Here is a 113,201-nt window from a genome sequence, read left to right as displayed (position 1 = left end):
ACCGGCCGGGGAGTGGAGCGTCGGCGCGTGGGGCATGCTGGTCAACGTGCTGGCGCTGGCCTACGGCGTGTGCGGGATCTGGCTGCTGGCGCAGCCGGCGGACAGCAGCAGCTTTATCGACCGCTGGACGGTGCTGGTGGGTCTGGCGATCGTCGTGCTGTCCGGGCTGGTGTATATGGCGCTGGCGCGCCCGTTTGGCCGCTCTAACGCGCCGGAAAATGATGCGATTGCCTATGCGAAGCAGCTCAACGCAGAACTGTAGTTTTAGCTTTGCCTGATGCGCTGCGCTTATCAGGCCTACGTGAATGTAGGTCGGGTAAGCGTAGCGCACCCGACAACTCCACGTTTTAGAGCTGATACAGCCGGAAATAATCGCTCTGATAGCACAGGCGCAGCCCGGTACTGCCCAGCAAATCCCCCACCCGGTAGCGGGGCAGGGTCGAAAAGAAAATCCGCTTATCCAGATTGGTCAACACCACCTGCTGCTGGCGGGCGGTTTCGAGCAGCTCGTCTTCGATACGGCTCACCAGCATGTCGATGGCGGCAACGCCCATAAACTGCCCCTTGCTGTACACCGGCACCGCCGAGGTGAGGGTATAGGAGGTGTTGCAGATATAGTCGACGTACGGCCCGTGGATGTAGGCCTGGCCGTCCGGCGGCGAGTGGCGAAACCACTCGAAGGTGCGGAAATCAAGGCGCTGCTGGGTGGCCTGGTCGAGGTCGAGGCTGGCCTGCTCCACGCCGTCGGCGCGCTTGTACCACCACTCCAGCACCCAGAACTCCTGGCTGGTCGGCGTGCTGGCGATATGGCTGGCAAACCCGGCGCCGGAGCAGTAGCGCGTCTGGCTGAGCGAGGTTTTGATGTGCTGCTGAATGACGGCCTTGACCGACGGCAGCAAAAACATGTCCGTGGAGCTGCCCGGCTGATCGGCGACGGACTGCTCTATCTCCCGCGCCAGGGCGACGGTGGCCTCAACGGTGGAGCGGGTAATGTCCTCAATTTTATCGGTCATCGCCCTGAGGGCGTCGGGTAAGCGCATCGTCATTCTCACTGAAGCTCATCAACGGGAGTTATATTTAATTTTATTTTCAATAAGATGGAACGTAAAAGCATCAATCAGCCGGGCTGACGCCTGCACCGCTTCGGCCTCATCGTGGCGGGCGAACGCCGCGGTCAGCGATTCGTACAGGCCGACCACCTGCTGGTGAATAGCGTCTGAACGGTACAGCACCGCCACCAGCGACGCCCACTCGGCCTGCAGCTGCAGCTCCTGGCTTGCCAGCCGAGCGGAGTGCGAGTTGGCGGCAATCGTCAGCAGGCAGCGCATATCCGCCTGGGTTTTCAGCTCCGGCGTATCGGCCGCTTTCAGCACCCCGACAAACTCCTGCAGCCGCTGTACGTCCGTCGCGGTCATCCGTCGCGACGCCAGCCGGGCGCTGTGGCTAATCACCGCGCAGTGCATCTCGCCGAGGTCGGAGAGGTAATCGGTGCTGATGGTGCGAAACGGGTGCAGCGTCCCGCTCGGCTCGGCATTTTTCTCACACACGAAGCTACCGCCGTTGCGGCCGCGCACCGTGTGGATGAGGTTGTTCGCCCTCAGCGTATTCAGCGCTTCCCGGATGGTGATATGGGAAACGCCCATCATTTTTGCCAGATCGGCCTCGTTGGGCAGCTGTTCATGCGGCTCAAGCAGGCCGGTGATAATGGCATTGGACAGGCGCTGGACTATCTGATCGGAACGGCTGACCTGTCCAATAGGCGCAAAGATGACGGCATGAGTAATCATAATTTTTCTGTGAATTTCTCCCTGAAACAGCCCCATTCTTAACATATGCCCGCAGCGCAGGCGAGGAGAGAATGGTCACGCGATCCTCGTCGCGTTAATGATATGTTAATTTTAAGTTAAGTGATGATGGGCTTCATTAAGCGCGTATGCGGCAAGCGCCAAACTGTGATCTTCGCCGCGATTAATTTGCCGAATTCGCACATATCGCGCATAAACCCGCCATGGGTGGGTAAATAATAAAAGCAACAAAAAAGCATATGACCTTGAACAGCAAGTTAACCGACTGGAGGGATATGCGAATGAAGACACAAGATTTACAGGCACTGAACAACTTTGATTTTCTGGCCCGCAGCTTTGCCCGCATGTATGCCCTCGGGGAGCCAGTCGATATCGGCGCGGTGACCGGCAACATGAATGCGGAGCAAAAAGCCTGGTTCCGTGCACGCTATGAACATTACCGCAAGCAGGCGGAACGGGCGAGGGTGCTGGAAGTACAATAATGCGGATACACAACGGCGGGCCTGCGGGCCCGCCGTTCGTTTTACCGTCCCCACACCCGCCGAAAGGTTGACCGCTGACAAGGCAAATTCCCCGCAAGCCTTCCTATAATCAGGCCCGTTTGTCTTCTCACTGGTGTGACCTATGGCGTATCAACTGAACCTGAACTGGCCGGAATTTCTGGAAAAATACTGGCAAAAACAACCTGTTGTTTTAAAGAATGCCTTCCCGAACTTTGTCGACCCTATCACGCCGGACGAGCTGGCGGGGCTGGCGATGGAGCCGGAAGTCGACAGTCGCCTGGTCAGCCATTTCAATGGCAAATGGCAGGCGAGCAACGGGCCGTTCGAGCATTTTGATGGTCTCGGCGAGACCGGCTGGTCGCTGCTGGCGCAGGCGGTCAACCACTGGCACATGCCCTCCGCCGAGCTGGTGCGGCCGTTTCGCGTACTGCCGGACTGGCGTCTGGACGACCTGATGATCTCCTTCTCCGTGCCGGGCGGCGGCGTCGGCCCGCATATCGATCAGTACGATGTGTTTATTATTCAGGGGATGGGGAGCCGCCGCTGGCGGGTCGGCGACAAGCTGCCGATGCGTCAGTTCTGTCCGCATCCGGCGCTGCTGCACGTCGATCCGTTCGAGCCGATCATCGACGAAGATCTTGCGCCTGGCGATATTCTCTATATTCCGCCGGGATTCCCGCATGACGGCTTCACCCATGAAACCGCGCTGAACTATTCGGTGGGCTTTCGCGGGCCGAACGGGCGCGATCTCATCAGCAGCTTTGCCGACTACGCGCTGGAAAACGATTTGGGCGGCGAGCACTATTGCGATCCCGATCTGACCTGCCGCGAGCACCCGGGCCGGGTGGAGGCGTACGAGCTGGATCGTCTGCGCGGCATGATGGTCGAGATGATGAGCAAGCCTGAAGACTTCACCCAGTGGTTCGGCAGCTTCGTCACCACGCCGCGCCACGAGCTGGATATTGCCTCCGCCGAGCCGCCGTACACGCCGGAAGAGGTGCTGGACGCGCTGCAAAGCGGCGAGCGGCTGACCCGCCTGAGCGGGCTGCGGGTGCTGAACGTCGGCGGTCGTTACTTCGTCAACAGCGAGTGCATGGATGCCGTTGAGCCAGCAGCCGCGGACGCGCTGTGCCGCTACACCGAGCTCGGTCAGGACGAGCTGGGCGATGCCCTGAACAACCCGGCGTTTATCGCCGAGCTGACCGGGCTGATGAACCAGGGGTACTGGTTCTTCGAAGAGTAAAGCGCGATCGTGATGGCATAACGACGGCGGGGCGGCGAAAGGCGCCCCGCCGTCGTCGTTTAGCGCGTGGAGTGAATGCGCAGACCGCGCTCGCCGGGGGCCAGATCCGCCCGCAGCGTCAGCTCGGGGATCAGATACTCGCCGCCGTTCTGGCGGCGGAACGGCAGCGGCGGCGTCTGCCACAGAGTGTCCAGCCGCTGGATCAGCTGCGCGTGGTAATCGGCAAAGCTGGCCTCATCGATTTTCCCCGTGCGGTAAATCACCATCGGCGGCAGCACCTCAAACCCCGGATAGAACAGCATGCCGTGCTGGATGGGAAACAGGATCTCATCGATATGACCGTTGATGCCGCGGGGGCTGTAGTGCGACTGCCAGCCGCCGGTCGTCACCAGCAGCATCGCCCGTTTTCCGGCAAATGACCCTTCGCCGTAGCGGTCACCCCAGTGGCTGTCGCTGTGCTCGCCGACGCCATAGGCGAAGCCGCAGGCGTACACCCTGTCGAACCAGCCCTTCATGATGGCGGGCATGGAAAACCACCACAGCGGAAACTGAAAAATCACCGCATCGGCCCGGCGCAGTTTCTCCTGCTCGCGGACAATATCGTCGCGCTGCAGGCCGTGACGGAAAGCGTGAGCCGAATCCGCCGACGGGTCGAAGCGCTCGCCGACCGGCTTGCCTTCGCGGTCGTCAGCGTCTAAAGCGCTTTTCCACTTCATGGCGTACAGGTCGGAGACTTGCACCTGATGGCCGTTCTGCGTCAGGTGCGCTACGGCGGCGTCCTTCAGCGCGCCGTTCAGCGAGCGGGGTTCCGGATGGGCAAAAACAAGTAATATGTTCATGGCAGGTTCCTGCGTTAAGAAAGTCACAGCAGGGTAAGCAACGGCTGGTTATAGTAGAAATTGATTGCTCAAATAACAGGTATAGTGATGATTAATTTACATCGTCTGGATCTGAACCTGCTGATGACGCTGAACGTACTGCTGGCCGAACACAACGTCACCCGGGCGGCGCAGCGGCTGAACCTCTCGCAGCCGTCGGTCAGCGTCCAGCTGGCTCGTCTGCGGGAGATTTTTAACGATCCGCTGCTGCTGCCAGGCCCGCGGGGCATGCAGCCGACCGCCCGCGCCGATGCGCTGCGCGAACCGCTGCGTGAGGCGCTGGAAAGGCTGGAGCAGGCCGTAGCGCCCGCCAGCGCCTTTGACCCGCAGCTTGCCGCCAACACCTGGCGCGTGTCGGCGACGGACTACATGGCTTCCGCCATCCTGCTGCCCGCGATGGAAACGCTGCGCCGCCAGGCGCCGAACACCCGTCTGGCGGTCTTCGAGCTGAACCCGGCGCAGATTGCGCGGCAGGCGGAGCGGGGGGATATCGATCTGGTGTTCCACACCCGCGACGGCGCGCCGCCGTCGCTGCACCAGCGGCTGCTGTTTCGCGAGCGCTACGTGCTGGCGGGAAGGGCGGGACATCCGGCGCTGCGGCGGACCCCCACGCTCGACGCGTTCTGCCAGCTTGAGCACGTTATCGTTTCGCCGGACGGCGGCGGTTTCTCCGCCGCCACGGATACGGCGCTCGCCCGCCTCGGCCTGAGCCGTCGGGTGGTGCTGTCGGTACCGCATTTTCTGTTCATGCTGGAGACTCTGGCGCGTACGGATCTGGTGGCCGTCGTGCCGGAGAGGTTAATCCCTGATGCGGCGATGCTCCAGGTCGTGGCGCCGCCGGTAGAGGTGGAAGGGTTTGATATGCTGATGCTATGGCACGAGCGTTTGCATCGCGACACCGGACACCAGTGGCTGCGTCAGCAGCTGATACGCGCGGTGGCGGATACGCGCTAGAGCTCCCCACCCGCAGGTGGGGAGAAAGGGCTATTTGCTGATATACCCCGTCATGCTGGTGAAGTTAAAGTAACGGCCGCCTTCCGCCGCCATCATCCCGCGATCGCGAACGGCATACGGGTGGTCGCACGCCAGCCACTCCCGCCATGCGTCTTCGCAGCGCGCGTTTTCCTCACAGCGTTCCACCTTCAGCGCGGCGCTCTGCTGCCAGAGCTGACGCCACCAGTCGACGGTGAAGAAGTTGATGTTCGGCTGCCAGTACGGCGCCAGCTCCGGCGGTACGCCAGAGTTAAACGGCGCTTTAAGCCCCGGAACAACAACGGCGACGCGGCCGCCGGGGCGGATAAACGGCGCCAGATGGCTGTCGAAGAAGCCCGCGCTGGCGCCGAAGTAGTGCCAGGCGTCGATGCTGATTAAGGCATCGAACAGATTCTCCGCAAACGGCAGCGCCACCGGGAGTTCGGCCACGTCGAGGCGCAGCGGCAGGATCCGGCTGCCAAACCCCCTCTGCGCAAAGCGTTTCTGGTTGTCGGCGGCGCTGATCCACAGATCCATCGCCACTACCTCCACACCATAGCGCCGGGCAAGGTACATGGAGGTAAGCCCGGTGCCGCAGCCGAGATCCAGCACCCGCATGCCGGGTCTCAGCGCCAGGCTATCGCATACATCTTCCGCCAACATCAGGGCGTCGGGCCCCATCAGGTTGGCGCGGCGAAACGCCGTTGAAAAGAGGTGACTCATTATGCGCTCCTTAGCGGTTATCCAGCTGCGCGCGGACGTTGCTCAGCCCGGTGCTGTTGATGCGGTACGGCTGTCCGCTGACGGATTTGATCAGTTTTTTGGTTTTGAGCTTTTTAAACACCGCGAGCGTGCAGTCGCTGAGCAGCAGCCCTTCGCGGGTAAAGCACTCGACGTGGGTGACGCGGCCGGAAGCGTCGCGGATGTGAACGATACGTCCGCCTTTAGCGAGGACGTGCAGGGTACGTTGTTCCTGTCGGGAAATATTCATACTGGAAATGCCTGTAATCATCATGTGCAAAAACGAGCCAACACCTGCGGGTGTTCGCGTAAGGGTTTAAGCGCAGCGATAACCAGTCCGGCCCGGGTAGGACGGAAAGCTGATTATCTGATGATTGCATTCTCCAGCATCAAGCCTCTGAACGAGTTAGAAAGATATTTACGGTATGAATAGTAACACCGGTTTCCGCCCTGCAACAAACTCAGATTTCGACATAACTTTTTTTCTTTCTATTTTCCTCGCGCGGTGATGACCAGAGCCTGCTTTGCTACGATCTAAAAGTACCCGTTTTGCCTGAGATAAATCCTCTGAGGAGGTCGGTATGCGTATCGGGCATTCTGTTTCTTGTGCGGTGCTTTGTTTTACTCTGGCAGGCTGCGCCAGCCCGCCGGAGATTCAAAGCGACTACGACCGCGCGGTGAATTTCCAGCAGTATCACACCTGGAATTTTGCGCCGCCCGCGGCCGGTTCGTACCTGACTATTCAGCAGCGCTATCTGCAGTCCGCCGTCAGTTATGAGATGACGAAGCTCGGCTATCAGCGCAGCAACCAGCCGGATTTAGCGGTGAATGCCAGCCTGCTGCAGCAAAAAGAGATAGAGCAAGAGTTTGTTCCCGCCTATGCGGGATGGGGCGGCGCGTGGGACTGGGAAACCTACGATCAAACCCCGGTGGACTGGACGCATAACAGCCTGAGCATTGATGTAGTGGACGTCCACAAAAAACAGCAAATCTGGCAGGGGAGTATGAGCCAGTTTGCCCCCGGCGACGATAACACGCTGACTACCATGGATATTCAGCACGCGGTGGCGAAGATTTTTGAGCGTTACCCGACAGCGGCGTTGCCGGGTAAATAGGGGGAGACAGGGCCGGGGGATGCGTAGTATCCCCCGGCGGCGTCAGGACAGCAGCTGTTTGACTATCTCCAGCAGCGTGGCGACGTCCTGCGGGCGCGTGTTGCCGCTGTCGGTGTCGATAATCGAACTGTACACATGCGGCATCACCTGAGGCACGCCCGCCTGCAGGCAGGTGTGCAGGATGAGGCCGAAGTTATCAAGGTCGATACCGCCGGTGGGTTCAATCAACGTCATACCGTTTTGCGCGGCGGAGAGCGCCAGCGCCTTCAGTTCGCCCAGCGAGGCTGTGCCGCCCATCGGGAAAAACTTCGCCGCGTGGCCGCCCATATCCTGAATCATGCGGATTGCGGCATCGCAGGAGACCCGGGCGGGCACCCCCTGCGCGCTGCTAATTCCGGTGGAGATAAGCACCTTTCCCGGCGTACCGGTCGGGCTCACCAGAGCGTTGATCCGCGTGCTGGCGCCGCGGGTGGCGGCCAGCGCACCCGCGGCGAAACCGCATCCGGTAAAGGTCTGGTTGACGTGCGCCGGATGAACGCTGGCGGCAATCATTGCCGCTTTATAAAACTGCGCCGGATCGCCCGCGCCAAGGCCAACGGAGATGGACGGTACGGCGGCGGTCCAGCGCGTTACCTCATCCACGCCCCGCTCAACGCTGGCGAACTGCGCCGAGAGCACGCCAATGACCGCATGGCCTTCGGCAGCATCATACACTTCCCGGGCGTTGGCGATATCTTTCGCCAGCACGTTGATAGCCACCCTCTGGCGATAGAAATTAATCTGCTGCATGGCGGGCAATCTCCTTTAAGCGCGCGACGATAAGCGCCATCTCGCCGTCCGCCAGCGTGCGCGGGTCAATGCTGAAAACGCCCTCGTGCAGGAAGTAGCGGCGGGTATAGATGGCTGTCTCACCCTCCCGTAGCAAAGCCTCTACGGCGCGGGCGTCGAGCCCCAGCTCAGATTCAGACACGCGAACGCGAATACGCCAGATGGCGCGTCCGGCCTCGTCCTGCTCGATATCGGCATGGAAACCGCGCAGGGCGGTGATGGCGTCGACCGCCGGGAGCAGCGTATCTGGCCCCGGGGCGGGCGGCGCGTCGTGATAGCGTTCCAGCGCCGCCAGCAGGCCGACCATATTCTCCTTACCGATTTTCATCGCCCTGGCGATACCGTTATGCTGCGCGCGACAGGCGGCAATCCAGCGCGCTTTACCGGTGATAAATCCGGATGTCGGCGCGTTGAACGCCTTGGCGCCGCTATAGATGACCATATCGCCGCCGCGAGCGACCCACTGCTGTAAATCCTCCTCGGCGGCGGCATCGACGATAAGCGGCAGGTCGTGCGCCTGGGCGACCGCGGCGAAATCCTCAATGCTCAGCATCCCTTTTTGCACGCAGTGGTGCGATTTCACATACAGCAGCGCGGCGCTACGCTCGCTGACGGCCCGCTCCAGCTGCCAGCGGGCGGCGAGATTGCTTGAACCGACCTCCACGACGCGCCCGCCGCCGAGGCGAATGGCGCTGACGATCGGCGCGCCGTAGTCGATATTGTGGCCGCGCAGCATCACAATTTCATTGGCAAGCCCGCAGCTGTCCGGCATTTGCGCGACGTGCTCCGGCTCTCCCCGGGTGATGGCGGCCGCGACCGCGATGGCGATACCGGCAGAGGCGCAGGCGGTAATATAGCTGTCCTGTGCACCGGTGTGGCGGGAGACCTGCTCTCCCGCCCGTACCACCAGCTTATCGATTTCCACGAACGCGCCAGCCGCCTCGCTCGTGGCGCGCATCACCTCGGGCGCCACGCTTGAGACGCCGAGGAGGGTCATCTTGCCGCAGGCGTTAATGACCCGCTTAAGCCCCAGCTGCTGATAAATGTTTTCGCTCATGGCTTACAGCACTCCCAGCAGCGAGCACGCCACGCTGATGGCCACAATGGACAGCAGGATAGTGGTGTAGCGCGGCCCCTTTTTCACCAGATAAAAGTAGATGGCGAAGACCGCCGCCAGCGGCAGCAGGCCGGGGGCTATCGAGTCGAGGATCTGCTGTACCACCACTTCGGAGCCTTTCAGGGCGCTTATCTTCAGCGGCGTGGTGATTTTGACGTAGCTTGCCGACAGCGCGCCCATCATGATGAGGCCGAGCACGTTCGCGCCGTAGATAAGCTCTTTGATCCTCCCTCCCTGCAGCAGGCCGACGATGGAGTCTCGTCCCAGCGTATAGCCCTTGTGAATCAGGCCGTAGCTGATAGCGAGCGTGATGGCCGGGTAGAGAACGAGCGGAGCAATCCCGCCAAACGCGCTGCCGCTGGCGGCAAACGGAATAAAGATGGCGATAAGCAGCGGCATCACCGCCGCCCAGACGATCGAGTCGCCCATCCCGGCAAGCGGCCCCATCAGGCCGGTTTTGATCCCGGTGATCGACGCGTCGCTGATTGGTTCGCCGCGCTTTTTCTGCTCTTCCATGGCGATGGCGATCCCCTGGATCACTGCGCCGAAGGTTTGCTCGGAGTTAAAGAAGTTGAGATGGCGCTTGAGCGCTTCCACCTGCTCCTCTTTTTGCGGGTACAGCTTCCTGATGATCGGCGTCATCGAGGCGCAGAAAATCAGGCTTTGCAGACGCTCATACGAGTTAGAAACCTCCGCGCCCAGCCAGTAGATAAACCAGGCTTTGGTGATATCCGCTTTGGTCAGCACGCTGCTTTCGCGCGCACGCTCTACCAGTTCATGCTGCATGATGTCGCTGGTCATGATGCTGCTCCTTCATTTTTGGCGAGACCTTTAATCAGGAAGGCCACGCAGGTGCCGAAAATCGCCATCGCCATGATGTCTACCTTGAGGTACAGCACCGCGAAGAATCCGCCGATAAACCACGGCAGCAGGCTCTTTTTACCGATGACCATAATGGTGATGGCAAAGCCCAGCGCCGGCAGAATACCGCCCATAATTTCAAACGAGTGGGTGAGCCAGTGCGGCATCAGCTTGAGGAAACTTTCTACAACGCTTTGGCCGAAATAGTTCGCGGCAAACACCACCGGAAAGCGCAGCGCCAGCCCCAGCAGCGCCGGGTAGATAAAGGCGCAGCGCATGATCCCCGCCATGTTGGCGGTTTCCGCGTGCTTGTCCGCCATATGCACCCAGGCGGCGTTCAGCGTCCGGCGCAGCTGGTCGAGAAACACGCCGATCACGCCAAACGGGATCGCCAGCGCAATCGCCAGGTTCGGATCCATCCCCGCCTTGACGGCGATCGGAATCGAGATGCAGGCCGCCAGCGCCGGATCGGACGGCACGTTGCCGCCCGGCGTGGAGGTGACGCCAAGATAAACCAGCTGCATACCGGCGCCGATGATCATCGCCGTTTGCATATTGCCGAGCAGCAGGCCGACAAACACCGCGATCACCACCGGCTGTAGCAGCATGGCGGAGAAGGTGTAGCCGAGACGTAAGCGGGCGAACCAGTAATACAGCCCCATCAGGCTCGCAAAGAGTAAGGTATCCATAGTGTTATCCCATGTTCAGAGGGTTAGAATTTTTTCAGGATATCGTCCAGCGACTGTGGCTTATCTTCCGGGATGGTCTGGAAGAACACCTGAATCCCACGACTTTTTAATGCGTTAAGAATGCCGACATCCTTTTCATCCAGCGTGATGTTCTGGAAGACCGCCTTGCGGTTCGGCCCACCGCCAAGCCCGCCCACCTGAATGCTTTTGACCTCGAAGCCCAGCGTGACGACGTCCTGCATCGCGCTCAGGGAAGGCAGCAGCACCAGCACGCTGCCATCCCCGAGCTGATTTTCTTTCCACGCGGCGGCGAAGCTTTCGTTGCTGTAGCAGTCCACTTTGATGTTGGGCGGCGCGGCCATCAGGTAGATATTTTTCATAAACGGATCGGCATCCAGCTCATCGCTGACCACCGCAATGCGGTTGGCCTGGGACTGACCGACCCATTTCGTCACCACCTGTCCGTGGATGAGGCGGCTGTCGATACGACATAACACGATGTTTGCCATACTATTTTCCTTATTGTGGTTGGTTTACCTGGCGGACATGGGCGACAACGTCGAGGCAGCTGCCGCGTCCGGCCTCCACCAGCGCGCCGACGCATTGCGTTAGGGGGCCGTGCTCGCGCTGGTCCAGCGCTTCCAGCAGCAGCGTGGCGTTGAGGCCGCAGATCACCGCTATGGGGTAGTCGGCGCTCAGACGCGCCGCGACGTTGGAGGTGGTGCCGCCGATAAAATCGGTCAGGATCAGCGAGCCTTCCGGCAGCGTTTTCACCGCGGCCTCAACGCGCTGATAAAACTCGCCCAGCGTGTCGACGGGCATCAGGGCAATCTCGTCGACGCCGGTGATGTCGCCCATCACCATGCGCAGGCTGTTGCAAAGATGCTCTCCCCAACCGCCGTGGGTCAGCAGCAGGATCCGGGGCTGGTCGTGAGTGGATACAGTGGATGTCAAAATGGCCTCCTGGCGCGGTTTCGTTTACTCCTTTGTTAGAGCAAACGCCGTGCCAGGATCAGTGTCATGCGGGATAACCGCCGGAAAGAGAAGGGGAGGGACGGCTAAGCGCCCCACGCGCAGAGGGGCGCTTAGCCGAACAGCAGCTCGTAAATATAAACGTATTCCGCATCGGAAAGGCGGATGGCATAAGCCTCCTCGACCGGCTGAAATGCGGATTTGATGACACTAAACGCCCGCAGGTCCATCTCCGGCTTCATTTCCAGCGCCATCTGTAACGGTTTACGGTTAATCACGATACGCTCGACCATACAGCAGCAGTGGATCAGGAAGCGCAGTGTCACCTGGCGGCTCGGCGTAATGGCAAGCGCGGCGCGCAGGTGCCCCAGCACGCCCTCCATTTCCGTCAGAATACGCTGCGGGTTGAGCACCGAAATGTGGTTGATGATGCTTTCCATGGTCAGGGCGCTGATAAACCGCGCCGCGCTGCGCTCCATCTCAAGACGGCGTTCGGCGCTGGACAGATCCGGCGTCAGCAGGCTTAACACCAGCTCCGGCCCCTGCTCGGAGAACAGCTCCTCCAGCGAAATAAACGGAATATCCGGCAGGCCCGGCTGGAAGGTGCCGACGATACCTGCCACCCGTTCATGGGCGTTGAGCGACTGCTGAATGCGTTCGGGGCTGCGCACCTCGTTGTAGTCCAGGATCAGCATCCGCGTATCCTGCGCCATCAGCTCGCCAAAGCTCTCCTCCAGCACTTTTTTGATTTTCTCCGCTGTGCCCATGCCGGTGATGCAGGAGATAATCAGCACCTTGCCAATGCTCTCCTGCTGCGGCGTGCACAGCTGGCAGGGAATGCCTTTGTCGCGCATCATCCCGGCCAGCGCAGGCAGATCGCTGGTTTCGTAGTTCAGATCGAGCCCGACTTCCAGCAGACTGGTCAGCGTGATGTTGGGCATCAGCAGCACGTCTATCTGGAACAGTTTGCTCACCGTGCTGCCGAAATGCACCAGCGAGCCGATATCCACCATCAGGATCAGCCGCTGCCAGCCGCGCTCGCGGATAGCCAGGGTCAGCTTTTCCAGCGTGTCGTGGACCGACTGCTCAAACGGCATATCGATGGCGCTGAACAGATCGCGCTCCAGCACGCGGTTGACGTATTGCGCCATGCTGGTGGCGGTTGTCGCGCCATGGGCGATCAGCAGCACGCCGCACTCCGGGCTGGTACTGATGCGCTGGCGATAGTGACGGCACTCCTTGAGGAACAGGCACAGCCAGACCACTTCTGTCGCCGGGCACTGAATATGCAGCAGCTCGTTGATTTTGCGGCACAGCAGCGTGGCGTTGTCGTACTCGTCTTTACAGCGATCGAGGATCAGGCTTGAGGAGTAAAGCTGGGGGATCAGCCCCCGCTGCACATACCCCGGCAGCGCCAGAAAGTGTTTACGCAGCGGGCTGACGAGGTTTTCCGGCAACCCAAAGCCCAGCACCTGCTCCACGCAGCTGATAAGCATGGTGACGCGCTCTTCTATGGGGTCGCCATAGCGCGGCGGGTTAGCGTGCGTATCCCGGCGATACAGCCCGTATTCGAAGATGGAGCTGAGCTTGTTTTTGAGGATCGCCAGCGTCTCGGCGGGCGGGACGTTGCTGTTGCGCAGGTTGACGTATTCCCGGGTCAGGAAGCTGTAAAACAGGTCGCTTTCCGGCAGGTCGCTACCGCTGGCGAGTGAGTTCTTCACCTGCGGCAACGTGCGGGCGTCAACGCTGAGCAGCGGGCGGCTGTTAAAGAGCGTATCCACCAGCAGGCGCTGCTCTGCGGTGGCGTTAAACGGGGCATCCACCAGCTTTTTATCGAGCAGCAGCACCTCGCTGCGGGCCGTCATCCCCGAGGCCCACGCCTGAGCGCAGAGAAACTGAATATCGCTTTTGAGCTGGCCGATATTGCCTTCCAGCGGTTTGTTCAGCAGCCAGAGCAGCAGCGTTTTATCAATGCTGATGGTGCGTTCTATCTTGCGGCTTTCCCGCTGTAAAAAACCGACGATAAGTTCTATCTGTTCTTCCACCGAGCGGGCGCGGATGCCGGGTAAATCAATGCTGACCTGGATGCGGCGCTGGAAGGTGCGCAGCAGCGAGGAGCTCACCGGTTCGGTGGTGGCGCAGATAAGCCGTACGGCGATTTTGCGTGCGCCTGCCGCTTCGCCAAGCGGGCGGTATTCACCCTTGTCGAGCAGCGAAAAGAGCTTTTCCTGCCCCTCATAGGGCAGTCGGTGAACCTCATCCAGCAGCAGGTAGCCGCCGTCCGCCTGTTCGACCAGCCCGCGCTTGTCGCTGGTAGCGCCGGTAAACGCCCCCTGACGATGGCCGAACAGGTGCGAGGAGAGCAGCTCCGGGTTGTGGGCGTATTCGGCGCAGTTGAAGTAGACCAGCGGCGGCGGGGTGCCCGCGGCATGCTCGCAGGCGTAGCGGTGCATCAGTTCGGCGAAAAAGGTTTTGCCGACGCCGGAGGGGCCGGTGAGCAGCACGTGCAACCCATGCGGGTAAAGCACCGCCGCTTTGCCTTTTTCTACGGCGTCGCGCAGGCTGCGATCGTGGCCGATAAGCAAGGCGAAAGGGTCGTCCTCCTGCTCCGGCGGATGCGGCAGCAGCGCGGCGGCGGAGTGCACCTCGCGCTCGGCGTCGAGCAGCGGCCTGCCGAGCAGCGCCTCCAGCGCCAGTCGGTGCAAAAAGAAGACCGGCCGCCCGCGGCCTTTGATCGCCAGCCCGTCATTGCACAGCTGGTTCAGGTCTTTGCTGACCGAGTTGCGCGCCAGCCCAAGGTTAAAGCCGATGCTTTCGGCGGTAAACGCAACCTCCTGCTGCAGGTCGCTCAGGCTTAATCCTCGTGTGAGTCGTTCCAGTTCCCGAAGAACTATTTCTATACGTCTCATCGTGTTACCGCTATGGGTTGCTGTCATAGCTCAGAACATACACGATTTTTACACCCACGAAAGCGACTGCAGGCGAAGTTACGGTAGTATGTCCTCATCTAACGGGATGATGGAGTGTGCAGATGCTGAACGGTTTGAACCACCTGACCCTGGCGGTGAGCCAGCTTGCGGCGAGCCTTGATTTCTACCAGCGGCTGCTGGGGCTCAGGCTGCATGCTCGCTGGGAGCACGGAGCTTACCTTAGCTGCGGCGAGCTGTGGCTGTGCCTGTCGGTCGACCCGCAGCGGCAGTCCACTGCGCCGGAGCATAGCGACTACACCCACTACGCCTTTAGCATCGACGAACAGGATTTCGCCGCCTTTACCGAACGGCTTGAGCGGCACGGGGTGGTGATATGGAAAAAGAACAAGAGCGAAGGGGCATCGTACTATTTCCTCGACCCGGACGGGCACAAGCTGGAAGTGCACGTCGGCACCCTGGCGCAGCGGCTGGCGGCGTGCCGGGCAAAACCGTACCAGGGAATGGTCTTTGAGGAGTAACGGTTACTCCATCGCGATACGCACCGCTTCGCCAAGCTGCTCCACCACTGCCCGGTGCTGTTCGGTGGGTGGCAGGGCGCAGTTGAGCCGCAGGCAGTTGCGGTACTTGCCGGAGGCGGAAAACAGCGAACCCGGCGCGACCTGAATTTTCAGCCGACAAAGCTGCCGTGCGACGCAGACCATATCGACATGTTCCGGCAGCTCGACCCACAGCAAAAAGCCGCCCTGCGGGCGCGTCACGCAGATCCCGCAGGGGAAATATTCCCGCACCCAGCAGGTCCAGGTCTCCATGTTGCTGTGGTAAATCTGCCGCATCCGGCGCAGGTGGCGGTGGTAGTGCCCCTCGCGGATAAACGCGGCGACCGCCAGCTGCGTGGTCGGCACGTTGGTGCCGCTGGCGGCATACTTCATGTGCAGCACCCGGTCGTGGTAGCGCCCTGGCGCAATCCAGCCCACCCGCAGCCCCGGCGCGACGGTTTTGGTAAACGAGCTGCACAGCAGCACCCGGCCGTCGATATCCCAGGATTTAATGGTGCGCGGGCGCGGGTAGTCGTTCGCCAGCTCGCCATAGATATCATCTTCGAAAATCGCGATGTCATAGCGCTGGGCCAGGGCCAGCACCGCGCGCTTGCGGGCGTCCGGCATGATAAAGCCGAGCGGGTTGTTGCAGTTCGGCACGAGGATCACGCCCTTGATCGGCCACTGCTCCAGCGCCATTTCCAGTGCTTCGATGCTGATGCCGGTCTGCGGGTCGGTCGGGATCTCAATGGCCTTGATGTCGAAACCGCGCAGCAGCTGCATGGTGCCATAAAACGACGGCGACTCGACGGCGATGATGTCGCCGGGTTTACACACCGACAGCAGGGCGATGGACAGCGCCGCGTGGCAGCCGCTGGTAACCACAATATCGTCGGCGGTGACCACTGCGCCATTGTCGAGCATCAGGCGGGCTATCTGCTCGCGCAGCTCGCGCCTGCCGGGCAGTTCGTCATAGTTGAAAATATCGCCGCCGTTATGCTGCACAAGGCGGCTCATCTCCTTCCACAGCGGCTTCAGCGTTGGCTGCGTGACGTCCGGCGAACCGCCGCCCAGCGCGGTAATGCTTTTGTCGTTGCGCGCATCCAGCAGCGTCAGCACCTGATCCCACTGGGTGACCTCCACCGGACGCTGCGCCGGGCGGGACATCGCCGGAACCGGCGGCTGCGCTTTACGCGGGGCGATGAAGTAGCCGGAGCGCGGCTGCGGAGTGATAAGCTGGAGGTTCTCCAGCATCTGATAGGCCTGCTGAACGGTGCTGATGCTGACGCCGTGCTCCTGGCTTAAGGCGCGCACCGAGGGCAGCTTTTCCCCGTGGCGGTACAGACCCTGTTCGATACGCTGGGCGAGAATATTCGCCAGATGTTGGTAGCGCGTCATGCTGTATCCTCTTTCTCACCATACAGATGGATAGACCAGTACAGATTGGCCAGATAAACACCGTTCAGATAACGTTTTAGCCGATCTGTATGTTAAAGAAAAGTCGATTCTGAGTCTGTATTGCGCCCCCCAAATTCCGTGATGATAAAGCCTCTGGCAAGGTGTGGAGGTGAATGATGGAATTTCATGAAAATCAAGCCCGTGCGTCGTGGATGGGCTTCACGTTGTTAGGCAGGGCGATAAGCAAATGGTGGCGGTTAGAGAAAACCCGTCGGATTCTCAGTCGCCTGAGCGATGAACAACTGAAAGACATCGGCGTTTCACGACATGATATTGGTTCGTGTTGAGTTACTGGCACATTAACCGACTGGTTTTAAAATGAGAGCAGAGGACCTGGTCAATCAGGCCCTCTGCAGCGGCTTAGGCGATGGCTTCCATTTCCATCATCACCGGGTGGAAGCGGCGTTTGAAGTAGATCAGGCCGTTTCCTTCCTCGCTTAAGATGATGTTTTTAATCTCCACCAGGTACACCAGATGGGTGCCTATACTCTGCACCTGGCTGATTTGGCCTTCGAGGTTTGCCAGTGCGCCGTTGAGCATCGGCTGCGCCAGCGGCCCCTGCTGCCAGCAAGAGAGGCTGAACCGCTCTTCCATCGCCATCCCGGTCATCCCGGCAAAGTGACGCGCCATCAGCTCCTGCTCGTGGTTCAGGACGTTGATGCACAGCTTACCGTTGCCCTGAAACACCGGGTTCATGGCGCTGTTGGCGTTGATGCAGACCATCACCGACGGCGGAGTGTCGGTGACCGAGCAGACCGCGGTAGCGGTGATGCCGCAGCGTCCGGCGTCGCCGGCGGTGGTGATGATATTCACCGCCGCGGACAGGCTGGACATCGCATCGCGAAAGCGCAGACGTTGTTCATCTAATTGCATGTAAACCTCCTGCTACTGGTTACTTCAGCAGCTTATCCAACAGATTGATATCAGCATTGTTGTGCAGATGCGGCACCGTCCAGCCGTGCTGGTCGTACTCGGACAGACAGCGGTCGACCATCGCCATCATTTTGTCCATGTTGCCGGAGCTTTGCGCCTGGCGCAGGCACTGCAGACGAATTTCGTCCTGGCTGCCGGAGTAGTTGATTTCGTACAGCTCGTGGCGGCCGCCGAATTCGCTGCCGATGGCGTCCCACATCAGCTTCAGGATCTTGATACGCTCGACGTGATCCATGCCGTTGGAGCCGCGCACGTACTTTGCCAGGTACTCGTTGATCTGCGGGTTGTTCAGGTCGCGGGCGCTGGACGGCAGGTAGATAAGGCCGCTGGTGACGTTGCGCTCAATGATATTTTTGATCTTCGCGTAGGCCATCGGCGCCATCACGCGGTAGGTCTGCAGCGCGGCGTGATCCGGCAGGTACGCGCCGTTGACCCACGGGGTCGCTTCGGCGCACATGGAATCGCTCAGCGCCCAGAACATGTTGCGCCAGGCCACCACTTCGCCGAGATCCGCCTGCACGCCGCGGAACTCCAGGGTGCCGGTGCATTCCAGCGAGCGCTTGAGCAGCGCGGTGATGAAGTCAAGCTTCACCGCCAGACGTACGCAGGCCTGCAGCGGATACATGCGGGCGAAACCGCCTTCCATGGTCCAGCGGCGGCAGCGGTCGAAATCGCGGTAGATCAGCACGTTTTCCCACGGGATCAGCACGTTATCCATCACCAGGATCGCATCGTTTTCATCAAAACGGCTGGAGAGCGGGTAGTCGTACGGCGATCCGGTCGCGCCGGCCACCATCTCGTAGGAGGCGCGGGAAATCAGCTTCACGCCTTCGGCGTCCATTGGCGCCACGAACATCAGCGCGAAGTCCGGGTTTTCCCCCATCACCTGGGCGGAGCCGAAGCCGATCATGTTGTAGTGGGTCAGCGCCGAGTTGGTGGCGACCACTTTCGCGCCGCTGACGATAATCCCGGCATCGGTCTCTTTTTCCAGCTTGATATAGACGTCTTTCACCTCGTCCGCAGGCTTATGGCGGTCGATAGGCGGGTTGACGATGGCGTGGTTAAAGTACAGGCCGGTTTCCTGAATGCGGGTGTACCAGCTGCGGGCGTTCTGCTCGAACTGGCCGTAGAAGGTCGGGTTGGCGCCGAGCGCGCAGCCGAAAGCGGCTTTGTAGTCCGGCGTGCGGCCCATCCAGCCGTAGCTCAGGCGCGACCATTCGGCGATCGCGTCACGCTGCTGGCGCAGGTCGTCGGCGCTTTTCGCCACGCGGAAGAATTTATGGGTGTAGCCGCCGCTGCCGGTATCGGTGCCCCAGCACAGCGTATCCTGCATGTCCGGCTTGTGCAGCGCGTCGTACATCTGCGCGACCGAGGCCGCCGCGTTGCGAAACGCCGGGTGGGTGGTGACGTCTTTGACGCGCTCGCCGTAGATATAAATCTCGCGGCCATCCTGCAGGCTTTTTAAATACTCTTCGCCGGTTAACGGGCGCTTTGCGTCAGCACGGAAATCTTCAGGCTTCATAGGGACCTCGTATCGGAATAGTGTTGTTAAATTTATGTTTTGTTTTTGTTGTTTAATTGAAGCGTGCGAGAGGGATTACGTGAAGGGACGATTGGGACAACGGCAGGTACTTTTCGGACGGGAAGACGATTTGTGATCTGTGCGGTGTTTCGGCGGGTGGCGCGCGCTTACCCGCCCTACGGACCGTGATACGTTCAGGAAACCGGTACTTTCCGCGCGCGATACGCGCTCGGCGAGCAGCCCACTAAGCGATTAAAAAAACGGGCGAAATAGGCCGGATCCTTAAACCCCAGCTGCCAGGCGATGTCGCTGACCGTACTGTCGGAAAACAGCAGCAGCCGCTTGGCCTCGCGCATCTGGCGGTCGAAAATCAGCCGCTTAGGCGGACGGTTGGCGAAGCGGCGGCAGATGTCGGTCAGCCTTGATTCCGTCAGGTGCAGCGCCTGGGCGTAGTCGGGCACCGTCCAGTGCTGGTGGTAGTGGCTGTCGATCGTCTGGGTAAAACGCTGAAAGACCTTCAGCTCGCCGCGCATGCCGTTGGCGGCGTGATCGTCAAGGGTGGCGTTGCGCAGCAGCAGGGTGAACACCGCCTGGGCCAGCAGCACCAGCGTGTGCTCGCGGCCCGGCAGCTGTTCGGTGGACTCCCGTTCGATGAGCCGCCAGTAGTGCGCGAGCGCGGCCAGCTCGTCGGGCTTATCGGCCAGCGACAGGCAAATGCCCGGCAGGCCGAAGGTCTCCCGCGTGCCGGGGTAGAGTACCTCAAGCAGCGGCCAGATCAGGTTTTCCCGCACCGTCAGCACGTGGCCGTCGCTGTCCGATTCGGTGATAAACGCGTGCGGCACCGACGGCGGCGTGAGCACGAACAGCGGCGCCTGCACCGAATAGCGGTGGTCGTCGAGCTGCAGCTCGATTTGCCCGGTATCGAGAAAGTGCATCTGAAAAAACTGGTCGTGACGGTGCGCCTGCATGTCGCGGCCAAAAAAATCCGCCATGCGCGCAAAGGACTGATAATGCACGTCTTCGGAACCCAGGCTTCCATCGTACTCTTTGCTGATGTCGATGTTGGCAATCGGACTCTGACACATAGCGGCTCCTTTTTTACGGCGTGGCGCGGGGGCGCGAGGCCTTCATCGGGATACTCCAGATAATCACCGCGCCAACCACCAGCAGCGCGGCGACAAACCACAGGCCGCTGTTAAAGCTGCCGGTAATGTCTTTCAGCCAGCCGATCATAAACGGGCTCAGGGCGGAGCCAATATTGCCAGTGGCGTTGATCGTCGCAATGCCGATAGCTCTCGCCCGCAGGCTGATGGACTGATCCGGCGTGGTCCAGAAAATCGCCATTGCGCTAAACGAACCGGTGGAGGCCATGATAATCCCTAACAGCTGGATCAGGCTGTGATCGGTCGCGGAGGCCAGCAACCAGCCCGCCGCGGCGAACAGATAGGGCAGCGCGGTATGGTGCTTACGCTCCTGGTGCTTATCGGAGTGTCGGCTCCAGTAGATCATGCCGAGGATGGTGCAGATCTGCGGGATCGCCGCCAGCAGGCCGATGGTGATGTTGCTGCTGCCCTCGTTGAAGCTTTTGAGGATCTGCGGCGTCCAGATGCTGATGGCGCTGAGCGTATTGGTCAGGCAGAAGTAGGCCAGCGTGTACATCAGCACGATGGGGGTAAACACCTCGCGCCACAGGCTGCGCTGCTGCATGGCGTGGTGGCTGATAGCGCCTTCCGGCTGCACCAGCGACAGGCGATCGTTCTCCATCATCTCGTGCAGGCACTGCTTATCATCGTCCGTCAGCCATTTGGCGCTGGCGGGCTTATCGTCGAGATAAAACCAGACCATCACCCCCAGAAGCACGGAGGGGAAGCCTTCCAGCAGGAACAGCCACTGCCAGCCGCGCAGGTTCATGATGCCGTCAAGGGACAGAATATAGCCGGAGACGATCGAGCCGAGCGCGGTGGTGACCGGCATCGCTATCATAAACAGCGCGTTGGCGCGGGCGCGGAAAAAGGCCGGGAACCAGTAGGTTAAATAGAGCAGAATGCCGGGCAGAAAACCGGCTTCGGTGATCCCCACCAGCATGCGCAGCACGTACAGGCTGTGGGGGCCGGTGGCGAACATGGTGGCGGTGGAGGCGACGCCCCACAGCACCATGATGGTCGCAATCCAGCGTCGCGCCCCGACGATACTGAGCATGATGTTGCTGGGAATGCCAAAAATCACGTAGGTCGCATAAAACAGCGTGGTGGCCAGGCCGAACATGGTGGCGTTAAGCCCCAGATCCTGGCCCATGGTCAGCCCGGCGAAGCCGATATTGATACGGTCGAGAAACGAAAAAATAAACAGTACGAACAAAAACACAATCAAACGGCGGAACAGCTTGTTGATAACCGACTGCTGCCGCGCCGTCAGCTGCTTATGCTGATTGGCGGGGTCGTGCCGGTCCGGAAGTGCAGATGATGTGTCGCTCATTGTCTTTTTCCTCTGATGGGAATTTTGTAGGGTGAGACGTCGTTTGTGCCGGATGGCGACTGCGTCTTATCCGGCCTACGGTCAAACCGCCCGGCATTAATAGATGCCGGACGAACCCGAAGCGGTTTTCTCCACGCCGAATCGGGCCGCGAGCGCTTCAGCGGCGCGCGCCAGCAGGGTCGTGTCCACGCCGACGGCGACAAACAGCGCGCCGAGCTCGAGATAGCGTTTTGCCGTCTGCTCATTGGCCATCAGAATGCCCGGCGCTTTCCTGGCGCTGCGGATCTGCGCGATCGCGTCTTCAATCGCGGCCTGGACTTCCGGATGCTGCGGATTCCCGGCGAAGCCCATGTCCGCGCTGAGGTCCGCCGGGCCGATAAACACGCCGTCAACGCCGTCCACGGCGAGGATCTGCGGCAGGTTTTTCAGCGCCTCGCGAGTTTCAATTTGCACCAGCACGCACATGGCGTCGTTGGCCTCGTGCAGGTAATTCGGAATGCGGTTCCAGCGCGAGGCGCGGGCCAGCGCGCTGCCGACGCCGCGGATGCCCTGCGGCGGATAGCGGGTCGCTTTCACCGCCAGCCGGGCCTCTTCGGCGTTTTGCACCATCGGCACCAGCAGCGTTTGCGCGCCGACGTCCAGCAGCTGTTTAATCTGCACCGGATCGTTCCACGATGGCCGCACGACCGGCTGGCTGGCATAGGGCGCGATGGCCTGCAGCTGGGTCAGCACGGTCTGCACGTTGTTCGGCGCGTGTTCGCCGTCGATCAGCAGCCAGTCGAAGCCTGCGCCCGCCAGCAGCTCAGCGCTGTAGCTGCTGCACAGCCCAAGCCACAGGCCAATCTGCGGTTTTCCGGCGCGCAGCGCGTCTTTAAAAGCGTTGTTCATCGTGCTCTCCTTACACAAAGCGGCAGCTGATGGCGCCCATGTTGCCGTAATCGACATGGAAGGTGTCGCCTTTACGCGCCGCCACCGGGCGGGTGAACGATCCGCCAAGGATTATCTGTCCGGCTTCCAGCTGCACGTCGTACGGCGCCAGCTTGTTGGCAAGCCAGGCCACGCCGTTGGCCGGGTGGTTCAGCACCCCGGCGGCGACTCCGGTCTCTTCAATCACCCCGTTGCGATAGAGCAGGGCGGAGATCCAGCGTAGATCCAGCTCGTCGGGCCTGATCGGCCGGCCGCCGAGGATCACCCCCGCGTTGGCGGCGTTATCGGAAATGGTGTCGAACACTTTGCGCGGGCGCTGGGTGTCCGGATCGACGTTGTGGCAGCGGGCGTCGATAAGCTCCAGCGCCGGAATCACATAGTCGGTGGCGTTGTAGACGTCGAACAGCGTACAGTTCGGGCCGCGCAGCGGTTTGGCCAGCACGAAGGCCAGCTCGACCTCAATGCGCGGCACGATAAAGCGATCGGTCGGGATGTCGCTGCCGTCGTGGAAAAACATGTCGTCGAGCAGCGCGCCGTAGTCCGGCTCGCTGATTTGCGAGCTGGCCTGCATTGCTTTTGAAGTGAGGCCGATTTTATGGCCTTTCAGCACGCGGCCTTCGGCAATTTTCAGGCTCACCCATTCGCGCTGTACGGCATAAGCATCGTCAATGGTAATCGTCGGGTAGTCGAGAGAGATCTGGCGGATCTGCTCGCGGGACTGCTCCGCCTGATGCAGACGATGGGCTATCAGGGTATGGGTCTGTTTATCGAGCATGGCGATATCCTGTTTTATATTTGTTTTCTCCCTCTCCCTGTGGGAGAGGGCCGGGGTGAGGGCATCAGGCCGCAGAGATTTCCCCTCACCCTAACCCTCTCCCTAAGGGAGAGGGGACTGGCCGTGCCGGTATTACTTAAACAAGGCGTGCACGTTGTTTTGTTTGTAATTGAGCGTCGGATGCAGCTCGTCGAGCTCAAACGACAGCGCCAGATAGCGGCTCTCCATCAGCGCGGCGAAATGGGCTTTAATCAGCGCGAACAGCATCTCCCCCACCTCCTGACGGCTCTCCAGGCTGCGGCCGCTGCCGATTTTCAGCGTCATATGCACGAAGGCGTAATCGTGCCTGCCGTCGGCCATTTGCCAGGTATCCAGCCAGTGGGCGCGGCTGCGGATGCCGCCGATGGGGAAAATCCCGGTGGCGGCGAGCGCGTCGTTCACTTTGGCGAACAGGCCCGGCAGATCGGCCTGCTCACGGATGTTGTCGGTACATTCAGCGATAAAATGCGGCATGGGGCATCCTTATGCGGGCAGTGGGAACACGGCGTTGACCTGCCCGGTGCCGGAGCTGGCGAACAGCTCGGTGATGAACTCCACCTTGCCGTCGTACTTGTCCCAGCCGAGCATGCCGAGCAGCATCACGGTATCGTGCATGTTGCCTTCGCCGTAGCAGTAGTCGGCGTACTCCGGCAGCATGTGGCAGAATTCTTTAAACTTGCCCTCGCGCCACAGCTTCACCACGCGCTCGTCCATCTGGTGGTCGAACTCGCGGGTGTAGCTGTTCATCCCTTCTTCCGCGCGCTGGTCGTCGATAAAGCGGTGCGACAGCGAGCCGCTGGCGAGCACCGCCACGGTGCCGTCGTATTGCGCAATCGCCTTGACGATGGCCTCACCCAGCCTGCGGCTGTCGGCAAAATCGTGGACGGTACAGAAGGCGGAGATAGACACCACTTTGAAGCGCTTATCGCTGTTCATGTAGCGCATCGGCACCAGCGTGCCGTACTCCAGCTTCAGGCTTGGGATGTTGTGCGCTTTCGCGCGCACGCCGAGCTTGACCGCCTCATCGGCAATCAGCTGGCCGAGCTCCGGGTTGCCGTCGTAGTCGTAGGTCATGTCGCGAATAAAATGCGGCAGCTCGTTGCTGGTATAGACCCCGGCAAAATGGTCGGCGCAGTTGATATGGTAGGCGCTGTTCACCAGCCAGTGGGTATCGAAAACGATAATGGTATCGACGCCCATTTCGCGGCAGCGCTTGCCAATCTCTTTATGGCCGTCGATGGCGGCCTGACGGCAGCCGTGGTTTTTCCCCGGCAGCTCAGACAGATACATCGACGGTACGTGGGTGATTTTTGCTGCTAATGCTAACTTGCCCATATCAGACTCCCCATTTTGGAATCGGATGGTCGCCCATGGAAATGCAGACGTTCTTCATTTCCGCGAAGACTTCAAAGCTGTACTCCCCGCCTTCGCGACCGGTGCCGGAAGCCTTCACGCCGCCGAACGGCTGGCGCAGGTCGCGTACGTTCTGCGTATTCACAAACACCATGCCCGCTTCGATACCGCGCGCCAGGCGCAGCACTTTGCTGACGTCCTGGGTCCAGATGTAGGAGGCGAGGCCGTACTCCACGTCGTTGGCCAGGCGCAGCCCTTCGGCTTCGTCCTTAAACGGCAGCAGGCAGGCGACCGGCCCGAAGATCTCTTCCTGGGCCACGCGCATGCGGTTGTCGACGTCCGCCAGCACCGTCGGGCGCAGGAAGTTGCCGCTTCTCAGGTGCGCCGGCAGGTCGGTCGGTTTATCCGGGCCGCCCGCCAGCAGGGTCGCGCCCTCTTCAATGCCGAGACGGATATAGCCGGAGACTTTTTCCCAGTGCTGTTGACTGATAAGCGCGCCGACCTGGGTGTTCGGGTCGGTCGGGTCGCCGACGCGCAGGCGGTTGGCGCGTTCGGCAAAGCGTTTGATGAACTCCGGGTAAATGCTCTGCTGGATGAAAATGCGCGAACCGGCGGTGCAGCGCTCGCCGTTGATCGAGAAGATGGTGAACAGCGCGGCGTCCAGCGCGCGCTCGATATCGGCATCTTCAAAAATCAGCACCGGCGATTTACCGCCGAGCTCCATCGAGTATTTCTTCAGCCCGGCGTTCTTCATGATGTTGCGCCCGGTGGCGGTGCCGCCGGTGAACGACACCGCGCGCACGTCATGGTGGCGCACCAGCGCGTCGCCCGCCGTCGCGCCATAGCCCTGCACCACGTTCAGCACCCCCGCCGGAATCCCGGCCTCCAGCGCCAGCTCGCCCAGACGGTCGGCGGTCAGCGGCGAGAGTTCGGACATCTTCAGCACCGCGGTGTTGCCCAGCGCCAGGCACGGCGCGACCTTCCAGGTGGCGGTCATAAACGGCACGTTCCACGGCGATACCAGCGCGCAGACGCCTACCGGCTGCACCAGCGTGTAGTTGAGCATCTTGTCGTCGACCGGATAGGTCTTGCCGTTCATCTGCTGGCACACCTCGGCGAAAAACTCGAAGTTGTGCGAAGCGCGCGGGATCAGCACGTTTTTGGTCTGGTGGATCGGCAGGCCGGTATCGGCGGTTTCCATGGCGGCTATCTCAGGGACGTTTTGATCGATAAGATCCCCCAGACGGCGCATCAGGCGCGCGCGCTCTTTCATCGGCAGGTTGGCCCATTTCGGGAAGGCCTCTTTCGCCGCCGCCACCGCCTGATTCACCTCGGCTTCACCGCCGGAGGCGACCTCCGCCAGCACCTCGCCGGTGGCCGGGTTGGTGGTGTGAAAATAGTCGTTACCGGCAACGTTTTTGCCGTTGATCCAATGGTTAATCTTTTTCATTTGGCTGTCTCCTCGCTGACAATCCGGTTCACCAGGCGGCCTACGCCTTCCACTTCCACCACCACTTCGTCGCCTGGCACCACATCGGAGAGGCCTTTCGGCGTGCCGGTGGCGATCATGTCGCCCGGCTGCAGGGTCATAAATTCGCTCAGGTACGCAATCAGGAACGGGACGCTGAAAATCAGGTCGGCGGTGGTGCCTTCCTGGCGCAACTCGCCGTTAACGAAGGTGCGCAGGGCTAAGTTGTGCGGATCGGGGATCGCCGATTTCGGCACGATGACCGGGCTGATTGGCGTCAGCCCGTCGCGGCTTTTTACCCGCAGGTTCGGGCGGTAGTAGTTTTCCAGGTAGTCGCGAATGGCGTAGTCGTTGCACACCGTGTAGCCCGCCACATAGTCCATCGCTTCGGCTTCGGTTACGTTACGCGCGGTTTTGCCGATCACCACCACCAGCTCCGCCTCGTAGTGCATGTATTCGACGTTGTTCGGGCGGACCGACGTCTGGTTGTCGCCGTTAAAGGTGTTGGACGCTTTGATAAACACCAGCGGCTCTTCCGGCGGTTTGAAGTCCAGTTCGCTGGCGTGGTCGGCATAGTTCAGCCCCAGGGCAAACAGCGTGCCGTTCGGGTGGGGCTGCGGCACCAGCGCGCGCGGCGCGGGGAGTTCGCGCTCATCGATAACCGGGTTTTCCAGCGGCGGGAAGCCTTCCGCCAGCACCCGGACGCGATCGCCGGGCTGCAGCGTGACGCGGTGCTGCGGAGTGCCGAGCAGAATGGCGTCGCCCGGGTTCAGGGTAGCGAACTCGCTCAGGGCGCTCAGCAGCTCGGCGGCGCTGCGCGCGAGGTCGGCGGTGTTCCAGTGGTCGGCTTCACGGCCATTGATTTCGGTTATTACGGTGACGGCATCGACGTTGCTGAGGCTGACCATCTCGCCTAACGGACAGAAGCCATCGCGGCATTTCGCTTTGATAGCCGGGCGGTAGAAGCTCTCTTCCGGCAGGCTCACCTCGTTGGCCAGCGCGTAGCCCGCGATGTAGCGGTGCGCATCGGCTGCGCTGACCTTACGGGCCGTTTTGCCGACGATGAGCGCAAGGGTGGCGCCGCTTTGCACCTGCTGGCGCGCCGGATGCGGGATCGGCTCGCCGCTGCGGATCACCGTATTGCGCGGTTTGATAAACCACACGGCGGTTTTCGGCGGCGTGTTATAGGGCGCGGCGTGAAACGCCTCGTGCCAGGCATCAATCTGGCTTTGATGGTTGAGCGCGACGGCGAAAACAGTGCCTTTCATGAACCACTCCTCAGGTCCGGATTACCGGCCAGTGAATTTCATTAATATATTAATGATTATCTTTATGCCAGAGCGCGGCGGTTAGCAAGTTAAAGTGAATATTTTGTGATCTAATTAACGTATAATTTACATTGGTAATTTTTTAGTTTATTTTTATCAGTGGGTTACAGGTTTGGGGTGATTTCTGTTAGACTTTTTCGCTCAGAAACCGGTTGCGTACGGCGACGGTGATAGCAGATTATTTAAGTATTAATGATGTTGAGAGTGAGCAGGGGTGTTGCGATGCATGATTCGTTAACCATTGCGCTGTTGCTGGCGCGAGAAACGGCGATGGGCTATTTCCGGCCTATCGTGAAGCAGCATAACCTGACCGAACAGCAGTGGCGCATCGTGCGCGTGCTGGCGGAGCATCCGTCGATGGATTTCCACGATCTGGCGTTTCGCACCTGTATTCTGCGCCCGAGCCTGACCGGCATTTTGACCCGCATGGAGCGCGACGGCCTGGTGCTGCGCCTGAAGCCGGTCAACGACCAGCGCAAGCTGTACGTGTCGCTCACCAAAGAGGGCTATGCGCTGTATGAACACGCGCAGGCGCTGGTGGAAGAGGCGTATCAGCAGATTGAGGCGGAGTACACCCCGGAAAAAATGCAGCAGCTGACGGCGCTGCTGGAGGAGTTTATCGCGCTCGGCAACCGGCAGATGGCCGAGCGGGGTGACGAGGCGTAGTTCAGTCGCCGGGAGGCGCGTCCTGGGCAAGCTGGCAGAGCGTTTCCACCCGGGCGGTGGAGAGCGGATCGCGCGGCTGCGGCAGCGGCCAGCCGTACAGCCAGCGGGCGCTGGCGGCGCAGGTTCTGCCCTGGCACGCGCCCATCCCGCAGCGGGTCGCGAGCTTCGCCTGCCGCCAGTCGTTCTCCTGCGCGACATCGCCGCAGCGTACGTCTTCGCAGCGGCACAGCAGGGCGTCCGGCGTCGCCGCGGCTTTCAGATGTTCGCCGAGGGCGAAAGTGCGGTTAACGGCGTTGGCGAACTGCTGCCAGCGGGCTCGCTCGCTGAAAACGGTTTTCGCCTGCGCCGCGTTGCCCGCGGCGGCATAGCCCGCAATTTTCCCTTCGGCCAGCGCCAGCTCGCTGCCGCCAAATCCGGTACATTCCCCTGCCGCATAGATATGCGTCACCGAGGTATTCTGCCAGCGGTTCACCGCCACCGCGTCGTGGGCCGTCGAGCAGCCGAAGAACAGCGCCGTCTCCAGGTTGGGGATCAGCCCATAGCCGATGGCCAGGCGGGTGCAGTCGATTCGCTGCTCCGCGCCGTGGCGCCGCACGGTGATGCCGCTCAGCGCGCGCTCCCCATGCGCCGCAATGACCTGGCTGCGGGTCCGGTATCGGGGGAATCCCAGGCTGAACAGCTGGCGAAATTTGTCCGGCCAGCGCCATAGGCCAGCGGTAAAGCGCGCCAGAGCGTCAAAGGGCGCCTGTTCGACCAGCGCCACAACCTCTCCTCCCGCGCGGCGCACGCTGTCGGCCACCGCCAGCAGCAGCGGGCCGCTTCCGGCCACTACCACGCGTTCATTGTCCAGCCGCAGGCCGTGCTTGATTTGCGCCTGCAGCCCGCCGGCGCCGGTCACGCCGGGCAAGGTCCAGCCGGGAAACGGCAGCGACAGTTCGCGCGCGCCGCAGCAGAGGATGAGCTTTTTCCAGTAGACCACGCCCGCGCTTTCCGCTGTTTCAAAAAGCAGGCTGCGCGCGGTCGGGCGGGCCACCAGCCGCACGCCGCTGAGCTGCTCGATGCGGGGCTGCGCCGCCACCGCCTCCCGGTAACGGCGCGCCAGCGGGGGCAGCGTGACCTGCGGGCCGTCGCGCCAGATTTGCCCGCCGGGACGCGGGTTATCGTCGAGGATAATCACCTGCTTGCCGCTGCTGGCCGCCGCCAGCGCTGCCGCCAGCCCGGCGGGGCCCGCTCCGATAATGGCGATATCACACTGCCACGTTTTCATGAAAGCTCCTGTCAATCCGCATTTCCGCCAGGCACAGCGTCTGGCAGGCCAATACCCGTCGTCCGTTTACCGTGACCCGGCACTCCTGGCACACGCCCATCCCGCAAAAAGGCGCGCGCGGCTGGCCGCTGACCGAGACGCGGGTGAGCGCATTTCCCGCCCGGGCCAGCGCGGCGGCAACGCTGATGCCGTCGGGAACCTCGCACGGGACGCCGTCGATATACACGCGAAGGGTGCTGGTCATGCGATAGCCTCCTTGGGAAACAGGCGCGCGGGCAGCCAGGCGTCAGGCTTCACCGGGCTCGGCTCTTCCAGCAGCTGCGCCGCCAGCAGATGCGCCGTCGCGGGGGCGGTAGTCACGCCAAGCCCCTCGTGGCCCAGCGCCAGCCAGATGCCGCGACGCGACGGATGGGGGCCGATCAGCGGATTGCCGTCCAGCGAGGCGGCGCGGTAGCCGCTCCAGCAGCGGATAATCGTCAGGCTGGCAATCGACGGCAAAAAGCGGCGCGCGCGCGCCAGCATGGTGCCCAGCAGCGGCAGGTCGAGCGCCCGTTCGGTGTTATCAAACTCGCGCGATGAGCCGATCAGCAGCTGGCCGGTTGGCCGCGGCTGGACGTTAAAGGCCACCGAGGTGCCGCCCGCATGCGCGCTGGCGCCGTAGCCGAGCTCCACCAGCTGGTGGCGTACGGGCGCGCCGCAGCGTTCGGTAATGGCCAACTGGCCTTTTTTGGCGCGCAGCCAGTTTTCTTCCAGCAGCGTATTCGCGCCCAGCCCGCAGGCGACCACAATGGCCGCGGCCTGCAGGCGTTTACCGCTGTGCAGCAGCACGGCGGGTTCTTCGATGGCGCGGACGCCGTCGCGCAGATGGGTCAGCCGCGCTCCGGCATCGGCAATAAGCCAGCGCGCGACGTTGGGGGCATAAACAATGCCGTCGTCCGGCACCCACAGCCCTCCGGCCAGCCCGGCGCGGAGCAGGGGCTCACGCTGCGCGACCTGCGCCGTCGTCTGCAGTTCGCTGCGGGTCTGCGCGGCGGCCATCCGGCGCTGCTTTTCATGGGCGACCGCCATGTCGTCATCGTTTTCCGCCAGCCACAGGGTGCCGCAGCCGCGCCAGGCGCAATCGTCGGGCAGCCGCGGCGTCAGCTCGCGCCAGAGCCGGAGCGACCAGGCCGAGAGCGTGAGCTCCGCCGGATCGTCATCCATACAGACCAGATGCCCCATGCCTGCGGCCGTGGCGCCGGGCTGGCCGTCGTCGATAAGCGTGACCTGCAGGCCCCGTTTCGCCAGCCGCCAGGCGCAGGCGGCGCCGACGATCCCGCCGCCAATGACGATGACATCGCCCGACGTCACAGGGCTATCCCCCAGCAAAAGGGATCGTCAGGGTTGAGGATCAGGCGGTTGTCGCCGCACACCCAGGCCTCTCCCCGGATGGTTGGCACAACCCTGTCGCCCTCGCGGCGAAAGCTGGCGGTGAACTGGCTGCCGATAATACTGGCCTGCCGCCACGTCTCCCCCGGCTGCAGCTTGCCGTCTGCGGCAAGGCAGGCGAGCTTGGCGCTGGTGCCGGTGCCGCAGGGCGAACGGTCCCAGGCTTTACCCGGACAGAGGACAAAGCTGCGGCTGTCGGCGTGGGCGTCCGGCGCAAACAGCTCGATATGGTCAATCACGCCGTCGTTTTCACCGTAAATGCCCGCCGCCTCCAGCCCTTCGCGTATCGCCCATGCAAAATCGGTGAGCTGTGGGATCTCGTCAGGCTGAATGGCGAACGGATGGTCGTTAACGAGGAAAAACCAGTTTCCGCCCCAGGCGATATCGCCGGTGACGATCCCCTGCGCGGTCTGAACCCTGACCTGCTGACGCCAGCGGTATGACGGCACGTTTTCAACGCAGACGCTGCCGTCATCATGCAGCGTGGCGGTGACATCGCCCACCGGCGTTTCAATTTTGTGTTTTCCCGGCTTGATGCGCCCCAGCCACGCCAGCGACGCGATAAGCCCGATGGTGCCGTGGCCGCACATGTTCAAAAAGCCGCTGTTGTTGAAGAAAATGACCCCCGCCGTCGCGTCGGCAGAGACGGGATCGCACAGCAGCGCGCCAACCAGCACATCGCTGCCGCGCGGCTCCAGAATGACGGCTTTTCGCCAGCGATCGTAATCGCGGGCAAAGCGTTCGCGGCGTTCGGCCATGCTGCCGCCGCCGAGATCCGGAAAACCGGAAACGATCAGCCGGGTGGGCTCGCCACCGGTATGAGAATCAATGGCCCGGAGTTCAATCTGCGAGCGTGGCTCGGTCATGGCAAACCTCTATAAGTTAACTATTTGTTGCTAAATGCTGGCGCAAGCTTTGCGCATCGGCTTGAGCATTTTCGGCGTCTGCGGTGACGAAATCAGCACAGTGGCGAGCGGGGAAGCGGTAGGTGTGCCATAATTATTTTTTATTAATCATTGCATTACTTGATCGATAAACTAAAAAACCGGACCTCGCCAGTGCCTAAAGCAGGAGAAAGTATAAATCTTCGCCAGGATCGCAAAACACGTATTCCGCGCTTGTTTAGTTAATAAAAAGTTACTAAATATCCCTCGTTTTTAGCGATTGAGGAATCGTCATGACCCGTATCCCAGAAACCGCGCCGGGGCTCTCTCCTCCCGAAGAGGCCGCACTGGCGGTCGATGAGCTAAGCCAGATTTGCGAAGGGCTGGCGCGCCAGCGCCCGGAAAATATTCAGGCGTTGCTCAACGCCGTGGCGCTGATTGCGCCGCTGCTTAACGCGATTCCGAACGTGGTGTTCTTCATTAAAGATCTGCAGGCCCGCTATTTGATGGTTAACCTGACGCTGGCGCGCCGCTGCGGCTTTAAAAGCGTGTCGTCGCTGCTGGGAAAAACCTCGGCGGATGTTTTTCCCTCCGCGCTGGGGCACGGCTATACCGAGCAGGATCTGCGGGTGCTGCGCGAGGCGGTGACACTGCGCGACCAGCTGGAAATGCACCTCTACAACGGCCGGGTGCGCGGCTGGTGCCTGACGCAAAAGCTGGCGCTGCGGGATACCCAGGGGCGGGTTATCGGCATGGCCGGAATTTCCCACGATCTGCAGGAGGCGCACGCGCGGCATCCCGCCTGGCAGAAGCTGGCGATCGTCGACGATCATATCCGCCGCCACTACCACCAGCCGATCACCATGGAGGAGCTGACCGCGCTCAGCGGGATGTCTGTCGCGCAGATCGAACGCTACTGCAAACGGATCTTCCACCTGACTCCCCGGCAGATGATCCATAAGGCGCGGCTGGAAAAAGCCACCGAGCTGCTGGCGAGCGATACGCCGATTACGGATATTGCCCTGCAGTGCGGCTATACCGACCACAGCGCGTTCAGCCGTCAGTTCAAGGCGATGACCGGGTCGACGCCGCGGGATTTCCGCATCACGCTTCAGGGGTGATCCCCGGATTGTGCTGATTTCGTCATCATTGCGCGGGAAAACCGACAAGCCCGGCAGCTCATGAAACGTCAATCTGTCAGTGAAAATTCACCATTTGTTCACTTTGACTTAACAAATTGACGACAAGGAACCGATCATGAGCAAAAAAGCGATTCACTGGAGCGGCGTATTCCCGGCGGTCAGCACGCAGTTTCGACGCGACTATTCGCTGGATTTGGACGCCACCCATGCGGTAATGAAAAATCTGGTTAAGGACGGCGTTTCCGGCCTGGTGGTGTGCGGTAGCGTAGGGGAGAACACCTCGCTGACCACCGAGGAAAAATTGCAGATCATCGAAGTGGCGAAAGACGCGGCGGGCGGCAAAATTCCGGTCATCGCCGGGGTGGCGGAATTTACGACCGCCTTTGCCCGGCACATGGCGAAAGAGGCCGAACGCGTCGGCGTGGACGGCATTATGGTGATGCCTGCGCTGGTTTACTCGTCAAAGCCGCATGAGACCGCCGCGCATTTTCGCAGCGTGGCGACGGCCACCGACCTGCCCATCATGGTGTACAACAACCCGCCGATTTACAAAAACGACGTCACGCCGGAAATCCTCGCGACGCTGGCGGACTGCGACAACATCGTCTGCTTTAAAGACTCCTCGGGCGATACCCGCCGCTTTATCGATCTGCGTAATGCGGTAGGCGATCGCTTTGTGCTGTTCGCCGGACTGGACGATGTGGTGGTGGAAAGCATCGCCGTGGGCGCCGAAGGGTGGATTTCCGGGATGTCCAACGCGTTCCCCCGCGAAGGCGAGACGCTGTTCCGTCTGGCGAAACAGCAGCGCTATGACGAAGCGATGGCGCTGTACCGCTGGTTTATGCCGCTGCTGCATCTGGATGCGCGCCCGGACCTGGTGCAGTGCATCAAGCTGTGCGAAGCGCTGTTAGGCCGTGGGAGCGAAGTGACCCGTCCGCCGCGCCTGGCGCTGGAAGGAGATACGCGCGCGCAGGTGGTGGCGGTTGTTGAGCAGGCGCTGGCGACCCGGCCGCAGCTGCCGGACGTTGGCCTTTAAGCGCAGGGGCGACCATGACGGAACTTCAGACCACCCACGGCCGGCAGTTTATTAACGGCCGACGCGTCGCCAGCGGCGAGCCGACGCTTACGAGCCTGCGGGCGCACGATGGCGCGCCGCTTGGGCCGCGCTTTTACCCTGCCACCCGCGAGGAGGCGTCCCTGGCCGCGCAGGCGGCCGGGCAGGCCTTCAGCCACTACTCGCAAACCGCGCCGGAGGTCAGGGCGCGGTTTCTGGAGACCATCGCCGATGAGCTGGATGCGCTGGGAGACGACTTCCTGACGCTTGTTCATCAGGAAACAGCGCTGCCGCTGGCGCGCCTGCAGGGCGAGCGGGCCCGCACCAGCGGCCAGCTGCGCCTGTTCGCGCAGGTGCTGCGCCGGGGCGATGTCTTCGGCGCCCGCATTGATACGGCGTTACCGGCGCGCCTGCCGCTGCCACGCCCGGACTTGCGCCAGTATCAGACCGCGCTGGGGCCGGTGGCGGTCTTCGGCGCCAGCAACTTTCCGCTGGCCTTTTCCACCGCAGGCGGCGATACCGCTGCCGCGCTGGCGGCCGGCTGTCCGGTGGTGGTGAAAGCGCACCCCGGCCATATGGCGACGGCGGAGCAAACGGCGCTGGCGATAACCCGGGCGGTAGAAAAATGCGCGCTGCCCGGCGGCGTGTTTAACCTGATTTTCGGTACCGATATCGGCGCCGAGCTGGTCAGGCATCCGGCTATCCAGGCGGTAGGGTTTACCGGCTCGCTGCGCGGCGGCCATGCGCTGTTCCAGCTGGCGCAGCAGCGCCCGCAGCCGATTCCGGTGTTTGCCGAAATGTCCGCCATTAACCCGTTGATTATCCTGCCGCAGGCGCTGCGCGCGCGCGGGCAGGCGCTGGCAAAAGATCTGGCCGCGTCGTTTACCCTCGGCGTTGGGCAATTCTGCACCAAGCCGGGGCTTATCCTCACCCTGCGCGACGACGCGCTGGCTTCCTTTACGGCGACGCTGTGCGCTCAGGTGAAGGCGGCTGCGGCGCAGGTGATGCTGAATGCCTCAACGCTGCAGCACTATCGCGAAAAGGTGGATGCGCTGGCGTCACACCCGGCGTTCACGCTGCTGGCGAGCGGCGATGCCGCCGACGGCTGCGCCGAGCCCCGCCTGTATCAGACGTCGGCATCACTGCTTCTGGCAAAAGATCCGCTGCTGCTGGAGGAGGTGTTCGGGCCGCTGGCGATAGTGGTGACGGTCGACAGCGAAGCGGAGCTGCTGGCGGTTGTCGGCGCGCTGCAGGGGCAATTAACGGCGACGCTGCATGCCGATAGCGACGATCGCGACGCCGCCGGGCGCCTGCTGCCGCTGCTGAGCGAGAAGGCCGGACGGGTGCTGTTTAACGGCTTCCCGACCGGCGTGGAAGTCTGCGACGCGATGGTGCATGGCGGCCCGTGGCCCGCCACCACCGACGCGCGAGGAACGTCCGTCGGGAGCCGCGCCGTTGAGCGCTTTCTGCGGCCGGTGTGTTTGCAGAACGCGCCGGATGCGCTGCTGCCGCCTGCGTTGCAGGATGCAAATCCTTTGAACCTGCTGCGCCTGGTGAACGGCCAGTGGACCCGGGAAGCTCTTTCCCCCTCTGTTGACTGAAGGGCATCATCATGACCATTCACTCTACGCATAATTCGCAAACCCGCGTTGTTGAGTCGGGGAAGTTTAAGAAGCAGCTGACGTTAACGGATTTGACGTTTATCGGGCTGGGCGCCATTTTTGGCTCCGGCTGGCTATTCGCCGCCAGCCATGTGGCCTCCATCGCCGGTCCGGCGGGGATTGCCTCGTGGGTTATCGGCGGTATTGCGGTGCTGCTGTTGGGCATCGTGTATTGCGAACTGGGCGCGGCGCTGCCGCGCGCGGGAGGCATTATTCGCTACCCGGTGTTTTCTCACGGCGAGCTGATGGGGTACCTGCTGGGGTTCATCACGCTTATCGCGTTTTCCAGCCTGATCTCCATTGAGATTGTCGCCGCCCGGCAGTATGCCGCCGCCTGGTTCCCGATGCTGACGCAGCCGGGCTCCAGCGATCCGACGCTGCTGGGTTGGGTGGTGCAGTTCCTGCTGCTGTGCTTTTTCTTCGCCCTGAACTACTACAGCGTTAAAACCTTTGCCCGTTCAAATAACGTCATCAGCGTGCTGAAGTTTCTGGTACCGCTGCTGGTGGTTATTACCCTGTTTGCCTTTTTCAAACCGGAAAACCTGCATGTGCAGGGCGTGGCGCCGTTTGGGATGTCCGGCGTTGAGGCGGCGATCAGCGCCGGTGGGATCATTTTTGCCTATCTCGGCCTGACGCCGATTATCTCCGTCGCCAGCGAAGTGCAAAACCCGCAGCGCACCATCCCGGTGGCGCTGATCCTGTCGGTGGTGCTGTCGACCATTATTTACGTGCTGCTGCAGATTGCGTTTCTCGGCAGCATCCCTACGGAGATGCTGAGCGGCGGCTGGGCGGGGATCGGTAAGCAGTTTTCGCTGCCGTACCGTGATATCGCCATTACCCTCGGGATGGGATGGCTGGCGTTTATGGTGGTGAGCGACGCGATTGTCTCGCCAAGCGGCACCGGCAATATTTACATGAACGCCACGCCGCGGGTGGTGTACGGCTGGGCGAAAGCGGGCACCTTTTTTAAATCTTTCACCCATATCGATAAAGAGTCCGGCATTCCCCGCCCGGCGCTGTGGCTGACGTTTGGCTTATCGATTTTCTGGACGCTGCCGTTTCCGTCGTGGGAGCAGCTTATCAGCGTGGTCTCGGCGGCGCTGGTGCTCAGCTACGCCATCGCGCCGGTGACGGCGGCGGGTCTGCGCCGTAACGCGCCGGATTTGCCGCGCCCGTTCCGCGTCCGCGGCTTTGCCGTCGTCGGCCCGCTGTCGTTTGTTATTTCGGCGCTGATCGTTTTCTGGTCCGGCTGGGGAACGCTGTCGTGGCTGCTCGGGCTGCAAATCGTGATGTTTGTGGTGTACATCCTGTGCAAGAACAAGGTGCCGGTTCATACCGTCAGCCTCGCCCAGCAGGTGAAATCCTCGCTGTGGCTCATCGCCTTTTATGCCCTGATTATGCTGTTCTCCTGGCTTGGCAGCTTCGGGGGAATCGGCGCGATTGCCCATCCCTGGGATACGGTGGTCGTGGCGGCGATGTCGCTGGGGATTTACTACTGGGGGGCGCGCACCTGTCTGCCCCAGGCGAATTTTACCGGCGATGAAGAAGAGTAAAAAAGGAGTCCGTCATGGAAACCGTCACGCTCTCGCTGGCAGAGGCTTACGCGCTGTCCTGCCGGGTGCTCAGGGAGAACGGATTTAACGATGCCCATGCGGCGAGCATCGCCGATAACGTCACGGCCGGGGAGCGCGATGGCTGCGCCTCCCACGGTCTGTGGCGGCTGCTGGGGATTGTCGGGACGCGGCGTAAAGGCAAAATATCGGGAGAGGCGCTGCCGGTGGTGTTTGACCACGCCCCGGCCATCGTCCGGGCCGACGCCCGGGGCGCCTGCTCGCTGCTGGCCTATGCCCGCGCGCTGCCGCTGCTGATTGAAAAAGCGCGGGCGAACGGTATCGCGGCGCTGGCGATTAACCGCTGCGTCCACTATTCGGCGCTGTTTGCCGATGTGGAGCCGCTCACGCAGGCCGGGCTGGTGGGGATCGCCTGTACCCCGAGCCATGCATGGGTGGCCCCGGCCGGAGGCATCCGCCCGCTGTTCGGCACCAATCCGCTGGCGTTCGGCTGGCCGCGCGCAGGGAAGCCGCCCTTTATTTTTGATATGGCGACCAGCGCGGCGGCGCGCGGGGAGATCCAGCTACACCTGAGAAGCGGCACGCCGCTGCCGCCGGGGTGGGGAATCGACCGGGAAGGGCTGCCGACCACCGACCCTCAGGCGGTGCTGGAGGGGGCCATGCTCCCCTTCGGCGGGCACAAAGGTTCGGCGCTGGCCGCGATGGTCGAGCTTATCGCCGGGCCGCTTATCGGCGATATGACCAGCGCCGAATCGCTGGCGTGGGATGAGGGCGCAGGCGGGGCGCCGTACGGCGGCGAGCTGGTTCTGGCGCTCGATCCTGCGCGGTTTCTTGGCGATGCGGCCGCAGACCACCTGGCGCGGGCAGAGCGCATGTTTAGCGAACTGCAGGCCCAGGGCGCGCGGCTGCCGGGGGAGCGACGCTTCCTCGCGCGACAGCGCAGCGAGCGGGAGGGCGTGACGATAAGCCGCTCCCTGTACGACGACATCGTCGCGCTCAGCCGCGCAGCGCCGTAAGCAGGCGGCTGAACACCTCCGGTAGCGGCTCGTCATACCATAGGGCGTAGAGATCGGCGGGAATGGTCTCTTCCAGCGTCACAAACGTCACGCCCGGCCAGTGGATCAGGGCGCAGGTTTCCGGCAGCAGCGCGACGCCGTTTCCTGCGCTCACCAGCGCCAGCACGGTTTGCGGCTCAAAGACCTGCTGGACGATGAGCGGGTGAAAGCCGTGCTCCACGCAGGCGTCATTCACCTGACGGGCAAAATCCCCCCGGCTGAACGACAGCGAAATAAACGGCCGCTGGGCCAGTTCGGCCAGCGACACCCGGCGACGGCGCGCCAGCGGGTCGTGCTCATGCACGGCGAGGCGCATCGCTTCGCGGGAAATCAGCTGGCAGCGGATATTCGCCGCCACGCAGGGGATCACGTTGCGGTTGATGGCGATGTCGATGGTGCGCGCGCGCAGCGCCTCGATTTGCTGCTGCTGGGAAAGCTCGGTGAGCGTCCAGTTGACGTCCGGGTTGTGCTCGCGAAAAGCCTTCAGCCGGGTGAGCAGCGTGCCCCATATCGCGCTGCCGATAATGCCGATATTGATATGCTGCTTTTCGCTGCGGCCAATCTGCCGGACGTAGTTCAGCGACTGCTCGGTGGCGCTGAGCAGGCGGTCGACCTCGGTTTTCAGCACTTTCCCGGCGTGGGTCAGCACCACCCTGCGGCTTGAGCGCTCGAACAGATCCACCTCGAGGATCTCCTCCAGCTCTTTGATCTGCATACTGAGCGGCGGCTGGGAGATGTTGAGCCTGGCGGCGGCGCGGCCAAAATGCAGCTCGTCGGCGAGCACCTGAAAATAGCGCAGCATGCGCAGGCGGATGCGGCTAATGGCCTGAGGGTCGGTCATGCGTGTCGTCAGATAAGGAGAGGGTGCGACCATTTTTGCCTCCCTCTCCCGGGCCTGTCAAACCGCGGCGGCGGTCTGGTGCAGGCGCTCCGCTTTGCTGCGCAGTACGGCGGCCAAAAGCGTCAGCAGCAGCAGGCCGTAGGCGACGGTTGCGGCATTGACCGCCCCGTGCAGGCCAAACCGGCCGTTGACCAGCGATGAGACGCTGGCGAACAGCAGCGTACCGACGGTGCCGCAGGTGAGCAGCGCGGAAATCAGCGTCGGCGAGCTGCGGCTGACCTGCAGCGAACCGTAGCTCATCAACCCGGAGAACAGGCCGGAGTTAAAGAAACCGAAGGCGCCGCAGGCGAGCAGAATCAGCGTGCCATTGGCGCTGTTGGTAATCAGCGTGACCGACGCCATGCCGACCAGGGTGCAAATCAGCAGGAAGGTGCGCAGCTTCATCCACTTCACCGTAAACTGGTTGAGGAACAGGCCGATGGCTTTGGCAACCCAGTACACGGTGGTATACAGCGCCGCCTGCTCGGGCAGCATCGCAAAGCGCGACTGCAGATACCCCGGCGTCCACATGGTGAAAATCGGCTCCGCCAGCAGGAACAAAAACAGCGCCAGGCAGATAAGCCATACCGACATTCCCCACGGCTCCGCGACGGCGGCGTCGGCATGCCGCGCGTCGTGAGGCTGAGCCTCCGCGCTCGGGAAGCGGGCGCGCAGCACCAGCAGCAGCATCAGTACGCCCAGAGCGCCCATAATGGCGTACATCGCCATCCAGCTGGCGCCGAGTTTGAACATCCATGCCAGCAGGAAGGAGAGCGTCGCCCCCGCGAGGCTGAAGAAAAAGTCGGTAAAAATCAGGCTTGACGAGCGGCTTTTCTCATCCGGGTTGATGCGTACCACCAGATAGCTGCCGATGGTCATAAAGATGCCGCCGCAGGCGCCAATCACCGCGACGGCGACGCTGAACATCGTGAGCGTCGGGGCGGCGAACAGCGCGACGCTGATGACGAGAGTGAGCAGCGCCGCGACCGCCAGCGGCTTTTGCAGCCCCCATTTTTTCATCAGCAGCCCGCCGAGCATGATTGGTACGAACATGCCGATATTCATCAGCGTGAAGACCTGGCCGATAAAGCTCGGGTCCTTATGAAAGGCGGCGCACAGCGGCCCAAGGACGATGCCCAGGGTCGACACCAGCGCGCCGACAAAATAGTAGCTCAGGTACGAGATGGCATTCAGGCTGCCGCGGGAGTAGTTTTCTGGCATCTGCGGTTCTCCTGGCGGGCGCGCTGCCCGCCTGTGGCTTTGGGTCAGCGGCAGTTCTTCACGAACTGGCTTATCAGACGGATAAAGTCGTCGGTCACCATGGCGGCGCACTTCAGCGTCTGCTCATGGGACAGCTCCACGTCGCTCAGCCCCTCCGCCATGTTGGTAATGGCGGAGACCGCCAGCACCTTCAGGCCGCAGTGGCGGGCGACAATGACTTCCGGCACCACCGACATGCCTACCACGTCACCGCCCAAGTTTTGCATCATGCGAATTTCCGCTGCGGTCTCGAAGTTGGGGCCGGGGTAGGAGACAAAGACCCCGTCGTGCAGCGGCAGGTTCAGCTCGCGGGCGGTGGCGTGCAGCTGCTGGCGCAGATCGCGGTCATAGGCGTTGGCAAGGCTGAAGAAGCGCGGGCCGAAACGCTCGTCGTTCGGGCCGACCAGCGGCGTCGACGGCATGGTGTTGATGTGGTCGCTCAGCGCCACCAGCGAACCAGCCGGGATATCGGTATTCAGCGAACCGGCGGCATTGGTGCAGAACATGAATTCGCAGCCGAGCAGCTTAAAGGTGCGCACCGCGTGGGTCATGATGCCCATCCCGACGCCCTCATAGAAATGGCCGCGGCCCTTCATGCACAGCAGGTCGACGCCGTGCAGGCTGCCCATCACCACCTCACCGGCGTGGCCGATGACGGTGCTGACCGGAAAGCCCGGCAGCTCTTCATACGAGATGACGGTTTTGTTTTCCAGCCTGTCGGCCAGTACGCCGAGGCCGGAGCCGAGGATCATCGCCATACGCGGCGCGAAGCCGGGTTTTGCGCCGCGCAGGATCTCGGCGGCTTCATACGGGGCATCGTTAAACATCGAACGGGACATCAGGCGCTCCTTCATAGCGTGGTTTGCGCTTATTCTCGAAGGGCAACGATTGGGGTTCCAATATGATTAACGCGGGGATTGATTCGGGTTTTGTATTGATGAGCGCTGGGTGGATGAAATATCAAGAGGTTAGGCGTATTGATGGGGCTGCCAGAGGATTAACGGTTGCCAGGAACTGTGATGAAGCTCACCGGGGCCAGAGCGCTTTTTACCTTTGTTTTTCGGGTTATTAAATGATTCTCAAATAATTAATTTATTAACTTAATTGAATCATTAATTAGTTATCACCCTCACAATTCGCAGAGAAACTAAATCATGTTTCTGGATAAACATTGACCTGTTGCTAGTATCAAGTCGCTAATCATACACCTGCAAGAGGATACAATGAAAAACAGAAAAAGTATGATCGTGAACGGTATTGCTGTTGCCCTGACCTGCAGTCTGAGCCTGTCGGCGCTGGCGGAGAGTCCCGCCGCAGAGGTGAAGATCGTTCGTGATGAGTATGGAATGCCGCACATTTACGCCAGCACCACGCATAACCTGTTTTATGGGTATGGCTACGTGGTGGCGCAGGATCGCTTATTTCAGATGGAGATGGCGCGTCGCAGTACCCAGGGAACGGTCTCGGAGGTGCTGGGCAGCCAGTATCTGAATTTTGACAAGGACATTCGCCAGAACTACTGGCCCGCATCGATTCACGCGCAAATCGCCGCGCTGCCGGCGGAAGATAAGGCAATCCTCCAGGGCTATGCCGATGGTATGAACGCCTGGATTGACGAGGTGAACCGCCATCCTGACACGCTGATGCCAAAGCAGTTCACTACCTTTGGCTTCAAACCCCAGCACTGGCAACCCTTTGATGTGGCGATGGTGTTTGTCGGCACCATGGCGAACCGCTTTTCGGACAGCACCAGCGAGATCGATAACCTTGCGCTGCTGACGGCGCTGAAGGATAAGTACGGCGCGAAGCAGGGCATGGCGGTATTTAACCAGCTGAAATGGCTGGTAAACCCGAATGCTCCCACCACCATCGCGCCGCAGGAAAGCCGCTATCCGCTGACATTCGACCTTAACAAAACGCAAACTGCGGCGCTGCTGCCGCGCTACGATCAATCGCCACCGATGCTGGAGCGTCTGGCGAAAGGCGATGACGGCGCGCTGCTGGCGCTGACGGCGACGCAAAACCGCGCCACTATCGCCGCACAGTTTGCCCGCAGCGGCGCTAACGGCCTGGCGGGCTACCCGACGACCAGCAACATGTGGGTGATCGGCAAAAGCAAAGCGCAGGATGCAAAAGCGATCATGGTTAACGGCCCGCAGTTTGGCTGGTATGCCCCGGCGTACACCTACGGCATCGGCCTGCACGGCGCGGGGTATGATGTGACCGGCAATACGCCGTTTGCATATCCGGGGCTGGTTTTTGGCCACAATGGCGCGATTTCATGGGGATCTACCGCCGGTTTTGGCGATGATGTCGACATTTTCGCTGAACAGCTGTCGGACAAAAAACCGGGTTATTACCTGCATAATGGGCAGTGGGTGAAAATGCTCAGCCGCGATGAGGTGATTAACGTAAAAGACGCCCAGGCGGTGGATTTCACCGTGTATCGTACGGTGCATGGCAACGTCATTAAAACCGACCCCGCCACGCACACCGCTTATGCCAAAGCGCGGGCATGGGACGGTAAAGAGGTCGCCTCGCTGCTGGCGTGGACGCACCAGATGAAGGCTAAAAACTGGCAGGAGTGGACGCAGCAGGCGGCGAAGCAGGCGCTGACCATCAACTGGTATTACGCCGACGTCAACGGCAACATCGGCTATGTGCATACCGGCGCATACCCGCAGCGCCAGCCCGGACACGACCCGCGTCTGCCGGTACCGGGGACCGGAAAATGGGACTGGCAGGGGGTATTGCCGTTTGCGCTGAACCCGAAGGTGTATAACCCGGCATCGGGCTATATCGCCAACTGGAACAACGCGCCGCAGCAGAACTATCCGGCTTCCGATCTGTTCGCCTTCCTGTGGGGCGGGGCCGATCGTGTGACCGAGATAGCCCGGCTTATCGATAAGCAGCCGACGTTTACCTATGAACAGGCATGGGATCTGATCGGAAAAACCAGCCGTCAGGATCTCAACCTGCGCCTGTTCCTGCCTGCGTTGCAGGGGGCGACGGCGTCGCTGCCGCAAAGCGATCCGCGTCAGCAGATGGTGAGCCTGCTCAGCCGCTGGGATGGTCAAAACCGGCTGGCTGCCGATGGCAAAACGCTGCAGCAGCCGGGCTCCGCTATTCTCAATGCCTGGCTTACCAGCATGCTGAAGAAGACCGTGGTCGCCGCCGTCCCTGCGCCGTTTAACCAGTGGTACGGCGCCAGCGGGTATGAAACAACGCAGGATGGGCCTACCGGGTCGCTCAACATCAGCGTCGGCGCGAAAATTCTCTACGAGGCGCTGCAGGGCGACCGTTCGGCGATCGGGCAAGCGGTCGATCTGTTTGGCGGAAAATCGCAGCAGGCGGTAATTCTCGAGGCGTTGCAGGAGGCATGGCAGACGCTCTGCGCACGCTACGGTACGGATATCAGCCAGTGGAAAACGCCAGCCATGGCGCTGACCTTCCGCGCCAATAACTTCTTTGGCGTACCGCAGGCCGCGCCGCAGGAGGCCAGGCATCAGGCGGAGTATCAGAACCGCGGAACGGAAAACGACATGATTGTCTTCTCTCCGGCGGGACAGAAAACGCCGGTGCTGGCGTGGGATGTTGTTGCTCCCGGCCAGAGCGGGTTCGTCGCGCCGAACGGCACAGTTGATAAACACTATGACGACCAGCTGAAAATGTACGAAACCTTTGGTCGTAAACCCCTGTGGCTGACGCCGCAGGAGGTGAACGCCCATAAAGAATCGCAGGAGATTCTGCATCTTAAACCGTAAAAGCAGGCGCGCCAGCGCGGGGAATTTCGCTGGCGCGCCGCAATGTTTCAACCCGACGTCATTTTTCTGACACGTTGGCTCATTACGGTGTTAGCTCCACTACAAGGACGCTAACAATATGAAAATCAAAATTATTCCTCTGGTTATCGGCTGTACGCTCTCTTTCTCCGCGCTGGCGGCGGCACCGCAGGCCGAGCGCTATGTGGTGAGCTTCCCGGAAGGCTCCCACGTCCGCTACGACGGCGCGTTTGCAGGCGCGTTTCCGAACGGTCTGCCGGTCGGTATTGGCTCTGGCCTGCTGTTTACCGGCAGGCAGGGCGATGCGCTGACGTTTGTCACCGTGACCGATCGCGGCCCGAATGCCGATTCGCCCAACGTCGGTAAAAACGAGGCCAAAATTTTCGTCGCGCCGGATTTTGCGCCGCTGCTGGTGAACATCCGCGTGCAAAACGGTAAAGCGGAGGCCAGCGATATCCGCCCTTTGCACGACGATAAAGGCAACATAAACGGCCTGCCGCTGCAAAGCGGGGTGATTGGCTCGACCAACGAAGTGGCGCTCAGCGATACGCTGAAGACGCTGCGCGGCGATAACCGGGGTCTGGATACCGAAGGGATAACCCCGGACGGTAAGGGCGGCTACTGGCTGTGCGATGAGTATGGGCCGTTCCTGATTAACGTTGACCGCCAGGGCAAGATCCTCGCTATGCACGGACCGCAGGCGGCGGAGGGGGAGAAAGCCATCGCCGGGGGGCTGCCGAACATTATCAAATGGCGCCAGCCGAACCGCGGCTTTGAAGGCGTCACCCGCATGCCGGACGGACGTATTCTCGCGGCGGTGCAGAGCACGCTGGATATCGACGGCAAGAGCAAAAAAAGCGCGCTGTTTACCCGCCTGGTGAGCTTCGACCCGGCGACCGGAAAAACCGCCATGTACGGCTACCCGATAGACAGCGCGGCCTACGCCAAAAATAGCGATGCCAAGGTGGGCGATATCGTGGCGCTCGACAATCAGCACATCCTGATTATCGAGCAGGGCGGCGATAGGGACGGCGCAATGCGTAACCTTATCTATAAGGTAGACCTGAGCAAGGCCAGCGACCTGGCGGCGTTCGATAAGCCGGGCGAGTATCCGGAGTTTGCTGACGCCAGCGCGCTGGCCGCGCGCGGGATTACGCTTGCCGACAAAACGCTGGCGGTCGATTTGCGCCAGCTTGGCTGGCAGCAGGAGAAAGCCGAGGGGCTGGCGCTGATCGACAGCAAAACCCTGGCGGTGGCGAACGATAACGACTTTGGCGTGAAAACGGTGATGCAAAACCCGGTCGCGGGCAAAAAGCTTAAGGATTACCGGGTCAACGAGCAGGGCGCGCTTAGCGTTGATGGCAATACAGTTGCCGCCACTATCGGCATCAGGCCGCTGGAGAAACCGGAGTCGGACAGCGAGCTGTGGATTGTGACGCTGCCTGAGGCGCTAATGTAAATTCCCTCCCCCTGGCCCTCTCCCTCGGGGAGAGGGCCAGGGGGGTATTGTTATTTGCGCAGACCCGCAAACGCCGCGCGGATCTCTTCTTCAGGCAGCTGGATGCCGATAAACACCATTGTGCTGTGCGGCGTTTCATCGCCCCACGGTCGGTCCCAGTCGGCGCTGTAGAGGCGCTGGACGCCCTGAAACAGCAGGCGGTTTGGCTCGCCGTCAATCCACAGCATGCCTTTGTAGCGCAGCAGCTTATCGGCGAACGACAGCAGCAGATTCTCCATCACCCGCGATACCTCGCTGATATCCACCGGGTAGTCCAGCTCGACGACGACGGACGAGACGTCATTCTGCTTGTCGGCCATAAAGTGGAAGCGGGGTTTTGCGGTGACGTTTTCTTCCAGCATAAAGCCGTTGGTGTTGAACAGCTGAGACAGGTCGATATCGCCGTGCGTCACGGTGTAAATCGGGGCGCGCGAGTTAATGCGCGTCAGGCGCTCGCGCAGCTTTTCGCTTCCGCCCGCCACGTCGGTTTTGGTCAGCAGAATGCGGTCGGCGTAACCCACCTGCGACTGAGCAATAGTGAACTGGTTCATCTGATCGTCGGCGTGAACCGCGTCGACCAGGGCAATCACGCCGTCCAGCAGGTAGCGCTGGCAGAGAATGTCGTGGGAGAAAAAGGTCTGAATAATCGGTCCCGGGTCGGCCATGCCGGTGCATTCGATAACCAGACGGTCAAAGTTGATGTCGCCGCGATCGCGGCTATCGAGCAGGTCGAGCAGGGCGTCTTCCAGCTCGCTGGAGCGGGTGCAGCAGATGCAGCCGTTGGTCAGCGTCTTGATCTGCGTGGCGCGGTCGCCAATCAGCTGGTCGTCCACCGAGACTTCGCCAAACTCGTTTTCGATGACGGCGATTTTGAAGCCGTGCTGTTCGTTCAGAATATGGCGCAGCAGGGTTGTTTTTCCCGCGCCGAGAAAGCCGGTCAGCAGGGTAACGGCAATCGGGCTCATGGTCTCTCCTTTAGCAGCAGCGGACGCCGCCTTCTCCACTTCCGCCGTAGCGCGCTTCCTGACGCTCGCGGAAAAATTCGGTGTAGGTCATGTACGGCTTGTCCGGATGGTTGGTCTTCATGTGCTCGACGTAGTTGTCGTAATCCGGAATACCAATCAGCATTTTTGCCGCCTGACCGAGGTATTTTTTTGCTTCGCCTAAGTTACCAAACATTGTGGGTTCCAGACAGGAAAAGCCCGGTGGCGCTATGCTTACCGGGCCTACAGTTCCTGTGTAGGGCGGGTCAGCGTAGCGCCACCCGCCATTTTTTTAATGGTGTGAAGAGGTCTTCACGCCGCCTTCCGGCACCGGTACGTACGGGGTTTCTTTGTCGGTGCGGGCGTCGATGTTGCGTGCCTTCATCCAGGTTTTGATGCCGTAGAAGATGATGCTGTACACCACCACCAGGAACAGAATGCTCAGACCCGCGTTGGTGTAGTTGTTCACCACGATATGGTTCATGTTGGCAATCTGCTGTGCGGTAAGGTCCGCGCCGCCTGCGGCAATCTTCTCTTTGTACTGGTTAGCCATGAAGAAGAAGCCTTCCATCTGCGGGTTGCTGCTGAACAGCTTCAGACCCAGCGCCCAGGTGGTGCAGAGCAGCAGCCACAGAGCCGGAACGACGGTGACCCAGATGTATTTGGTGCGCTTCATCTTCACCAGCACCACGGTGCCGAGCACCAGCGCAACGGCCGCCAGCATCTGGTTAGAGATACCGAACAGCGGCCACAGGCTCTTCACGCCGCCCAGCGGGTCAACCACGCCCTGATACAGCAGGTAGCCCCACAGGCCAACGCAGCCCGCGGTGCCCAGAACGCCCGCCACCAGGGAGTCGGTTTTCTTCAGGAACGGCACGAAGTTGCCGAGCAGGTCCTGCAGCATAAAGCGGCCCGCACGGGTACCGGCGTCCAGCGCGGTCAGGATAAACAGCGCCTCGAACAGAATACCGAAGTGGTACCAGAAGCCCATGTCGGCCATCGGCAGCACCTTGTGGAACACGTGGGCGATACCCACCGCCAGGGTCGGCGCGCCGCCTGCGCGGTTCAGCACCGACGGTTCGCCGATGTCTTTCGCCGTCTGCATGATCTGCTCAGGAGAGATAACAAAGCCCCAGGAGCTGACGGTCGCCGCCGCGTGGGTGCTCACGTCTTTCAACTGAGCCATGATCATCGCCGCGTTTTCGCCGCCCATCTCATGCAGGTTCGGCATGGTGATGCCGAGACCGGCTGGCGGGGTGTTCATCGCGAAGTACAGGCCTGGTTCGATGATGGACGCCGCAACCAGCGCCATGATCGCCACGAAGGACTCCATCAGCATTGCGCCGTAGCCGATCAGGCGGGCGTCTTTTTCGTTCGCCAGCAGCTTCGGCGTGGTGCCGGAGGCGATCAGCGCGTGGAAGCCTGAAACCGCGCCGCAGGCAATAGTAATAAACAGGAACGGGAACAGCGCGCCTTTCCACAGCGGACCGGTGCCGTCGATGTACTGGGTCACTGCCGGCATTTTCAGGTCCGGGTTGAGGACCACGATGCCGAGCGCCAGACCGACGATAACGCCGATTTTCAGGAACGTCGCCAGGTAGTCGCGCGGCGCCAGAATCAGCCAGACCGGCAGCAGGGCGGAGATAAAGGCATAGCCGATCAGCGCGAAGGTGATGGTGGTGTCTTTAAAGGTCAGCGCCGGGCCCCAGTACGGGTCGTGGGCAATCACGCCGCCGAAGTAAATAGACGCGACCAGCAGCACAATACCGATCACCGACACTTCGCCCACGCGGCCCGGGCGCAGGAAGCGCATATAGATGCCCATGAACAGCGCAATCGGCACGGTGGAGCAGACGGTAAACACGCCCCACGGGCTTTCCGCCAGCGCTTTCACTACGATCAGTGCCAGCACCGCGAGGATGATTATCATGATGAGGAAGCAGCCGAACAGGGCGATGGAGCCCGGCACGCGGCCCATCTCTTCTTTCACCATCTCGCCGAGCGAAGAACCGTTACGGCGCGAGGAGATAAACAGCACCATGAAGTCCTGCACCGCGCCCGCCAGCACCACGCCCGCCAGCAGCCACAGGGTACCCGGCAGGTAGCCCATCTGGGCGGCCAGCACCGGGCCGACCAGCGGACCGGCGCCTGCGATGGCGGCAAAGTGGTGGCCGAACAGCACGTAGCGGTTGGTCGGCACGTAGTTCAGGCCGTCGTTGTTGATGACGGCCGGGGTGGCGCGCGTCGGGTCGAGCTTCATGACCTTCTGCGCGATATAGAGGCTGTAGTAGCGGTAAGCTACCAGATAAACCGAAACGGAAGCGACGACGATCCACAGGGCGCTGACGTGCTCGCCCCGGCGGAGTGCCACCACCGACAAACAGAATGCCCCGATGATCCCGAGGAGCATCCAGGGTATGTGCTTAAGGTATTTTTTCGTATCCATAGTAAAACCTGGCTTTTTTAGGATGAATAGTGAGGTCTGTGTTGCTTTGCGTGAGGTATTGCTTAGGTTAGGAGCGATTTTGCCAGAGCATCGCGCGTAGGCGGGGCGGAAAATGGCTGAGTGGTTGTATGCGCCGCTGAGTGGTTGTTTGTCGGCGTAAGCGGTTCGGCTAAGTGGCTGACAAATCAAGAAATGTGATGAAGATCACGTTGTGCATCGCGGCGTTTTTGTTCGCATAAATCGCGCGTTTTTCCAGCGGTGAGGTGATTGCTGGCTAAAGTTTTCGCTTTTTTGGCCGAAAACCCCGATAACTCACCATTGGAAAAAAACAACATGCTAAACCGTATTAAAATTGTCACCAGCCTCGTGCTGGTTCTTGTGTTATTTGGTCTTTTGCAGCTGACATCAGGAGGGCTGTTCTTTAACTCCCTCAAGCATGACAAAGAAAACTTCACCGTCCTGCAGACGATTCGCCAGCAGCAGTCCACGCTGAACGGCAGCTGGGTTGCGCTGCTGCAGACCCGTAACACCCTGAACCGCGCCGGGATCCGCTACATGATGGATCAGAACCATATCGGCAGCGGGGCAACGGTGAACGAGCTGATGCAAATCGCCACCAAATCCCTTGATGAAGCGGAAAAACGCTGGGCGGAGTACGAAGCGCTGCCGCGCGACCCGCGCCAGGATGAAGCCGCGTCCCTGGAAATCAAACGTAATTACGATATTTACCACGGTGCGCTGGCCGAGCTGATTCAGCTGCTGGGCGCAGGTAAAATCAACGACTTCTTCGACCAGCCGACCCAGGGCTATCAGAACGGTTTCGAAAAAGCCTATGTGAACTACCTCGGGCAGAACGACCACCTGTACGAACTGGCGGTGACGGATAACAACAGCTCCTACAACCAGGCGATTTGGGTGCTGATCTGCGTGATGATTGCAGTGCTGGTGGTTATCGTGGTTGTCTGGATGGGCATTCACAAAACGCTTATCCATCCGCTGACTCGCCTTATCGACAGCATCCGCCACATCGCGGGCGGCGATCTGGTGAAACCTATCGACGTGCAGGGCAGCAACGAGATGGGCCAGCTGGCCGACTCTCTGCGCCACATGCAGAGCGAGCTGATGCGCACGGTGGGTGAAGTGCGTAACGGCGCGGACGCTATCTACAGCGGCGCCAGCGAAATCGCGATGGGCAACAACGATCTCTCCTCGCGCACCGAGCAGCAGGCGGCGTCGCTGGAAGAGACGGCAGCCAGCATGGAGCAGCTGACGGCTACGGTGAAGCAGAACGCCGAGAACGCCCGTCAGGCGAGCCATCTGGCGCTGAGCGCGTCTGAAACCGCGCAAAAAGGCGGTAAAGTGGTGGATAACGTGGTGCAGACAATGCGCGACATCTCCTCCAGTTCGCAGAAAATCGCCGATATTATCAGCGTGATTGACGGTATTGCCTTCCAGACCAACATTCTGGCGCTGAACGCCGCCGTTGAAGCCGCCCGTGCGGGTGAACAGGGTCGCGGCTTTGCGGTGGTGGCCGGCGAGGTGCGTAACCTGGCGCAGCGCAGCGCCCAGGCGGCTCGTGAGATCAAGAGCCTGATCGAAGACTCCGTCAGCCGCGTGGACGTTGGGTCGACCCTGGTGGAAAGCGCCGGTGAGACGATGGATGAGATTGTCAACGCGGTGACCCGCGTGACCGATATTATGGGCGAGATTGCCTCGGCTTCTGACGAGCAGAGCCGCGGCATCGACCAGGTCGGCCTGGCGGTTGCTGAAATGGACCGCGTGACCCAGCAGAACGCCTCGCTGGTGGAAGAATCCGCCGCCGCAGCGGCAGCGCTGGAAGAGCAGGCCAGCCGTCTGACCCAGGCGGTTGCGGTATTCCGCATTCAGCACGCGCAGGCCTCCGCCCAGCGCGCGCGCGCCGTTGACACCCATGAGCACAAGCCCGCTGCCCTGCGTAAAGCGGCGGCGACCGACGCCGGGGACAACTGGGAAACGTTTTAATCGGCTCGCCGGTTAAGCATCAGGCGCATGGCGCAGCGCGATTCTCGCGCCAGGCCATGCGCCGCCTCTTCTGCAAGCTTCTGCCGCAATGCCGGCGTCATCTCCGCTTCATCGAGCTCGCAAAACCCCAGCCGGGCATACAAGGGCGCATTCCATGACGGGTCGCGAAAGGTGGTCAGCGTCAGCGCCGTACAGCCGCGCGCGCGGGCCTCATCGGCAATAAACGCCAGCAGCGCCCGGCCGATTCCCCGCCCCTGCCACGCCTGGTGAACGGAGATTTCTCGGATAAACAGCGCCGTGCTCTGGGGCTCTGCCAGAATAAAGCCGACGGGAACGCGACCGACGGCCGCCACCCAGCTGCCGCCCGCGGCGGCGGCCTGACGGTGCGCGTCGATATCTATCCCTTCGCTGTCCGCAAGCCAGGCAAGGCCCGCGACGGTGCGAAAACGCCGCGCGGCGGAACGTTCAATTGCCGGGAGCTGCACAATGTCGGCGTCCGACGCTGGGCGAATCGTAAGGTTGAGCGCTATAGTTTGATTCTTCATCGCTTTAGCATAACAGCGGCCCAGGGAGGCGCGTATGCAATTTATTGCCGTTCCGGCGACCCACTTTAGCGGCGAACAGCTGACCGCGGCCCTGGGGGACTGTTTTACCGACTATATCGTGCCGTTCGCGCCGGTGGTGGATGTCTTCGTCCAGCGCTTTACGGCGGAAGGGATGAGCCTGGTTGACTCCTGCGTCTGGCTGGAGGGCGATACGCCTGCGGCGATCGCCATTGTCGCCCGGCGCGGCCATGACGCCCGGCTGGCGGCGTTTGCCGTGCATCCCCGCTACCGCGGCAAGGGGATGGGCAAGCGCATGATGTCGGCGCTGCTGGCCTCGCTGCGGGAAAAAGGCGTACGGCAGATGTGGCTTGAGGTGATCCGTCAGAATCCGGCGGGCGTGGCGCTGTACCAGTCGCTGGGGTTTGAGGTCAGGCGAGGGCTGTGCGGATACGTCAGCTCGCCGCAGTCCGCGCCGGAGGGAATATTGCAGGAAACGGATGTGCTGGCGCTGGTGCGCCGGGCCGGGGCGGAGATCGACGGCAGCCTGCCGTGGGTGCTGGACCCGCTTTCGCTGTGCACGCTGCCGTGCCGGGCCTGGACGCTGGGCCACCGGGCGTACGCGGTGATATCCTGCGTCACGGCGAAGCCGCAGCTGCAGCTGCTGTGGGTCGAACCGCGGTCGCGCGGTCGGGGGCTGGCGCGTGAGATGCTGCGGGCGCTGGGCCAGCAGTTTCCGGCGCTGGGCACCTCGGCGGCGGTGCCGGAATCCTTCACCCCGCTGTTTCACGGGGCGGGCTATACGACGATGGCTATCCAGCAGTACGAAATGCGCATTACCCTTCGCGGTTGACCACCTTAATTTCCACCATGCCGATGCCGAGCCTGCGCGGCGAGTGGCCGAGAATATTCCCCTCATTGGTGGACTGCGGCTCCGGCGGCGCAATGGTCAGCAGGCTGCTGCGCGTCGGGTTGTCGAAATGAAGCGTAGTGGTGGAGACCTCGTTGCCGAGTGTGAGCGTTTGCTCACTGTCACCAACGCGTACCGGTATCGGGCGGTTGGCGTTCGGCCCGTAGGCCTTTGCGGTGATCACCAGGTCGAATTTTTCCGGCAGCGGCGCGGCGTATTCAATTTTCACCTCATCGGCAAGCTGGGCGTTTGACCAGCGGCCCCAGGATTCCGGGCGGGAAATGCCGCTAAACTGCTTCACGTCCTCCGGCGCGCCCGCCACGTTGAAAATAAAGCTGTCGGCCTTGTAGCGAATGTCGTTATCGACAATTTTCAGGCTGTCGACGTTGCCCTGATAGCGCGTCATGTCGATCACCGTGTCTTTAAACGCCGCTTTGCCTTTCCACTGCGCTTTGTCGATATGCTGAACCTTCTGCTCGCCGCCGAGCTGGCCCTGAGAGACGCACCAGTCGGTGGAGAGCGCAAGCTCCGGCGCCCAGAGCTGGGCCATCTTGTAGCAGCGGTCGACCCAGACGAAGTTATCGCGCGGCGCGAAATCGGCCAGCTGGAAGCGCAGCGGCGCGGAGTATTCGCTTTCCGGCAGCGGCTCGACGCGGTTGTCGGACACCCGCAGCAGCAGCGGCAGGCGGAAGTTTGAGCCGGAAAAGGCCATCATGTTCTTCTGGCTGTCGACGGTGAAATCGTTAATCGCTTTCGGGAAGTTCCACAGGCGGATGATATCCGGCTTCCACGCCAGCACTTTCTCTTTCATATTCAGGAACACCTCCGACAGCGACTGCCCGGAGAGGCTGCTGCGCCCGAGGCCGATAAAGTTATCGCCGCCGAGGATGTCCAGCACCGTGGCACCGTTATCCATCGTGTTGCGTTTCAGGCCGACCACGTCCTGCTGCGGCTGGTCGCCGCGCAGGATGAAGAACAGGTTGTTGCGGTCCTGCTTGTTGAGGTAATCCCAGGCGGTATTTTTCATTGCCAGGTGATCGGAGGAGACCACAACCACCGTGTTTTTGAAGTACGGCGAGGCTTTGATCTTTTCAATAAACGCCGCAATGTTCTCCTGGCTGCAGCTCACCGCGCTGAACGACTGGTTGGCTTTGCCGCCAATCTCGTACTTTTTGCGCTGGCAGGTGCGGGAGATAAAACCGTCCGGATGGTGGGTGTCGACGGTCAGGGTAAACAGCGAGAAGCGCTTGCCGGACTGAGACAGCGCCTCAAACTTTTTCCAGGCCTCATCCAGCACGGTATCGTCGTAGAACCCCCAGTCGTTGCGGTAGGCCGGGTCAGCCACCACGGTTTTCAGCTCTTCGGCGCCGTAGAGGTGGTCAAAGCCGTGAGACTGCAGGAACACGTCTTTTCCGGCAAAGCGCAGGTTGGCGCCCTGAATAAAGTAGTTCTCATAGCCGGAGTGCTTCAGGATATCGCCAAGGCAGACGTTCTGCGGGAAGAAGCTGGAGACGGAGGCCGACGCGTTGCCCTCAAACGGCGCGAACAGCGGAATGCCGCACTGGGAGGCGACCATCCCGGCGATGGTGTAATCGGTGCCCGGCAGCTGCATGGTGTGGCTGAAGTCGACGCTCTCCGCCTTCAGGGCGCCAAGCTCCGGCGTCAGGTTGGGGAAGGCGTCGTTATCGAAGTAGGTACGCTCAAGGCTTTCGCCGTAGATATACACCAGGTTGAGCCGCGGGTTGGCGATGGTTTTCGACGGCTCTTTGTAATACGCGGCGAAATCCGGGTCGCCCTCGCGGGACTGTGATTTAACCAGTTCGCTAATCTGGCGAAACGCCGGGCTGGCGTCGACCGACAGCAGCGCCAGGAAGAGCGCCAGCAGGCTGTAGCCGAAATGATGCGGATGGTAACGGCGGCGGCGCAGAACCCAGCCGAGGCCGCCAAACACCAGCGTCAGGGCCAGCACCAGGCCTGCGCCTGGAAGTATGTACTTACTAACGCCAGCGCCGGTCAGGCTGTTGGTGAGCGTGTACAGGACGGCGTCATTGATCCCATCGCCCGTGAAGTAGTCGCTGGCGTACAGCGTCAGATTCAGGACAACAAACAGCCCTAACACCGTGAGCGTGGCGGCGAACCACCAGGTGTTACGGCCCGCTTTCCAGGCGTAAATCACCACGGAAGCAAGAAACAGCGCGATAGAAACCAATCCGGACACGGCACATCCTCAGAGACGCCAGCCCTCTGCTGGCAGTGAGTCTTTTTTTTGACCAGACAATGTAATTGCAACGACATGTGGTTGCAATTTTATCGTCATTTAAGCGTGCCTGAATCCGGAATCGGCCTAAAAAGGAGCGCCTGCGGGTAAACGAGAGGGCGCTATGGCTGGCCGTGAATGACGCCCTCTGCCAGGGAGGACGCGCTGTTGCCGTTGACATCCGTGGCGTCCATATTCGCACCTTTGGCTTTGAGTTCAGCCAGCAGTTCATCCCGCTTAAACAGCGAGGCATACATTGCCGCCGTTTGTCCGGCGTTGTTAGGCGTGTCCGGGTTACAGCTGGCCGCCAGCAGCCGACGGGCTATACGGACTTCGCCTTTAAAGATTGCCCCCATCAGGGCCGTGTTGCCGCGTTTATCTCGTATGCAGGGATCCGCGCCGGCACTGAGCAGTTTTTCAACCGCCGTGCTGTGGCCATGATACGCCGCGAGTATCACGGCGGTGTAACCCTGGCTGTCCTGCACGTTAAGATTGTATTTCCCCGCAATTAACGTATCTATCACGTCGTTGTTACCCTCACGTGCGGCATTCCACAGATAAGCATCCAGCTGTTGTTTGATCTCATTTGCCGTGGCGGCCGTCGATGTCGGCACTACCGAGAGATAACCCGCAAACAGGCATGCTAACCAATACGAGGCTTTCATAACATTGTCCTTATGCGAAGGCCTGCCCCCGCGCGGGGGCAGGGGCTGGTTTAGTCAACGAGGGTCGCCGCGAGCTTCTGCACGGTTGCAAGATCGCCTTTGGCAACCTGAGTTAAGCGGGTGCCGTACTCTTTGTCAGCCTTATAGAAGTAGGAAAGCATAATGTTCTTACTTTCCGCGTCCGTGTCCGCCAACGATGAACCCAGGCTATTTACCAAATCGTCTTGCTCTTTTTTGTTATAGGAGCGATACAGTTCTCCGGTCTGTTTGAAGTTTTGTTCGCGCTGAATTTTGGTCTGTTGAGTGGCGCCGGTCAGCATCGTTTGGCTGTAACGTGCCGAGGTCAGCTCTTCGCGGGGATACAGACGGCTGGGCTGGTAGTTGACGCCTTTATCCTGCTGTTTACCGCTGTTAAGACTGCCGTCCTGATTAATATTGTTAACGGGCGAGTGGGGGCGGTTGATCGGCAGGCTTAGCCCGTTTGCCCCAAGGCGATAAATCTGGGTGTCGGCGTAGGCAAACAAGCGTCCCTGCAGCAGCTTATCTTCTGAAGGTTCAATTCCTGGCACCAGGTTTGAGGGGGCCATGGCGACCTGTTCTGTCTCCTGAAAGACATTCTCCGGGTTCTTATTCAGCACCATCTGGCCAATTTTACGCTCTGGAATTCCCGGCCAAATCTTTGTGGCGTCCAAAGGGTCAAAATCAAATGTTGCCAGGTCCGACGGCTTCAGGACCTGAATATAGAGATCCCATTTGGGGTAATCGCCGCGGTTTATCGCCGCGACGAGGTCGTGAGTCATATGGCTGTAGTCTTTACCCTGCACCTGCTCAACCTGCTGAGGGTCAAGGTTCTTTATCCCCTGCAGCGTTTTCCAGTGAAACTTAACGTAATGAACTTCGCCTTTGCTGTTGACCAGTTTATAGGCATGAACGCTGTTGCCGTCCATATTTCTGTATGAGGCCGGAGTACCTTCGTTAGAATAAAGAAGCGTTAATGTACGAATGGATTCCGGAACGTGTGAAAAGAAATCAAAGCGACGCGAGTCATCATCCAGATTCGTCCGCGGATCCGGTTTAAAGGCGTGCACCATATCCGGAAATTTAATCGCGTCGCGAATAAAGAAGGTCGGGAAATTATTGCCAACCAGATCCCAGTTCCCTTCCGACGTGTAGAATTTGGTCGCAAAACCGCGAGGGTCCCGTAGCGTTTCAGGGGAGTGATTGCCGTGAACAACGCTTGAGAAACGGACGAATACCGGCGTTTTCGTTCCGGCAGAGAATACTTTCGCCATGCTCAGATCGGAAATATCTGCGGTGGCCGTGAATTCACCGTGCGCGCCAGTTCCCCGGGCATGCACTACGCGTTCCGGGATCCGTTCGCGGTCGAACCTTTGCAATTTTTGTAATAACTGGACATCCTGCAATAGCACGGGACCATTAGCCCCTGCGGTCTGCGAGTTTTGGTTATCACCGACAGGGGCGCCATTATCGCGTGTTAATGTATCGGCATATATCAGCGGGCTGATACTTAGTGAAGTCAGGATCAACAGCAGCCTGGTTGGGGTCGTGCTGCGAACAATACGGGTGCTATTACTCATATAACTCTCCTCGTCTTTTTTTGTGGTAAAGGCTGGTCCATGGAGAGATGCCCTTTCAGTATGACTAAATGATAAAACGAATTTAATAACTGCCAGAGGCATTGCGCCGATATTAAATGCATCATTTCTCAGGCCGCGCAGTATTAGTTTGATTATCTGCACAGGGCATGCTTCCCTCAATTTACCCCAGGCAATGGTCCGGCCTGGGGTGAGGTGTGGCGGTCAGAAGTTGTGCTAACAATATCTGGCATGATGGGGACATCCAATAGCTTTCCCGCTATCACATTAATAGGCATAACTTTATAACGGGGTAAACGCATCTCCCCTCTGCGTTGCAGAAGGAATAGCGCTGGAGAGGGTGTTTTTTTAGAGTGTATTTCTTCTGTCTGGATCACGAATTTGAAAAAAGAGAACCTGTAAATAAAATGTGAAAAACAGGCATGGCTTATTTAAAAATACACAATGCTCAATGCATAATTACGTTTTTATTATTTTGAAAAAATGAATTATTTTGTATTTTAAAATAAAAATAATGCTACGAAATGGGGAAAATAAGAACCCACTCACACGGGCGGTGAGTGGGGATGACGCGGGGTCAGGAGAGGAAGCTGGCGCCTTGTTTCAGCACCAGATCGCAGGCCTTGGTTTTGACCTGTTCCGCCAGCGGCGAATTGCCGATCGCGCTGAGGTTCAGCTGCTGGCCGTTCTGGGCGTTCAGCAGCCCCTGAATGCCGTCAAGATAGTTGGTGTCTTTCTTCTGCTCCGCCGCGCCGAGACCGAGCTTATCCAGCATCTGGTTTTTCACGTTGTCGACGTTAGTGGCGGAGGCCAGCTTCTGCTTGGCGCAGTACTCTAAAATACCGGCGGCGTTGTTCATGTTGTCGGCGCTCAGCGCGCTGCTGCTGCCGTTAAGCAGGCCGGTCAGCGAGGAGAGCGACATCCCGCCCTTCTGCGCGCTGCCGCTCTGGCTGCTCAGTTCGTTGGCGGCGCTGTTCAGCGTGTCCTGCCATGAAGAGGCGCCAGCGGTGGTGGAGAGCAGTGCGATGCTCACAACTGTGGTGGCCAAAAGGCCTTTTGCGAATTTCATAAAAAACTCCAGTGGAGAGAAAACAGCGCCAGTATAGCGCCGCTTTCGCCAGGAAAAATCTCAATACTCTTTGCCGGTCACGCGGCTGCGGTAGCTGTCCCAGTTAAAGATAACCCACAGGCTGTTGCCAAGGCGCATACGGTCCATGACGCGCTCCCCCAGCAGCTTGGTCATTTCGTCCATATTACTGTTGGTCAGCATGCCGGTCGGGCGTTTCGACGACGAGCGGCGATCGACTATCTGGTTGATGATCACTTTTTCATAACGGGACTCGGTCTGTACGCCGATCTCGTCGATCACCAGCAGATCCACATTGCTGAGATCGTTGAGCAGCTGCTCTTCGCTGGTCTCGCGGTTGCCGAAGGTGTCCTTCATGGCGGACATGATGTCGGCCACCGTGATGATCAGCACTGATTTTCCCCGCAGCAGCAGCTCGTTGCAGATGGCGGCGGCGAGGTGGTTTTTTCCGGTTCCCGGCTTGCCGGAAAAGATGAAGCTGGCGAGGTTGCCGTCAAATTCTTCGACATACTGACGCGCTTTTGACAGGGCGTTCATCTGGCCGTCGCACTCGATGCGGTAGTTGTCGAAGGAGCAGTTTTGATGCAGCGGGCGAATGCCGGAGCGGTTAAAGGTGCGCTGCATTTTCATCGCCCGGTTCTCGCGCTCAAGGGCGGCGGAGCGCAGCTCGCCTTGCTCTTTTTGCCAGGCCAGCAGCTCTTCGCCGGTTTTGAAGGCCGGTTCGATATGTTTTGGCATCATCTTCTGCAGACGCTGCATCAGGTCACCAACGTTTTTCATACTTAACCTCTGAAACCGGGGGGAATGTGGCTGTCGGGTTCGCTCAGCGAATTGAGATCGCGTCGCGGCTGTCCGCCGTTGCTGGCGCGGTTAATCTGCACGCTGCGGGCGAGCTTCTGCTGCCACTGTACGTGATGGAACACTTTGCCTTCCGCCTGCCAGTAAGCGGTAAACGCGGCCAGCTCTTCCGGGGTGACCGGCTGCGTGAGCGCCACGCCCCACAGCGCCGCCATGCGCTGAAAATCGGCGTCCGGCTGCCAGCCGGCGTACATGGCGAATTTGCCCATCGGCACTGTCATCGGCGTATCGGCAGGTTCGTCGTAGAATTGCGCATCTAACGCGACATCGCTACCGGGACGCGCGAGCCGGGCTTCCAGCTCAAGCAGCTGCGCCAGACGCGCAGGCGCAATGGCATAAAAAGCCGGGGCGTTATTGGCGAACACCGCCACCGCGCCGCCTTCGGCACGGTTTAACGCATCTTCGGGATCGTGCAAAAAGGCATCAATGCCGATGACATTGGACGTCAAAATTCTCGATGACATAACGCTTACTCAAACGGGGATAACAACGGGCATACTCTGGGGCAGATAGTAGCACAGAGTGGGGCAAGGGAGGAGATTGCCCGGCGCGGTAAACGCCGGGCGTCGTCGGGGCATTATACCCGCGGACGCTTGCGGTAGAGCCAGAGCCCGGGGATCGAAAGCCCGATGGACAGCGCGCCGACAATGGATGAGGCTTTCAGGAAGTTGCTGAGCAGCGTAATCATCAGCGCTTCGCTATAGCCAAAATGGCTGATTTTCACCGCCGAAATCATCGCGGTGTACGCGGAGATCCCCGGGAACATGGGGATGACGGCGGCCACGGTGAAGATTTTCGGGTGCGCCAGATACCAGCGCGACCATTGAATGCCGATACTGCCGACCAGCATCGAGGCGGCAAAGGTGGCCCACTCGATATTAAAACCACCCGCCATTAGCAGCATTCTGACGCTATGGCCAATGGCGCCGAGCAGGGCGCACCAGAGCAGCGCGCGGTGCGGGACGTTAAAAACCATCGCAAAGCCGACGGCGGGGATTGCCGACAGCAGCATGTCCTGCAGCAGCGCCATGACAAACTGAATTATACCCATCCGCGTAACCCCCATACGGTCATCGCCATGACTACGCCAATGCAGGTGGCGAGCGTCAGCAGGCTGGCAATCGCCCAGCGGGCAAGCCCGGTATTGATATGTCCTTTGAACATGTCGGCGACGGCGTTGATGAGCGGAAAGCCGGGGACCAGCAGCAGTACGCTGGCCGCCATCGCGACCGTCGAGGTATGCGCAAAGTGAGGCAAGCGCAGCATCAGGCCCGATACGGTGGTGGCAACAAACGCCGTGATGCAAAAGTTAATCTGCGGATGCATGCCGCGATGGGTCAACAGCTGGCGGATATACATGGCGACGGTGCTGGCGCAAAAGGTGACAAACGCGCCGTCCCAGCCGCCGTTGTTCAGCTTGCAAAAGCAGGCGCAGGAGAGCCCTACCATCGTCACCACGAGCCAGCGCGGGTAGCGCAGCGGTTTAATCTGCGCGAAGCGTTTTTCCACGTCCTTATAGTCGAGCAGCTTGTGCTCCGCCAGAATGACGATGTGCTGCACTTCCGTCACTACGTGCATGTTGATGCCGCGGTCGCTGTTTTTGCGGGTTGAGGTCAGGCACTGCCCGTCCTTAATGGTCGTCAGCACGATAGCGTTAGAGGAGATCGCGCTTTCAACGCTGTCCATCCCCAGCGCTCGCCCCAGACGGCCGGAGAGCTCTTCCACCAGCGCGCTTTCCGCGCCGTGCTGCAATAAAAACAGCCCGCACTGAATGCACAGCCGCGTAATCTGTCGTTGTACCGTTTGATCTACTTCCATCATCGCCTGAGAGTGTTCACCAAAAATGCCGAGCCCATAGGCTACTTTTACCTGAGCCCGTATGCGGCAGGCAAGCGCAAAGCATAACGAAAAACGGCCGCGGCGGCTGTGACGCAAGTATTCATCGTGAAAATTGTATGTCAGAGTTTGATATTAAAATTGAAATAATTAATCCAGTCTAACAACAGAATAAATTTTTTCTAATATCTAAGCTATTAATCTCTTAGCCCGGATATGAGATATTACTTAGGCTGCGATGATAAATTTAATTTAGCTTCTATTTAATGAGGGGCAGATTTCATTTATTCAAATGAAAACAAGGAAGGTAACGTCTGAGAGGGAATTATGCTATCGACACGCTCTGGATATGGGATAGTTATCAGCAGATTACCGGTAATACAGTCTGGCCTGTGCGCTATTATGCGGGATAATTTCCCGGAATATGAAAGCGGTTGTTATCAGTACATTGAAGAATTAACGTTGATGCAGCTGCGTCGCGCCACTCTGGTTCTGGTCGATCTGTTTGGCGGCTCGCCGGAGCCGCACGCAATCTGTGAGCAATATTATTCGTTAATGACGCAGTACACTGATATTCGCTGGGTTTTTCTGGTCAGTCCTGCGCTCTATCCCCTTGCCGTTGAGTATTTAATGCGTCCGCAGAGCTCGCTGCTGTCCGACGCGGAGCCCGTTGCCGAGGTCATAAGGGCTATCCGTGAAAAAAACGACGGCTACATCAGCAGCAGTCTGGTGGTACCCCGCAGCAGCGCCATCGAGCCCGGGTATTTCAGAAGCGTCTCGCTGACGATATCCGAACGCCAGGTGCTGCGTCTGCTGGCGAAAGGGTGGGGGATTAACCAAATCGCGACGATGCTGCATAAGAGCAATAAAACCGTCAGCGCCCAGAAAAACAGCGCGATCAGGCGCTTGTCTCTGCGCGGGAACGCCGATATGTACGCCTGGATTAACAGCGCGGAGGGGATGAGGGAGCTCAATCTCCATACCGTCTACGGAGAGCACGCTGAATGGAAAAACATGCCGCAACGCGACATATCGCTATCATAGACGCCTGTACGATGTCAGTGCTGGGATTGCAAAAGCTGCTGACGCACACATCAGGCAATCAATGTCAGATTCATGTGTTCAGGAATTCCGCTGAATTTTTAGCTGAATTGCATCGCTGGCCCTGCTTTGCGGTGATTTATGCCATTTCCTGCGCCAGGGGGTCGAGGAAGGATAGCAGCTACCTGCTGAAAAGCGTCGCCAGGCTGGCGCCGCAGGCGAGGCGTATTGTTATCTCTGACGATCGTCGGGAAGCCGGATTGATTCGCGATCTGTCGCCGGTGAGCCTGCACGGTATCCTCTGTAAATCGGCCGCGATTAGCGATCTGTCCGCGCAGCTGCAGGGGCTTTTGCAGGTGTTTCCGTCTCCTCAGGAGAATATTATTAACGGCGGCTGTCGCGGCGCGACCCCTGGCCTAAGCCCGACAGAGCGCGTCATTCTTTACTACATGGCGGAAGGTCTTTCTATTCCGGAAATAGCGGCGCATCTGGCCCGGAATACAAAAACAATCCGGGCGCATAAGTTCAATGCGATGACCAAGCTCGGGGTAAGTACCGATACTGATCTATTGTGTGCTGCGGATATGCTCCACTATTCACCGATACGTGGAAACCTGTACCTGTCGTCCCGGGTGAAAATGAACTGATCTACAGGCAGACGTCGACCCAGGTGGCGTGAGTCAGGTGCGCCAGCCTGTCCGGGGCGATGCGTACCGCGCTGTGGGTTGCGCCAGCGGCAGGGAGCACTTCGGGGAACTCTCTGAGAGAGACGTCGCAAAACACCGTCAGCGGGTTCTCCAGGCCAAACGGGCAAACGCCGCCGACCGGATGTCCGGTTACCGTCACCACTTCATCGCTGTTGAGCATCCGCGCTTTGGCGCCAAAGGTTGATTTGAGTTTCTTGTTATCAAGACGCGCATCGCCTTTGGCGACGATGAGGATCACCTCGTCTTTAACCTTTAGCGAAAGCGTTTTGGCGATCTGCCCCGGCGCCACGTTGTGGGCGGCGGCGGCGAGCGCAACGGTCGCAGTGCTTTGATTAAGCTCTATAATTTCAATATCAGGCGCGTGGTCGGCGAAGAACTGGCGTACGGACTGAAGGCTCATGATTTCCTCTCTTATTGGCGATTTTAATCTGTCATACGTCACCCCGGGCTGTAAATAATTGTGTTAATAATTCGATAACATTTCAGATTTCTCGATCCTCTTCACATTCACTGCAACCGGTTACAGTAACCGGTTGCAGTGAGTCTGACGGCGATGAATACTGAGCGCGTAACGTCTTCTGTATCCAATAAAAAATAAGAGCCGTGTATGAAATATATCCTTCTGAGTAGTACATCCGGTGAGCCGCCCGGTGTGGCAGCGAACTCACAGTATGATATTGCGCATAGCGGCAAAGACCCCGTTGCTGTGCTTACGTCTATAGCCTGTCAGGAGAGCTGCTATGTCTGCGAACCATGCCGCCTTTAATCTGATTTTCCGTTTTGTCGAAAACTATGTCAGTCCGGTTGCCGGGCGTATTTCGTCCCAGCGTCACGTGATGGCTATCCGCGATGGTTTTATCTCGGCGATGCCGTTCATGATTGTCGGCTCATTTTTACTGGTGTTTGCCTATCCGCCGTTTTCCCCGGATACCACCTGGGGTTTTGCCCGCGCGTGGCTGGATATGGCGAAGCAGTTCGAAGGGCGAATTCTGACGCCGTTCGATATGACCATGGGCATTATGTCTATCTACATCTGCGCGGCGATTGCCTACAACCTCGGTAAGCATTACGAAAAGAGCCATCAGCTCGATCCATTCATGTGCGCGATGCTCTCTATCATGGCGTTTCTGCTGGTGGCGGCGCCAAAAACCAACGGCACGCTGCCGGTTGACAGCCTGGGCGGCACGGGGATCTTTACCGCTATCCTGGTGGCGGTGTACTGCGTGGAGATGATGCGTTTTCTGAAGATCCGCAATATCGGCATTCGCCTGCCGGATCAGGTTCCGCCGATGATCAAAAACTCGTTTGATCTGCTGATTCCGGTGCTGGTGGTGGTGCTGACGCTTTATCCGCTCAGCCTGTTTATCCAGAGCCAGTTCGATATGCTGATCCCGCAGGCGATCATGGCGATATTTAAACCGCTGGTTTCCGCGGCGGATTCGCTACCGGCGATCCTGCTGGCGGTGCTGATTGCCCATCTGCTGTGGTTTGCGGGCATCCACGGCGCGGCGATCGTTTCCGGCATGCTGCAGATGTTCTGGCTGACGAACCTCGGAATGAACCAGACGTCGCTGGCCCACGGCGAACCGTTGCCACATATCTTTATGGAAGCGTTCTGGACGTTTTTCATCGTTATTGGCGGCTCCGGCGCGACGATGGGGCTGGTGTTCTGCTATCTGCGCAGCCGCTCCGCGCACCTGCGCTCAATTGGTCGGCTGAGCATTGTGCCGAGCGTTTTTAACATCAACGAACCGGTGATCTTCGGCACGCCGATCGTCATGAACCCGGTGTTCTTCATTCCGTTTCTGCTGGCGCCGATGGTGAATGCCGTGCTGGCCTGGGGAACGATGAAGCTGGATCTGATTGGCCGGGTGATTTCCGTGGTGCCGTGGACGGCGCCAGCGCCGGTGGGGGCGGCCTGGGCGCTGGGCTGGGATTTCCGCGCGGCGATCCTCGTCGTGCTGCTGGCCTGCGTTTCCGCCGTCATCTACTACCCGTTCTTCCGGGTGTATGAGAAACAGCTGTTGGCGCAGGAGGCGGAAGAGGCGCAGCGCGCCGCGCAGGAAAACGAGCAGGTTGCCTGACCGCCAGGCCCCGGCGCTATGTCGTCGGGGTTACTTCAGCGTGCAGTCGCCGCACTGCTGGACGTCCGGCAGGCGGTAACGCTGGCAGCAGGTGCGGCGAACCAGCAGCCCGTCTCTCATCACGACCGTGCGCCAGAGCGGGTTATGCTGGCCGTCGGAGAGCTGTGGGGAGAAGAACAGCCGCTGGCGCAGCGTCGCGACCAGCTCGTCCCCCAGCAGGCTTCTCATTTCACCCAGATACCCGTTGATCAGATAGCCGGTGTTGCTCCAGATAAGCTTACCGTTGATGTCGCCTGTGGCCTCCAGCGCACAGACGACCGGCATCAGCGTGCGGGTAATCAGTTTCTCCATGCGGCTCACCGGCGGCTCAAGAATAGCGGTTTTATCCTGATGTACCGCCATCCAGAAGCAGGCCGCGCGGCCCGTTTCATGAAATTCGACGCGAACGCGCTCAGGTGAAAGATCGATAGCCTGCCGTTGGGTGAGTAATGCCAGCATCAGCGGCGGCACCTGCAGCCCGATATACCACTGCGCCCAGAGCGACAGCAGCGGTTTGTTCTCTCGCGGCTGTCCCGGCTTATGACGATAGAGATGATCGGAGTAGCAGGCCAGCAGCGCGCGAAGCTCGGCGGGACGGGTCCATTCGGCGAGCGTCATGGCGCGCGGCGGCGGCGTTTCGTCCAGCCGCAGGAATTCGAGCAGGTGCGGGCGATGGGCGTGCAGCGCGTTTCGCAGCGCATCCGCCAGCGACGGAGCGGGTTCATGCGCCACGGAGTGTCTGATAACTGTCTCAGTCAGGGATGCTGTGCGATACGCCATAGCGATGAGAATAAGAAATCTAAATGATAATGATTTCCAATGCTATCTATTGCTGCGGCGTAGCGCAACTCTTTTGCTGATAAATCCTTCGCGGAGGCGATATCAGGCGGGCTGCAGCTGTTCGCTGGTCAGGATGCTGTTGCGCCCCATGTGCTTGGCTTCATACAGCGCCTTATCGGCATTTTCGAGAGCGGCTTCAACATCGTCGCCCTCCAGCGGCGCCAGGCCGATGCTGATCGTCACGTTGGTGGCCACCGTCTGATTAAACATATGGGGAATTTTGAGGTCGTACACGCGCTGACGGATACGCTCCGCGCTTTGCAATGCGCCATCGGGCGTGGTGTTGGTCAGCAGCACCATAAACTCTTCACCGCCATAGCGGGTGACGATATCACGAGAGCGCACGGCATTGCGTATTGCCGCAGAGACCTGGATTAGCGCCTGATCGCCCATCATATGCCCATAGTGGTCGTTATAGGCCTTGAAGTGGTCGATATCGAGCAGCAGAACGAAATGCCCGCTGCCGTCCAGCGCCAGCAGTGTTTCCAGGCGGTTTTGCAGACCACGACGGTTGTAGAGGCCGGTCAGCGGGTCCAGCATGCTCAGATCGTTGAGCGTTTGCCGCTCTTCCAGCAGCTTATACATCAGGCCCTGGGCAAAATCATCGTTACGTTTCTGGATAAGGCTTTGCAGGGAAATCCCGACGAGCGGCAGGGCGATGCAGTACAGCATGCGCACCCAATGGGCGCCGTTGTCAATTATCAGGCAGGCGATCAGCACCGGTAAAGAATGCAGGGTGAAGGCGACAATATTATTCGAAAAAGCGATCACGCCAATAAAAAATATCCCTAATAGCGCAATGATCAGATAGTTAACGCTCGCGCCGGTAAATAGCGGCGCTTTAATTGCTACGTGCCATGCCCAAAGGCAGCCAAAGGTAAAAGAGATAAGCGGAAGATTGATTTTCTTGTGCGAAAAGGCCCAGTGCCCGAGCAGCAGCCCGACGCTGGATAATGCTATCAGCGTTACCGGTATCGTCAGAGCAAACACCTGTGATAACGGGCTGAACACGGAAATGAGTGCTGATGTTAAATTAAGAAATAAAAACAAGCGTAACGAAAACTGATATTTCTTGATACGCAGAGAACGCCAGGATTGTGCTGTCATGTCAGGAAGTCGTTATTAATTGTGGAATTACAGAAACGCCAGCTGCCAGAGTTAACAATATCACGCCGTAAATGTATGACGTGAAAAATATCAGAAATCCTAATCTTTCTGTATCGTCGGCACAATTTATCACCTTCACTCAGGGCTGTCATCAGCGCGTAGGTAAAGTTACTTCATGCGATGGGAATGGAATGCTAATAAATGATAACTATTATCATTATTGGGTTGGGCGGCACAACTCTGTTGCAGCAGATGTTAGCAAACGGTTAGGGCGCTGATGAATTTGAAGCTAATGGGATAAGAGAGAGAAATGCAGGAGTGAGTAAGAAAGCTGGTGCGAGGGGGGGGACTTGAACCCCCACGTCCGTAAGAACACTAACACCTGAAGCTAGCGCGTCTACCAATTCCGCCACCTTCGCACAGACATCTTACTAAATGTATCGCCTCGTTGGTGCGAGGGGGGGGACTTGAACCCCCACGTCCGTAAGGACACTAACACCTGAAGCTAGCGCGTCTACCAATTCCGCCACCTTCGCACAGTGCGAGCGATACTTGCGTGGATTATGGTGCGAGGGGGGGGACTTGAACCCCCACGTCCGTAAGGACACTAACACCTGAAGCTAGCGCGTCTACCAATTCCGCCACCTTCGCATACCATCGATTCTCTATGAAAGAATCGTTACCACGGAGGCGCATTCTAGTGGTTTTCCGCTTTTCGTCAATAGTTAATTGCGGCGTAATGTCTGATTGCTGCAAAAAACATCATCTTCTCTGCCCGCGAGCAGAGAAGACGGACGCCTTACTTTTTCGCCTGGCGGGTCATCACGGTGCGATAGACCTTAAAGCGACCGGTCTGGGCGATAACCTCGTGGAAACCAAAGGTCTCGTCCAGCACCTGCGGGTACGGCAGGAAGGCGTTGGCGACGATGCGCAGCTCACCGCCGCTGTTGAGATGGCGAACCGCGCCGCGAATCAGCGCCTGCGCCGCTTCGAGGCTGGTTTGCAGGCCGTCGTGGAACGGCGGATTCGAAATGATCATATCGAAACGGCCGGTCACTTCTGAAAAGACGTTGCTGGCGAACACGTCGCCTTCAAAACCGTTCGCGGCAAGCGTCGCGCGGCTGGCTTCTACCGCCGGCGCGCTAACGTCGCACAGGGTCAGGCGAACCTTTGGCGAATGGCTGGCCAGTACGGCGGCCAGTACGCCCGCGCCGCAGCCCACGTCCAGCACTTTGCCTTTGGTGTGCGGCGTCAGCGTCGACAGCAGCAGCTGGCTGCCGACGTCCAGACCGTCGCGGCTGAAGACGCCGGGCAGGGTTTTGATGGTCAGGCTGTCCAGCGCGTAGTCGCCCCAGTAGCCGTCGGCGTTAAAGGTCGGCTGTTTTTCCAGACGCCCGTAATACAGGCCGCAGCGGCGCGCGCTGTCGACCTTGTTCATCGGCGCGTACTCCGCCAGCATCTGCTCGGCGCTGCGCACGCCGCTGCGGTTTTCGCCCACCACGAAGATATCGGTGCCGACAGGCATCAGCGACAGAACATTGGTCAGCTGGAACTGCGCTTCCGGCTTGTTTTTGGGCCAGTAGTAGACAAGCGTGTCGCAGTCGGCGACGTCCGCGGCGTCAGCGGTCAGGCTGAAGCGTACGCGGTCGCCCATCGTGCGGCTGAGCGCCTGCCAGTGGTGGAACTGCTGGGTATGGGCGCGGCTGAAAGCCGTTTCGAGACGAGCGGGCAGGTCATCCTGCAGATCGCCGGCAAACAAAATACGGCTTTTTTCGAAATCATCACTGTGGCGCAGCAAGACTTCACTTGCCGGGGTCATGGCAGACATAAAAAGATCCTCAAAAATCGACGGGGGCGATTATAGGGGTTTGTTGGCGCAAGTTCGACGAATTTGCTATATTTCCGCGCCTGACAGACAGGAGAATTACGCGATGACATCCCGACGAGACTGGCAGCTACAGCAACTGGGCATCACCCAGTGGTCTTTGCGTCGCCCAACGGTGCTGCAGGGCGAAATCGCTATCTCACTGCCTGAACATGTTCGTCTGGTGATCGTCGCCGATGCGCTGCCGCCGCTGACAGACCCGATGATGGGCGATGTCCTGCGGGCGTTCGCGGTGACGCCAGACCAGGTTCTGCAACTGACGCCTGAGCGTGTGGCCATGCTGCCGCAGGGCAGCCGTTGCAACAGCTGGCGGCTCGGCGAAGGCGACGCGATAGCGCTGGAAGGCGCTCACGTTACCAGCCCGGCTTTTAATGAACTGCAGGCCAGCGCCCCGGCTCGCGCCGCGCTCTGGCAACAAATTTGCGCCCATGAACACGATTTCTTCCCTAAGCCTGACTGATTTACCGCGCGCCTGGCAGATTGAAAAACGCGCCCACGCCTTTCCCTGGAGCGAGCAGACGTTCGCCAGCAATCAGGGAGAACGCTATCTCAACTATCAGCTGACGGTAGACGGCGAAATGGCGGCCTTCGCCATTACGCAGGTGGTGCTGGATGAAGCCACGCTGTTTAACATTGCCGTGGATCCGGCCTGGCAGCGCCGGGGGTTAGGGCGTGAATTGCTCGAACACGTTATCGATGAAGTCGAAAAACGCGGCGTTGCGACGCTGTGGCTGGAAGTCCGCGCATCGAACGTCGCCGCCATCGCGCTCTATGAAAGCTTAGGCTTTAACGAGGCGACGATACGCCGCAACTACTACCCCACCGCCGAGGGGCACGAAGACGCGATCATTATGGCTTTACCCTTAAAAATGTAAAACAAGGTATAACGATGAAGAAGTGGGACTGGATTTTCTTTGATGCCGACGAGACGCTGTTTACTTTTGACTCATTCAGCGGCCTGCAGCGAATGTTTCTTGACTACAGCGTGACGTTTACCGCCGAAGATTTCCAGGACTATCAGGCCGTTAATAAACCGCTATGGGTGGATTATCAGAACGGGGCCATCACCTCGCTGCAGCTGCAGCATCAGCGCTTTGACAGCTGGGCCGCGCGTCTTAACGTCAACCCGGGCGAGCTTAACGACGCCTTTATGAACGCGATGGCCGACATCTGCGCGCCGCTGCCGGGCGCCGTGCCGCTGCTCGATGCGCTGCAGGGACAGGTCAATATGGGCATTATCACCAACGGCTTTACCTCGCTGCAGCAAATCCGCCTTGAGCGGACCGGGCTTCGCGACCATTTCGATCTGCTGATTATTTCTGAAGAAGTCGGCGTGGCGAAGCCGGATGCGCGCATCTTTGATTATGCGCTGGAGAAGGCCGGTAACCCGGATCGCTCGCGCGTGCTGATGGTGGGCGATACCGCCGAGTCGGATATTCGCGGCGGCATGAACGCCGGGCTGGCGACCTGCTGGCTCAACGCGCACCAGCGGGAAGCCCCGGATGGAATTACCCCGACCTGGACCGTGACGTCGTTAAGCGAGCTGGAGCAACTCCTGTGTAAACATTGATTGCCTGTCCCCGCCTGCCGGGTAAAATAGCCGCATTTTTCAAATTCAACATGCACGGCGTTGCCGTGCCTATTTAAGAAGAACTGACTATGACGTTGTCTCCTTATTTGCAGGAGGTGGCCAAGCGCCGCACTTTTGCCATCATCTCTCACCCGGACGCCGGTAAAACGACGATCACCGAGAAGGTCCTGCTGTTCGGACAGGCTATCCAGACTGCCGGTACGGTCAAAGGCCGCGGCTCCAGCCAGCATGCGAAATCGGACTGGATGGAGATGGAAAAGCAGCGTGGTATCTCGATAACCACCTCGGTGATGCAGTTCCCGTATCACGACTGCCTGGTGAATCTGCTCGACACCCCGGGTCACGAAGACTTCTCGGAAGATACCTACCGTACCCTGACGGCGGTGGACTGCTGCCTGATGGTTATCGACGCCGCGAAAGGCGTTGAGGACCGGACCCGTAAGCTGATGGAAGTTACCCGTCTGCGCGATACGCCGATCCTGACCTTTATGAACAAGCTCGACCGCGATATCCGCGATCCGATGGAAGTGCTGGATGAAGTGGAAAGCGAGCTGAAAATCGCCTGCGCGCCGATCACCTGGCCTATTGGCTGCGGCAAGCTGTTCAAGGGCGTTTACCACCTCTATAAAGACGAAACCTACCTGTACCAGACCGGTAAAGGCCACACCATCCAGGAAGTCCGCATCGTTAAAGGTCTGGACAACCCGGAGCTCGATAACGCGGTGGGCGAAGATCTGGCGTCCCAGCTGCGCGACGAGCTGGAGCTGGTAAAAGGCGCCTCTCACGAGTTCGACAAAGAGCTGTTCCTGAGCGGCGAGATTACGCCGGTGTTCTTCGGTACCGCACTCGGCAACTTCGGCGTTGACCATATGCTCGACGGCCTCGTCGAGTGGGCGCCAGCACCGATGCCGCGTAAAACCGACACCCGTGAAGTGGTTGCCAAAGAAGAGAAATTTACCGGCTTCGTCTTCAAAATTCAGGCCAACATGGACCCGAAACACCGTGACCGCGTGGCGTTTATGCGCGTGGTGTCCGGGAAATATGAAAAAGGCATGAAGCTGCGCCAGGTGCGTACCGGCAAAGATGTGGTTATCTCCGATGCGCTGACCTTTATGGCGGGCGACCGTTCCCACGTGGAAGAGGCCTATCCGGGCGATATTATCGGCCTGCATAACCACGGCACTATCCAGATAGGCGATACCTTTACCCAGGGCGAGATGATGAAGTTCACCGGCATCCCGAACTTCGCGCCGGAACTGTTCCGTCGTATCCGCCTGAAAGATCCGCTGAAGCAGAAGCAGCTGCTGAAAGGGCTGGTACAGCTGTCCGAAGAGGGCGCGGTGCAGGTCTTCCGTCCTGTCGCCAACAACGATCTTATCGTTGGCGCGGTGGGCGTGCTGCAGTTTGACGTGGTCGTGGCGCGCCTGAAGAGCGAATACAACGTTGAGGCGATTTATGAATCGGTCAACGTGGCGACCGCTCGCTGGGTGGAAAGCGCCGACGTGAAGAAATTCGAAGAGTTTAAGCGTAAAAACGAAGTGCAGCTGGCGCTGGACGGCGGTGATAACCTCACCTATATCGCGCCGACCATGGTTAACCTGAACCTGACGCAGGAGCGTTATCCTGACGTGACGTTCCGTAAAACGCGCGAGCACTAATCCTCCTCAGAGCACGGCGCCCGCCGTGCTCTTCTTGCCATCCTGCCCATTGATTCCACCGCGGAAAGTTCTTAATTGCGCCGCGTCGCCCCCCATATCGGTTGTTTTTCGCGCGTTTCCTGAGCGAGTCGGCAATTGTGTTCTATAGTAAAGTCGGCAAGTTCATGGATGACGGCAGCACTCCCGCCTGGCGGGGAATTCGGGCCAGCCGCGTGGGCGCCTGAGCTTACCCGGCGGCGGATATCAGCGATGGTGGAAGGAGGAGCGTATGTTTCGTTGGGGCATTATCTTTCTGGTTATCGCGCTGATTGCGGCGGCGCTGGGCTTTGGCGGCCTGGCGGGCGCTGCGGCCAGCGCGGCAAAAATCGTCTTTATCGTCGGGATTATCCTGTTCCTTGCGAGCCTGTTTATGGGACGCCGACGCCCTTAGCGCACCGCGCGTTTGTTCATTCTTCGTAACATAAAGCCAGTCCAGCGGACTGGCTTTATTGGTGCCAGAGCGGTGAAAACTGCGTTATGGTGGTGTGACAACAAAATCAACACAGGAAAGCAGTGTGGGACAGCGAATTCCAGTGACGCTTGGAAACATCGCTCCGCTCTCCGTCTCGCCTTTCCGTCCAGGGCCGATGGCGCTGGTCTGCGAGGGCGGGGGTCAGCGCGGCATTTTTACCGCCGGGGTGCTGGATGAGTTCATGCGTGCGACGTTTAACCCTTTCGACGCCTGGTTTGGCACCTCCGCGGGGGCGCAAAATCTTTCCGCCTACGTCTGCAACCAGCCCGGCTATGCGCGTAAGGTGATTACCCGCTACACCACCACGCGAGATTTTTTTGACCCGATGCGCTTCGTGCGTGGGGGAAACCTTATCGATCTCGACTGGCTGGTTGAAACCACCGCCCATAAAATGCCGCTGTCGATGGACGTTGCCGCACGACGCTTTGACGAGGGAAAAGCGTTCTTTATGTGCGCCTGTCGCGGCGACGACTATACCCCGGGCTATTTTGCGCCGACCAACCAGACCTGGCTCGATCTTCTCCGCGCCTCCAGCGCGATCCCGGGCTTTTACCGTACCGGGGTGACGCTGGACGGAGTGAACTACCTGGACGGCGGCGTCAGCGACGCGGTTCCGGTGCAGGAGGCCGCGAAGCGCGGCGCAAAAACCATTGTGGTTATCCGCACCGTGCCTTCGCAGATGTATTACACCCCGCAGTGGTTTAAGCGTATGGAGCGCTGGCTTGGCGAAAGCAGCCTGCAGCCGTACGTGAATCTGGTGCAGCATCACGAAAAAACGTACCATGCCATTCAGCGGTTTATTGAGAAACCGCCGGGTAAAATCCGGGTTCTGGAGATTTATCCGCCTAAGCCGCTGCGCAGCATGGCGCTCGGCAGCCGTCTTCCGGCGCTGCTGGAGGATTATAATACCGGCCGTCAGTGCGGACGCTATTTCCTGGCGACCATGGGTAAGCTGCTTGCCGACAGGCCGCCGCTTCGCCGCTATACGCCGCGCAGCGCCACCCGGGCATCGGTTATCCCGACGCCTGCCGCCGCGGCGAACGACGTTCAGCACGGCGCGCAGTTTGATAATGAGGATTCGGCGTGAGCCTGCGTTTTATCGACACCCATTGCCACTTTGATTTTCCCCCCTTTGTTGATGATGTCCCGGAGAGCCTGGCGCGCGCCGCACAGGCTGGCGTTGAGCAGATAATCATTCCGGCGACGCAGGCATCCCGCTTTGCGGCGCTGATGGCGCTTGTTGATAACCATGCGCCGCTGTACGCTGCGCTGGGGCTGCACCCGATCGTAATTGAACAGCATGATGACGAGAGCCTGGCGGTGCTGGAAAACTGGCTGAAACAGCAGCCGGAAAAGCTGGTGGCGGTGGGCGAAATTGGCCTCGATCTGTATCGGGATGCGCCGCAGTTCACGCGCCAGCAGGCGGTGCTTGACGCTCAGCTCGCGCTGGCAAAACGCTATGATTTACCGGTCATCCTCCACTCCCGGCGAACCCATGACAAGCTGGCGATGCACCTGAAACGGCATAACCTGCCGCGCACCGGCGTGGTGCACGGTTTTGCCGGGAGCCTGCAGCAGGCGGAGCGCTTTGTGCAGCTGGGCTACTACATCGGCGTCGGCGGCACGATAACCTATCCGCGGGCGAGCAAAACGCGCGAGGTGATGGCGCGTCTTCCGCTCTCTGCGCTGCTGCTGGAAACCGACGCGCCGGACATGCCGCTAAACGGCTTTCAGGGCCAACCGAACCGCCCTGAACGCGCCGCGCAGGTATTTGCTGCGCTGTGCGAGCTGCGTAGCGAAGCGCCGGCCGCTATTGCGGATGCGCTCATCCGCAATACGAACAAATTGTTTGCCAGCTTATAAGTAGCATGCCGGGAGGAGGAGATGGCTTATCCCCCGGTCCCGCAGCGCCTGCGCCAGCGGTTCCACATCCTCCGGCCGGGCGCTGCGCCATTGCTGCGCCTCCCCGTACACGCCGTGGGCATGAAAAGCGTTAAGCCGGACCGGCACCTCCCCCAGCGACCGAATAAATGCGCTGAGCGGGCCGATCGCCTGCAGGTAGTCGCTGTGCCCGGGGATAACCAGCAGCCGCAGTTCGGTCAGTTTTCCGCGCTCCGCCAGCCAGCGGATGCTTTCCCGAATACGGCTATTGCCGCGTCCGGTTATCGCCGTATGCACCTGATCGTCCCAGGCCTTGAGATCGACCATCACCCCGTCGCACAGCGGCAGCAGTTTTTCCCATCCGCTCACGCCCAGCTCGCCGTTGCTGTCGACGAGACAGGTCAGATGGCTCAGGGCGGGCGTCATGCTTATCCGTTCGAACAGCGCGCAGATAAACGGCAGCTGCGTGGTGGCTTCGCCGCCGCTGACGGTAATGCCCTCGATAAACGGCGACGCTTTGAGGATCTGCTGCAGAACGTCGTCGACCGACATCTGCTGCGCCATCGGCGTCGCCTGCTGCGGACACATATGCAGGCAGGTATCGCACTGCTGGCAGTCGGCCTCCTGCCAGTACACTCGCCCGGCCTGAAAGCTCAGCGCGCCGTGCGGGCAGTGCAGGACGCACTCCCCGCAGTCGTTGCAGCGCCCCATCGTCCACGGGTTGTGGCAATTCTTACAGCGTAAATTGCAACCCTGCAGGAACAGCGCCAGACGGCTGCCCGGGCCGTCGACGCAGGAGAAGGGGATGATTTTACTGACTAAAGCGCATCTGCTGTTCATGGCTAATCACTCGCGGCTGGCGTTCCAGGATACGGGTGTTGCGGGCGGCCTCTTCGCCGAGCCAGGTGGTATTGGTGCGCGAGCCCGCTTCGCGGTATTTCTCCAGATCCGACAGGCGCACCATGTAGCCCGTCACGCGCACCAGATCGTTGCCGCTGACGTTGGCGCTGAACTCGCGCATGCCGACCTTAAAGGCGCCAAGGCAGAGCTGCATCACGGCCTGCGGATTGCGTTTTACCGTCTCGTCGAGGGTCAAAATGTCGCTTATGCCGGCGTGGTAGTGAGCGTGATGCGGCGCGACGGTCAGCAGGTGGTTGACCGGGTCCGGCTCCTCGCCGTAGGGGATGCGCACGCCGGGGGTGGTACCGCTGTCGGAGCTGATGCCGGACTGCGCGTGCAGCAGCGCCCGCTGCCGCCAGCCAAATTTCACCGGCGTGTTCTCAACAAAATCAGCGAGCTGCGCGCTGATGCGTACGCCAAGAGCGTTTGCCGCATCGTCTTTACCATACTGCGCCGCGGTACCCTCTTTTTCACACAGCAGATTGACCGCTTCGGCGAGGGCGTAAATGCCGAACATTGGCGCAAAGCGCTGCGGGTCTATCAGCCCTTCCGTCACCAGGAAGCTATTCTCAAAGAAGTGCGACTGTTCGTAGAGAAAGGCGCAGCGGGCGTCGATGATGTCAATCTGCTGCTGGCAGTACCACGGCAGCGCCCGGCCAAAGAAGTCGTCTACTGAGCGGCTTTGCTCGGCGACCGCTTTCAGATTGAGGCGCACCAGCGTACTGCCGCCGCCCGCCAGCGGCAGCGAGTTGTAACAGCTGACGATACCCCAGTCGCCTTTTGTGAAAATTTTATCATTCACCGGGCCGTTAGATATATGGGGCTTGCTGCATTCGCAAATGTTTTTACTGACCTCAAGCAGCAGGGAATCCGGCGTAATTTGCGGGTCATAGATAAAGGTAAGGTTAGGCGCGACCTGCTTAAGCTCAGCATCAGCGCGTAAAATAGCGCGAGTGACGGGGGTATCCTGCGGGCCGATATTGACGTGGGTAAAGGCGTCAGGAAGCGTTCTGTCGAGATAGCGCCAGAAACGTTTTATTCGAATATCGATCTCTTCTTATGTTAGAATTCTAACATACGGCGCAAGCAACACATCGAGATGGCCGAGGTACACCGGCATCGAGGTTACGGAAGGCACGTGGTGGTACAGGATGGTGAGCAGCGACAGCGCATCGTCGAGATCCTGCGCGCCCTCCAGCTCCAGCCACTGTGAGCCGTTGGCAAGAAAGCGGGCGTAGTCCGGCAGCACATAGCGGGGTTTGTAAGGCGCATGCCCTTCAAACATATCGCAAATGACGCCGTCGTCCAGCGCGGCGCGGGCGTCAGCGGAGAGCGCCGGATAGGGCAGGGCGTTTTCCGCCTCAAGCGCCAGAAAGTGGCGTTTTTGTTCCGGGCTTAGCGTTTTACTTGTCACAATATTCTGGCAGCGTTGCTCAAATTCGTCAGACATAGCGGTTCCTCAGGCGCGTGGGCGATAGGGTCATTGTAGTGAAAAGGGCAAGAGCGACTTTTGATCCATCTTCCCCTGGGGGTGCCATAAAAGGTGATTTGCATCTCATCTCAGTAATGCAAATTTGCATTCAGTTTTCATTAACTGTGATGAGGATCGAAGTGTGGATGTGGGTCGGTGTTAAAATAGTCACAGACCTGCAAGGTAAATAATTGACGATTTCGGAGATAACATGACTGATTTGACTGCAAGCAGCCTGCGTGCGTTAAAACTGATGGACCTGACCACCCTGAATGACGACGACACGAATGAGAAAGTGATCGCGCTGTGTCATCAGGCGAAAACCCCGGTAGGCAACACTGCCGCTATCTGTATTTATCCGCGTTTTATTCCGATCGCACGTAAAACGCTGAACGCACAGGGCACGCCGGACATCCGCATTGCGACCGTCACCAACTTCCCGCACGGTAACGACGATATCGATATCGCGCTGGCGGAAACCCGTGCCGCGATTGCTTACGGCGCCGATGAAGTGGACGTCGTGTTCCCGTACCGCGCGCTGATCGCCGGTAACGAGACGGTGGGTTTTGAACTGGTGAAGGCCTGCAAAGACGCCTGCGCTGCGGCAAACGTGCTGCTGAAAGTCATTATCGAAACCGGCGAGCTGAAAGAAGAGCGGCTGATTCGTAAAGCGTCTGAAATTTCCATCAAAGCCGGTGCGGATTTCATCAAGACCTCTACCGGTAAAGTGCCGGTTAACGCGACCCCGGAAAGCGCGCGCATCATGATGGAAGTGATTCGCGATATGGGCGTGGAGAAAACCGTCGGCTTCAAACCGGCAGGCGGCGTGCGTACGGCGGAAGATGCGCAGAAATTCCTGGCGATTGCCGACGACCTGTTCGGCGCCGACTGGGCGGATTCACGCCACTACCGCTTTGGCGCTTCCAGCCTGCTGGCAAGCCTGCTGAAAGCGCTGGGTCACGGCGACGGCAAGAGCGCCAGCAGCTACTGATTGCCAGACAATGCCGGATGACGCTTCGCTTATCCGGCCTACAGGATCGTAGGGCGGGTCAGCGTAGCGCCACCCGCCACATTTCCCCCGATTCCGCATGGAGGTTACCTTGTTTCTCGCACAAGAAATTATTCGTAAAAAACGTGATGGTCACGCATTAAGCGACGAAGAGATCCGCTTCTTTATTAACGGGATCCGCGACAACACCATCTCTGAAGGGCAGATTGCCGCCCTGGCGATGACCATTTTCTTCCACGATATGACGATGCCGGAACGCGTATCGCTGACCATGGCGATGCGGGATTCAGGAACCGTTCTGGACTGGAAAAGCCTTAACCTCAACGGCCCGATCGTGGATAAGCACTCCACCGGTGGCGTGGGCGACGTTACGTCGCTGATGCTGGGGCCAATGGTCGCTGCCTGCGGCGGCTATATCCCAATGATTTCAGGGCGCGGCCTCGGTCATACCGGCGGCACGCTCGACAAACTGGAAGCCATTCCGGGCTTCGATATCTTCCCGGACGACAACCGCTTCCGCGACATTATTAAAGACGTGGGCGTGGCGATTATCGGCCAGACCAGCTCGCTTGCCCCGGCGGACAAACGTTTTTACGCCACTCGCGATATCACCGCGACCGTCGACTCCATTCCGCTGATCACCGCCTCGATTCTGGCGAAAAAGCTGGCGGAAGGGCTGGATGCGCTGGTGATGGACGTGAAGGTAGGCAGCGGCGCCTTTATGCCGACCTACGAGCTTTCTGCAGCGCTTGCCGAGGCCATCGTTGGCGTCTCCAACGGGGCCGGCGTGCGCACTACCGCGCTGCTGACCGACATGAACCAGGTGCTGGCCTCCAGTGCAGGCAACGCCGTCGAAGTGCGCGAAGCGGTGCAGTTCCTGACCGGCGAGTACCGCAACCCGCGCCTGTTCGACGTCACTATGGCGCTGTGCGTGGAGATGCTTATCTCCGGCAAGCTTGCCAAAGACGATAGCGAAGCCCGCGCCAAACTGCAGGCGGTGCTGGATAACGGCAAAGCGGCGGAAATCTTTGGCCGCATGGTGGCGGCGCAGAAAGGACCGACCGATTTCGTGGAAAATTACGCGAAATACCTGCCGACGGCGATGCTGAGCAAGGCGGTCTATGCGGATACCGAAGGTTTTGTCAGCGCCATGGATACCCGCGCGCTCGGCATGGCGGTCGTCTCTATGGGCGGTGGTCGTCGCCAGGCCTCCGATACTATCGATTACAGCGTCGGCTTTACCGGGATGGCGCGTCTGGGCGACAGCGTTGACGGACAGCGTCCGCTGGCGGTTATCCACGCCAAAGACGAAAACAGCTGGCAGGAAGCGGCGAAGGCGGTCAAAGCGGCCATTAAGCTTGACGATAAAGCGCCGGAAAGCTTGCCTTCGGTCTATCGCCGTATCACCGAATAGCGGTATACTGATCTGATCGAATTTTTATGAAGCACTAAGTACGGAGAATAGAGAATATATGAAACGTGCATTTATTATGGTGCTGGACTCCTTCGGCATCGGCGCGACAGAAGATGCGGCGCGCTTTGGCGACGTCGGCGCTGATACCATGGGCCACATTGCTGAAGCCTGTGCAAAAGGCGAAGCGGACAATGGCCGTAAAGGCCCGCTGAATCTGCCTAACCTGACCCGTCTGGGCCTGGTGAAAGCGCATCAGGGTTCTACCGGTAACATCGCAGCCGGTATGGACGCTAACGCCGAAGTGGTGGGCGCATACGGCTGGGCGCATGAGCTCTCTTCCGGTAAAGACACCCCGTCAGGCCACTGGGAAATCGCCGGCGTGCCGGTACTGTTCGACTGGGGCTACTTCTCCGATCACGACAACAGCTTCCCGCAGGAACTGTTGGATAAGCTGGTTAAGCGCGCTAACCTGCCGGGCTACCTCGGCAACTGCCACTCTTCCGGCACCGTGATTCTGGACCAGCTCGGCGAAGAGCATATGAAAACCGGCAAGCCGATTTTCTATACCTCTGCTGACTCCGTGTTCCAGATTGCCTGCCATGAAGAGACCTTTGGCCTGGATCGCCTGTATGAGCTGTGCGAGATAGCCCGTGAAGAGCTGACCGAAGGCGGTTACAACATCGGCCGCGTGATCGCGCGTCCGTTCATCGGCGACAAAGCGGGCAACTTCCAGCGTACCGGCAACCGCCACGACCTGGCCGTTGAGCCGCCGGCGCCGACCGTACTGCAGAAGCTGGTTGACGAGAAAGACGGCCACGTGGTCTCCGTGGGTAAAATCGCGGATATCTACGCTAACTGCGGCATCACCAAAAAAGTGAAAGCCACCGGTCTGGACGCGCTGTTTGACGCCACCATCAAAGAGATGAAAGACGCTGGCGATAAGACCATTGTGTTCACCAACTTTGTCGACTTCGACTCCTCCTGGGGCCACCGTCGCGATGTGGCGGGCTATGCGGCAGGCCTGGAGCTGTTTGACCGCCGTCTGCCGGAGCTGATGGCGCAGGTAGGGGAGGATGACATCCTGATCCTCACCGCCGATCACGGCTGCGACCCGACCTGGAGCGGTACCGACCACACCCGTGAGCACATTCCGGTGCTGGTGTACGGCCCGAAAGTAAAACCGGGCTCGCTCGGCCATCGCGAAACCTTCGCGGATATCGGCCAGACGCTGGCGAAATACTTTGGTACGTCCGACATGGAATATGGCAAGGCCATGTTCTGAATCATGTTGGGTGCGGTCTGATGCCCTCACCCCGACCCTCTCCCACAGGGAGAGGGAGAAATTAAATAAAAAGGAACTGAAGATGGCAACTCCTCACATTAACGCAGAAATGGGCGATTTCGCAGACGTAGTTTTGATGCCGGGCGACCCGCTGCGTGCGAAGCACATTGCAGAAACTTTCCTCGAAGACGTGCGTGAAGTGAACAACGTTCGCGGCATGCTGGGCTTCACCGGTACCTACAAAGGCCGCAAAATCTCCGTCATGGGTCATGGTATGGGGATCCCGTCCTGCTCTATCTACACCAAAGAGCTGATCACTGACTTCGGCGTTAAGAAAATCATTCGCGTGGGTTCCTGCGGCGCTGTTCGCATGGACGTTAAGCTGCGTGACGTGGTTATCGGTATGGGCGCGTGCACCGATTCCAAAGTGAACCGTCTGCGTTTTAAAGATCATGACTTTGCGGCCATTGCCGACTTTGGCATGGTGCGTAACGCGGTGGACGCTGCGAAAGCGCTGGGCGTTGACGCGCGCGTGGGCAACCTCTTCTCTGCCGACCTGTTCTATGCGCCGGACGGCGGTGAAATGTTCGACGTGATGGAAAAATACGGCATCCTGGGCGTGGAAATGGAAGCGGCGGGCATCTACGGCGTGGCGGCTGAGTTTGGCGCGAAAGCCCTGACCATCTGCACCGTATCTGACCACATCCGTACGCACGAGCAGACGTCTGCCGCTGAGCGTCAGACCACCTTCAATGACATGATTAAAATCGCGCTGGAATCCGTTCTGCTGGGCGATAAAGAGTAAACGCTGTTGTGCCCGGTGGCGCTACGCTTACCGGGCCTACCTGTTCCGTAGGCCGGATAAGGCAGCCGCCATCCGGCTTTTTATCAGCGCACTGCGCGGGCCATCCACGCCGACAGTTCCCGCAGCTCTTTTTCCTGTTCCGGGAAATCTTTTGACAACGCATCACACGCCTGCTGCAGCATATCCGCGCGATACAAACAGCCCTGCAAACGCTGCGCCAGCGCTTCCAGCGGCGCCGGGTTCAGGCTGTCGGTAAAGACCTGCGCACGGGTGATATGCCCTTTCTCAACGTCAAAATGCAGCTCGACGCCGCCCCAGCTAAAACGCTCGTCCAGCAGATGGGAGAAGGCGGGCGCCTGGCCAAAATTCCACTCCCAGCTGCTCTGGCGGGCAAAGGTTTCGGCAAAGTTCGGCAGGTCCGGCGCTTTGTCCGGCGAAATCACTTCCGCATCCACCCGTTCGCCATAATGGGCAAAGAACGCCTCGCGAATGGCGGAGCAGACCTGCTCATGGGTGATGCCCGGCAGCAGCTCGACAAGGTTCGCCACCCGGCCGCGTACGGAGGTAATACCTTTGGCCTGCAGCTTTTTGGGGTCGGGATTGAGGTAGTTAGCCAGACGGCTGAGATCGGCATTGAGCAGCAGCGTGCCGTGATGAAAACCCCGATCTTTGGTTTCACGGTAGGCAGAGCCAGAAACTTTACGGCCGCCTTGCGCGGTGTCGACCACCAGGTCGTTGCGCCCGGAGGCCTGCGCCGTAACGCCGAGCGACGCGAGCGCGTTCAGCACGATCGCCGTGGAGACCGTTTTGTCATATTCCGGCTTGCCCGCCATAAAGGTAAAACAGGTATTGCCGAGATCGTGAAACACCGCGCCGCCGCCGCTGCTGCGGCGCGCCAGGCGTACGTTGTCCTCTTCCATCCGCCGGGTGTTGCACTCTTTCCACGGGTTCTGCGCCCGGCCAATTACCACGGTATCGGCATTGCGCCATAAGAACAGCACGCGCTGAGTGGCCGGCATCTGGCGAAAAATACACTCTTCGACCGCCAGGTTGAACCAGGGGTCCCAGGAGTCCGAGATAAGCAGGCGCAGCGTCGACATGACAGATTTCCTTTCTTTATTACACTGGATGAATGACTATTCTTTCTTCTCGCTCTCGTCGTCTTCCGGCAACGGCTTGTTGGCGGTCAGCAGGTAGGGCGATTGCTGCCAGCGGGTGCGTTTACCCTGCAGCAGGGTGCGGGTCAGGACCACGCCGATCGCCAGCGCAAGCAGCAGCATCAGCCGTAGAATGTTGGTGGTGTTGTCCACCTGTTTGGCTTCCGTCGGCAGGGTGTGGGTATCGAGCGTCAGGCGCAGATAGCCAAGCGGCTCGTTTTTGCCCTGAATCGGCTCAACCAGCTGCTGGTTGAAATAGCCGCCTGCCTTTTTGCCGTCGAGCGCCAGGCGATCGCGGACGTCTACGCTTTCCCCGGCGTGCGCCACTAAATCGCCCTGCTCGTTGTAGACGCTGGCGTCAAGAATGCGGCTGCTGTCGGTTAATTGCTTTAACAGCGGGGTGATTCGCTTTTCATCCGGGGTTTCGCCGCGCATCATAGGGGCGAGGTTAAGCGTGACCTGATGCGCCAGCATGCGGGCCAGATCTTCCATCTGCGGATTTCGCTGCCGCTGGTGGCTCTGGCTGAACCAGGAGACCCCCTGCATCAGCGCGACCAGCAGGGCCAGACAGGTAAGGACAATCGCGGCGCGATGCAGCCGGAATTTCAGTTTTGCGCGAACCATATTCCACCTTCGAAAATTTGCAGCTTAATGTTGCCAGAAGCGCGGGTTACAAGGTAGCCTCATGCGTTATTTTCCTGCCGTAAATGAAGATTACTGGAGCTGTAATGCCGAACAGTTTGACCTGGTGCGACCTGCCCGACGATGTCTCCTTGTGGCCAGGGTTGCCGCTTTCGCTAAGTGGTGATGAAGTTATGCCGCTGGATTATCACGCCGGACGCAGCGGATGGCTGCTGTATGGTCGTCATCTGGATAAACAACGCCTGACGGATTATCAGCACAAGCTGGGCGCGGCAATGGTTATCGTCGCGGCATGGTATGCCGAAGATTATCAGGTGATCCGCCTGGCGGGGTCGTTAACGGCCCGCGCGACGCGGCTTGCGCATGAAAGCGGGCTGGACGTTGCGCCGTTGGGGAAAATTCCGCACCTGAAGAGCCCGGGGCTGCTGGTGATGGATATGGACTCAACCGCCATTCAGATCGAGTGCATTGATGAAATCGCCAAACTGGCGGGGACCGGCGAAATGGTGGCGGAAGTCACCGAGCGCGCCATGCGCGGCGAGCTGGATTTTACCGCCAGCCTGCGCCAGCGCGTCGGTACGCTGAAAGGGGCGGATGCCAATATCCTGCGCCAGGTTCGCGACAGCCTGCCGCTGATGCCTGGCCTGACGCAGCTGGTGCTGAAGCTGGAGACGCTGGGCTGGAAGGTGGCCATCGCCTCCGGCGGCTTTACCTTCTTCGCCGAGTACCTGCGCGACAAGCTGCGTTTAACCGCCGTGGTCGCCAATGAGCTGGAAATTCTGGACGGTAAGCTGACCGGCAACGTCGTTGGCGACATCGTCGATGCCAAATATAAGGCCAACACCCTGAAGCGCCTGGCGGAAGAGTTTGAAATCCCCGCCGCGCAGACGGTGGCGATCGGCGATGGGGCAAACGATCTGCCGATGATCAAGGCGGCTGGTCTCGGTATCGCCTACCATGCCAAACCGAAAGTGAATGAACAGACGGAAGTTACCATCCGTCACGCTGACCTGATGGGGGTGTTCTGCATCCTCTCCGGCAGCCTGAATCAAAAGTAAGAGGTCACCGTGGCGAAAGCACCCAAACGCGCCTTTGTCTGTAACGAGTGCGGCGCGGACTACCCGCGCTGGCAGGGGCAGTGCAGCGCCTGCCATGCCTGGAACACGATTACCGAAATGCGCATTGCGGCGTCGCCGACGGTGGCGCGCAATGAGCGTCTGAGCGGCTATGCCGGCAGCGCGGGCGTCTCCAAAGTTCAGAAGCTCTCCGACATCAGCCTTGAGGAGCTGCCGCGCTTTTCCACCGGGTTTAAAGAGTTTGACCGGGTGCTCGGCGGCGGCGTTGTGCCGGGCAGCGCGATCCTTATCGGCGGCAACCCCGGCGCGGGGAAATCCACGCTGCTGCTGCAAACGCTGTGCAAGCTTGCCGAACAGATGAAAACCCTCTACGTCACCGGGGAAGAGTCCCTACAGCAGGTCGCCATGCGCGCGCACCGCCTGGGGCTGCCGACCGGCAACCTCAATATGCTGTCGGAAACCAGCATCGAGCAAATCTGCCTGATTGCCGAAGAGGAGCAGCCGAGGCTGATGGTGATCGACTCCATCCAGGTGATGCACATGGCCGACATTCAGTCGTCGCCGGGCAGCGTGGCCCAGGTTCGCGAGACGGCGGCGTACCTGACGCGCTTTGCGAAAACCCGCGGGGTCGCCATTGTGATGGTCGGCCACGTCACCAAAGACGGCTCGCTGGCCGGTCCGAAGGTGCTGGAACACTGTATTGACTGCTCCGTGCTGCTCGATGGCGATGCCGATTCCCGCTTCCGTACGCTGCGCAGCCATAAAAACCGCTTCGGCGCGGTGAACGAGCTGGGCGTGTTCGCCATGACCGAACAGGGGCTGCGCGAAGTCAGCAACCCGTCGGCCATTTTCTTAAGCCGCGGCGATGAAGTAACCTCCGGCAGCTCGGTGATGGTGGTATGGGAAGGTACGCGGCCGCTGCTGGTAGAGATCCAGGCGCTGGTGGACCAGTCAATGATGGCGAACCCTCGCCGGGTGGCCGTCGGTCTTGAGCAAAACCGTCTGGCGATTTTGCTGGCGGTGCTGCACCGTCACGGCGGGCTGCAGATGGCGGACCAGGACGTGTTTGTTAACGTCGTCGGCGGCGTAAAGGTCACCGAGACCAGCGCCGACCTGGCGCTGCTGCTGGCGATGGTTTCAAGCCTGCGTGACAGGCCGCTGCCGCAGGATCTGGTAGTCTTCGGCGAAGTGGGACTGGCGGGGGAGATCCGTCCGGTGCCCAGCGGCCAGGAACGTATCTCTGAGGCGGCGAAACACGGTTTTCGTCGCGCCATCGTCCCTTCGGCGAACGTACCGAAAAAGGTCCCTGAAGGGATGCAGGTCTTTGGAGTTAAAAAACTTTCTGACGCGCTAAGCGTATTTGACGACTTATACTGAGTGATACGGAGGTTATCTATGTCGTCATTCGATTATCTGAAAAGCGCCATTAAGCAGAAGGGCTGCACATTACAGCAGGTGGCCGACGCCAGCGGCATGACAAAGGGCTATTTAAGCCAGCTGCTCAATGCCAAAATCAAAAGCCCCAGCGCGCAGAAGCTGGAAGCGCTGCACCGTTTTCTGGGGCTGGAGTTTCCCCGCCAGCAGAAAAATGTCGGCGTCGTATTCGGTAAGTTTTACCCGCTGCATACCGGGCACATTTACCTTATTCAGCGCGCCTGCAGCCAGGTTGACGAGCTGCACATCATCATGGGTTATGACAACACCCGCGACCGCGAGCTGTTCGAAGACAGCGCGATGTCCCAGCAGCCGACGGTGCCGGATCGCCTGAGATGGCTGCTACAGACATTTAAGTATCAGAAAAATATCCATATTCATGCCTTTAATGAAGAGGGTATGGAACCGTATCCCTACGGCTGGGACGTATGGGGCAACGGCGTTAAGGCCTTTATGGAGCAAAAAGGGATCCAGCCGAACTGGATTTACACCTCCGAAGAGACCGATGCGCCGCAGTTCCGCCAGCATCTGGGAACCGAAACGGTGCTGATTGATCCCAAGCGCACGTTTATGAACATCAGCGGCGCGCAGATCCGTGAGAACCCGTTTCGCTACTGGGATTACATTCCCACCGAGGTGAAGCCGTTCTTTGTGCGCACGGTGGCGATTCTCGGCGGCGAGTCGAGCGGGAAATCGACGCTGGTCAACAAGCTGGCCAACATCTTCAATACTACCAGCGCCTGGGAATATGGCCGCGATTACGTTTTCTCGCACCTTGGCGGCGATGAGATGGCGTTACAGTATTCCGATTACGACAAAATTGCGCTTGGCCATGCTCAGTACATTGATTTCGCGGTGAAATACGCCAATAAAGTGGCGTTTATCGATACCGATTTCGTGACCACTCAGGCGTTCTGTAAAAAATATGAGGGCCGTGAACATCCCTTTGTACAGGCGCTGATCGACGAATACCGCTTCGACCTGGTGATTCTGCTGGAAAACAACACTCCCTGGGTTTCCGATGGGCTGCGCAGCCTGGGCAGCTCGGTTGACCGCAAGGCGTTTCAGGACATGCTGGTCGCCATGCTCAAAGAGAACAACGTGGAGTTCGTACGCGTGGAAGAACCGGACTACGACGGACGGTTTTTGCGCTGCGTGGACCTGGTGAAGCAACTGATGGGCGCCTGATGGCGCCTATTGCCTCTTTCCCGTCCTGCCTGATGTTTAATACCATATTTTACAAAAGCGCTTTCAATATTGTGATCAAATAAGCGTTTATTATCAGATATGATTATTTTCAGAAAGATATATATTATATCCTTGTATTGATATGCTTTCTCTGAATCCTCTATATATTATCAAGGTGAATATACGTTTCAAAACCGGGCATTATCAAAATGTTTTTTGTCACGACGCTTATGATGTTCTCTCCATTCTATCTTATTAATAACCAAAGATATTTCCCCATTCATAAGAAATCCTAAATCATCATTTAAATTTAAATAAATATTAAGACGTAGAAAATCTCATTTTTAGATATTAGATTTACAGACCTGAATGCGGCAGGGATGATATATATTAAAAATGAGTTCCAATTAATATTCATCGATGCGAAAAATATATTTACATGCGGAATATAGCATGTGATTTGCATTTGCTCAATTAATATTGATTGGGCTAACTGCCGATTATTCAGGGAATGAATACTGCGTGTTGGCGCTCTGGTAGCTGTAGGCCAGGGGCGGTAGCGTTGCAAAACTTAAAATATGCAGGTGCAGAATGGCGAGAAGTGGTATTGAGGTACAGCGGGCTGTCATTAAAGCGTTATTCATGAGGGAAATTAAAACCCGCTTTGGCAAGTATCGTCTGGGGTATCTGTGGGCGGTACTGGAGCCTGCTGCGCATTTGATGGTGATGATTGGAATATTTGGCTATGTTATGCATCGGACGATGCCGGATATTTCTTATCCTGTTTTTTTGATTAATGGGATTATTCCTTATTTTATTTTCAATGATATAGCTAATCGTTCCATCTCGGCAATAGAGGCTAATCAGGGGTTATTTAACTACAGGCCGGTTAAACCCATTGATACTATTTTTGCAAGGGCATTCCTGGAGTCCATAATTTATATATTTGTATATCTGACTCTAATGTCAATCATTGGGGTTTTAGGTGATAAGTTCACTTTCTCACATATCCTTTTACTTGCAATAGTATGGTTTTTTCTCGTTGTATTTTCCTGCGGTGTAGGCATGATCTTTATGGTAATTGGCAATGCTTTTCCTGAAACCGAGAAGTTTCTTCCAATCATAATAAAACCTTTTTATTTTATTTCTTGCATTATGTTTCCTTTACACGCAATACCAAAGGACTATTGGCCATACCTTTTGTGGAACCCTATTATACATATAGTAGAGTTGAGCCGTGAAGCCGTTGTTGAAGGATATAGCAGTGGTGGTGCTGATTTAGGATATCTTGCATTTATTTCCTTGGTGCTATTTTTCATTGGAATGTTATGTTATTTAGCTCGCGAAGAGGCGATGTTGACTTCATGATTAGTATTGAGAACCTGACAAAGTCGTATCTTACATCCAAAGGTAGGCATTACGTCTTCAAAGATATGAATATTATATTTCCTGAAGGGAAAAGTATTGGTTTGATAGGGCGAAACGGTGCGGGAAAGTCGACATTACTTCGTATGATTGGGGGGATAGATAGACCTGATTATGGGAAAGTTGTGACAAATAATACGATATCCTGGCCTGTTGGGCTTGCTGGTGGATTTCAGGGAAGCTTAACGGGGCGTGAAAACGTGAAGTTTGTCTCTCGACTCTATTCTAAAGAAAATGAATTGGTGGAAAAAATATCATTTGTTGAGGATTTTGCAGAGCTAGGTAAATACTTTGATATGCCAATCAAAACTTATTCATCAGGGATGAGGTCTAGACTTGCTTTTGGTTTAAGTATGGCATTCAAGTTTGAGTACTATTTGGTTGATGAGGTAACTGCTGTAGGTGATGCAAGATTTAGGAAAAAATGCCTTAATGCATTTAATGAACGTAGGCAAGAATCTAGCTTCTTAATGGTATCACATAATTTGAATTCACTAAAAGAATATTGCGATCTTGCTTGTGTATTATTCACCACTGAGAGTTATAAAATATATGACGACATCAGTGAAGCGATACGCGAGTATAACTCACTGCATGAGTAAATATAACTTTTGAAATACAGTTGTTGGTCTCTTTATTTAAATCGTCGTGGATGATATATACTATGTTTATTAAAAAGATAAAGAAGTTTTTAAATAGTCCGGAAATATTCCTTAGAGATTATTTTTTAAAGAGAAAGCCAATTATCAGGAATGAGATTAGATGTCCTGTAGAAGAGGAAGCCATCCTTTTAAAACATGATCTTGAATTTGAAGAAATAATAAACACAACATTTCCTATTGATGTTGTGTATACATGGGTTGATGATCGTGATGATATGTGGGTAAAAAGACTGGAGAAATTTAGTTTAAGAGATAATGTACAGCCATCCCATGAAATAGATCACGCAAGATTCGAAAACCACAACGAGTTGTATTACTCAGTATCAAGTGTTCTAAAAAACATGCCTTGGGTCAGGAAAATTTTTATTGTCACCGACTCACAGCAACCGCAATGGAGTCAGAGTTTTAATACTGATAAGATTAAAATCATAGATCACAAAGATATTATTGATGGGAAATTTTTACCAACATTTAACTCACACGTAATTGAAGCCCATTTGCACTTAATTCCTGACCTATCTGAGCAGTTTATATATTTTAATGACGACGTTTTTGTTTCGAGAGAACTCCCGGCCAGTCATTTTTTCAAAAGTAACGGTCTTGCTTCACTTTTCTTATCAAAAAAAAGTTTGATGAAAATGAGAACTGGTGGTGTTTCCACTCCAACATTATCTGCATCACTTAATTCATCAAATATTTTAAGAGAACTTGGTATGGAAGTCGATAGCCCATTGGTTCATACCTATGTTCCTCTAACTAAAAGTGGCTACGATTATGTGTGGAGTCACTTTAGAGATAGAATTGAATTGTTTCTTGGCAATAAATTTCGTGAAAGCAATGACTTGAATCTTGCTACATTCTTAGTTCCATGGGTTAGCTATACAATGGGGAATGCATATCCAAATAGAGATATTTGCTATTATTTTAATATAAGGTCAGCACATGCAAAAAGTTTCTATAGATCAATGGATGATGCAATGAATACAAAAACTATGCCGCATTCTATATGTGCTAATGATTTTAGTGCTAACAATCTGAATGTATTACCTGAATACAACAATAGGTTGGTACAAGAACTTAACAAGTACTTTGAAATTTAAGGTCTGAGAGGGATAGATGAGCTATACATATCAAATTACGACAGATGACATGTTAATCGGAAAAAGAATAGATGATGTTATTTATATATCTCTCGAGTCTTTTTATAGCTATATAACTTCGGATAAAGCCACCTATGATGATGTAGGTATTAACATCGAGATGGCGAGATTTTTCAGTTTCATAAACGAAGTAGATAAACTCATTATTGATCTGACTGGTGATGAGAATATTATTTCAAATATTCTTGTTGATAATTTTTTTACTTCCTTGTCTGTTTTTATATCTATTCTTCCAGAGTTTTTAAAAGTAGAAGTTAAAGGACAAAACTTGGATGTTGCAGATTCATATATTTCTAAACGAAAAAGTGAGATATCTGATATTATTGAATTCAACAATAAGATAGTGAAAAAAATAAGAAGTAATAGTTTGTCAAAGCAAGTTGAAACTATAATCTATGGTAGTTGTGATTCCAGAGATATCTTCAGAATATATCAGGATACCAATAGGGTCACGAGATTTAATATCGTTTATTATGCTACTAATATTAGTATTGCAACTATTCTGGCTACGCCATTTTTATATGATAAAAATTTTGTTAAACTTGAAAGTAAATTTTTGGAGTCTTGTGTAAGGGACGATTTAAGCAAAGTAATTGTTAACAATATAATAAAAAGCATGACACCTGACTCTATTTTTGTTATTGATTTAATGGATGAGCGATTTGATATCATCCGATGTTCTGGGTCGGAATTTACAAAATCATGGAATTTGCAAAAAACTGAACTGTTTAAGAATTTAAACATCGATAGTGTATTGCATTTTGATTCCGAAGAGAAGTATGAAAATACATGTAAAAATATTACGAAGCTATTGAATGTGCTGAGCGGATTGATTTCTTCCAACAGAATTTTTTTTAATGAAACATTAATGTGTACACATTATTTTAATAATGATTCTGCATTTATTCCATTTAGCAATGAATGTTATTCTATTGATGCGTTTAATATTTTTATTTCGCGCGTGATTGAATATGTAAAAGTAAATCATTCATCTATTAATTTTATATCGACGCCACCATACTTAAACTTTGGGGATTGTACTCACTTATGGGGGTTGCATCCATATCACTATAATAAAACGTTTTATTTAAGTAGAGCGAGGCAAATATTCTCTTCCTTGGTATGATTTTATATCATAGATGATGTTCGTTATTAACCCATCGTTCTTTTGAATGCTTAATTATGAATGAATTTTGTGTAATAGGATTAGTATGTCTAGCGATAAAGGATTAGCAATAATTACAGTTATTATTCCTGTATATAAAGTAGAGCGCTATATTCGTGAGTGTCTTGATTCTGTCTTATCTCAAAATTTAGGCAGGCGATATAGAAGGTGTTACGTTGAAATTATTTGCGTTGATGATGGTACTCCGGATAGTTCTGTAGATATCATTATTGAATATATGCGTAAAAACTCAAATATAATTTTACTACAACAAATAAACCAAGGACAGTCCGTTGCAAGAAATAACGCATTAAAAATAGCTAAGGGACGCTATGTTGTATTTCTTGATTCTGACGATTTATTTCCACCAGATGCTCTAAAGTCTCTTCTGGATACCGCTGAGCGAACTCATTCTGAAGTAATAATATCACACGCTAAAGCATTTAATGGCCGCCGCTCATGGTATATTGAACCTCATGCCGAAGTTGCCTGCGCTTTTCTTAACCAAGTAAAGTTCACACACCGTGCCATCTTAATGAATAGCTCTCCTCCATGGGGGAAGATGTATAGTCGGAAGTTGATATTAGACAATAATATTGAGTTCCCTGTCGGGATAAAATTAGCTGAGGATTGGATATTCGTTATTGCTGCTATGTATCGAGCTAACCACATATCGTCAACATCTGAGATCACTTATTTATACAGAGGGCGGGATGATGAAGATAATCCTTCTTGCACACAGTTAGTTAATGAGAAAGTATTTTCAGATCTGCTTAAAGTATACGAACTGACTAAACAGTTCAATCTGCCTATGCAGCAAATTGATTATGCAAAAATGTTTATATTAAGAAGTTTACTTTATCGATTGTCAAAATTTTCTATTGATAATGAGATAATTTATTGTAAGTCAATATATCATGACATTAGAAAGTTTTTGGTTGATGAGATCGGAAAGGATAAAATTAAAATATTTACACCAATTAGACGGTTACCGTTATTATTGATTTTTTATGGTTTTTATTCTGAAGCACATCGGGTGATGAATCAAAAATATGATAAGTCTTGCCTTAAGAAAGGGGAACTTGTTGATGATGATTATATCTCAAAGGATTTTAAATATCTTACTGAGAAAATGAAAAGACAGGCTTCTATTGCCTTAAAGTTAAAGAGGGGAAAGAAGATTTTATCAAGACGTGCATGGCAGTTAAAATATAAATTTGCCTGTGCCTGCTCTTCACTTCTATATAGACGAAAAAATATTGCTCTTATTGGTGAGCGACTTGGAAATACAGCAAATGATTCAAGTTATCACCTGTTTAACTTCATACAAGATAACTGGGTCTCAAAAAAGGAAATCGATTATTATTATGTAATAAAAAAGGATGCTTCAACTGCGGTAAACCTTAATGGTCGAAAAAATGTAGTGAAGTATGGTTCATTTAAGCATTTTATGATTTTTCATGCTTCGAGAAGTTATATTTTTAGCGATAGCATGAGAGATGTTTTTTTTCACTGGAGAGATGTTTCTTCTCAACATAACTATAAGAGAAAGTATTTTTTGCAGCATGGAGTATTTGCCACCAGCCGGGCAGCGGGTTACTACGATTGCAATTCTATGAACCTCAGAGATGAACTGCCAGATAAATTTATTGTTAGTTCTGATTTTGAAAAAGATCTTGTTTGTAAAAATTTTTCCTTTGAAAAATCTAGGGTTGCTGTAACCGGTTTGTCAAGGTTTGATAAACTTCCCAAAAAACCACCAGTGAAGGCTGAGAAGAAAATACTGTTATTTTTTACCTGGCGTGAAAATTTAAGTAATTTGAATGAAGTCGATTTTATTAAAACGGAATATTATAAGAAAATATTTGAAATACTTAACAGTAAAGCAATCGCAGATATATTGAAGGCTTCCGGTTTTCAACTTGAGGCATGTCTCCACCATAAAATGAGTAGTTACCTTAATGCGCTGAAAAGTAGATGTGAGCATACTATTTATAACATGAATGATGTTAATGTTCAGAATCTATTAATCGATGCCGATATTATGATAACTGATTTCTCATCTGCATCTTTCGATATGGTTTATCAGAAAAAACCAGTGATATTTTATTGGTTTGATGAATTGCGATTTTTTGCCCAAAGAGGGGGACCATTAATTAATATAGAGCGCGATCTTCCAGGGGAAATCTGCAGAAATATTAATAGTCTTTCAAGTGCTATAGACGGGTTAATACAATCTGGTTGTGTGATAAGGAGAGAATTTAGGGAACAATACAGTAAATACTTCAAATATAGGGATGATAAGAACTGTCAGCGAATCATGGAAATTATTGAGGAATAGAAATGTTTGAACATTATGCTTTTTCTGCCAAACGCAAATTTGGAGACGTCCATTACGTAAAAAATGAAAAATTCATCGAATTATCTTTAGATGAACTGATGTCTCATCTTAAAGAAGTTAGTGCTTTTTTTTGTGATAATCTATTTAATATTGAACTTGCTAAGTTATTTATTAATATAGACAAAGTAAAAAAAATCACTATAGATACTATTTCAGAAAATGGCTCTATCTGTACACCGGACTCTTTGGCATGCTTGCTTGAGTTTATAAGAGTATTTCCTGAAAAAATTGAAATCGAGATTATTGAGCCTGCTGAAAGCAATTCTGAGATAGGCTTGGCTCTGGATAGAACATTTTTAACAAATGTTGCAAAAGTAATTGCCTCTGACAGAAGTCTGACAAAGCTTGTCAAGAATAGCTTCGGAATAAAACCATTGCCAATATCTATTTATGGTAGTTGTTGTTCCAGAGATATTTTTGACGCACATGATAAATACAATAAAAAATCTCTTTTCACAATCTCAAAATATATTTCAAATAATTCAATTGTATCCATGTTTTCAGCACCATTTTACTATGATGAATTAGATATTAATCTCGACAGTAAATTTTTACAGTATGCCGTTAAGGCTGATTTGGATAAAACAACCTTGATCGATTTTATTCATTCACTTTCTCCAGAATCATTATGCATTATAGATATCATGGATGAACGTTTTGACCTTTTATCCTATCGAGGGTCTTATATTACAAAAACATGGAATTTTGTTAAAACAAACTCTTATAAAAAGATAAAAAGCAACTGTAGTCAGATTGAATTTGATTCTGAGGAGAAAATAAAACAAACATGTGATAATATTTCAAGGTTGCTTGAGATAATAAAGTCAAACATCAGTTATAAGAAAATCGTTATAAACAATACACCAATGGCTGAGTACTATTATAGTGATGAAGGGTTTAAGCGCTTTGATGATCAAAAATATAATGTATTAAGATATAACAATTTCCATCAGCGGGTGATTACATACATTAAGGAAAACCATAGTGATGTCATTGTTATGGAAACTCCATGGTATTTGAATTTTGGTGATACTAACCATAAATGGGGTGTGCATCCATACCATTTCAATAAGTCTTTCTATCTCTCAAGAGCCAAGCGGTTGCTGCTTGCTGGTGTCAGTTTGTGATTGAATTACTTATAGCTCAGTAATGAATTTAGACAACTTAGTGGCAATGCCTATAAGTTGTCTTTCTATATGATTTTAATATGAGTGTCGACGATATGGCGTATTAAATGATGTCAACATAATATACTGAAGAGGCGTAGCTCCTAAACACTTTCGATGTTATTATTAAACATGCTCTTATTATCCCTGCACGAACCATTTTCCTTTGGTGATATCTTGTGTATGTTCAATCTGATATTGCTCTAGTTCAGGTGACTTCCTGCCATAAAACACCGCATTTATCTGCGTATTTACCCGCAGATAAGTGCGGAATACGTTAAATAGCTGCCTGTCAGGTTTGAAATCTGCCATCCAGAACTGGTTTAAATGCCCCTGCCAGGTCAACCCTTTGATGTCATACAGCGCTCTGCCCATTACTTTCAACGGCTTGTTGTGGATCAGAGCGGATATTCCCGCCGTACTGTTAATGGTTATCACGGCCTTAGCGAGCGAAAGCAGGTGCGGCATGGGGAGATCGTGTACGTAAATCACGCGGTTGCTGACACCGTATTTTTTACCCAGTTTTTTAATTAATGGTCCGTACAGGCGATGGCCGCGGTCCATGGGGTGATGTTTGAACACCAGAAAATCGGTGGGCGACGCTTTTTTCGAAAACGAGTACATCACGTCGTTGATGTAGTTGCGTACATCTTTGTAGTCGCTGTGGTTACGGATCTGGCTGTCGTTGTAAACCTGCAGTATCGCCAGAAAGTACCTTTTCTTCAGGCTACCTTTAAGCAGTGCCATGACGCGACGTTCTTTAAATCGGTACCACTGTTTACGCCAGCCGGCACGCAGCCAGCAGCGGGCCTCGTACCATGGTGAAAACGATTTATGATGACGGTAATGGGGGAACTGTTTCCGGTGATACCAGCTGACAAAGTAGTACCACATCGCATGCCAGATACGCAGCCTGGTCGATGGTTTCAGGCTTGTCACCTCCAGCTCCGGTAGCTCAGGGAGATGGCGGTAAAATTCGGGATCGCGAGGGAGTGATGAGAACGCGTTTACGCCGCCGCTCTCAAGGGTAATAAAGTGCGGTCGCAGATATCCCTCTTCAAAGGCCAGAAAGCGTATATTTTTCGAAGCCGCCCAGCGTTTCGCGGCCTGGTGCAACACCCGGCAGTCGCCAAAGCAAATGAGAGTATCGAAAGGATAGTCTTTCCATGTTTCTTTTAACCAGTGTGGGAACTCTTTTGGCGTTTTCAGGTAGGAATAGTACTTGCGGCTGCGACAGTAAAAACGATCGCCTCCGTTAAAGACCACGTTTCTGGCCTCGCGATCCTGAGATTCAAACCATTCGGCCATATCATTAAAAAAGGGGCCCATTGGACCTTGCAATAGCAAATACCGCTTTCCCCAAAGTAAAGTTTTTAATGCATTGCTTTCCATGCAACGTTACCTTTAATTAATCAAATTTAATCTTGTAAAGATTGATGGCTTTCTTAAGAACTCTCCTGCATCGACTCGACTTAGGTTTGGTACCCGCTAGTTTTTCTTTTGGTAGAAATGAGAGAATTTCTATTGCTTGTTCTACATTGATAATTACCTTATTAGCCGGATTGATATATGTTGGGTAAATAATCAAGGTCTGATAAATAAGGTCCAGCAATGTTAATTTCCGAATCCGACGCTGGCAGTGGTGTATATCGTGGGTCAGTCCCCACCCGGCATAGAATGGCATGCCGTAGCAGTGAACCGCTTTACCATGAATAAGCGCCTCGAAGCCGCAGAGCGACGTCATGGTGTGAACTTCATCGACCTGCTGGATACACTCGATAATATCGGCATCCCGCACAATGATATCGGCCAGACAGCCCGCCGTTTCCTCGGGGATATGTCCGGGGCGGTTACCGGCCAGAACATCCGGATGCGGCTTATAGATAATGAACGCGTCCGGGTTTGCGCTGCGTGCGGTCTGCAGCAGGCTTAAGTTGGTGTTGACAGAAAAGGTGCCGGTCGCAATGGAGGCATCATTTTCGACCTGGCCTGGCACCAGCAGCACGCGTCTGCCAGCCGCTTCTGGCGGCAATCGCCAGCGGGCGCCGAGGTTGTATTTGCTGACTTTACTGGTGACTAATGTCTGCTGCAGAGCCCCGGCGCGTAGCCGTTGCGCGGGGGTAAGCTGCGAGTGGTTGAGCAGGTGCTCCAAATCGCTCGGTCGGGTCGCATCATAGTAAATACCGGTTTTATCGAGGACCAAAGAAAGCGGTGGCTGCAGGTCAGAACCTAACCCGGCGGAACGCAGGAAACCGTCCTCCATGCGCCATACCGGTATCCCCAGTTTTTCCGCTGACGGCTGCCAGCGTTTTTCGCCGTTCACTCCCCAGGCAATACAAACGCTGGCGTTTCCGGGATGTTTACTGAAAATTAACTGGTTGTCCGTCGTTTTCAGGAATGGCTTAATGATGCTGCCCTTCCAGAGCGTCATACCTGGCGCCCATAGCGCCCCCCGACGGATAATGTGATGCGCCCGCTGCAGTTTGAGGTGTTCCAGTACCCTGAACAGCGAGCAGGGCGTGCCGGTTTGCGGGTCCACATAGCGGGCATAGCGAAACCAGGCGGCGCTGACCAGATCCGACAGCGAGGCATTACCGCGTCTTTCGGCAAGCCGGGCGGCGAGCGGGTGCCTGTCATCCGTGAGCCCCCAGCCGGCATACCATGGCAGGCCAAAGCAGGTGACTTTTTTACCGGCAATAAGCGCCTCAAAACCATACTGCGACGTGACGGTATACACATGGCCGACGTGGCGCAACAGCGACTGGGGGCTGACATCCTGCGCCAGAAGCCGTACCTGCGACGAATCGGGAAGGACAGACAGATACCCCCGTTTTTTGCCGCACAAAACATCCGGATGCGTTTTCACCCAAATATCAGCGTCAGGGTGTTCCGCAATCGCCCGCGACAGCATGGCGGCAAACTGGCGCTCGGTTGCTCCTCCAAGGGTGACCGACACATCGCCCTGGGTCTGATCGACAACCAGGACGGTTTCTTTGCCGGTGGGGCTACCAGAGAAAGGGGGAGCATGGTTGTATTTTGACAGGTCGTTTTGTACCACCATGTCAATGGCCTGCAGGGTTCTGGCGGCAAATGCCGCATTTCCTGCGCTATCCTGAATCAGTTTTTCCAGCCGGCTGGCACGGCTGGCGTCATAATAAATTCCCAGGTCATCCGTCACGATGGAAAGCGGCGGGTCGCCATTTATGCCCAGCCCGAGAGAGCGAATAAAACCATCCTCAAGGCGAATCACCGGAAGCCCGGCCTTCTTTGCCAGCGCAATGGGGCGCTGCGACGTCGGGCGCTCGCCCCAGACCGCAATAGCCTGCAGGCCGCGGGCTTTTGCAGATAAGGAAGAAAGCCTGCGACAGGGCTGGCCCAGCAGCGCTTCCAGATGAGGGATCCGCCAGATCCCGGATGAAAATATCCCAATCATGACATCCTGCTTCCATGTTTGCTGACGGCATTTTTGCGCCGCCAGCCGTTCTCAATCAGAGTTCCAGAATGACTTTGGCCGCCACCGCCAGCTGGTACAAAATGGTGGAGAGACCGCGAGTGACTTCCAGGTTTTTGGTTTCGTATTTCGGCAGGACCATGATTTCGTCACCGGGTTTCACATCATCCACATCGCTGGCATCCACCGCGGAGCCATCCTGGTGAATGACGATGATTTTCGATTGCCCGGATTTCTGCGTCAGGCCGCCGCATTTTTCGATGTAGTCATCGACATCGAGCTTCTTCTCCCAGGAGATAGCATTGGGGAAAAGCACCGAGCCGTGGATCATGACCAGCGAGGTTTTTTCGGGGATCGTCACGACATCGCCATCCTCCAGAATCACGCTGTCGATATTGTTTTCGTTAAGTACGACCTGGCCTTTGGGGACAACGGTGCGGGCTTTGGCGACAAAACGGCTGACGAGCTGCGCCTCCTGGACGCGTAGCCGGGCTTCTTCCTGCGTTGCGGATTGTGAGGATAAAGAGGCCTCTTCCAGCTTTTGCAGCGAGGTGTTCAGCATCTCTTTTTGCCGTATGGCCACAGAGTGGCGATACAGCTGAATACTGTTGAGCTGGGACATGGTGTTCGGTCTTATCTGTGCCAGCACCTGCTTCATTGTTGAACCGTACGGCAGGACAATCGCGTGTTCGCCGGAGTGCGCGCCTTCAATACGGACCTGGATGGTGCCGGCATAGCGATCGGAGCTGATGATCAGCTTATCGCCATCCTGCAGCGTCTTTCCGGAGGCGCTGCTGAGGGGGTAGTACTCGGTGCGTTTCATCGCACCCTGTTGCCGGATGATGGTGAAATGCGTCGCGCCGGGTTTGGGCCGCGCCCAGGTGAGGGCCTCCCCGACCGAAATGGTGCTGTCCTGAAATTCAAAGTCGTAGCTGTTATAAACGTCGCCATCGACGCTGAAGGTGTATTGCCGCGGGCCGACCACAATGGTATCGCCATCGGCAAACTGCGACAGGCTCAGCGAGCCGTTCAGTAAAAAGTCATACAGGTTAACGTGGGAGCGCACCGATTTACCGCGTTTTACGGTGATGTCGACATAGCTGCCGCGTTCGCTGTCGACGCCGCCGGCTTTACTCAGATAAGAGAGCAGCGAGTCGGAGGCGACGCCGCCGTACAGCCCGGGGTTTCTGACATAGCCCGTCACGAAAACTTTTACCGGCTGGGCCTGCAGCAGGGAGGCGTATACGTTCACGTTCGACTGATAAACGTCTTTCACTTTGGCGGTGACCAGGCTGTTTAGCTGGCCGTTGCTGACGCCGTTAACCTTTAGCGGACCGACATTCGGCACAAAAATGTTGCCTTTCGGATCCACGGGCAGGGCGCCGTCAAAGTTGAACGCGCCCCACAGCCTTATCTGAATGGTATCGCCAAGCCCGATGACGTAATTGGGGTTAAAACCGATAGCGGCGCCGCTGTCCGTCATTGCGCCGGTGAACAGCTGCGCGCCGAACATACGGCTCATGACCGGGTCCGGGAGGGGCGGCGGGGTATTATCGAAACCGCTGCTGTCTGTCGTTTGCGCTTTGGCCGCGAGCAGCGTCGATAATCCTGCTGCGCCAGTAAGCTGTGGGTCGGCGGTAATTCCGACCGCCAGGCTCTGGCAGGAATGCAAAAGGGTAAGAACAAGAATCGATTTAACTAATTTCATAATAGGCTCTGTTAATGATGCTGGTGAGGCATCAGTCCTTATGATCTTCAATAATTGCGATCAATAATTTGGCGGTGCCAAAAAGCAGACAGCACACCAATAACCAACTGGCCAGAAGATACGGAATATCTGGAAATCTGGATTCTTGCGGTAATTGCGGCGAGCTGATGACGGATAACGTTTTTAACTTTCGCGCGCTTTCCAGACGGGTTTTCTCGATAGCCTGAAGTGCTAATGCGTAAAGGTCATTATCAAATTTTACCGTCGATTTAAGGTCTTCAAAATCGGCCGCCATACTGTTGAGTTTTTTCCCGTCAGGGGCAGTGATTTTATTTTGTTCAACATCAATTTGCGCCTGTAATGATTTGATGGCGTTTCTGGTACTGACCACCTGAGGCGCGTCCTCGCGTAAATACGTCAGCAGGTTGCGTAAATCGGCTTCCATTTCTATTTTTTTGCTGACCAGCGTATTGACCAGAGTGGTTGCCGCCTCGGCGGATGCCGCAGGATCAAGAACGTTATTGCTGTTCTGGTATGACAGCAGGCGGTTTTTACTGAGGTTCAGACGCTCTTTGGCCTGCTGTAGCTCGTCTTCGGCAAACTGCATCTGCTCGCGCGAGATTTTATGGGAGAGCTCGTTAATGAACCGCTCTGACTCCTTCAGGATTGTCTGGTTGAACACCTGGGCAAACTCAGGGGTAAAACCCTGCGTCTGGATAGTGAGCAGGCCGGTCTTTTCGTCGTAATCGACGGCCAGCCGCGCCCGGTAATACTCCAGATACCGTTCTGCGCTAATATCAGCCGGCAGGTGAAACAAAAAATCCCAGCCGCTTTGACCAAAGGCTCGATGGAAATCGAGTTTTTTATCCAGTATTTGCAGCATGTCCGGCGAGTTCATGTACTCTTTCAGGTACAGAGAATCCTCGGCGGAAGAGGGGTTCGAGGCGCCAAGCAGCAGGCCCACGTTCAGGCTGGAGGTGTCAAGATCGTTAGGGCGTTTGACGGCAACCTTTGACTCGCTGACAAAACGCGGCTGGCTGAAAATGATCAGATAGATGATGAGGAGGCTCATCGGTAAAGCGATAACGGCTTTCCACAAATGACGCTGGATATCAATATTCCGCACCTTCGTTGACGTCGCGACGTAGAATGCGATGCTTTTTCTGGAAAAAGTCTTACTGAGCAGACGTTGCTTAATATTCATGAGTTATTCAATAATATAAGTTAATAAATAAGGCGAATGAATTGCGGTGTGAGTTACGCCCGTTACCCCGCATGTTCACTGCGGCGCCCATAGCTGAATAACGCATGAAGTGTGATGGGAAATAGCATGTCATTCCTTTGCGATAAAATAACGTTTTCGTATTCGATGGTTTCCATTCCATGGATAATTACCATGAATAATAGCCATTCAACGTTGACGGGAATTTTTTAACACAGTTTATGTGCCTGCTCAATAGCCATAAAGGATGGCGTATTTATCTTTGGCGGATTGCATTTGAATTTTTTATGAAAGACGGGAGTCGGTGCGCGTAGATATATAAAAATGAACAATATTTAATATTGATGGGAATGGTTTTAATTTTTTTGTAATTAGTATTAAGTAATAATAAAGCGAATGGCTTTCGCCATTCGCCTGGGGGAGATTACTTCGCGATACGTTTGTACTTGATACGCTTCGGCTCCAGCGCGTCGGCGCCGAGGGTGCGTTTCTTATACTCTTCGTACTCGGTGAAGTTGCCTTCGAAGAACTCCACTTTACCTTCATCCTGGTAGTCGAGGATATGGGTGGCGATACGGTCGAGGAACCAACGGTCGTGCGAGATAACCATCGCGCAGCCCGGGAACTCCAGCAGGGCGTTTTCCAGCGCGCGCAGAGTTTCGATATCCAGGTCGTTGGTCGGTTCATCGAGCAGCAGCACGTTGCCGCCAACCTGCAGCAGTTTCGCCAGGTGCAGACGACCGCGCTCGCCGCCGGACAGCTCGCCCACGCGTTTGCCCTGGTCGGTGCCTTTGAAGTTAAAGCGGCCAACGTAGGCGCGACTCGGCATTTCGGTGTTGCCGATACGCATGATATCCAGACCGCCGGAGACTTCTTCCCACACGGTTTTGCTGTTATCCATCGCGTCGCGGAACTGATCAACGGAGGCCAGCTTCACGGTATCGCCCAGGGTGATAGAACCGCTGTCAGGCTGTTCCTGGCCGGACATCATACGGAACAGGGTCGATTTACCCGCGCCGTTTGGACCAATGATGCCGACAATCGCCCCTTTCGGTACGGAGAAGCTCAGGTCGTCAATCAGCAGGCGGTCGCCGTAAGACTTACGCAGGTTGCTGACCTCAACCACTTTATCCCCGAGGCGTGCGCCAGGCGGAATAAACAGTTCGTTGGTTTCGTTACGTTTCTGGTACTCGGTGCTGTTGAGCTCTTCAAAGCGCGCCAGACGGGCTTTGCCCTTGGACTGACGGCCTTTCGCGCCCTGACGAACCCACTCCAGCTCTTTCTCGATAGACTTGCGACGAGCCGCTTCAGCCGACGCTTCCTGCGCCAGACGCTGATCTTTCTGCTCCAGCCAGGAGGAGTAGTTACCTTCCCACGGAATGCCTTCGCCGCGGTCAAGCTCCAGGATCCAACCTGCTACGTTGTCGAGGAAGTAACGGTCGTGGGTAATCGCCACAACGGTGCCTTCGAAGTCGTGCAGGAAACGTTCCAGCCAGGCCACGGATTCCGCATCCAGGTGGTTGGTCGGTTCGTCGAGCAGCAGCATGTCCGGCTTTTCCAGCAGCAGACGGCACAGCGCCACGCGGCGGCGCTCACCACCGGAAAGATTCGCGATTTTCGCATCCCAGTCCGGCAGGCGCAGGGCATCAGCCGCGCGCTCCAGCTGTACGTTCAGGTTGTGACCGTCGTGGGCCTGGATTATCTCTTCAAACTTGCCCTGCTGTGCGGCGAGTTTGTCGAAGTCAGCGTCCGGTTCAGCGTACTTCGCGTACACTTCGTCCAGCCCCTTCAGCGCGTTAACCACTTCGGCAACCGCCTCTTCAACGGATTCACGAACGGTGTGCTCAGGGTTAAGCTGCGGCTCCTGCGGCAGGTAGCCAATTTTGATGCCTGGCTGCGGGCGCGCTTCGCCTTCGATATCGGTATCGATACCCGCCATGATGCGCAGCAGGGTGGATTTACCGGCGCCGTTCAGACCGAGAACGCCGATTTTTGCGCCAGGGAAGAAGCTCAGCGAAATATTTTTCAGGATATGACGTTTCGGCGGAACCACTTTGCCGACACGATGCATGGTATAAACGAATTGAGCCACGTTGGACTTCGCCTCTTTTATAGTAAAGAAATAGTATTCAGCTGCGAAGTGTAGCCTTTTTCATGCTGTAATCCCAGCGAGGCGATCGCAGTAACATTAAAGGTAAAAAAGTGTTCATGACGTGGCGCAATACGCAATGTCTGGTTAGCATAATTACCAGAAACAGTCTTTTACGCGGCACGATGCTGCATTGACGCATTTTGAAAGAGGAAGCGCTTGTGGAAAAAGCCCAACCCATGATGTGGCGTCTTCTGGCGGCCAGCGCCTGCCTGCTGACGGTCAGCTACGCAGTACATGCGGATTCACTGGATGAACAGCGCAGCCGCTATGCCCAGATTAAGCAGGCGTGGGATAACCGCCAGATGGACGTCGTCGACCAGCTGATGCCGACGCTGAAGAATTATCCGCTTTACCCGTACCTGGAGTACCGTCAGATAACCGACGATCTGATGAATGAGCCCGCCATTACCGTCAGCGAGTTCGTGCGCGCCAATCCGACGCTGCCGCCGGCGCGTACCCTGCAAAACCGCTTTGTGAACGAGCTGGCACGCCGGGAAGACTGGCGGGGGCTGCTGGCGTTTAGCCCAGAGAAGCCGGGCACCGCCGAGGCCCAGTGTAATTACTACTACGCGAAATACAGCACTGGCCTGACCCAGGACGCCTGGGCCGGGGCGAAAGATCTCTGGCTGACCGGCAAAAACCAGCCTGCGGCCTGCGATAAGCTCTTCAGCGCCTGGCGCTCATCGGGCGCGCAGGATCCGCTGGCTTATCTGGAGCGAATTCGCCTGGCGATGAAGGCCGGAAATACCGCTCTGGTCACCTCGCTTGCCGGGCAGATGCCCGCCAGCTACCAGGCTATCTCGTCAGCCATTGTGAGTCTGGCGAATAACCCCAACAGCGTGCTGAGCTTTGCGCAAAGCACCGGCGCGACCGATTTTACGCGGCAGATGGCGGCAGAAGCCTTTGAAAGCGTGGCGCGTCAGGACGTGGAGAATGCCCGCCTGATGCTGCCGATGCTGACGCAGGCGCAGAAGCTCAATGAGGATCAGACCCAGGCGCTGCGCGATATTGTCGCCTGGCGCTTAATGGGAACGGACGTCACGGACGAACAGGCCCGCTGGCGTGATGACGCGGTGATGCGCTCGCAGTCAACCTCGCTCGTGGAGCGCCGCGTGCGCATGGCGCTGGGCGAGGGCGATCGCCATGGCCTGAACACCTGGCTTGCCCGCCTGCCGATGGAGGCGAAAGAAAAGGACGAATGGCGCTACTGGCAGGCGGATCTGCTGCTGGAGCGCGGCCGTGACGATGAGGCGAAAAGCATTCTGCGCTCGCTGATGCAGCTGCGCGGTTTCTACCCGATGGTCGCGGCCCAGCGGTTGGGCGAGGACTACCCGGTGCGGGTGGAAAAACCGGAAGGAACCGTGGCTCCGCTGCTGGTCAGCGGCCCGGAAATGATGCGCGTGCGCGAGCTGATGTACTGGAATATGGATAACACCGCGCGCAGCGAATGGGCCAACCTGGTGACCAGCCGCACGCGCAATGAGCAGTCGCAGCTGGCGCGGTATGCCTACGATCAGGGCTGGTGGGATCTCAGCGTGCAGGCCACTATCGCCGGTAAGCTGTGGGATAACCTGCAGGAGCGTTTCCCGTTAGCCTATAAGGATCTGTTTGCCCACTACACCAGCGATAAGGGCTACGACAAGAGCTATGCGATGGCGATCGCCCGCCAGGAGAGCGCCTGGAACCCTAAAATTCGCTCCCCCGTCGGCGCCTCCGGGTTGATGCAGATAATGCCGGGAACCGCGACGCATACCGTGAAGATGTTCAACGTACCAGGCTACAGCAGCCCGAACCAGCTGCTCGACCCGGAAACCAATATCAATATCGGCACGCTGTACCTGCAGTACGTGTACCAGCAGTTCGGCAATAACCGCATTTATGCCTCGGCGGCCTATAACGCCGGGCCGGGACGCGTGCGCACCTGGCAGGGCAACAGCGCCGGACGCATTGATGCGGTGGCCTTTGTCGAGAGCATTCCGTTCTCGGAAACGCGGGGATACGTGAAAAACGTGCTGGCCTACGACGCCTACTATCGCTACTTCATGGGCGAGCAGCCGGTGATTCTGACAAAAGGCGAGTGGCAGCAGCGTTATTGATCCCTGTCCCCGTTTCGGCGGAGTATGTTATGCTTGTACTCGCAAAAGAGTACATCCGGCGGATGGCCCTGGCCATCCGCCCCAATATGGTGGCGTAACATGACTCAACAATCCCCTTATTCAGCGGCGCTTGCCGAACAGCGCAACCAGGAATGGCTTCGTTTCGTCGAGCTGCTGCGTAAAGCGTACGAGGCTGATTTACACTTGCCCCTGCTCAATCTGATGATGACGCCGGATGAGCGGGAGGCGCTCGGCACCCGCGTGCGGATTATCGAAGAGCTGCTGCGCGGCGAAATGAGCCAGCGCGAGCTGAAAAGCGAGCTCGGCGCGGGCATTGCGACCATCACCCGCGGTTCGAACAGCCTGAAATCGGCGCCCGTTGATCTGCGTCAGTGGCTGGAGCAGGCGCTGCCCGACACTCAGCGATAAACGGCGTTGTGAAACGGGCTAAGCGCCAGGATCACGGCCTGATAGTAGACGCTGCTGCGGGTCAGCTTCCCGGCCGTGAACACGCCGATGGCGCCTTCCTTACGGCCAATCTCGTCAATTCCCGTGTAGTGCGACATGACGGGGCCCAGCGCCTCGCCCTGGCGTACGCGTTCCAGAATCACCGCCGGGAGCGGTAGCGTCGCCGAGCGCGCTTCACCGCGCTGCTGGCGGCTTTCAATGACTACCCAGCTAAACGTGCTGTCATCGTCAATACCGGCTTCAATCGCCACCCAGAAGTCCGCATCAGGACGACTGGCGCGGGCGTTTGCTATGCGGTTACGTGCGCCAGCGCGCGTTTCCTCGCAGCCATTTGGCTGTTCCGGCACGCCGCTCTCGACGGCGATAGCCTCAATGTGGCAGGATCCTTCGCCGAAGATCTCGGCAAAAGCCTGCAGAATGGCCCGAATTTTCGCGGGATTAGTGGTAGCTGAGACAACTTGGTGCATAATCAAGACACTTAAGACAAAAAATCATCATCGCAGTATAACGGATAATTAGCATGTTACAGGTATACCTTGTTCGCCACGGTGAGACGCAGTGGAACGCCGAGCGACGTCTTCAGGGCCAGTCCGACAGTCCGCTGACCGAAAAAGGTGAGCAGCAGGCCTGGCAGGTGGGGGAGCGTGCCAGAACCCTGGGCATCACCCATATCATCGCAAGCGATCTTGGCCGTACGCGCCGTACTGCTGAGATTATCGCCGACGCCTGCGGCTGCGCCGTCGCCTTCGACGCGCGCCTGCGCGAGCTGCACATGGGCGTGCTGGAGAAGCGCCTGATCGATTCGTTAACCGAGCAGGAAGAGGGCTGGCGCCGGCAGCTGGTGAACGGCACGCCGGGCGGCCGTATTCCGCAGGGCGAGTCGATGCAGGAGCTGGCCGACCGTATGCACGCCGCGCTGGTGAGCTGCTTAAATCTGCCGCAGGGAAGCCGCCCGCTGCTGGTCAGCCACGGTATGGCGCTGGGGTGTCTGATGAGCACGATCCTGGGGTTGCCGGCATACGCGGAGCGTCGCCTGCGGTTACGCAACTGCTCGATTTCTCGTGTGGATTACCAGCAAAGCCCGTGGCTTGCGCCAGGCTGGGTGGTGGAGACCGCAGGGGACATCTCGCATCTGGACGCCCCTGCGCTGGATGAACTGCAGCGTTAACGACGAATCGGAATCAGGTACTCGCAGCGCAGCTGGATAGGCGGTTCCTGATTGATGGTCTCTTTATGCGGGAAGAAACGCTCGATATCCTGGCCCTTGCGACGGGTCAGGTTCAGCATTGGCATACAGGTGCCATAGACGGTCAGAATAAACTCCTGCAGCCCGGTGCCCAGCCCTTCGTAGGTGAACATCACGTACTCGCCGCCTTCCAGCGTCACGGGATGAGCATCCTGCAAATGGCCGTTGGCCATTTCCGGCGTCAGCGCAGTGGTGTACAGCACCTCCTGCTCGTCATCTCTGTCCAGATTCGGACGCGGTTCGTGCAGGCCGTACAGCATCGGTGGGATACTCGGCGAGTTGCCGAGGAATTCGCGCCAGAACTGGACGCGCATCTGTTGACGGAAATCGGAGATCTCTTCCAGCTTACAGGTATAGCTCTGAGTTACGCCGACCAGATGGGTTTCCGGAAGCATGACGAACTCATACTTCGGCATCGTGAATTCGCCCAGACGCAGCGGGGGACGCATACCGAACGCGCTCCAGTCAGGAGAGCGGCGATAAAGCGCTGGCGTCAGCGAGAACTGTTTCTTAAAGGCGCGAGTAAACGTCTGCTGCGAGTCGAAACGATACTGCAGGGCGATATCTAAAATCGGGCGCGCGGTTAAACGCAGCGCAACCGCTGATTTCGACAGTCGACGAGCGCGAATATAGGCACCAATCGCATGGCCAGTCACGTCTTTAAACATTCTCTGCAGGTGCCACTTGGAATAGCCTGCTTTTGCCGCCACGTTATCCAGTGACAGAGGCTGATCAAGGTGCCCTTCGAGCCAGCTTAGAAGATCGCGAATAATCCCAGCCTGATCCATATAAATGTCCTCATCCTTCTGCTGATGCCTGTTACTAGGTTAGCGGATAATAACATTTTTTGATGTTTTAGCATTCAGTGTTTTTTTTGCTCTAAAGTGCGATTTTACATGCTATTAAGTTATTATTTTTGTAAAGCTGTGATCTTTAAACATTTTCCGCTTCAATGGTGAATAATCGCTCAACGTCATTTTCAAAAATGGTAACAATATGAAATACAAGAGTTTAATTACCGGCCTCCTGTTGGCGATGGTCGGACAAGCGGCGCACGCTGAACAAATTGGCTCCGTCGATACGGTGTTCAAGATGATTGGTCCAGATCATAAGATCGTTGTCGAGGCTTTTGACGATCCGGATGTGAACAATGTGACCTGCTATATCAGCCGGGCGAAAACCGGCGGGATTAAGGGTGGTTTAGGGCTGGCGGAAGACACCTCCGATGCGGCCATTTCCTGCCAGCAGGTCGGCCCGATTGAGGTGAGCGATAAGATCAAAAACGGCAAAGCGCAGGGCGACGTGGTGTTCCAGAAGCGCACGTCTCTGGTGTTCAAAAAGCTGCAGGTGGTGCGGTTTTATGACGCCAAACGCAACGCGCTGGTGTACCTGACCTACTCGGATAAAGTGGTCGAAGGTTCGCCGAAAAACGCCATCAGCGCGGTGCCGATTATGCCGTGGAGTAAGTAAACGTCGCGCGGGAAGCCGCACGGCGTCTGCCGCAGCGGGAGGGTAGCCTGCTGCGGCTCGCATTTCTCTTTCGACGAGCTTGTCAGCCCCAGTCTTCCTCATTAGTGTGTGGTGACCGTTGTGTTGTCGACCGAGGCTGGATTGATGCAGATTGAACCCTTACCGCCCCTCAATACCCTGATAGCCTTTGAGTGTGTCGCCCGCTACGGCAATATTTCGCGCGCGGCGGAGGAGCTCAATCTTACCCAAAGCGCCACCAGCCGCCAGATTCTGCAGCTAGAGGAGATGCTGGGATGTAAGCTCTTTACCCGCACGCAGCGGCGCGTGCTGCTCACTCCCAGGGGCGAGGCCTATGCCGCCCGGGTGCGTCAGCAGCTGGCGGCGCTGTCGCACGCCACCGCGGAGGTAATGGGCTGGACGGGGCTGCCGCAGGTGACTATCGCCTGCACCAGCGCCATGAGCTCGCTCTGGCTGTCCTCGCGGCTCTCCTCCCTGCACCGCGAGTTGCCCGAGCTGCAGATTCGCATGAAAATCTCCGACAGCTTCGCCGATCTCCGGTCCTCTGAATTCGACCTGGCGATTTTCTATCTGCGCGATGTGCCGCGCGGGTTTCACGCCACCGCGCTGTTCGATGAAATCTGCTACCCCATGTGCGCGCCCGCGTTTTTGCCCCGTATTGATACCCACGCGCCCGCTGAGGCGCTGCTGCAGCATACGCTGCTGATTCAGGACGATCCGCAGCGGGAGTGGACAGGCTGGAGCGACTGGTTTGCCTCGCAAAACGTCCTTAGCTTTGTCCCGCGTCAGACCTGGCGGGCGAATAACTATCCTTTCCTGGTGCAAACCGCGCTGCGCGGCGACGGGATATTACTCGGTTGGGAAGGGCTGGTGCAGGATTATCTCAATCGGGGGGAGCTGGTGGCGGCGCACCCTGGCAAGCTGGCGGCCGACGGGAAATGCTATCTGCTGATACCCGAAGATCGCTATATCAAGCCGGTTGTCCGTCGCGTAATGACCTGGCTTGAGAAGCAAGATCCTACTGATATAAACATCGCGTGAGTGTGAATAGCCGCGGAGGATTATTTTATCCGGCGCGGCAGTACCAGTGAATTATCTATTTATGGCTGAGGTCATAACCTTTTCTTATATAAATCCCGGGGTAGAATAAAAATAAATAATTCCTCGTATTATTTACGGGTATCCAGCGGGGGTAATTTATTTTTCATAACCCCGCGTCGACGATAAGAAGTATGCATACCGATTAGCGTAAAAATTAGCCACATGGATTGCGATATTACTGATGCCAAATTAAAGTCGTGGCTCAATGAGTATAACCCACCGAGGCAGCCTGCAATGTTCAGGCATGCGTAGCTATTTGAATCTATAGATAGTTTTCTCATCTGGACTAGCGCGTACGCCAGCAAGTAGCAAAATACGCCAATTAATCCTACAAGGGTATGCAGTTCCACATTGTTGTTTCCTGGTGTGACTCCGTGATCGGGAAATTAGCTTTTTTGTTGATGTTCTGCTGCGCGTTTTTCGCATAGTCTGATACGAAAAACTCATACATCAGGATTTATTGGTTTTGATATAAATCATAAATAGTCGTGCTATGGCATCTAACGAATGGTCAGACAGATAAATAACAACGGAGAAAAATAAATGAAAGACGAGCATTCAGATTTTAAAAAATACCTGCAAGGCGTGAACATGAGTCGCCGTTCATTTATCAATACCGCGGCGCTGATCGGCGCGGGGACGGCGCTATCGCTCTCGCCGTTAGCCGGTTTTGCCGCCGAGGCGACGCCGAAGAAGGGCGGCGTGCTGAAGCTCGGTATGTCAGGCGGCAACACCAGCGACTCGCTGGACCCAACGCTGTTCAGCGACTGGGTGCCGCTGAATCAGGCCTATATGCTGATGAACGGCCTGGTGGAAATCGATGAGAACAACCAGGCCACGCCGGAGCTGCTGGAAAGTTGGGAGGCGAAACCCGGCGCACAGGAGTGGACCTTCAAGGTGCGCCAGGGCGTCACCTTCCATAATGGCAAACCGCTGACCGTGGAGGATATTCTCTATTCTATCAACCTGCACCGGGGAGAGCAGTCGCGAAGCGCCATCAAAACCCAGCTCGCCAGCATCAAAGAGCTGAAAAAAAGCGGCGACAGTGAAATTAGCATTGTGCTGGACAGCGGCAATGCCGATTTACCGTTCCTGCTGGCGGATTACCATCTGGTGGTCGTGCCGGACGGTTTTACCAACTGGAAACAGCCGATCGGCACCGGCGGTTTTGTCTTCGATCAGTACCAGCCCGGCGTGCGCTCTTATTTTAAACGCAACCCCAACTACTGGAAACCGAACCGCGCGTTTGTCGACGCGGTAGAGGTGCTGGTCATCAACGACGCCACCGCGCGCACCAACGCCCTGATTTCCGGCCAGGTGCACGCCATCAACCGGGTGGACTTCAAAACGGTGGATTTCCTCAAGCGCAGCCCGGCGCTGAATATCGTACGTTCTTCCGGCGGCCAGCACTTTACGTTCCTGATGGACTGTCGGGTCGCGCCGTTTAACAACAACGACGTGCGCATGGCGATTAAGTACGGCATCGATCGCGAAAAGCTGCTGGCGACCGTGCTGCGCGGCTACGGCGCGTTAGGCAACGACCATCCGATTCCAAAAACCGATCGCTTCTTCAACAAGGCGCTGCCGCAGCGCGCGTACGACCCGGACAAAGCCAAATTTTACCTGCAAAAAGCGGGGCTGAGCACGCTTCCCGTTGAGCTCTCTTCTTCCGACGCCGCGTTCGCCGGGGCGCTGGATGCGGCGGCGCTGTTCCAGGGGCAAGCCGCGGCGGCCGGGATCCAGGTCAATATCAAACGCCAGCCTGCCGACAGCTACTGGGATGACGTCTGGATGAAGGCGCCGTTCAGCATGGGGTACTGGGGCGGCCGCCCGACGGCCGATCAGATGTTCTCCACCGCCTGGCAGTCGACGGCGAAATGGAACGACGCCCACTGGAAAAATGAAAAGTTCGACAGCCTGCTGCTCCAGGCGCGGTCGCTGCTGGACGACCAGAAGCGGGCGGAAATTTACGGCGAGCTGCAAAGCATTGCGCGCGACGACGCCGGGTCGATGGTGCCGCTGTTCGGCGACTACCTGGACGCTGCCAGCAATAAACTGGGCGGCGTGAAGCCGCACCCGCTGTTCAACTTTATGGGCGGCCGTCTGGCTGAACGCGTCTGGCTGGAGTCGTAATGAAAAAACAGATCCTTCACCGCCTGCTGCTGGGCATCCTCACGTTATGGCTGGTATCGGTGCTGATCTTCGTCGGCACTGAGCTGCTGCCGGGCGACGTGGCGAGCGCCATTCTCGGCCAAAACGGCACCCCGGAAACGGTCGCTGCCCTGCGTTTGCAGCTCGGTCTCGATCAGCCGGCGGTTTACCGCTATCTGCACTGGTTGTCCGGGGTGCTGCACGGGGATTTAGGCACGTCGCTGGCGAACAACCAGCCGATCGGCGCCGAGCTGTTCCCCCGCCTGGCGAACACCCTGTTTCTGGCGATTTACGCTGCGGTGATTGCCATTCCGCTGGCGGTGCTGCTGGGGATAGCCTCGGCGGTGTGGCGCGGTTCCTGGTTTGACCGGCTGGCGAACACGCTGACTCTCCTGAGCATTTCGGTGCCGGAATTCTTTGTCGGCTATGTGCTGGTTATCTTTTTCGCCATCCGGCTGGCCTGGTTTCCGAGCCTGGCGCTGGTGGACCCCGATGCCAGCATCGCGCAGCGGCTGTACGCCTGCACGCTGCCGATGCTGACGCTGGTGCTGGTGGTGCTGGCGCATATGCTGCGCATGACCCGGGCCTCCGTCGGGGCGGTAATGTCCAGCAGCTACATCGAAACGGCGCTGCTGAAAGGGCTGTCCCGCTGGCGCATTGTGCTGGGACACGCGCTGCCTAACGCGCTGGCGCCCATTATCAACGTTGTCGCCTTCAACCTTGCCTACCTGGTGGTGGGCGTGATTCTGGTGGAGGTGGTGTTCGTTTATCCGGGAATAGGTCAGCTGATGGTGGACGCCGTGACTAAACGCGATTTACCGGTGGTGCAGGCGTGCGGGCTGCTGTTTGGCGGAACCTACATTCTGCTCAACACTGCCGCCGATCTGCTGGCCATCTGGTGTAACCCACGCCTGCGACACGCGAGGTAAGCAATGAAAAAGGTCAACATTCGCACGGTGCCGCTGTCGGCGATGTTAGGTATGGCGATTATCGCTATCAACCTGGCCGCCGCGCTGTTTGCGCCGTGGCTGGCGCCGCATAGCGAAACGGCGCAGGTCGGGGATATCTGGATGCTGCCGTCCAGCGCGCTGCCGTTCGGCACCGACAGCCTTGGCCGCGACATGCTGTCGCGCATCCTGTTTGGCGCGCGCACTACCATCGCGATTGCGCTGGCGATCACCGCCATTTCTTTTGTAGTGGGCATTATTACCGGCTTTACCGCCGCCATATACGGCCGCTGGGTGGATGTGGCGTTGACGCGCGTCGTCGATACGCTGATGTCGATTCCGGTTCTGATCCTGGCGCTGATTGTGCTGTCGGTGCTGGGCACCTCCATTCCGGTGCTGGTGGGGACGATCGCGCTGCTGGACGCCACCCGGGTGTTTCGTCTGGCGCGACTGGTGGCGCAGGGCATCGTCTGCCTGGAGTATGTCGAGGCGGCGCGCCTGCGGGGCGAGGGGCTGTGGTGGATAGTGCGTAAGGAGTTTCTGCCCAACGCGATGCCGCCGCTGCTGGCGGAGTTCGGGATGCGCTTTTGCTTTACGTTTCTGTTTATCGCCGGGCTGAGCTTTCTTGGGCTGGGCATTCAGCCGCCCTGGGC

The 113,201-nt window shown here is 57.3% G+C and carries 105 protein-coding genes, 3 tRNA genes and 1 pseudogene (2 of these 109 running past the window's edge); 48 read left to right on the top strand and 61 right to left on the bottom strand.

The window, feature by feature from the left end; genetic code table 11:
• Positions 1-262 carry the final stretch of an APC family permease gene (locus ENTCL_RS19110; protein WP_013367789.1) on the top strand. Its footprint begins 1,214 nt before the window's first position, so the window shows 262 of its 1,476 coding nt (coding positions 1,215-1,476); the start codon falls outside the window, past its left edge; its stop codon occupies positions 260-262.
• Between the two features lie 85 nt (positions 263-347).
• Here the strand turns inward: ENTCL_RS19110 and ENTCL_RS19105 are convergent, their stop codons facing one another.
• Positions 348-1,040 (bottom strand): cache domain-containing protein, encoded by a 693-nt coding sequence (locus ENTCL_RS19105; protein ID WP_013367788.1) that lies wholly within the window; start codon positions 1,038-1,040, stop codon positions 348-350.
• A 21-nt stretch (positions 1,041-1,061) separates the two neighbouring features.
• Positions 1,062-1,787 (bottom strand): FadR/GntR family transcriptional regulator, encoded by a 726-nt coding sequence (locus ENTCL_RS19100; protein WP_044612011.1) that lies wholly within the window; start codon positions 1,785-1,787, stop codon positions 1,062-1,064.
• A 299-nt stretch (positions 1,788-2,086) separates the two neighbouring features.
• Here ENTCL_RS19100 and glgS point away from each other — a divergent pair, with 299 nt between their 5' ends.
• Both glgS and ENTCL_RS19090 read left to right on the top strand, forming a co-directional pair.
• Positions 2,087-2,287, top strand: a complete 201-nt coding sequence (gene glgS / locus ENTCL_RS19095) for a cell surface composition regulator GlgS (RefSeq protein ID WP_013367786.1) — start codon at positions 2,087-2,089, stop codon at positions 2,285-2,287.
• A gap of 142 nt (positions 2,288-2,429) precedes the next feature.
• Positions 2,430-3,551 carry a ribosomal protein uL16 3-hydroxylase gene (locus tag ENTCL_RS19090; RefSeq protein WP_013367785.1) on the top strand — a complete coding sequence of 374 codons (1,122 nt, stop codon included), beginning with the start codon at positions 2,430-2,432 and terminating at the stop codon, positions 3,549-3,551.
• A gap of 59 nt (positions 3,552-3,610) precedes the next feature.
• Here ENTCL_RS19090 and ENTCL_RS19085 read toward each other — a convergent pair whose 3' ends face one another.
• Positions 3,611-4,390: an NAD(P)H-dependent oxidoreductase gene (locus tag ENTCL_RS19085; protein ID WP_013367784.1), complete on the bottom strand. Its 780-nt coding sequence runs from the start codon at positions 4,388-4,390 to the stop codon at positions 3,611-3,613.
• Between the two features lie 87 nt (positions 4,391-4,477).
• Here ENTCL_RS19085 and ENTCL_RS19080 point away from each other — a divergent pair, with 87 nt between their 5' ends.
• A complete protein-coding gene (locus tag ENTCL_RS19080; RefSeq protein WP_013367783.1) occupies positions 4,478-5,383 on the top strand; it encodes a LysR family transcriptional regulator in 906 nt (301 codons plus the stop codon).
• 30 nt (positions 5,384-5,413) lie between these two features.
• On the opposite strand, the gene ENTCL_RS19075 is transcribed toward ENTCL_RS19080, so the two are convergent.
• Together ENTCL_RS19075 and ENTCL_RS19070 are read right to left on the bottom strand one after the other, a co-directional pair.
• The gene (locus ENTCL_RS19075) at positions 5,414-6,124 is read right to left on the bottom strand and encodes an SAM-dependent methyltransferase (RefSeq protein WP_013367782.1); all 711 of its coding nucleotides are present in this window, start codon (positions 6,122-6,124) and stop codon (positions 5,414-5,416) included.
• A gap of 10 nt (positions 6,125-6,134) precedes the next feature.
• Positions 6,135-6,392: a YjhX family toxin gene (locus tag ENTCL_RS19070; RefSeq protein ID WP_013367781.1), complete on the bottom strand. Its 258-nt coding sequence runs from the start codon at positions 6,390-6,392 to the stop codon at positions 6,135-6,137.
• Between the two features lie 331 nt (positions 6,393-6,723).
• Here ENTCL_RS19070 and ENTCL_RS19065 point away from each other — a divergent pair, with 331 nt between their 5' ends.
• Entirely contained in the window at positions 6,724-7,257 is a 534-nt protein-coding gene (locus tag ENTCL_RS19065) for a DUF4136 domain-containing protein (RefSeq protein WP_013367780.1), read from the top strand.
• A gap of 42 nt (positions 7,258-7,299) precedes the next feature.
• On the opposite strand, the gene dagF is transcribed toward ENTCL_RS19065, so the two are convergent.
• The 7 genes from dagF to dagR all read right to left on the bottom strand — a co-directional run bounded on the left by dagF (position 7,300) and on the right by dagR (position 14,633).
• Complete coding sequence (dagF, locus tag ENTCL_RS19060; RefSeq protein WP_013367779.1) at positions 7,300-8,046, bottom strand: 2-dehydro-3-deoxy-phosphogluconate aldolase; 747 nt, start codon at positions 8,044-8,046, stop codon at positions 7,300-7,302.
• Positions 8,033-9,142 carry a D-glucosaminate-6-phosphate ammonia lyase gene (gene dgaE, locus ENTCL_RS19055; protein ID WP_013367778.1) on the bottom strand — a complete coding sequence of 370 codons (1,110 nt, stop codon included), beginning with the start codon at positions 9,140-9,142 and terminating at the stop codon, positions 8,033-8,035. The genes dagF and dgaE overlap by 14 nt, the downstream gene beginning before the upstream one ends.
• A 3-nt stretch (positions 9,143-9,145) precedes the next feature.
• Positions 9,146-10,006: a PTS system mannose/fructose/sorbose family transporter subunit IID gene (locus ENTCL_RS19050; protein ID WP_162098849.1), complete on the bottom strand. Its 861-nt coding sequence runs from the start codon at positions 10,004-10,006 to the stop codon at positions 9,146-9,148.
• Positions 10,000-10,752 carry a PTS mannose/fructose/sorbose/N-acetylgalactosamine transporter subunit IIC gene (locus tag ENTCL_RS19045; protein WP_013367776.1) on the bottom strand — a complete coding sequence of 251 codons (753 nt, stop codon included), beginning with the start codon at positions 10,750-10,752 and terminating at the stop codon, positions 10,000-10,002. Before ENTCL_RS19045 ends, ENTCL_RS19050 begins: the two co-directional genes overlap by 7 nt.
• Before the next feature lie 23 nt (positions 10,753-10,775).
• Positions 10,776-11,261 carry a PTS sugar transporter subunit IIB gene (locus ENTCL_RS19040; RefSeq protein ID WP_013367775.1) on the bottom strand — a complete coding sequence of 162 codons (486 nt, stop codon included), beginning with the start codon at positions 11,259-11,261 and terminating at the stop codon, positions 10,776-10,778.
• A 10-nt stretch (positions 11,262-11,271) separates the two neighbouring features.
• Positions 11,272-11,706 carry a PTS sugar transporter subunit IIA gene (locus ENTCL_RS19035; RefSeq protein WP_013367774.1) on the bottom strand — a complete coding sequence of 145 codons (435 nt, stop codon included), beginning with the start codon at positions 11,704-11,706 and terminating at the stop codon, positions 11,272-11,274.
• Between the two features lie 131 nt (positions 11,707-11,837).
• On the bottom strand, positions 11,838-14,633 hold the full coding sequence (gene dagR / locus ENTCL_RS19030; protein WP_044612010.1) for a transcriptional regulator DagR: 2,796 nt from the start codon (positions 14,631-14,633) through the stop codon (positions 11,838-11,840).
• Positions 14,634-14,755: 122 nt separating this feature from the next.
• Here dagR and ENTCL_RS19025 point away from each other — a divergent pair, with 122 nt between their 5' ends.
• Positions 14,756-15,172, top strand: coding sequence for a FosA family fosfomycin resistance glutathione transferase (locus tag ENTCL_RS19025; RefSeq protein WP_013367772.1), 417 nt, complete (start codon positions 14,756-14,758; stop codon positions 15,170-15,172).
• Between the two features lie 3 nt (positions 15,173-15,175).
• On the opposite strand, the gene ENTCL_RS19020 is transcribed toward ENTCL_RS19025, so the two are convergent.
• Positions 15,176-16,588: an aminotransferase-like domain-containing protein gene (locus tag ENTCL_RS19020; RefSeq protein ID WP_013367771.1), complete on the bottom strand. Its 1,413-nt coding sequence runs from the start codon at positions 16,586-16,588 to the stop codon at positions 15,176-15,178.
• 176 nt (positions 16,589-16,764) lie between these two features.
• Here ENTCL_RS19020 and ENTCL_RS23210 point away from each other — a divergent pair, with 176 nt between their 5' ends.
• Positions 16,765-16,935, top strand: a complete 171-nt coding sequence (locus ENTCL_RS23210) for a DUF1127 domain-containing protein (RefSeq protein WP_013367770.1) — start codon at positions 16,765-16,767, stop codon at positions 16,933-16,935.
• A gap of 73 nt (positions 16,936-17,008) precedes the next feature.
• On the opposite strand, the gene ENTCL_RS19015 is transcribed toward ENTCL_RS23210, so the two are convergent.
• From ENTCL_RS19015 to hpaG, 10 genes are all read right to left on the bottom strand, one after another.
• On the bottom strand, positions 17,009-17,521 hold the full coding sequence (locus ENTCL_RS19015) for a 4-hydroxyphenylacetate 3-monooxygenase reductase subunit (protein ID WP_013367769.1): 513 nt from the start codon (positions 17,519-17,521) through the stop codon (positions 17,009-17,011).
• 19 nt (positions 17,522-17,540) lie between these two features.
• A complete protein-coding gene (gene hpaB / locus ENTCL_RS19010; protein WP_013367768.1) occupies positions 17,541-19,103 on the bottom strand; it encodes a 4-hydroxyphenylacetate 3-monooxygenase, oxygenase component in 1,563 nt (520 codons plus the stop codon).
• A gap of 194 nt (positions 19,104-19,297) precedes the next feature.
• Positions 19,298-20,188, bottom strand: coding sequence for a 4-hydroxyphenylacetate catabolism regulatory protein HpaA (gene hpaA, locus ENTCL_RS19005; RefSeq protein WP_013367767.1), 891 nt, complete (start codon positions 20,186-20,188; stop codon positions 19,298-19,300).
• A 13-nt stretch (positions 20,189-20,201) separates the two neighbouring features.
• Positions 20,202-21,578, bottom strand: a complete 1,377-nt coding sequence (hpaX, locus tag ENTCL_RS19000) for a 4-hydroxyphenylacetate permease (RefSeq protein ID WP_013367766.1) — start codon at positions 21,576-21,578, stop codon at positions 20,202-20,204.
• Positions 21,579-21,674: 96 nt separating this feature from the next.
• Positions 21,675-22,466 carry a 4-hydroxy-2-oxoheptanedioate aldolase gene (hpaI, locus tag ENTCL_RS18995; RefSeq protein ID WP_013367765.1) on the bottom strand — a complete coding sequence of 264 codons (792 nt, stop codon included), beginning with the start codon at positions 22,464-22,466 and terminating at the stop codon, positions 21,675-21,677.
• A 10-nt stretch (positions 22,467-22,476) separates the two neighbouring features.
• On the bottom strand, positions 22,477-23,280 hold the full coding sequence (gene hpaH / locus ENTCL_RS18990) for a 2-oxo-hept-4-ene-1,7-dioate hydratase (RefSeq protein ID WP_013367764.1): 804 nt from the start codon (positions 23,278-23,280) through the stop codon (positions 22,477-22,479).
• 132 nt (positions 23,281-23,412) lie between these two features.
• Positions 23,413-23,793 (bottom strand): 5-carboxymethyl-2-hydroxymuconate Delta-isomerase, encoded by a 381-nt coding sequence (locus ENTCL_RS18985; protein ID WP_013367763.1) that lies wholly within the window; start codon positions 23,791-23,793, stop codon positions 23,413-23,415.
• A gap of 9 nt (positions 23,794-23,802) precedes the next feature.
• Complete coding sequence (gene hpaD, locus ENTCL_RS18980; RefSeq protein WP_013367762.1) at positions 23,803-24,654, bottom strand: 3,4-dihydroxyphenylacetate 2,3-dioxygenase; 852 nt, start codon at positions 24,652-24,654, stop codon at positions 23,803-23,805.
• A gap of 1 nt (position 24,655) precedes the next feature.
• Entirely contained in the window at positions 24,656-26,122 is a 1,467-nt protein-coding gene (gene hpaE / locus ENTCL_RS18975) for a 5-carboxymethyl-2-hydroxymuconate semialdehyde dehydrogenase (RefSeq protein WP_013367761.1), read from the bottom strand.
• Positions 26,119-27,408 carry a 4-hydroxyphenylacetate degradation bifunctional isomerase/decarboxylase gene (gene hpaG / locus ENTCL_RS18970; RefSeq protein WP_013367760.1) on the bottom strand — a complete coding sequence of 430 codons (1,290 nt, stop codon included), beginning with the start codon at positions 27,406-27,408 and terminating at the stop codon, positions 26,119-26,121. Before hpaG ends, hpaE begins: the two co-directional genes overlap by 4 nt.
• A gap of 282 nt (positions 27,409-27,690) precedes the next feature.
• Between hpaG and hpaR the strand changes: the two genes are divergently transcribed.
• A complete protein-coding gene (hpaR, locus tag ENTCL_RS18965) occupies positions 27,691-28,134 on the top strand; it encodes a homoprotocatechuate degradation operon regulator HpaR (protein ID WP_013367759.1) in 444 nt (147 codons plus the stop codon).
• 1 nt (position 28,135) lies between these two features.
• On the opposite strand, the gene ENTCL_RS18960 is transcribed toward hpaR, so the two are convergent.
• From ENTCL_RS18960 to ENTCL_RS18945, 4 genes are read right to left on the bottom strand one after another with little or no spacing between them, the layout of a single operon-like run.
• The gene (locus tag ENTCL_RS18960) at positions 28,136-29,401 is read right to left on the bottom strand and encodes an NAD(P)/FAD-dependent oxidoreductase (protein WP_013367758.1); all 1,266 of its coding nucleotides are present in this window, start codon (positions 29,399-29,401) and stop codon (positions 28,136-28,138) included.
• The gene (locus ENTCL_RS18955; RefSeq protein WP_013367757.1) at positions 29,382-29,645 is read right to left on the bottom strand and encodes a 2Fe-2S iron-sulfur cluster-binding protein; all 264 of its coding nucleotides are present in this window, start codon (positions 29,643-29,645) and stop codon (positions 29,382-29,384) included. Before ENTCL_RS18955 ends, ENTCL_RS18960 begins: the two co-directional genes overlap by 20 nt.
• Positions 29,642-30,751: an NAD(P)/FAD-dependent oxidoreductase gene (locus ENTCL_RS18950; RefSeq protein ID WP_013367756.1), complete on the bottom strand. Its 1,110-nt coding sequence runs from the start codon at positions 30,749-30,751 to the stop codon at positions 29,642-29,644. The genes ENTCL_RS18955 and ENTCL_RS18950 overlap by 4 nt, the downstream gene beginning before the upstream one ends.
• Positions 30,748-31,695, bottom strand: a complete 948-nt coding sequence (locus tag ENTCL_RS18945) for a 4-hydroxyproline epimerase (protein ID WP_013367755.1) — start codon at positions 31,693-31,695, stop codon at positions 30,748-30,750. Before ENTCL_RS18945 ends, ENTCL_RS18950 begins: the two co-directional genes overlap by 4 nt.
• A 311-nt stretch (positions 31,696-32,006) precedes the next feature.
• Here ENTCL_RS18945 and ENTCL_RS18940 point away from each other — a divergent pair, with 311 nt between their 5' ends.
• The 5 genes from ENTCL_RS18940 to ENTCL_RS18920 all read left to right on the top strand — a co-directional run bounded on the left by ENTCL_RS18940 (position 32,007) and on the right by ENTCL_RS18920 (position 38,157).
• Entirely contained in the window at positions 32,007-32,834 is an 828-nt protein-coding gene (locus ENTCL_RS18940; RefSeq protein WP_013367754.1) for an AraC family transcriptional regulator, read from the top strand.
• A gap of 136 nt (positions 32,835-32,970) precedes the next feature.
• Positions 32,971-33,891: a dihydrodipicolinate synthase family protein gene (locus tag ENTCL_RS18935; RefSeq protein WP_013367753.1), complete on the top strand. Its 921-nt coding sequence runs from the start codon at positions 32,971-32,973 to the stop codon at positions 33,889-33,891.
• 14 nt (positions 33,892-33,905) lie between these two features.
• Positions 33,906-35,510, top strand: a complete 1,605-nt coding sequence (locus ENTCL_RS18930) for an aldehyde dehydrogenase (NADP(+)) (protein ID WP_013367752.1) — start codon at positions 33,906-33,908, stop codon at positions 35,508-35,510.
• An 11-nt stretch (positions 35,511-35,521) separates the two neighbouring features.
• Entirely contained in the window at positions 35,522-37,123 is a 1,602-nt protein-coding gene (locus ENTCL_RS18925) for an APC family permease (protein WP_013367751.1), read from the top strand.
• A gap of 14 nt (positions 37,124-37,137) precedes the next feature.
• Positions 37,138-38,157: an Ldh family oxidoreductase gene (locus tag ENTCL_RS18920; RefSeq protein ID WP_013367750.1), complete on the top strand. Its 1,020-nt coding sequence runs from the start codon at positions 37,138-37,140 to the stop codon at positions 38,155-38,157.
• Here ENTCL_RS18920 and ENTCL_RS18915 read toward each other — a convergent pair.
• From ENTCL_RS18915 to xapA, 3 genes are read right to left on the bottom strand one after another with little or no spacing between them, the layout of a single operon-like run.
• Positions 38,138-39,070 carry a LysR family transcriptional regulator gene (locus ENTCL_RS18915; RefSeq protein ID WP_013367749.1) on the bottom strand — a complete coding sequence of 311 codons (933 nt, stop codon included), beginning with the start codon at positions 39,068-39,070 and terminating at the stop codon, positions 38,138-38,140. The two genes, ENTCL_RS18920 and ENTCL_RS18915, sit on opposite strands and share 20 nt — an antisense overlap.
• 24 nt (positions 39,071-39,094) lie before the next feature.
• Positions 39,095-40,297: an MFS transporter TsgA gene (gene tsgA, locus ENTCL_RS18910; protein ID WP_013367748.1), complete on the bottom strand. Its 1,203-nt coding sequence runs from the start codon at positions 40,295-40,297 to the stop codon at positions 39,095-39,097.
• 44 nt (positions 40,298-40,341) lie between these two features.
• Positions 40,342-41,175 (bottom strand): xanthosine phosphorylase, encoded by an 834-nt coding sequence (xapA, locus tag ENTCL_RS18905; RefSeq protein ID WP_013367747.1) that lies wholly within the window; start codon positions 41,173-41,175, stop codon positions 40,342-40,344.
• 384 nt (positions 41,176-41,559) lie between these two features.
• Between xapA and ENTCL_RS18900 the strand changes: the two genes are divergently transcribed.
• Both ENTCL_RS18900 and ENTCL_RS18895 read left to right on the top strand, forming a co-directional pair.
• Positions 41,560-44,100, top strand: coding sequence for a penicillin G acylase (locus tag ENTCL_RS18900; RefSeq protein WP_013367746.1), 2,541 nt, complete (start codon positions 41,560-41,562; stop codon positions 44,098-44,100).
• Positions 44,101-44,218: 118 nt separating this feature from the next.
• Positions 44,219-45,577, top strand: coding sequence for an esterase-like activity of phytase family protein (locus tag ENTCL_RS18895; RefSeq protein ID WP_013367745.1), 1,359 nt, complete (start codon positions 44,219-44,221; stop codon positions 45,575-45,577).
• Between the two features lie 50 nt (positions 45,578-45,627).
• On the opposite strand, the gene yjiA is transcribed toward ENTCL_RS18895, so the two are convergent.
• From yjiA to ENTCL_RS18880, 3 genes are all read right to left on the bottom strand, one after another.
• Entirely contained in the window at positions 45,628-46,581 is a 954-nt protein-coding gene (gene yjiA, locus ENTCL_RS18890; RefSeq protein WP_013367744.1) for a GTPase, read from the bottom strand.
• A gap of 10 nt (positions 46,582-46,591) precedes the next feature.
• Entirely contained in the window at positions 46,592-46,795 is a 204-nt protein-coding gene (locus ENTCL_RS18885) for a YbdD/YjiX family protein (RefSeq protein ID WP_003856610.1), read from the bottom strand.
• Positions 46,796-46,891: 96 nt separating this feature from the next.
• Positions 46,892-49,045 (bottom strand): carbon starvation CstA family protein, encoded by a 2,154-nt coding sequence (locus tag ENTCL_RS18880; RefSeq protein ID WP_013367743.1) that lies wholly within the window; start codon positions 49,043-49,045, stop codon positions 46,892-46,894.
• 333 nt (positions 49,046-49,378) lie between these two features.
• Between ENTCL_RS18880 and tsr the strand changes: the two genes are divergently transcribed.
• Complete coding sequence (gene tsr, locus ENTCL_RS18875; protein WP_013367742.1) at positions 49,379-51,046, top strand: methyl-accepting chemotaxis protein; 1,668 nt, start codon at positions 49,379-49,381, stop codon at positions 51,044-51,046.
• Here the strand turns inward: tsr and ENTCL_RS18870 are convergent.
• On the bottom strand, positions 51,043-51,591 hold the full coding sequence (locus tag ENTCL_RS18870) for a GNAT family N-acetyltransferase (protein ID WP_013367741.1): 549 nt from the start codon (positions 51,589-51,591) through the stop codon (positions 51,043-51,045). The two genes, tsr and ENTCL_RS18870, sit on opposite strands and share 4 nt — an antisense overlap.
• A gap of 34 nt (positions 51,592-51,625) precedes the next feature.
• On the opposite strand from ENTCL_RS18870, the gene ENTCL_RS18865 reads away from it, so the two are divergent.
• On the top strand, positions 51,626-52,441 hold the full coding sequence (locus ENTCL_RS18865) for a GNAT family N-acetyltransferase (RefSeq protein ID WP_013367740.1): 816 nt from the start codon (positions 51,626-51,628) through the stop codon (positions 52,439-52,441).
• Here the strand turns inward: ENTCL_RS18865 and opgB are convergent.
• The 8 genes from opgB to ENTCL_RS18825 all read right to left on the bottom strand — a co-directional run bounded on the left by opgB (position 52,425) and on the right by ENTCL_RS18825 (position 60,799).
• Entirely contained in the window at positions 52,425-54,716 is a 2,292-nt protein-coding gene (gene opgB, locus ENTCL_RS18860; protein ID WP_013367739.1) for a phosphatidylglycerol--membrane-oligosaccharide glycerophosphotransferase, read from the bottom strand. The genes ENTCL_RS18865 and opgB overlap by 17 nt on opposite strands.
• 161 nt (positions 54,717-54,877) lie before the next feature.
• Positions 54,878-55,420: an ankyrin repeat domain-containing protein gene (locus ENTCL_RS18855; protein WP_013367738.1), complete on the bottom strand. Its 543-nt coding sequence runs from the start codon at positions 55,418-55,420 to the stop codon at positions 54,878-54,880.
• 50 nt (positions 55,421-55,470) lie between these two features.
• Positions 55,471-57,018 (bottom strand): catalase KatB, encoded by a 1,548-nt coding sequence (gene katB, locus ENTCL_RS18850; protein ID WP_013367737.1) that lies wholly within the window; start codon positions 57,016-57,018, stop codon positions 55,471-55,473.
• Positions 57,019-57,613: 595 nt separating this feature from the next.
• A complete protein-coding gene (locus ENTCL_RS18845) occupies positions 57,614-58,105 on the bottom strand; it encodes a YjjA family protein (RefSeq protein WP_013367736.1) in 492 nt (163 codons plus the stop codon).
• A gap of 60 nt (positions 58,106-58,165) precedes the next feature.
• Positions 58,166-58,903 carry a replicative helicase loader DnaC gene (gene dnaC, locus ENTCL_RS18840; protein ID WP_013367735.1) on the bottom strand — a complete coding sequence of 246 codons (738 nt, stop codon included), beginning with the start codon at positions 58,901-58,903 and terminating at the stop codon, positions 58,166-58,168.
• A 2-nt stretch (positions 58,904-58,905) separates the two neighbouring features.
• A complete protein-coding gene (gene dnaT, locus ENTCL_RS18835; RefSeq protein ID WP_013367734.1) occupies positions 58,906-59,445 on the bottom strand; it encodes a primosomal protein DnaT in 540 nt (179 codons plus the stop codon).
• Between the two features lie 113 nt (positions 59,446-59,558).
• The gene (locus ENTCL_RS18830) at positions 59,559-60,032 is read right to left on the bottom strand and encodes a threonine/serine exporter (protein WP_013367733.1); all 474 of its coding nucleotides are present in this window, start codon (positions 60,030-60,032) and stop codon (positions 59,559-59,561) included.
• Positions 60,023-60,799, bottom strand: a complete 777-nt coding sequence (locus tag ENTCL_RS18825; RefSeq protein ID WP_013367732.1) for a threonine/serine exporter family protein — start codon at positions 60,797-60,799, stop codon at positions 60,023-60,025. Before ENTCL_RS18825 ends, ENTCL_RS18830 begins: the two co-directional genes overlap by 10 nt.
• A 345-nt stretch (positions 60,800-61,144) precedes the next feature.
• Between ENTCL_RS18825 and ENTCL_RS18820 the strand changes: the two genes are divergently transcribed.
• Positions 61,145-61,861: a helix-turn-helix transcriptional regulator gene (locus tag ENTCL_RS18820; RefSeq protein WP_013367731.1), complete on the top strand. Its 717-nt coding sequence runs from the start codon at positions 61,145-61,147 to the stop codon at positions 61,859-61,861.
• A complete protein-coding gene (gene bglJ / locus ENTCL_RS18815; RefSeq protein ID WP_013367730.1) occupies positions 61,822-62,505 on the top strand; it encodes a DNA-binding transcriptional activator BglJ in 684 nt (227 codons plus the stop codon). Before ENTCL_RS18820 ends, bglJ begins: the two co-directional genes overlap by 40 nt.
• Position 62,506: 1 nt before the next feature.
• Here the strand turns inward: bglJ and ENTCL_RS18810 are convergent, their stop codons facing one another.
• A complete protein-coding gene (locus ENTCL_RS18810; protein ID WP_013367729.1) occupies positions 62,507-62,965 on the bottom strand; it encodes a YbaK/EbsC family protein in 459 nt (152 codons plus the stop codon).
• A gap of 340 nt (positions 62,966-63,305) precedes the next feature.
• Between ENTCL_RS18810 and ENTCL_RS18805 the strand changes: the two genes are divergently transcribed.
• Positions 63,306-64,649 carry a PTS cellobiose transporter subunit IIC gene (locus tag ENTCL_RS18805; RefSeq protein WP_013367728.1) on the top strand — a complete coding sequence of 448 codons (1,344 nt, stop codon included), beginning with the start codon at positions 63,306-63,308 and terminating at the stop codon, positions 64,647-64,649.
• Between the two features lie 30 nt (positions 64,650-64,679).
• On the opposite strand, the gene fhuF is transcribed toward ENTCL_RS18805, so the two are convergent.
• The 6 genes from fhuF to rsmC form a co-directional block, all read right to left on the bottom strand.
• Positions 64,680-65,468 (bottom strand): siderophore-iron reductase FhuF, encoded by a 789-nt coding sequence (gene fhuF, locus ENTCL_RS18800; RefSeq protein WP_013367727.1) that lies wholly within the window; start codon positions 65,466-65,468, stop codon positions 64,680-64,682.
• A 102-nt stretch (positions 65,469-65,570) separates the two neighbouring features.
• Complete coding sequence (locus ENTCL_RS18795; RefSeq protein ID WP_013367726.1) at positions 65,571-66,635, bottom strand: GGDEF domain-containing protein; 1,065 nt, start codon at positions 66,633-66,635, stop codon at positions 65,571-65,573.
• Between the two features lie 332 nt (positions 66,636-66,967).
• Positions 66,968-67,054 (bottom strand) — tRNA-Leu (locus ENTCL_RS18790).
• A gap of 30 nt (positions 67,055-67,084) precedes the next feature.
• A tRNA-Leu gene (locus tag ENTCL_RS18785) sits at positions 67,085-67,171 on the bottom strand.
• Positions 67,172-67,199: 28 nt separating this feature from the next.
• Positions 67,200-67,286: transfer RNA gene (locus ENTCL_RS18780), tRNA-Leu, on the bottom strand.
• Positions 67,287-67,434: 148 nt separating this feature from the next.
• A complete protein-coding gene (rsmC, locus tag ENTCL_RS18775; RefSeq protein WP_013367725.1) occupies positions 67,435-68,463 on the bottom strand; it encodes a 16S rRNA (guanine(1207)-N(2))-methyltransferase RsmC in 1,029 nt (342 codons plus the stop codon).
• Between the two features lie 103 nt (positions 68,464-68,566).
• On the opposite strand from rsmC, the gene ENTCL_RS18770 reads away from it, so the two are divergent.
• The 7 genes from ENTCL_RS18770 to ENTCL_RS18745 all read left to right on the top strand — a co-directional run bounded on the left by ENTCL_RS18770 (position 68,567) and on the right by ENTCL_RS18745 (position 74,143).
• Positions 68,567-68,980: a DNA polymerase III subunit psi gene (locus ENTCL_RS18770; protein WP_013367724.1), complete on the top strand. Its 414-nt coding sequence runs from the start codon at positions 68,567-68,569 to the stop codon at positions 68,978-68,980.
• Complete coding sequence (gene rimI, locus ENTCL_RS18765; RefSeq protein ID WP_013367723.1) at positions 68,949-69,395, top strand: ribosomal protein S18-alanine N-acetyltransferase; 447 nt, start codon at positions 68,949-68,951, stop codon at positions 69,393-69,395. Before ENTCL_RS18770 ends, rimI begins: the two co-directional genes overlap by 32 nt.
• A 14-nt stretch (positions 69,396-69,409) precedes the next feature.
• A complete protein-coding gene (yjjG, locus tag ENTCL_RS18760; RefSeq protein WP_013367722.1) occupies positions 69,410-70,090 on the top strand; it encodes a pyrimidine 5'-nucleotidase in 681 nt (226 codons plus the stop codon).
• Between the two features lie 89 nt (positions 70,091-70,179).
• Entirely contained in the window at positions 70,180-71,769 is a 1,590-nt protein-coding gene (gene prfC, locus ENTCL_RS18755) for a peptide chain release factor 3 (protein ID WP_013367721.1), read from the top strand.
• Positions 71,770-72,037: 268 nt separating this feature from the next.
• Positions 72,038-72,199 carry a DUF1328 family protein gene (locus ENTCL_RS23205; protein ID WP_013367720.1) on the top strand — a complete coding sequence of 54 codons (162 nt, stop codon included), beginning with the start codon at positions 72,038-72,040 and terminating at the stop codon, positions 72,197-72,199.
• A 124-nt stretch (positions 72,200-72,323) separates the two neighbouring features.
• A complete protein-coding gene (locus tag ENTCL_RS18750) occupies positions 72,324-73,367 on the top strand; it encodes a patatin-like phospholipase family protein (RefSeq protein WP_013367719.1) in 1,044 nt (347 codons plus the stop codon).
• The gene (locus ENTCL_RS18745) at positions 73,364-74,143 is read left to right on the top strand and encodes a metal-dependent hydrolase (protein ID WP_013367718.1); all 780 of its coding nucleotides are present in this window, start codon (positions 73,364-73,366) and stop codon (positions 74,141-74,143) included. The genes ENTCL_RS18750 and ENTCL_RS18745 overlap by 4 nt, the downstream gene beginning before the upstream one ends.
• Here ENTCL_RS18745 and ENTCL_RS18740 read toward each other — a convergent pair.
• The gene (locus tag ENTCL_RS18740; RefSeq protein WP_013367717.1) at positions 74,138-75,001 is read right to left on the bottom strand and encodes a YjjW family glycine radical enzyme activase; all 864 of its coding nucleotides are present in this window, start codon (positions 74,999-75,001) and stop codon (positions 74,138-74,140) included. The genes ENTCL_RS18745 and ENTCL_RS18740 overlap by 6 nt on opposite strands.
• Positions 74,973-76,511, bottom strand: a pseudogene (locus tag ENTCL_RS18735) (YjjI family glycine radical enzyme). The gene ENTCL_RS18740 and the pseudogene ENTCL_RS18735 overlap by 29 nt, the downstream one beginning before the upstream one ends.
• A 232-nt stretch (positions 76,512-76,743) precedes the next feature.
• Here ENTCL_RS18735 and deoC point away from each other — a divergent pair.
• The 4 genes from deoC to deoD all read left to right on the top strand — a co-directional run bounded on the left by deoC (position 76,744) and on the right by deoD (position 81,042).
• Entirely contained in the window at positions 76,744-77,523 is a 780-nt protein-coding gene (gene deoC, locus ENTCL_RS18730; RefSeq protein ID WP_013367716.1) for a deoxyribose-phosphate aldolase, read from the top strand.
• A 109-nt stretch (positions 77,524-77,632) separates the two neighbouring features.
• The gene (gene deoA, locus ENTCL_RS18725) at positions 77,633-78,955 is read left to right on the top strand and encodes a thymidine phosphorylase (protein ID WP_013367715.1); all 1,323 of its coding nucleotides are present in this window, start codon (positions 77,633-77,635) and stop codon (positions 78,953-78,955) included.
• A 58-nt stretch (positions 78,956-79,013) separates the two neighbouring features.
• On the top strand, positions 79,014-80,237 hold the full coding sequence (deoB, locus tag ENTCL_RS18720) for a phosphopentomutase (RefSeq protein WP_013367714.1): 1,224 nt from the start codon (positions 79,014-79,016) through the stop codon (positions 80,235-80,237).
• An 82-nt stretch (positions 80,238-80,319) separates the two neighbouring features.
• A complete protein-coding gene (gene deoD / locus ENTCL_RS18715; protein ID WP_013367713.1) occupies positions 80,320-81,042 on the top strand; it encodes a purine-nucleoside phosphorylase in 723 nt (240 codons plus the stop codon).
• An 83-nt stretch (positions 81,043-81,125) separates the two neighbouring features.
• On the opposite strand, the gene lplA is transcribed toward deoD, so the two are convergent.
• The gene (gene lplA / locus ENTCL_RS18710) at positions 81,126-82,142 is read right to left on the bottom strand and encodes a lipoate--protein ligase (RefSeq protein WP_013367712.1); all 1,017 of its coding nucleotides are present in this window, start codon (positions 82,140-82,142) and stop codon (positions 81,126-81,128) included.
• Positions 82,143-82,178: 36 nt separating this feature from the next.
• Positions 82,179-82,823, bottom strand: a complete 645-nt coding sequence (locus ENTCL_RS18705) for a YtjB family periplasmic protein (RefSeq protein WP_013367711.1) — start codon at positions 82,821-82,823, stop codon at positions 82,179-82,181.
• Positions 82,824-82,927: 104 nt separating this feature from the next.
• Here ENTCL_RS18705 and serB point away from each other — a divergent pair, with 104 nt between their 5' ends.
• The 9 genes from serB (at position 82,928) to ENTCL_RS18660 (ending at position 94,479) form a co-directional block, all read left to right on the top strand.
• On the top strand, positions 82,928-83,899 hold the full coding sequence (serB, locus tag ENTCL_RS18700) for a phosphoserine phosphatase (RefSeq protein ID WP_013367710.1): 972 nt from the start codon (positions 82,928-82,930) through the stop codon (positions 83,897-83,899).
• Between the two features lie 9 nt (positions 83,900-83,908).
• Positions 83,909-85,294, top strand: a complete 1,386-nt coding sequence (gene radA, locus ENTCL_RS18695; protein ID WP_013367709.1) for a DNA repair protein RadA — start codon at positions 83,909-83,911, stop codon at positions 85,292-85,294.
• Between the two features lie 18 nt (positions 85,295-85,312).
• Positions 85,313-86,539 (top strand): multifunctional transcriptional regulator/nicotinamide-nucleotide adenylyltransferase/ribosylnicotinamide kinase NadR, encoded by a 1,227-nt coding sequence (gene nadR, locus ENTCL_RS18690; RefSeq protein ID WP_013367708.1) that lies wholly within the window; start codon positions 85,313-85,315, stop codon positions 86,537-86,539.
• Positions 86,540-87,130: 591 nt separating this feature from the next.
• The gene (locus ENTCL_RS18685; protein ID WP_013367707.1) at positions 87,131-87,907 is read left to right on the top strand and encodes an ABC transporter permease; all 777 of its coding nucleotides are present in this window, start codon (positions 87,131-87,133) and stop codon (positions 87,905-87,907) included.
• Positions 87,904-88,566: an ABC transporter ATP-binding protein gene (locus tag ENTCL_RS18680; protein ID WP_013367706.1), complete on the top strand. Its 663-nt coding sequence runs from the start codon at positions 87,904-87,906 to the stop codon at positions 88,564-88,566. The genes ENTCL_RS18685 and ENTCL_RS18680 overlap by 4 nt, the downstream gene beginning before the upstream one ends.
• Before the next feature lie 62 nt (positions 88,567-88,628).
• A complete protein-coding gene (locus tag ENTCL_RS18675; protein ID WP_013367705.1) occupies positions 88,629-89,726 on the top strand; it encodes a Stealth CR1 domain-containing protein in 1,098 nt (365 codons plus the stop codon).
• 16 nt (positions 89,727-89,742) lie between these two features.
• Positions 89,743-90,912, top strand: a complete 1,170-nt coding sequence (locus ENTCL_RS18670; RefSeq protein WP_013367704.1) for a DUF6270 domain-containing protein — start codon at positions 89,743-89,745, stop codon at positions 90,910-90,912.
• A gap of 85 nt (positions 90,913-90,997) precedes the next feature.
• Positions 90,998-93,292, top strand: a complete 2,295-nt coding sequence (locus ENTCL_RS18665) for a bifunctional glycosyltransferase/CDP-glycerol:glycerophosphate glycerophosphotransferase (protein WP_013367703.1) — start codon at positions 90,998-91,000, stop codon at positions 93,290-93,292.
• Between the two features lie 2 nt (positions 93,293-93,294).
• Positions 93,295-94,479, top strand: a complete 1,185-nt coding sequence (locus tag ENTCL_RS18660) for a DUF6270 domain-containing protein (RefSeq protein WP_013367702.1) — start codon at positions 93,295-93,297, stop codon at positions 94,477-94,479.
• Between the two features lie 180 nt (positions 94,480-94,659).
• Here the strand turns inward: ENTCL_RS18660 and ENTCL_RS18655 are convergent, their stop codons facing one another.
• From ENTCL_RS18655 to ettA, 5 genes are all read right to left on the bottom strand, one after another.
• Complete coding sequence (locus tag ENTCL_RS18655; protein ID WP_013367701.1) at positions 94,660-95,910, bottom strand: capsule biosynthesis protein; 1,251 nt, start codon at positions 95,908-95,910, stop codon at positions 94,660-94,662.
• Between the two features lie 16 nt (positions 95,911-95,926).
• Positions 95,927-97,951: a capsular polysaccharide biosynthesis protein gene (locus ENTCL_RS18650; RefSeq protein WP_013367700.1), complete on the bottom strand. Its 2,025-nt coding sequence runs from the start codon at positions 97,949-97,951 to the stop codon at positions 95,927-95,929.
• Between the two features lie 55 nt (positions 97,952-98,006).
• Positions 98,007-99,677: a polysaccharide biosynthesis/export family protein gene (locus ENTCL_RS18645; RefSeq protein WP_013367699.1), complete on the bottom strand. Its 1,671-nt coding sequence runs from the start codon at positions 99,675-99,677 to the stop codon at positions 98,007-98,009.
• Positions 99,678-99,708: 31 nt separating this feature from the next.
• Positions 99,709-100,881: a capsule polysaccharide transporter gene (locus ENTCL_RS18640; protein ID WP_013367698.1), complete on the bottom strand. Its 1,173-nt coding sequence runs from the start codon at positions 100,879-100,881 to the stop codon at positions 99,709-99,711.
• A 442-nt stretch (positions 100,882-101,323) separates the two neighbouring features.
• A complete protein-coding gene (gene ettA / locus ENTCL_RS18635) occupies positions 101,324-102,991 on the bottom strand; it encodes an energy-dependent translational throttle protein EttA (RefSeq protein ID WP_013367697.1) in 1,668 nt (555 codons plus the stop codon).
• A gap of 218 nt (positions 102,992-103,209) precedes the next feature.
• On the opposite strand from ettA, the gene sltY reads away from it, so the two are divergent.
• Together sltY and trpR are read left to right on the top strand one after the other, a co-directional pair.
• Positions 103,210-105,147: a murein transglycosylase gene (gene sltY, locus ENTCL_RS18630; RefSeq protein WP_013367696.1), complete on the top strand. Its 1,938-nt coding sequence runs from the start codon at positions 103,210-103,212 to the stop codon at positions 105,145-105,147.
• A gap of 99 nt (positions 105,148-105,246) precedes the next feature.
• Positions 105,247-105,576 (top strand): trp operon repressor, encoded by a 330-nt coding sequence (gene trpR, locus ENTCL_RS18625; RefSeq protein ID WP_013367695.1) that lies wholly within the window; start codon positions 105,247-105,249, stop codon positions 105,574-105,576.
• On the opposite strand, the gene yjjX is transcribed toward trpR, so the two are convergent.
• Positions 105,567-106,082 carry an inosine/xanthosine triphosphatase gene (gene yjjX, locus ENTCL_RS18620; protein WP_013367694.1) on the bottom strand — a complete coding sequence of 172 codons (516 nt, stop codon included), beginning with the start codon at positions 106,080-106,082 and terminating at the stop codon, positions 105,567-105,569. The two genes, trpR and yjjX, sit on opposite strands and share 10 nt — an antisense overlap.
• Positions 106,083-106,135: 53 nt before the next feature.
• Between yjjX and gpmB the strand changes: the two genes are divergently transcribed.
• On the top strand, positions 106,136-106,783 hold the full coding sequence (gene gpmB / locus ENTCL_RS18615; protein WP_013367693.1) for a 2,3-diphosphoglycerate-dependent phosphoglycerate mutase GpmB: 648 nt from the start codon (positions 106,136-106,138) through the stop codon (positions 106,781-106,783).
• Here the strand turns inward: gpmB and robA are convergent.
• A complete protein-coding gene (robA, locus tag ENTCL_RS18610; protein WP_013367692.1) occupies positions 106,780-107,649 on the bottom strand; it encodes an MDR efflux pump AcrAB transcriptional activator RobA in 870 nt (289 codons plus the stop codon). The genes gpmB and robA overlap by 4 nt on opposite strands.
• A 208-nt stretch (positions 107,650-107,857) precedes the next feature.
• Here robA and creA point away from each other — a divergent pair, with 208 nt between their 5' ends.
• Positions 107,858-108,331 carry a protein CreA gene (gene creA, locus ENTCL_RS18605; protein WP_013367691.1) on the top strand — a complete coding sequence of 158 codons (474 nt, stop codon included), beginning with the start codon at positions 107,858-107,860 and terminating at the stop codon, positions 108,329-108,331.
• A 144-nt stretch (positions 108,332-108,475) separates the two neighbouring features.
• On the top strand, positions 108,476-109,390 hold the full coding sequence (locus ENTCL_RS18600) for a LysR substrate-binding domain-containing protein (RefSeq protein WP_013367690.1): 915 nt from the start codon (positions 108,476-108,478) through the stop codon (positions 109,388-109,390).
• A 128-nt stretch (positions 109,391-109,518) separates the two neighbouring features.
• On the opposite strand, the gene ENTCL_RS23975 is transcribed toward ENTCL_RS18600, so the two are convergent.
• The gene (locus ENTCL_RS23975; RefSeq protein ID WP_013367689.1) at positions 109,519-109,800 is read right to left on the bottom strand and encodes a CBU_0592 family membrane protein; all 282 of its coding nucleotides are present in this window, start codon (positions 109,798-109,800) and stop codon (positions 109,519-109,521) included.
• Positions 109,801-109,993: 193 nt separating this feature from the next.
• On the opposite strand from ENTCL_RS23975, the gene ENTCL_RS18595 reads away from it, so the two are divergent.
• The 3 genes in view from ENTCL_RS18595 to ENTCL_RS18585 are tightly spaced (at most 3 nt apart) and all read left to right on the top strand, a layout consistent with a single transcriptional unit that may run on beyond the window.
• On the top strand, positions 109,994-111,583 hold the full coding sequence (locus ENTCL_RS18595) for an ABC transporter substrate-binding protein (RefSeq protein ID WP_013367688.1): 1,590 nt from the start codon (positions 109,994-109,996) through the stop codon (positions 111,581-111,583).
• Complete coding sequence (locus ENTCL_RS18590) at positions 111,583-112,530, top strand: ABC transporter permease (protein WP_013367687.1); 948 nt, start codon at positions 111,583-111,585, stop codon at positions 112,528-112,530. Before ENTCL_RS18595 ends, ENTCL_RS18590 begins: the two co-directional genes overlap by 1 nt.
• A 3-nt stretch (positions 112,531-112,533) precedes the next feature.
• Positions 112,534-113,201: the 5' portion of an ABC transporter permease gene (locus ENTCL_RS18585; protein ID WP_013367686.1), read on the top strand. 163 nt of this gene lie beyond the right edge of the window; the window shows 668 of its 831 coding nt (coding positions 1-668); the start codon lies at positions 112,534-112,536; its stop codon lies off the right edge, out of view.

This window comes from [Enterobacter] lignolyticus SCF1, assembly GCF_000164865.1.
In the GTDB taxonomy this organism is placed as follows: Bacteria; Pseudomonadota; Gammaproteobacteria; order Enterobacterales; family Enterobacteriaceae; genus Enterobacter_B; species Enterobacter_B lignolyticus.
The sequence above is the reverse complement of the archived record's forward strand: the minus strand, read 5'-3'. Positions and strand labels throughout refer to the sequence as shown.

What these genes read in the sequence shown, in the direction of transcription:
- ENTCL_RS19105 (WP_013367788.1), bottom strand. Translation starts at nt 1,040, where the DNA reads ATGCGCTTACCCGACGCCCTCAGGGCGATGACCGATAAAATTGAGGAC.
- ENTCL_RS19100 (WP_044612011.1), bottom strand. Translation starts at nt 1,787, where the DNA reads ATGATTACTCATGCCGTCATCTTTGCGCCTATTGGACAGGTCAGCCGT.
- glgS (WP_013367786.1), top strand. Translation starts at nt 2,087, where the DNA reads ATGAAGACACAAGATTTACAGGCACTGAACAACTTTGATTTTCTGGCC.
- ENTCL_RS19090 (WP_013367785.1), top strand. Translation starts at nt 2,430, where the DNA reads ATGGCGTATCAACTGAACCTGAACTGGCCGGAATTTCTGGAAAAATAC.
- ENTCL_RS19085 (WP_013367784.1), bottom strand. Translation starts at nt 4,390, where the DNA reads ATGAACATATTACTTGTTTTTGCCCATCCGGAACCCCGCTCGCTGAAC.
- ENTCL_RS19080 (WP_013367783.1), top strand. Translation starts at nt 4,478, where the DNA reads ATGATTAATTTACATCGTCTGGATCTGAACCTGCTGATGACGCTGAAC.
- ENTCL_RS19075 (WP_013367782.1), bottom strand. Translation starts at nt 6,124, where the DNA reads ATGAGTCACCTCTTTTCAACGGCGTTTCGCCGCGCCAACCTGATGGGG.
- ENTCL_RS19070 (WP_013367781.1), bottom strand. Translation starts at nt 6,392, where the DNA reads ATGAATATTTCCCGACAGGAACAACGTACCCTGCACGTCCTCGCTAAA.
- ENTCL_RS19065 (WP_013367780.1), top strand. Translation starts at nt 6,724, where the DNA reads ATGCGTATCGGGCATTCTGTTTCTTGTGCGGTGCTTTGTTTTACTCTG.
- dagF (WP_013367779.1), bottom strand. Translation starts at nt 8,046, where the DNA reads ATGCAGCAGATTAATTTCTATCGCCAGAGGGTGGCTATCAACGTGCTG.
- dgaE (WP_013367778.1), bottom strand. Translation starts at nt 9,142, where the DNA reads ATGAGCGAAAACATTTATCAGCAGCTGGGGCTTAAGCGGGTCATTAAC.
- ENTCL_RS19045 (WP_013367776.1), bottom strand. Translation starts at nt 10,752, where the DNA reads ATGGATACCTTACTCTTTGCGAGCCTGATGGGGCTGTATTACTGGTTC.
- ENTCL_RS19040 (WP_013367775.1), bottom strand. Translation starts at nt 11,261, where the DNA reads ATGGCAAACATCGTGTTATGTCGTATCGACAGCCGCCTCATCCACGGA.
- dagR (WP_044612010.1), bottom strand. Translation starts at nt 14,633, where the DNA reads ATGAGACGTATAGAAATAGTTCTTCGGGAACTGGAACGACTCACACGA.
- ENTCL_RS19025 (WP_013367772.1), top strand. Translation starts at nt 14,756, where the DNA reads ATGCTGAACGGTTTGAACCACCTGACCCTGGCGGTGAGCCAGCTTGCG.
- ENTCL_RS19020 (WP_013367771.1), bottom strand. Translation starts at nt 16,588, where the DNA reads ATGACGCGCTACCAACATCTGGCGAATATTCTCGCCCAGCGTATCGAA.
- ENTCL_RS23210 (WP_013367770.1), top strand. Translation starts at nt 16,765, where the DNA reads ATGGAATTTCATGAAAATCAAGCCCGTGCGTCGTGGATGGGCTTCACG.
- ENTCL_RS19015 (WP_013367769.1), bottom strand. Translation starts at nt 17,521, where the DNA reads ATGCAATTAGATGAACAACGTCTGCGCTTTCGCGATGCGATGTCCAGC.
- hpaB (WP_013367768.1), bottom strand. Translation starts at nt 19,103, where the DNA reads ATGAAGCCTGAAGATTTCCGTGCTGACGCAAAGCGCCCGTTAACCGGC.
- hpaA (WP_013367767.1), bottom strand. Translation starts at nt 20,188, where the DNA reads ATGTGTCAGAGTCCGATTGCCAACATCGACATCAGCAAAGAGTACGAT.
- hpaX (WP_013367766.1), bottom strand. Translation starts at nt 21,578, where the DNA reads ATGAGCGACACATCATCTGCACTTCCGGACCGGCACGACCCCGCCAAT.
- hpaI (WP_013367765.1), bottom strand. Translation starts at nt 22,466, where the DNA reads ATGAACAACGCTTTTAAAGACGCGCTGCGCGCCGGAAAACCGCAGATT.
- hpaH (WP_013367764.1), bottom strand. Translation starts at nt 23,280, where the DNA reads ATGCTCGATAAACAGACCCATACCCTGATAGCCCATCGTCTGCATCAG.
- ENTCL_RS18985 (WP_013367763.1), bottom strand. Translation starts at nt 23,793, where the DNA reads ATGCCGCATTTTATCGCTGAATGTACCGACAACATCCGTGAGCAGGCC.
- hpaD (WP_013367762.1), bottom strand. Translation starts at nt 24,654, where the DNA reads ATGGGCAAGTTAGCATTAGCAGCAAAAATCACCCACGTACCGTCGATG.
- hpaE (WP_013367761.1), bottom strand. Translation starts at nt 26,122, where the DNA reads ATGAAAAAGATTAACCATTGGATCAACGGCAAAAACGTTGCCGGTAAC.
- hpaG (WP_013367760.1), bottom strand. Translation starts at nt 27,408, where the DNA reads ATGAAAGGCACTGTTTTCGCCGTCGCGCTCAACCATCAAAGCCAGATT.
- hpaR (WP_013367759.1), top strand. Translation starts at nt 27,691, where the DNA reads ATGCATGATTCGTTAACCATTGCGCTGTTGCTGGCGCGAGAAACGGCG.
- ENTCL_RS18960 (WP_013367758.1), bottom strand. Translation starts at nt 29,401, where the DNA reads ATGAAAACGTGGCAGTGTGATATCGCCATTATCGGAGCGGGCCCCGCC.
- ENTCL_RS18955 (WP_013367757.1), bottom strand. Translation starts at nt 29,645, where the DNA reads ATGACCAGCACCCTTCGCGTGTATATCGACGGCGTCCCGTGCGAGGTT.
- ENTCL_RS18945 (WP_013367755.1), bottom strand. Translation starts at nt 31,695, where the DNA reads ATGACCGAGCCACGCTCGCAGATTGAACTCCGGGCCATTGATTCTCAT.
- ENTCL_RS18940 (WP_013367754.1), top strand. Translation starts at nt 32,007, where the DNA reads ATGACCCGTATCCCAGAAACCGCGCCGGGGCTCTCTCCTCCCGAAGAG.
- ENTCL_RS18935 (WP_013367753.1), top strand. Translation starts at nt 32,971, where the DNA reads ATGAGCAAAAAAGCGATTCACTGGAGCGGCGTATTCCCGGCGGTCAGC.
- ENTCL_RS18930 (WP_013367752.1), top strand. Translation starts at nt 33,906, where the DNA reads ATGACGGAACTTCAGACCACCCACGGCCGGCAGTTTATTAACGGCCGA.
- ENTCL_RS18925 (WP_013367751.1), top strand. Translation starts at nt 35,522, where the DNA reads ATGACCATTCACTCTACGCATAATTCGCAAACCCGCGTTGTTGAGTCG.
- ENTCL_RS18920 (WP_013367750.1), top strand. Translation starts at nt 37,138, where the DNA reads ATGGAAACCGTCACGCTCTCGCTGGCAGAGGCTTACGCGCTGTCCTGC.
- ENTCL_RS18915 (WP_013367749.1), bottom strand. Translation starts at nt 39,070, where the DNA reads ATGGTCGCACCCTCTCCTTATCTGACGACACGCATGACCGACCCTCAG.
- tsgA (WP_013367748.1), bottom strand. Translation starts at nt 40,297, where the DNA reads ATGCCAGAAAACTACTCCCGCGGCAGCCTGAATGCCATCTCGTACCTG.
- xapA (WP_013367747.1), bottom strand. Translation starts at nt 41,175, where the DNA reads ATGTCCCGTTCGATGTTTAACGATGCCCCGTATGAAGCCGCCGAGATC.
- ENTCL_RS18900 (WP_013367746.1), top strand. Translation starts at nt 41,560, where the DNA reads ATGAAAAACAGAAAAAGTATGATCGTGAACGGTATTGCTGTTGCCCTG.
- ENTCL_RS18895 (WP_013367745.1), top strand. Translation starts at nt 44,219, where the DNA reads ATGAAAATCAAAATTATTCCTCTGGTTATCGGCTGTACGCTCTCTTTC.
- yjiA (WP_013367744.1), bottom strand. Translation starts at nt 46,581, where the DNA reads ATGAGCCCGATTGCCGTTACCCTGCTGACCGGCTTTCTCGGCGCGGGA.
- ENTCL_RS18885 (WP_003856610.1), bottom strand. Translation starts at nt 46,795, where the DNA reads ATGTTTGGTAACTTAGGCGAAGCAAAAAAATACCTCGGTCAGGCGGCA.
- ENTCL_RS18880 (WP_013367743.1), bottom strand. Translation starts at nt 49,045, where the DNA reads ATGGATACGAAAAAATACCTTAAGCACATACCCTGGATGCTCCTCGGG.
- tsr (WP_013367742.1), top strand. Translation starts at nt 49,379, where the DNA reads ATGCTAAACCGTATTAAAATTGTCACCAGCCTCGTGCTGGTTCTTGTG.
- ENTCL_RS18870 (WP_013367741.1), bottom strand. Translation starts at nt 51,591, where the DNA reads ATGAAGAATCAAACTATAGCGCTCAACCTTACGATTCGCCCAGCGTCG.
- ENTCL_RS18865 (WP_013367740.1), top strand. Translation starts at nt 51,626, where the DNA reads ATGCAATTTATTGCCGTTCCGGCGACCCACTTTAGCGGCGAACAGCTG.
- ENTCL_RS18855 (WP_013367738.1), bottom strand. Translation starts at nt 55,420, where the DNA reads ATGAAAGCCTCGTATTGGTTAGCATGCCTGTTTGCGGGTTATCTCTCG.
- katB (WP_013367737.1), bottom strand. Translation starts at nt 57,018, where the DNA reads ATGAGTAATAGCACCCGTATTGTTCGCAGCACGACCCCAACCAGGCTG.
- ENTCL_RS18845 (WP_013367736.1), bottom strand. Translation starts at nt 58,105, where the DNA reads ATGAAATTCGCAAAAGGCCTTTTGGCCACCACAGTTGTGAGCATCGCA.
- dnaC (WP_013367735.1), bottom strand. Translation starts at nt 58,903, where the DNA reads ATGAAAAACGTTGGTGACCTGATGCAGCGTCTGCAGAAGATGATGCCA.
- dnaT (WP_013367734.1), bottom strand. Translation starts at nt 59,445, where the DNA reads ATGTCATCGAGAATTTTGACGTCCAATGTCATCGGCATTGATGCCTTT.
- ENTCL_RS18830 (WP_013367733.1), bottom strand. Translation starts at nt 60,032, where the DNA reads ATGGGTATAATTCAGTTTGTCATGGCGCTGCTGCAGGACATGCTGCTG.
- ENTCL_RS18825 (WP_013367732.1), bottom strand. Translation starts at nt 60,799, where the DNA reads ATGGAAGTAGATCAAACGGTACAACGACAGATTACGCGGCTGTGCATT.
- ENTCL_RS18820 (WP_013367731.1), top strand. Translation starts at nt 61,145, where the DNA reads ATGCTATCGACACGCTCTGGATATGGGATAGTTATCAGCAGATTACCG.
- bglJ (WP_013367730.1), top strand. Translation starts at nt 61,822, where the DNA reads ATGGAAAAACATGCCGCAACGCGACATATCGCTATCATAGACGCCTGT.
- ENTCL_RS18810 (WP_013367729.1), bottom strand. Translation starts at nt 62,965, where the DNA reads ATGAGCCTTCAGTCCGTACGCCAGTTCTTCGCCGACCACGCGCCTGAT.
- ENTCL_RS18805 (WP_013367728.1), top strand. Translation starts at nt 63,306, where the DNA reads ATGTCTGCGAACCATGCCGCCTTTAATCTGATTTTCCGTTTTGTCGAA.
- fhuF (WP_013367727.1), bottom strand. Translation starts at nt 65,468, where the DNA reads ATGGCGTATCGCACAGCATCCCTGACTGAGACAGTTATCAGACACTCC.
- ENTCL_RS18795 (WP_013367726.1), bottom strand. Translation starts at nt 66,635, where the DNA reads ATGACAGCACAATCCTGGCGTTCTCTGCGTATCAAGAAATATCAGTTT.
- rsmC (WP_013367725.1), bottom strand. Translation starts at nt 68,463, where the DNA reads ATGTCTGCCATGACCCCGGCAAGTGAAGTCTTGCTGCGCCACAGTGAT.
- ENTCL_RS18770 (WP_013367724.1), top strand. Translation starts at nt 68,567, where the DNA reads ATGACATCCCGACGAGACTGGCAGCTACAGCAACTGGGCATCACCCAG.
- rimI (WP_013367723.1), top strand. Translation starts at nt 68,949, where the DNA reads ATGAACACGATTTCTTCCCTAAGCCTGACTGATTTACCGCGCGCCTGG.
- yjjG (WP_013367722.1), top strand. Translation starts at nt 69,410, where the DNA reads ATGAAGAAGTGGGACTGGATTTTCTTTGATGCCGACGAGACGCTGTTT.
- prfC (WP_013367721.1), top strand. Translation starts at nt 70,180, where the DNA reads ATGACGTTGTCTCCTTATTTGCAGGAGGTGGCCAAGCGCCGCACTTTT.
- ENTCL_RS23205 (WP_013367720.1), top strand. Translation starts at nt 72,038, where the DNA reads ATGTTTCGTTGGGGCATTATCTTTCTGGTTATCGCGCTGATTGCGGCG.
- ENTCL_RS18740 (WP_013367717.1), bottom strand. Translation starts at nt 75,001, where the DNA reads ATGAACAGCAGATGCGCTTTAGTCAGTAAAATCATCCCCTTCTCCTGC.
- deoC (WP_013367716.1), top strand. Translation starts at nt 76,744, where the DNA reads ATGACTGATTTGACTGCAAGCAGCCTGCGTGCGTTAAAACTGATGGAC.
- deoB (WP_013367714.1), top strand. Translation starts at nt 79,014, where the DNA reads ATGAAACGTGCATTTATTATGGTGCTGGACTCCTTCGGCATCGGCGCG.
- deoD (WP_013367713.1), top strand. Translation starts at nt 80,320, where the DNA reads ATGGCAACTCCTCACATTAACGCAGAAATGGGCGATTTCGCAGACGTA.
- lplA (WP_013367712.1), bottom strand. Translation starts at nt 82,142, where the DNA reads ATGTCGACGCTGCGCCTGCTTATCTCGGACTCCTGGGACCCCTGGTTC.
- ENTCL_RS18705 (WP_013367711.1), bottom strand. Translation starts at nt 82,823, where the DNA reads ATGGTTCGCGCAAAACTGAAATTCCGGCTGCATCGCGCCGCGATTGTC.
- serB (WP_013367710.1), top strand. Translation starts at nt 82,928, where the DNA reads ATGCCGAACAGTTTGACCTGGTGCGACCTGCCCGACGATGTCTCCTTG.
- nadR (WP_013367708.1), top strand. Translation starts at nt 85,313, where the DNA reads ATGTCGTCATTCGATTATCTGAAAAGCGCCATTAAGCAGAAGGGCTGC.
- ENTCL_RS18685 (WP_013367707.1), top strand. Translation starts at nt 87,131, where the DNA reads ATGGCGAGAAGTGGTATTGAGGTACAGCGGGCTGTCATTAAAGCGTTA.
- ENTCL_RS18680 (WP_013367706.1), top strand. Translation starts at nt 87,904, where the DNA reads ATGATTAGTATTGAGAACCTGACAAAGTCGTATCTTACATCCAAAGGT.
- ENTCL_RS18675 (WP_013367705.1), top strand. Translation starts at nt 88,629, where the DNA reads ATGTTTATTAAAAAGATAAAGAAGTTTTTAAATAGTCCGGAAATATTC.
- ENTCL_RS18670 (WP_013367704.1), top strand. Translation starts at nt 89,743, where the DNA reads ATGAGCTATACATATCAAATTACGACAGATGACATGTTAATCGGAAAA.
- ENTCL_RS18665 (WP_013367703.1), top strand. Translation starts at nt 90,998, where the DNA reads ATGTCTAGCGATAAAGGATTAGCAATAATTACAGTTATTATTCCTGTA.
- ENTCL_RS18660 (WP_013367702.1), top strand. Translation starts at nt 93,295, where the DNA reads ATGTTTGAACATTATGCTTTTTCTGCCAAACGCAAATTTGGAGACGTC.
- ENTCL_RS18655 (WP_013367701.1), bottom strand. Translation starts at nt 95,910, where the DNA reads ATGGAAAGCAATGCATTAAAAACTTTACTTTGGGGAAAGCGGTATTTG.
- ENTCL_RS18650 (WP_013367700.1), bottom strand. Translation starts at nt 97,951, where the DNA reads ATGATTGGGATATTTTCATCCGGGATCTGGCGGATCCCTCATCTGGAA.
- ENTCL_RS18645 (WP_013367699.1), bottom strand. Translation starts at nt 99,677, where the DNA reads ATGAAATTAGTTAAATCGATTCTTGTTCTTACCCTTTTGCATTCCTGC.
- ENTCL_RS18640 (WP_013367698.1), bottom strand. Translation starts at nt 100,881, where the DNA reads ATGAATATTAAGCAACGTCTGCTCAGTAAGACTTTTTCCAGAAAAAGC.
- trpR (WP_013367695.1), top strand. Translation starts at nt 105,247, where the DNA reads ATGACTCAACAATCCCCTTATTCAGCGGCGCTTGCCGAACAGCGCAAC.
- yjjX (WP_013367694.1), bottom strand. Translation starts at nt 106,082, where the DNA reads ATGCACCAAGTTGTCTCAGCTACCACTAATCCCGCGAAAATTCGGGCC.
- gpmB (WP_013367693.1), top strand. Translation starts at nt 106,136, where the DNA reads ATGTTACAGGTATACCTTGTTCGCCACGGTGAGACGCAGTGGAACGCC.
- robA (WP_013367692.1), bottom strand. Translation starts at nt 107,649, where the DNA reads ATGGATCAGGCTGGGATTATTCGCGATCTTCTAAGCTGGCTCGAAGGG.
- creA (WP_013367691.1), top strand. Translation starts at nt 107,858, where the DNA reads ATGAAATACAAGAGTTTAATTACCGGCCTCCTGTTGGCGATGGTCGGA.
- ENTCL_RS18600 (WP_013367690.1), top strand. Translation starts at nt 108,476, where the DNA reads ATGCAGATTGAACCCTTACCGCCCCTCAATACCCTGATAGCCTTTGAG.
- ENTCL_RS18595 (WP_013367688.1), top strand. Translation starts at nt 109,994, where the DNA reads ATGAAAGACGAGCATTCAGATTTTAAAAAATACCTGCAAGGCGTGAAC.
- ENTCL_RS18590 (WP_013367687.1), top strand. Translation starts at nt 111,583, where the DNA reads ATGAAAAAACAGATCCTTCACCGCCTGCTGCTGGGCATCCTCACGTTA.